Genomic DNA, 109,880 nt, shown 5'->3' on the forward strand with positions numbered 1-109,880 from the left:
CCCAGCGCCGCGCCGCCGGCCGCCGCGCCGCCCGAGGCCACGGCAGCCCCGATGCGCAAGGCCGAGCTGACGAAACTATCCGCCGCGCTGGAACCGACAATTAAACTGCTCATGTACGGCACCATGATGTACATAATGATGAACACGATGCAGGCCACGGCAAACTTGGTTTGGGCGATGCCCGTCATGTTCATTAGCATGTTGGCCCCGCTGCTGGTGGATTGCGCGGCCTCGTGGGCCTGGTAAAACACGAATAGGCCGGCAATCACCTGAAAGGCAATGCTCCACATATGAATGCCGATAAGTGATTGTAGCCAGCTTTTAGCCACTCCCCCGAACCCCGGAATAAAGGAGAAGGCAATAGCGATGGGCCCCGATACGTAGAGAAAAGCCAGCAGAAAGGACTGGATAAACTCCATGATGGCCTGTATCATGCCCGTCATAAAGTCGGTGGCTAATCCGAGCAGAATCTTTTGGGGCGAAAACGCCGCCTGCATATCGGCAAAGGCCGTGCTAATGGACGTAGCTAGCCCGCCCATCAAAGAAGCCCCGTCCTGCGTGCCGCCGCCCGTCTGGCTGGGATTAGGGCCCACCGTACCGGTTGGAGAAGCCTGCTCGGCGGCAGCGTCGCGCATCTGCTTGAGGACAGTGTAGGCCGACGTGTTCTGGCTGCTATCGTTGATGAGTTGGGCCACCCCCCCGATGAGGTTACCCACCTGCGGCACCAGCACGTTGTAGCTAAGCAGGGCGATGTAGAGGAACATCACGCGGAAGATCGGGCCCAGCTCAAATTGCACGGTGCCCGAACTGATAAAGCCCCGCACTACGGTCAGCGCGATGGTGGTAAAGACGAACAACGGGGCCACATACGTCAGCATCGTGTCAAGCACGCGCTGCGCCATCTGGTAAGCCCCGCTGGAAACGGCCTGGTTGAGGTTGCTGTTGCCGATGTTGCCCAGCGTGGCGGACGGAGCCGACCACGTGCCCAGGGTGTCGCGGAAAAAGTAACCCCAGCCGAAAAATATCACCAGCCCCCCGACCAGCCATAAAAAGGAGGTGACCGACTCAGGACTGCCACTGAGGAAGTTTTTGGCGACTTTAAGCAGGGCAATGATGAGGCCGATAGCCATCAGACCCCGTAAAAACACCACGGCAAAGGTCTTGACTGTGCTCATGGTGGCGGCGGGCGTCGCCCCGGCCCCCTGAGCCAGGGCTGACGTTTGAGCCAGCAGCAACAGCACCCCGGCCAGCAGCAAACCCCGGAACACGGGGGAGCCGCCCAGGGCGCGGCGAAGGGAAGGCAGATACATAATATAGGAACCCATGAGACGAAAAGCAAAAAGGTGAAGGGGAGGCCAGCCTCCCCACTGTTGCGGGGCCGGACTTACTGGCCCACGCTTTCCAGCACGGGGGCTGCCTCTTTGCCGCCCGACTCCACGAAGGCGTCCACGGCAAACTGGAGCTGCTGCTCGTACACGGTCGTGTACAGAGGCAGATGGGTCACGGGGTCCAGCTTAGGCTGCCCCCGGTGGTCAAGCACGGCCTGGGGACGGGCCCGCTGATAATGCTTGATGAGCTTGTTGAGGTAGTTGCGCTCATCCGGCCGCGAAGAGAGGATGGCGTTCAACTGAGGCGAGGCTTCGAGGGCGAATATGGTGGCGGTCTGCCCCTGCTTGATAAAGAACTCGCGGTAGTCGGTGCCGCTGCGGATAGAGCCGATAAGGGCCATATCCTGGGGCGTGAAGCCCAACGGGTTCTGCAACCGCTCGCGGGTGGAATCCGAGCTGTGGCGCAGGATGATTTTGGTGGCCGAGTTGTCAATCAGCGCCGTGCCGATGGGCGAGGCCAAAATCTCGGTGATTCCTTGGGTGATTATCCCTATCGACCCTTTCGTTTTTCGGATGGTGCGGTACATATTCTCGATGAAGTCCTGCAAGGTGCCCGAGAGCATACTCCAGGCTTCGTCCATGAGAATGTACTTCACGTCGTCGGGGAAGCGGCGGAACAAATCCAGGCTCAACTCGGTGATGAGCATGGCTACTACCGGGTAAAGCGTTGGGTCGCCTTTAACCCGGGCCATGTCGAAGCAGATAAGCGGGTACTCGCTCAAATCCACGTCACGCTTGGCGTTCAGCACTTTCTCGTACCGGCCGCCCGCGGCGTATTCTCCCACGATAAGGAAGAACTCGTTCATCTGCACGTAGGCAATATCCTTTAGGTATTGCTCGCGGTTAATCAGGAATTCGGAATCTTCCTTTTGGGCTACGTCCAGTTGCTCGACCGGACGCAGCAGCAGCTCGTGGGCTGCCCGCACGTACTGGTAAAAGGAGTCCATGCCAGGAAACTCCTCGTCGCGGTGGCCAATCGAGTCCTTGGCATTGAGGTAGGCGTAGTAATCCTTGAGGTAACGCGCCAACACCACGGTTTCCGAGCGCGACAGGGTTCCGGCGGCCTTCCAGAGGGTGCCCAGTAGCGAGAGGTGAAACGTCACCTTTTCGTCGGGGTACAACCAGTGCTGATTGACTGGATTGCGCGGCAAGAAGAAAGGGTTAAATTCAATCGGGTTCTGCGGGTCGTACTCGAAGTACGTGTTAATGAAATCATTGCCCGTGAGCGCCTGGCACACGTTGCGGTAGGAGCCGCCCACGTCGATAATGATCTGCCGCGCCTTGTTCTCGAACCGCTGAATGATGAAGTTGCCCATCGTGTACGACTTACCCGAACCCGAAGGGCCGATGGTCAACGAGTTTTGGTTGTCCTGGGACATATCAAAAAGGTTGACTCGTTTCAGGTTGCGGAAACGGTCACAGACGTACTCGCCGGTGCGGGTGCTGCGGTAGGATTGCGTCCAGTGGAAGTAACAGGCCGCCCGGTCAGTTGTCGTTGGAATCCAGCGGTCAGGCACCTGATAGCCATTGCCCGGCAGCGAGCCGAAGAAAAGCGGCAGCGTAAGCCAGCTTTCCACCGCCGCTTCCGAGGAATAGAGCGAGCGCAGAGCAGAGCTGGCCAGTTCAATGTTTTGCTTGCGCAGCTTATCGGACGTTTCCCATACCAACACCGAGGCGTGCAGCAAACAGAGCTGCTTGCCTTCGGCCCGTACTTCGGCCGAAAACAACTCAATCTCCGCCATGCGGATTTCGTTGTCCTGGGTGGCGAATTTGCTCAGGCCCTTGTTCAGCCGGCGGTCGAGGTCGAGGTCGGCTAGCGCGGCTTTGGTGTCCTGAATCTGAATGGACTGCGTAAAAATATGGGGCACCAGCAAAAAGTTGGTGAGCGGATACACCATTGGCGACACCACGCCATAAGAGTTGGTGACGCAAGGATGAACTTCGGAACCCTGGCCAACCATGCTGATGCAGGACAGTTTCTGCTCACCCACGGCAATCGTGCCGGTATCGTTGAGCATTTCGCGCTCGTAATGCTGCGGTTGCGAATCAAACTCCAGATTCATGAATTGCAGGTAGAGCAACCGTATCTGATTTTCGTCCATCCGGGTGAGGCGCACGTCGGGAAGGGCCCGCAGCGCTTCCATAAACTCGGAAGCGTAGCGCTCAGCTTCGGCCAGAGAGGCCGAAACGGACGCAAAAACGCTGTCCGGCAGCGCATCTTCGGCCTTGTTGATTAGGGCGTTGAGGCCGGAAGTAGGGCGCGGTGTTTTAAGCTTGGTGTTGGTGTTCAGGTTGCCGTCCTTTTTGACCGGCAACGGGGCAAAGCTCAAGAAGATATAGCCATTGTAGTAAAGCACCAGCCGGTTGCCGAAGTAGTCGCCCATTCGCTGGGTGAAATACTGACCGGGTGAGGGCGGGTGAACATAGGGGCGGTCGTAATACACGTCCGTCTTTTGCACCACGCAGCCTACGGGCAGGTTTTTAAGGGCGGTCTGGAAACCAACCCAAGCGGAGGCAAAGTCGTCCTGGTCCCAGCGCTCCATTTCGGCGGCTTCAACCTTGAAACCGACCGCTACGCGGCCGTCCTTGAAAATGACTTTGTTTTCCTCATAAGAATAGACGGGGAAAGCGTCGTGGAGGGAGGCCATTTTGCCGGCTTTACTTTTTAGCATGGGGATAGGGACTATGAAAGTGACGGGCACCAACGGAGCCCGGAGGGAACGCTACTTTTTCTTGGTGGCCTTCGTGGTCTTAGTGGCCCTAGTGGTCTTGCTAGCCTTGGTGGCTGCGGCGGCCAGCTTGGCTTTGGCTTTGACATTGCGGGGCAAACCCAGCGAGAGCCGCTTGGGCTGGCGGAGGTGGTAGCTGACGAAGCCCATTGCAAAACCCGGGGGGCGATGCTTAGCCAAGTATTTGAACATCAGAAACAGGCCCACCGAAACGACAATAAGCAGCACGTACACAATCCAGTGTAGGTCCATGACCATGCCGAGCAGGCCCACCAAAATGGCACCCACGATAATGAAGCCCATCACTATAAAAAGGTTGTTAATGTCGATTCCCAGCACCTGGGAGGGCTGTTCGATACTTTTGTATGTGCGCATATAGGTACAAGGTAGGAGTAAATTCTTAAAGTGAAAGGCAAAAAAAACGGGACGGCACTGCTGCCGTCCCGTTCGTATTCACGCACGCGAGAATTTCTATTGGCCAAGCAGGCCGTCGGCCGTGCCACCACCAGCTGCACCACCGCCCACGAGCGAGGTTTTCAGAGCCGAGAAGCCGAAGAAAATGAGGACGCCGCCCACTAGCCACATGAGCGAGGTCATTGCGTCGGGCTCGCCGCCCATAAATTTTTTGGCCACTTTGACCAGGGCGATTACGAGGAACACGGCGAAGATGCCCTGCGCTACAGTGAACACCAGCGACTTCAAGGAAGTAACTGCCGCCTGGGTGGTAGCCACGCTCTGAGCAGTGGAAGTGTGAGCCACTGCGGCGCTCAAAAACAGGGCGGTAAAAATGCGCTGATCCCACTTGCTCAATTGAGCACCGGGAGTAGCGAAAGATGCCATGCCCAGGCCGATGTGGCGTGCCACCAAAGCCTTGGTTTTTTGCCCGATACGACGGGCAGAATTGCTAAAAGAGCTTTTCATAAAAGGGGGTTGAAAAATGGGAAGAAAAAAAGAAAGATGGCAATCTTGTTCGTATATACGCACAGTGGTAATCAAAATAAACTACGACGTTCCAACTAGTTCGGATTGTAGTAGATATGGCTGAAAAAACCCTGCGCCCTTCGCAAATATAGGTGAAGCGGCTAATTTTCAATAACCCGTGAAAATTATTTTTTAACGTCTGTGCGGCGAACGGGCTTCTTCGGGATGGAGCTTGATGTAGACTTTCAGCAGGTGTTCTTCTTCAACTGTAGGCTTAGCCATGTTGCGCGTCAGGTAATACTGACGAGGCCGCAAAGAACGATGGTTTTGCCCTTTTTTAGGTGGTTTTAGCTCCGCCAGCCGCGCCAGCTGAGCGGCCTTTTGTGTCTCTTTACGCACTTTAATCCAGAAGGCCAGGCCCGCCAGAGTGAAAAAGCAAGCCAGTATAAGTGGAACTACCAGCTGGTTGAAAGTAAGAGTGGAAAGCATAGCCAATAGGAAAAGAAAAAAATTGGACAGGGACGGGGCGAGCGCGCAGGCTTTTACAAATCTACGTGCTTATATGCACACAAGCATTGCCCACCCGGAACACGCGCTTATATTGGGATCAACCGAGGGTTTTTTGGGCCTTGCTACGCCCGCCTGTGTGCCTATATACGCACTTCCCCACTGCCTTTTTCTCCTCATACCGTTTTTCCCCTTTCCCAATGGCAAAAATTGACCGTTTCCGCTCCCCCGAGGAAGCCGAAAGACTGGCTGAACTTAAACGTGGCGTTGACTTAGGGGCCTTGGCCACCGAGCGCTACGGTTATACCCTTAGCGACAGAACCCGCGATGGAGGCTTCACGCTCCGCAACGAAGCCAGTGGTGGAGGCGACCGCATCACCGTTAAAATGGCCCCCGAAGGGTATCATATGTACCACAACCACAACGACAACCGCGATTCAGGGTCGGTAGTGGATTTCTTGCAGCACCGCCATCCCGACAGCAATTTGGGTCAGGTAAAGGGGATGCTCCAGGAAATGGTGCCCGGAGCAAAGGCTGCCCTCGACTACGAGAAGTACGCGGCCCAGCAGGTTCAGAAGGCTCCCGGGGCCGCCGATGCGCGCTATGAGTCGCTACCGGCTTCCGAGCGCCGCGCCGCGATGGTGAACGAAACCACCGGCAACCGTGGGGGCGTGGGCCAACCGCCGTTGGTACTCACCGACAATTCCTACTTACTGGAGCGCGGCCTGACCAAGGATACAGTCAGCGACCCAGCGTTCAAAAACCGCATATTCACTGACCAGCACCCCGAGCGTCAGGAGCGGCTGGGTACGCCGCAACACAACGTGGGCTTTCCCTTCTACAATGAAAAGGGCATTCAGAGCTATGAGCTACGCAACCGTGCCCCCGAAGGCGAAACCGACTCCTTCAAAATGATGATGAAGGCCCCCGGCGATGCGTTCGGGGCCAAAAACGGCGTGTGGAGCAGCGACCTGACAGCGGGCCGAGGCGTCCCGACCGAGCGCATGAATATTGGCGAGTCGCCCATCGACATGATGAGCAAGTTCCAGAAAGAGAAGGAAGCCGCCACTGCAAGCGGCCAGGAACTACCCAATTCTCGCTACGTAGCCACCGGCGGTACTCCCTCCATTGAGCAGAAAGCTATTATTCAGGCCATCATTGACCGGGAGCAGCCCAAGCAGGTTATTCTCACCAACGACAACGACGCGGCCGGGCAAGCCTTCAACATTCGGTACTTAAATGACTTGCGCCCGCCCCTAACGGGCCTGAGCCCCGAGCAGCAGCAGGACGCAGCCCAGGCCCGGGAGCGCACCACTTGGATTGCCGGTGATAATGGTAAGAAAGGGGAGGACAAGCTCCTCACCATGACTATCACGCTGCGCAACGATGTTCCACCGTTACCAGGCTCCGGGCTAAACGGGCCGGACGGCGGAACGGTCGAGCGGGATACCGCGGGCAGCATTCGTGAGGGCCGCAAGTTTGTGGAAGAACTCCGCAACAAGGCCGAAGCCCGGGGCCTTCCTTCGGAGGAGCCGGAAGTAACGAACGGCATAGGTCTGAATATGCGGCGTAATGCCCCCGGCCAGACGGAAGTTGTTATACGGGTAAACCCGGCTCAGGCACCTGAGTTGATAGACCTTGCCCGCGAATTGCGCCGGGACCGGGAGCAGTATATGCCCGAGGCCGCCCGTACCCCCGAAAACTACTTCGTAGTGGAAAAGGCCAACGGTAAAGACTACAACCAGGATATTCTGCAAGGTCGGGCCGATGCCCAACTGGAGGCCGCTCGCCGCGAAGCCGGCTTTACGGTAGCCCCGGAAGTGGCCCCAGTGATAGCGCCCGTAGCGGCCGCCATAGTGCCCGAAGTGGCCCTGGAGCGGGCCCAGCTGCGCGTGAGCGACGCCGAGCCCCTACCAGCCGGCGTGCAGCCCCCGGACGACCGTTTCCGCTCGCTGGCCCAGGAGGTTCGTAGCGCCCTAGAGGAATCCGGTTTGCAGGTGGCTACCTCGCCGGTCCCTGGTGCTACCGGCACCCTAGCAAAGACGTACTTGGAATTTGAGTACGTTCCCAATTCACCACAGGGTCTGTCAGCGCAGCAAATCGTAGCTGACGTGCAGGCCAACGCCCCCGGCCGCGTAGATGCCGCGGGCATTGAACCCGCTGCGGAAGGCCGGGCCCAGTCCCGCTTTCACTTAGGCCTGACCCTGGATTACGCGCCGGTTGCGCTCCAAACCAGCCCAGAAGCCAGCCCCGTGCTCGAAGCCCGGTTGCAGGCCGCCGATTTAAACGTATTGCCCACCCAGGTTAACAATGAACCCGGTTTCGTAGTAGTGCTGGACCGTAGCAACGCCTTGCAGGCTGCGGCACTGGAGCACGTCGTTCAGCTGCACGAAAAAGAGAACGTAGCGCCCCTCACCGTGCTGCAATCGGAGGCTACGGTAACCGACCGTCAGCAGGGAGTAGCTGCCTATTACGACCCCGAGCGAGGTGCCAACACCCAGCCCCCGGCCCTTACAGCTTTCGTACTAGCCAACCAGCCCGAGGCCGGAGTGGAGGAGCGCCTCACCAAAGCCGGAGCCAGCGTAGAACAACTGTTCCAATCCGAAGCCGCCAAAGAAGTGAATGCCCCCTTGCAGGTGCGCATAGGCTTCCCATTAGACCAACCCGAAGTGGTGGCCAACGTCAGCCGGATACTGGAGCAGGTTGAACTAACGGGCGAAACCCGCTGGGACCGTGAGGCCCGCGAGCAGCTGACCTTGCGGCAGCCGGAACGCACCGTAGAAGCGGCCGCCGTACCCACCCCGGAAATAATTGATGTGCTTGAGCGCTTCAACCCCGACCCGGATAAAAACTACGCGAAGCTGGGCTACCCTGGCTCTGCGACGGCCGCCGTAGGCTATCCCGGAACTGAGGAAGCCTTCACGCAACGCCTAGTAGAAGCCGGCGCTACCCTGATTGAGCGCCCAGTAACAGAGCTGGCCCCGGCCGGTACCCAGTCCATTGCCTACCCACTCGACCAACCCGAGGTGGTAGCCCGCGTGAGCGGGGTGCTGGACGAAATCGACAGCGCGGCCAAGGCCCGCACCGCCAACGTCGGTGCCGAAGCTGGCCCGGTTGGCGTGTTCGAGGACTCTGCTTACCGCGAAACGCGCCAGCAGGCTGCCGAGCAGTACGCGCCGGAGCAGCGTATCGCTACCCCGGTTATTGCCGCCGATATCGACCTGAGTGGTTCGACGAGCGCGGCCGAAATTATCCGCGCCGACCGCAACCGCGACGGCCTGGTATCGGGCACCGAACTGGACACAGCGCGTTTTGAAAACAGTCAGACCAAGGAGCAACAAGCCGCCGCGCCCGGCGCAATAGCCGCTGATATTAACTTGAACGGTTCCACCAGTCAGGCCGAGATTCTGCGAGCCGATAGTAACCGTGACGGCGTAGTGACCGGCACGGAGCTGGACACGGCCCGCTTTGAAATTGCTCAAGCTAAAGAACGGGCCACCGCCGAGCAAGCTCAGCAAACCGAAGCCGAACGGCAGGCCGAAGTGCGCCGCCGCTACGAGGAGCAGCGCCAGGAGTCGGAAGCTCAGCAGCAGCAAGCGCAGGGCCGCGACACCAGCGGCCCGCTCCGGTCAGCCGGGGTAATCATTTTTGACGCGGAACCTTTACCAGCTGGCACCCTGGCCGCAGGCAGCGCTACGCTGATTTCGCTGGCCGAAAAAGTGCAGCGGGCCATTGAGGAAACCGGCAGCGAGGTAAATGCGCGCCCGTACCGCGACAATACCACAGGTCAGCCGGCCACCTTCATTTCGTTCAATTATCACGAGGGGACGGCCGAACAATCCAAAATTCAGGAAGTTTTACGCGACGCGACCAGCCAGGGCGGCACCAAGTTATTCGGCATCGAGCCGGGTGTGGAAACTCAGCGCGAAACCGCCCCCATTACCCGCACCGTGGCGCTGAATGAGCAGCCACTGGCCATTGCCCTGGATACCCCCAATCCCTTGCTGGAAAGCCAGCTACGGGCCACTGGGGCCTCGGTATCCAACGAGCCTGTGCAGGACCGGCCGGGCTTGGTCGTCGTGGTGGACACGCAAAAAGGGGAGCAGTTGGCCGGGGTCGAGCAAACCCTGACCAAGCTACCCGCTGCGGCCGTCGTAGTCGAAGGGCCCGAAGCCACTGAAATGCGGCAGCAGCTAACCCAGACGTTCCGCCAGCAGGGCGGCGTAGCCCCGGCCTTGCAAGCCGAAGCCATCCTGCCCGAGCGCATTCAGAACGATGTGCCCGAGCGCCTACGCGAAGCCGGAGCTACCGTAACCGCAGCGCCCTACGCTACCCGTCCGGAGCTGGGTGAGGGCTCGATCAGCGTGCGTTACCCACTTGACCAACCCGAGGTAATAAGCCGCGTGAGTGTGGTGCTCGACGGTGTAAACAGCCGCAGCGCCCAAGTAGCGACCGATCTGGGCCAAGCCCCAGACGTAGCCACCGGCAGCGTCGTAGAAACGCCGCTGGCTCAGCAGACGCGCCAGTTGGTGGCCAAAGAGCAGGGAGTGGAGCCTACCGGGCCCCGCGAGCTACCCGAGCGTCAACCCACCGAGGACCGCACGATTGACCGGCCCAAGAGCACGGCCATCATCGACACGGCTTCATTGCTGAATAACGACAGCAACACCGTTGGAGCGAACGCAGCCAATTCCCCGGCAACCCGGCAAATCAGTGCCGAGCCCGAGCCGCACGCCGTCGAGCGCCGCATTATTCTGGATATGACCAACGAAAAGCCAGGCCTAGCCCCGACGTTGGAGGCTGCCCTGACCAGAGGCGGCTTTCAGGTAGCCATGGCTCCTATTGAGGCAGCGGGGGAGGAAAAAGGCGGCACCCGCATTGAAGCGCTCTACCGCACCACGGACACGCTAGCCAGCCGCGAGCAGCAGGCGGTCGTACTGCGCAACATCGGCAAAATGGATTCCGAAGGCTTGACTCTGCGTGAGCCCGAGGGACAGGCCCAGGAGCGGGCCACGGCCCTCAAAGGCCCAGGCAAGCCCGAAGCCAACCAGATGGTCGCCGCCGGGCAGACCCTGCGGGCCAGCATTACGGTGCTGGAGGTAGACGGCGAGAAGGAGCGCACCACCCGGTTATGGAACGACTTGCGCGACGCCGGTGCTAAAGTGGGCCACGTGGCCAAAACGGAAATGGGCGCTGAAGGCACTAAATACGCCTTTCCCGTCGAGTACCGTCCCAGCGATACCCGCCTGCCCGTGGTCAGCGCCACCCTGGATGCCGCTGCCCGTGGCGAAGGCATCCAGGTAATGGAAACCGACAATATGCGTCTGGAGCGATTAGCCCGCACCAGCGCCCGCGAAAGCAAAGATTTAGCCGCGCTGAGCCCCGAGGCCCGCGAGGACTATAAGCGCCCCGCCGGGAAGGATTACTCTGCCGCCCGGCCCGATGCGTACGAGCGCGTGGCGCTGAGCAGCGAGGAGCTAAAAAGCCCCACCGGGGTAAAGACCCTGCGCGACGAGTTAAAAGAAACCGGCGCTGTCGTTGCCGTACAGCAACTTGACGGCCGCCCAGCCGGTAGCGGCACCGTGACGCTGAGTTTCGTAGCTGAATCGCCCAAGGCGGAGGCCGTGAACGAGGTGCTGCGGTCAGTGTCCGAAAAAGGCGGCACGGTGTACGACCTCAAAGCCGGACAGGACCGGGGCACCGAGGTTGGAGCCGCCGCCGTAGTAGCCGTGGAAGCAGCCCCCCGGGCTCCGTTGTCGGCCGAACAGGAGCGTGAAGCCAACCTGGTTGAGTTGCGCAGCCTGGAGGCCCGGCGCGACGCGCTGCGTGAAAGCCAGCGGGAAGCTACCACCCAGAGTCAGGCGGCCGAGCAGCAGCTCGTACCAGCCGTGGCCGTAGCCGCGGCCGTGGAAACGGTGGAAGTTAAGCCCTGGGTCGGGTTTGGGCCGGATTTGCGCGGCGAGGACCTGCGCAACACTGATGCCACCGGCATGGACCTGCGCGGAGCCAACTTGGCCGGTCAGGACCTGCGTTCCACCGACTTGCGCGACAGCGACCTACGTGAGGCCAACCTCACCGGCGCGGACTTGCGCGGCATGAACCTGACCGGCGTTCGGTTGGAGGATGCCGTACTCGACGGAGCCAACCTGGAAAAAGCTTTCCGGGTCGTAGAAAACAGCGAAGGCAAGCGCCAGATGGAGGATAACCTGACCCCCGCCATCTTGACTGGCCCTGAGCGCGAAGGGGCGACCTTCGCGCCCACCGTGGCCCTGAACGAGCAGCGGCTGGCTAGTGCTGAACTAGCCCCGGCCGGTGAGGAAAACAGCCCCGCCGCTTCGCCCCAGCTGGCCATGCTCCAGGCTCCGCAATATTCGGGTTTGAATTTGCCTACCGAGGAAGAAATGCGGGCTCAGGCAAGCCCCCAGGGGCAGCCCATCGTGGCCCAGAACGCGGAGTCCGAGCCCGCTTTTTACGGCGGTGGAAACCAACCCCTGCCGCCCATGCCCAGCTACCGAATGCTTACTGATTCGGAGCTAGACCAAATGGCCGTGGTTCCGGCCCCCGTAGTGGAGTTGCCCGGTGCAAACCAGCCGGGTTTGAACTTGCCTACCCAGCAGGAACTGTCCTTCGGCCCGCCCCCGGTGGAGCCGGTTGTTGAGATGCCTGCCGTAGCCCCAGCCGGTCAGGAGCCGGGTAAGGGCCCGGCCACGGCCGAAGCCGTAGGGCTGGAGGTGCCCGCACCCGTGGCGACCCCCGGCACGCTCAGCCGCTACGAGGAGTTGGAGGAAGCCGGTACAACCCTGCACGTGGCTTCCATCCACGTCACGCAGCCCGTATGGACCGAAGCCAGCGGCGTGGCCCTGGCCGATATGCCCGACCGGGTAAAGGAAATCCAAGACCGCCTGATGGCCACAGGTGTTGAGGTCGAACTGGAGCGCAACACCACGCTCGACGCCAGCGGCAAAAACGAAACCAGCGTGCTGAGTTTGGTTTACGCCCACGACGACCGCAACTTGCCTGCCTTGCACCAGGCTATAAATGAAGTCGCCAATGTACCCGCCGCAGCAGATTACGGCGTGCGCGTCGAGGACGAAAATGCCATTGCCCGGGCGGCCACTGTCGAAAGCCGGATGGAAAACACGCCCGAAGCCGCTAAGGCGCTGGCCGCCGAGTTGCACGACGGCAGCCAGACCACGGCCCGGCTGCTCATTGAGCGCCCGGCCCTGGAAGATGTTTGGGCCCTGGAAGATGCCGGCGCGAAAGTGGCCCGCATCTACTTGCCGGACGGCCCCGCCGCACTGGTGAGCTACCCGGCCGCCGAGCCCGGCGTAACGGGCCCAGTGAGCATTGAATTGGACCGCATCGAGCGCGACAGCACACTGACCCGCCCGCCCCACAACAGCTACGAGCGCGAAATCAGCGGGCCGCTGTTAGGTGAGGACCCGGCGCAGCAGGAGCGCCGGCAGGAAATGGCCAAGGCCGAAGGCTTGGTGCTGGAGCCTCAGCCCCGCTACGAGCTAAACGAGATGGCCGAGCGTGACGCCCGCGCCAAGTCGTATTTCCAGGAAGAAATCGTGCGACCCAGTGACCCTATGAGTGGGCAACTGGCCAACGGGATGGCCTTTGAAGGCCGCTTGGCCGATGTGCTGCAACTGGAAAAGCCGGACCGTGACGCGCTGGAGGCTAGCTGGAAAGCCGAGCGAACCACCCTGGTTCTGACGGTGCAGGAAACCCCGGAGTTGCGCTTGGAGGACTCCCAGCCGGCGGCGTGGCCTAACCGGGTGGCGGAGGCCCTGCGCGAGGCCGGGGCCGAAACGGTGGTAAAAGAGTTGGGCGTCAGCCCAGACACGGGCACGGAAATGCACCTGATTGCCGTCAGCTTCGACAACAGCGACCCGGCCCTGGCCCGGATTCAGGCGACCCTGAACCGGCTGGCCGATCAGGATGGTGTGCAGGTACCCACTGAGGGCTACTGGCAGCGCGAAACCATCCTGGGAGTTAACGGCTCCAAGATGGCGGAGCCCGAGGTAGTCGAGCGCGACCGGCCCTGGCTTGAAGCCGTGGTACTCGTCAACGAGCCCACTCCACAGGAGCGCCGCGAACTAACCCGCGCCGGGGCTCGTCTGGAGGATGCCCAGATGGAAGGCACCGAAGGCAAGCCCGCCGTTCTGGTGTATTACGACCTCGACAACCCGCTTACCGTGGCCAAGGTAAGCCCCGTACTGGACCGGGCCGACGAGCAGGGCCGGCTACTGGGCGAATCCGGTGAGGCCCGCGATGCCCGGGCGGGCCGCGTAGAGCAGTACCAAGCGGATATCCGGCTGGAAAAGCAGCAGGACGGGGCCGCTTGGGAACAGCTGACCCAGAAGTACCCGCAGGCTGCCAAACCGGAAAATGAATTGGCCGAACCTACCGTAGCCCTGAGCTTTGCCGATAGAATCCGCGCGGCTGTCAACGAGCAACTGGCGGATATCAAAAAGGGCTACGAAGCGGCCAGCCCGGAAAATTTAGCCATCTACGCCGCCGAGCAGCGGGGCATAGCCGACCGCCAGAAAAGCGGGCAGTCGGAGGCCGAAAAAGCGGCTTACGAGCGCGGCTTTAATGGACCGGAGGCAACGCCGGCCGCAGCAGCTGCCGCTGCTGCCGGTGGCATCGTAGCCGGCACCAATGGTACCAGCGCCGAGCTGTCTAGTGACAAGATTCTGCGCGAGCGCCGCGACGATGAGCTAACAAAGCCCATCGTGATGGACGCGCCGAAGGAAGGCAAGATCCTTGAAACCACCGAGCAGCTCAAGCCCGCCGCCGCCGGCACGCCCGACCAGGAAAAGGCGGCTGGCGAGAAAATCGTACCCCCCGCCGTAGTGGAAACCCCGGTGGTGGCCGCCGCCGTGGTGACGGCGCAGGAAGCCGAGAAACCCAAGGAGAAGGAGTTGCAGCGGGAAAAGGAATTGCAGCACGGCATCATCGGCATGGAGTCCAGCAGCCGCCGCACGGCTGATGAGCGCATAGAGCTGGTACGCGGAGCCCTGGTCACCGCCGGAGCCACCGTAGAATCTGTGGTCCCGGCCAGCCGCGACAACAAGGAAGCCACGCTAGCCTATTCCTACGACCCCCAGGGCCCGAAACTAGCCGCTGTCAATGAAGTGCTCCAAAACGTGGAAAAGGCGCAACCGTCCATGATTCGGGAGGAACCTCACTCGATGCACTACGCGGGCATCAAGCCCAACACGCACGAGATTCCCAAGCAGGACTGGCCGGAGCGGGAAGGTCAGTTCAATAAAGCCAACATCGTCGTGGATGATTTCGACAAGCGGGGAGTGGCCCGGGCCGAAAACATCAAAGGCGATTTGACCAAGGAAGGGGCCGTGGTCGGGGAAGTGAAAAAAGATGGGCACGGGCACGTGGAAATGAACGTGACCTACCACACTCACACCCCGAACATCGACCGGATAAACAGCACGTTGGACCGGGCCGGCAATTCGCCCGGCATCGAGGTGCAGGAGACGGCTACGGACCGTAGCGCCCGCTACCAGGGGGCCATCGACCAGACCCAAAACAAGGTCCAGGAGAAAGAACGCGAACGCGGAGAATAGCCCCGTATCTTGCTGATAATGAAACAGACCTCCGCCATAATTGGTGGGGGTCTGTATTTATATAGGTACAGCCGAAACTGCGTAGTAACTTGCGCGTAGCCCCGGCTTTCTAACCGAAATACCGGGGCACTTTCGTCTGTTTTTGTTTCACCCTCAATCCTTCCTGCCATGTTGGAAATGTTTCTCTGGGCCGTGCTTATTGGCGGTCTGCCCACCGCCGGCTACTACTTGTTCCAGTACGGGCGCAAACTCTACGCCCGGGGGCGTGAACTCCGGGAAACCGGCACCGACCCAGAAGAGGCCGGCCAGCAGTGGTGGGCCGAGCTGAGGTTCATCCTCGGCTGCTGCGCCTGGGCCAGTTCCGGTTTGGTGGTATGTCGGCTGCTTGAAACGGCCTCCGCCACCTAGTAAACAGGCCGGGGGCCGGAGCGGCGAAATTGTCTGTTCCGGCCCCCTCCCTTGGTTCGGTTGTATCCTTTCCCTGCCTGCGGGCATAGTCCATTCCCATGAAGAATTTACTTATTGTCGAAAGCCCTAACAAGGTGCAAAAAATCAAAGGCTTCCTCGGAGCCGACTGGCTGGTAGGAGCCAGCATTGGTCACATTCGGGACATTCCCGGCTCGGAACTAGGCGTGGACCGGGCCAGCCAGTCTTATCAGATCAGCTATGCCGTCGCTACCGATAAGGTCCAGACGGTAGCCAGCCTTAAAGCGCAAGTGGCTCAGGTGGGCAAAGCCAACGTCTACCTGGCCACGGACCCCGACCGTGAGGGAGAAGGAATATCCGCGCATTTGTGCGACGTACTGGGCCTGGACAAGCAGACCACCAAGCGGGTGACGTTCATGGAAATTACCGAGCCTGCCATCCGGGCCGCGCTCTCGAAGCCGCGCACGCTTGACCAGGCGCTGGTAGACGCTCAGGAAGCCCGGCGGGCCATTGACCGGCTGGTGGGATGGGAGGTGTCACCCACCCTTATTCGCTCACAGCCGCGCCCGGCGGAAGGGACGCCCGGCTTTTCAGCGGGCCGCGTGCAGAGCGTAGCCGTCCGTCTCGTGGCCGACCTGGAGGATACCATAGAAGGCTTTGCGGCCGGTTCCGGCCTGACTTTCCCGGTGAGTGCCACCTTTACCACCCCGACCGGCGAAAAGCTGCCGGCCCGCTACGGGGGCAAATCCGTGGCCACGGAGGCAGAAGCCCGGGCCTTGCTGGCCCGGATAACGGGAGCCGGCCAGAACTGGCAAGTGCTCAGCGTCGTGCAGCAGCCGGTAAGCAACAACCCGCTGCCTGCTTATTCAACTAGTTCGCTGCAAATGGACGGCGTGAAAAAGCTGAAATTCTCGGTTGCCAAAATCACGGAACTGGCCCAAAAGCTGTTCGAGGCCGGGCACGTAACGTATATCCGCACCGATAGCGTCAACATCGGGGAAGAGGGTACGCAGGAAGCCCTGGCGCAGATAACGAAACAGTACGGGGCCACCTACGCCTGTGCCCGTAAGTTCAAGGAAAAAGCGGGCGTACAGGGCGGTCACGAAGCCATCCGGCCCACGCACTGGGACGTTACCAAAGCAGGCAGCACGGCCGACGAGCAGGCGTTGTACCAACTGATTTACACCCGCACGCTCGCTTCGCAGATGAGCCCGGCCCAGTACGCCCAGACCGTGATTACGGTGGGCCGCAGCAACGAGGCCGCGGGGGAAGAAAATGGGGACCGCTTCGAGAGCCGGGTGAAGATTCTCACATTTCTCGGCTACCGGGCCGCGTACACTGAAGCCGAAGAGGAAGCCAGCGACGAGAGCGGGGTTGAAGGGGCGGAGGGAGCCACCCTGGTTACGCCGCTGCTGCAAGGCGACGCACTGGGCTTGGCGCGGGTGCAGGCCACCGGCCGGATGCAGAAGCCCCCCAAGCGCTTCGACGAGGCCACGCTGGTCGGTGAACTGGAAAAGCGGCAGATTGGCCGGCCCAGCACTTACGCCAGCATCATCAAAACCATCTTTGCCCGCCAGTACGTGCAAGTGGCCACGGTGGCCGGCAAAAAGGTGCCCACTAAAACCCTCAGCTGGGAAACGGGGCAGCCCGTGGGGCAACTCACCGAAACGGCCCGCAGCGAAACGCTGGGCGGCGACAAAGCCAAGCTGGTGCCGACCGACCGGGGCCGGGCGGCCACGAAGTACCTCAAAGCCCATTTTGCGGAGTTGGTGGACTTTAATTTCACGGCCAAGTGCGAAGAACTGCTCGACCAGATTGCCGAGGGCCAGCTGGGTTACGCCGCGCTGCTAAGCGACTTCGACGCCCGCCTGCTGACCCAAAAAGCGGCGGCCGATGCTAGCACCCCCCCCGCGCCCAAAGCCCGTAACGTAGGAAACTGGAAGGGGCTACCCATTCTGGCCGCCAACACCAAATTCGGGCCATCGCTGCGCTACGGGCCCGCCGGCGAGGAACAGCGTTACAACTTGCCCGAAGGAATCACGGCCGAAGCCGTCACGCTGGAGCAGGCCATTGCGGCCCTTGAACACGGGCTGACCCACAAAATGCGCGTGGTCGGGGAGTACGAGAAGATGCCCATTGAGGGCGGCATCAGCAAAGCCGAAAAACCCTACCTGCGCTGGAAAGAAAAGTTTTACAACCTGCCCGAGGGAATCACGCTGGAGCGCCTGACTCCGGAGATGGCCGCGCGGGCCATCGAGGCCCAGCTGAGCGCTACTGCCCAGGCTGTCGTTCACCAGATCGACAAAAAGTGGTGCATCATGCGCAAGCCCGAGGGCCAGGTAGGCTTATGGCTGAGCAACGGCGAGGACCGTTGCACACTGAATAAGGTGAGCGAGGAGGAAGCCAAAACCTGGACCAAAGACCAGGCGCAAACCGAAATGAAGCGCTTCAAGGCCTGGAAGGCCAAGCAGACTGCCCGGTAAGGGTGTATTGCCCGGCCCCCTGGGGGTCAGGTTTCTGTTAGGCCAGTGGGGAATGAATGGGGGTCGGGATATATTATTTTCGGGGGGCTTGAAAAAACGCCAGCGTGGCACGTTCATTGCCCCAATTGTTTTAAACAGGGTCGGGGCCAACCGGACGCCGTTTCGTGCCTTGAGGGTCAGCTGTAGCCCTTTTTTTATGAACCTATCTGTGCGTATACAGGTACAAAAACCCGTCATAGCGGCGGTACCGGCACACCAAGTACTTGCATCACGGCCGCTGGCGGTGAAAACGACCCGTTCCCAAACCATTCCATACCACTAGATCTGCGCACCCATGTCCGATACTATAACCCTACCCGAAACCGTGACCCACTTACGTAAACCTTCTCCCGCGGGGCAGGCCAAGGAGAAGGAGGTCGCTACGCTGCCTCGCTTGAGCGGGCGCTACGAAGTGCTTATTCCCAACCGCAACGAGACGATTTTCTTTGCCGACTCCCTGCACGAGGTCGCCGGGCACGTGGCCGAGGCCCGCTGGGGCAATGCCGACAAAGCCGAGGAGGTGTTCGCTTTCCTGGCCGCTGTCGAGCAGCGGGGCTACCTGGCCGCCGGTGCGTACGGCGTCCGGGTCCACCGCCCACTGCCCGATGGCCGTTCGTGGCTGGCCAAAGTCCGGGGGACGCAGCAGCGGCCGCTGCCTGCTTACGCCATTGGGGATTATGTGGAGGCCACTGGGGTGGGCCCGGAGCTGCCGGCCTACCTCAAGCCGGGCCGCCAGTTGCGGATTTACGGCGTGATGGCCCTCAACGACCGCCGGCCGGGCCGGCAATACAGCTACCTGGTGGGTGGCGGCGGCGGGACCCGGGTACGCGAAGATGGTTTACGGCCGTCAACCGCTCACCCGGAGGAGTTGGACTTCACCGCCGAAAGCGCCTAATTTTTTGTAAGACTGTTCGTATTCACTTTCCTTCCCCACTGCCTTTTGTATGAGCGATATCCTTCCCCAGGCCCCCAATGAGAACGGGCCGCAGTTGGTGGATCTGATTTATGAGTTAGCCCAGACTCGGCCCCGTTATCTGCGGCCACTCGAAACGGGCGCAGCCTACTACGACCTCTCGGGGGTGGAGCGGGCAGTGGACCCGGTACCCGAAACGGAGCAGGAGCTGCTAATGGCCAGTGCTCGGCGTACCTGGGAGCCGCTGGGACCGGTCTACCTGCTGGACCAGACCCTGCAAACCCTGCGCTGGAGTAACTCTCCGGAGCCCGCCACCTACCACGTCGGGCGGGTGCCCGAAGCGGCCAGTTACCGGTTCATAGGGCAGGAGCCCGAATACACGCTTGATGAACTGCTCTACCAGCTACGGCAGGGACCGGCAGCGTTCCGCGGCTACCCCGTGACGGGGGGCGCAGCGCTGCGGCTCCAGTTCACGCCGCCACTACCCGAGGAAACACTTAGCGAGTCGGCCGAGTGGACCAGCGACCGCAAATGGCTGGTAGCGGGCCCCGAGGTAGTGCGCGCCGGCAGCCACTATCAGCTCTACGAGGAGGTGAGCGAGGACGGGTCCCCGGGTGACACGTTTTACATCGGCCGCCGGACTGGGGAGGGGGAGTGGCTCAGCAGCTATTCCCGGGCCGAACTGGCCGCGCAGGGCGAGTGGACGCAGCTGATTACAGATGCAGCGCCGGTAGGAGCTTAATATTTTTTTTCAAAAAGCAGACAAAATTTCCGCTAAAACTATTGGCAAAAATTTTCACTGATTACCCGCCGAGAAAACAGCCACAACGAATTGATTATTAACGAAAAAGCACGGCCGCCGAAAGGAGCCGTGCTTTTTTCATTAGCGAAGATTTTAGCTAACGTGATTGGGAACTGACAGAACGGCCGGGAACAACAACCGTGCCGGGGGTGTATACTTGTGCGCCGATAGGCACAAAACTATTTTATCATTTCACCCAACTGCCCGGCTGCGGGTCCCCATTATGTCTCGTACTTTTTACTTCTCGTTGCTAGTCGCCGGAGTTGGGGCCTTCGTATCCAGCTGTTCCAGTCCCCAGGAATCGGGCACGTCCGCCAACGCTCCCGTAGCCGCTACGGAAGCCGTCCGCGGCCCTGGCACCAAAGCTGACTCGCTGGGCGGTATTCCCGGCCATAAATTTGGCGATCCGCTCAGCGCCTTCCCCGGCCTGGAGCTAACGGCCACCCAAAAGCCGGGCACCCAAACGTACGCCTACCCGAAGGGCACGACCGAGCCTGGTTGGTTCGGTAAGCGCAAGCAGGAGTCGCCCAACGACTACTACTCGTTCTACGTGTTCAAGGACGGCAAATTCGTAGCCTTCGAGGCAATGGCCTTTGAAGCCGGCCGCGCGGCCCTGCAAGAGCAGGCCTTGTACCTGTTCGGCCCGGGCACCCAGACGGCGACCAGCACCAACTGGGAAGGCAAGGAGGTATTCGCTTACTACTCGACGGTAATGCAGCCCGGCAAGGGCCCGGCCCACGTGCTCGATGTGCAAAGCCAGGCTTATGTGCGCGAGCAGGCGACGGCTCAGGCCGACCGGCTCAAGAAAGAAAACGCTCTCTAACCAAGGTAGGCAGTGGGGCAAAGAAGGTGCTAATGTCCTGAAATAAAGATAGTTAAGGGAAGGTAAAAAGGCTGTTTCGGCGTGGTTTGTGCAATTAAATAAGCACAGCCGGCAACGAAGCCTGCTTTTTACCTCCTTTTTTTATGTCTACCCGCGCCACGTACTTGTTTATCGGTGAAGCCCCAGCCCCAGCAGCTACCACGCTTTATCTGCAACTGGATGGAGACGCGCAAGGGGCGGCCCGCTACTTACGGGCTATGCTGCGAGCTGGCGAGGGAGTCAGTGCCGTAGCCTTTATCAGGGCCAACACCCAGAGCAGCCTAGTTTCGGGGCATGATGTGTACTCGAACACCAGTTTTCGCTACACACTGACCGAGGATATGTGCCTGCTGGCCGAGGAGCGGCTCGTGGATTTCGAGGAAGGCTGGAAAACTATCTTTGCCGGTCCATTGGTGGACTTTATCAACAGCCAGCCCGGTGAAATGCTGCACGCCGTGGCGCTTTACGAGTATGGCCCGGTGGGCTTCTACACGCAGTACCAGTTAGGCGTGTTTGCCGGGGATGCGATGAAGCACGTAATGGAGTTGGAACAGCAAGCGGCCACCGCCGAGGCGCAGGCGTTTGCCAAGGAGCGCGTCAAGGAGCTAAAGGCCATTCACCTGGCCGCGTTCCGGTTGGAGGAGTTTGGCGAGGCGGTGGCCGCTTGAGGCCCGTCAATAGCCCACCGAAACGGCCGCCGAAAGGGGGCCTTTTTTGTGCGTTTTCAAGTACGAAAAGCAGGCTCCTGGTCTGATTTGTGTACTTGTTGGGTGGGCGCGACGCCCCTTAACAACCCTCTTTTCTATAACTTTATCCAACGTCCATCCCTGCCCTGATAACCGCCCGGTAGTCGAATTGTCGGTATGCTTCCGCTTCGGTAACGAGCGCAACCCGTGGCCCGTTTTTGCGCCCGGTGACTTTTTCGAGCGGGAGGCGGCCGAGCGGGCCCTCGTGCTCGACGAGAGCCTGGAGGAGTGGGCCGACGCCCAGGGCTACACGCCAGAGCGGTGCAGCTGGGAGCTGCTCACCGAGTTGCCCGAGGAACTGGAGGAAGCCGATCTGCCCGGTTGGGGCGAATCATACGCCGGTCACGGAAAATATGGCTACCAGGGGCGTTGAGATGAAACGGGGCGGGGGTAACTTGCCAGTAGCCTAACGCCACCTGATGCCCTACCCGCCCCATGTGCCTGCCCACGCTGAGCCCAGCGCGGCCGCTTACCACGTCCACTGCCCCGCCTGCGGTACCTGGGTAGCCGGGGCCGTGGCCCACGCCATCGGCCCGGATCTGTGGGCCGTTGCCTGCCCGCGCTGCGGGTCTAGCGCTCCGGGCCGCATCAATCCCGACTGCGAGTTGCCCTTTGGCCCGTATTCCGGCCGGGCCGTGAGCAGCCTGCGCACCAGCGAAGGCCGTGACTACCTGGATTATTTGCTCCATACGATGGCGCTGGAACCGATTTCGGGCCCTGTGCCCGCTCAAGGATTGCGGCTGGCCATTCTCTGGCACCTGGGCTGGCTGAGCGCCGAACGAGCGCACGTGGATGCCGGACCCAACGTGCAGCGGTTGCGCGAGGAGTGGAACCAATGGCTGCGCGAGAACACGGAGGTCAATAATGCCACCCACAGCGCGGCGGCCACCGAAACCCGGCCCCGGCGGCCCGCCAGCTGGCTGGGCCTGGTACAGGCCGAGCAGGAAAGGCTGCGGGGGGGGCGGCCCCGCCGGCAGCAGTTTCACCAGTATCAGCGGCCGGCGGCACCGCCGCCACCCGACAACACCGAGCCGGTGGAGCCGCCCCCAGCCTGGGTAGCCGTGCTGGGCATCCCGTGGCCCGTGACGAGTGAGCAGGTGCGCCGGGCGCACCACCGGCTCAGTAAACGGCACCACCCCGACGTGGGAGGCAGCGCCGAGCGTATGCAACAGATCAATCAGGCGCGCGACCAAGCCGAGGCCTGGCTGCGCACCAAATCGTAGCGCAGCGTCTATTCCCGCTGATTCAGAATTTCACCCGGGTTTTTCTGCGCGCACGCTTAGGAAGAGGGCAAAAGGCCAGTACATTTGTGTATCTATGTACGCACGACGGCTCGCTTTTTGATTGCTCGCCGTTTTCCCTCTTTTTCTTTCGTTTATGAGCCTCGAATCCACTACTCCAGCCCTGCGCCCCGCCCCGGGCCGCGAGAATCCGCTGCCCGAATACGTCAGCACCACCGACCGCAACGCGCTGCCCAATGTCTTGGACTGGGCCAGCGAATCGCCCCGTCCCCCTATCAATGGCCGGGTGGATGTAGTCCGCTTCGGCATCGCGCTGGGCACCGGCACGGCGGTTGGCTACTTCCACCGCGGCGGTGAACTCGGCGTGTTGGTGGAGCTGGACAGCGTGCCCTCCTTTCTGGACTTGCCCGAGGGCACCAGCACGGCCCACTTCTTTGGCGAAAACCTGCGCCGGCTCGACCAGGGCGATGAGCCCGACGAAACCGCCGACAACGCCAACGTGCTCGACGTGCCCGTGTATAAGGCCGGCGTAGACCAGGAGGCGGCGAAAGCGGTGTCGGACGCAGGCCCGGAGCAACAGGACGCCGCTCAGGGGGAGGTCGCCAACGCCGGGGCCGAGGACGCGGAGGCGGAGGAGATGGGTGAGGAAAAAGAGGAGCCAAACGAAGGCCAGATAGTGGTTTCCGACGACGACGATAAACTCCCTTTGTAGGATGCGGGCGGCTCTCTCCTTTTTCGGGGTGCTGCTGCTAAGCTGGGCGGCAAGCCCGGCCAGTGCCCAGCAGTTTCACATGGAGCGCAACCTCGACCGCAATCTGGCCGACGCGCGCCTGCTGCGGAACATCGAGCCCTTGCAGACGGCCACCGCCAGCTTACTGCGGCTGCGGCCGGTGCGCTACCAGGTGCAGTCGCCCGTATCCGGGGCGTTGCTTGGGCCGCTACGGCTGGGTTTCGTTGCCCAGCAGCTGCATACCGTCTACCCGGGCATGGTGCTGCGCGACTACGATGCCAAAGGCACCTTGCGCGTGGAGTATGGCCAGCTGATTCCCGTGCTCACCCGCGGCTTTCAGGAGCAGCAGCAGCGCATCCAGACACTGGAAGGGCAGCTCGGGGCCATGAACCAGGAACTAGTGGCGCTACGGGCCGAAAACGGCCGGCTGACCGTGGGCTTGGCCACGCTGAGCGCCGCCGGTACCCACGACAACCCGGCAACGGCCAGCCAAATTGCGGAGTTGCAACGCGCCGTGCGCCAACTCCAGTCCCTTGTTTCTTCCTCCTCCTCCGTTCGCTGATCCGTCCCCGCTGCCATGCGTTTTCTACCTCACTCCCTCTTTCTTGTGTTGGCGACTGCTCCCGGTCTGGTCAGGGCGCAGGCAGTTCTGCTCCCTGCTGACAGCATAGGCTGTGCTACTGCGTTCAGCGGCCACGTCAAGACCGCAGACAAGCCGGTGGCCGGGGCCAGCGTCGGCGTCCGGGGCACGAATGTTATGGTCGTGACCAATGAGTTGGGGTTTTTCGTGCTGCCCCCCACCGTCCGCGGTCAACCCACGATTTCAGTGAGCGCAATGGGGTACGCGCCCCTGGCGCTCACGCTCACGGCCTGCGGGCCCGTGACGCTGGACATAAAGGTGCTGCCCGACACAAAATTTAAAAAGCACGGCCGCAACAAAGGCTTCCTCATGCCGCCCAAACGGTCGAAATAGGTTGGGCAATGTCCACCCGCAGCCCGGATTGACTCGGCTTAATTCAACGCTACCCGGACCCTGCGGCCGGGTAGTTTTTTTTAGGCCGTGGGGTGGAGGTCAGAACCAAAAACCAGCTTTTTAGCTTGTGCGTATACAAATACAAATGATTGTGCCGGACGCTCGAAAAACGGGCTCTACGGCTTACCTTTAGCGGTAAACTCCTTTCTTTTCTATCCTGCCCGTGGCCAATATCTACTATAAGCCGGAGGAACCCCGCCGCATTTTCACAAAGCCCATCACGACTAGCCAGTACGTGAACGCAGTCGGTCGCTGCAACCACTGCCCGGGGTGGCGAAACTACTGCCAAGCGTGCCGGCAGGAACTGAACCCGTACAAAACTGTGGAGGCCGTGGAGGAGTACGAACGCGGCGTGCAGGCCAAGCTGGCCGCTGGCCGCTGAACACTAATTTTACTTCGATATGGAAGCTTTACTACAGATGCCGTGCGTCGTTCACGTGCCCCAGTTTCACCTCTATGACGATGAGAAGCGCCAGCCAGCCAGCTGCGAACTAATGGTGGCCCCGGCGCTGGGCTGGGCCATCGCCACGGAACTCATCGACGGGGGCCCAGGCCTGGCTAGGTGCCACCAAACGCTGGCCATCAAAGTGTGCCAGCAGTATCCCATTGAGCCAGGCGTCCTGACCCTGTTTACGCGCTACACCGACCGCAAGACATATGAGAACCTATATGTGCTGCATTTCGCCAGCGGTGGTCGCGACCTGTTCAACGACATTACTTTCGTCGGGTCCACCCGCCGGCCCGTGGCCGAACTGGACACGCCCTTTGTAGTGCAGATGCTGCAAGCCGCCGGGATGCAGCCCGCAATGAAGCAACCTGGAGCATCTCTGCCGCCCGAGTGGCGGGCGTTGAAAGACGTAGCAGGGCAGCCCGGCCCAGCGACAGTGAGGCGCAAATAGTAACCCAAATAGAAAAGGCCGCTGTGATTCCTCACAGCGGCCTTTCTGCATACTCTCCGGTAACGCTTTTTTACTTCAACCCGGGGTTGCGAGCATACACCAGCAGGCTGTCAACGGGGCAGTTTTCAGCCCCACCGCAGGTATTGCCTTTATCGTAGACGGGATCAGATTCCGCCGTCAGGTCACGGTTTTCAGTTGCCCCCACAAGGACGAAACAATCGTGGCCTTGGGTGTTGGTCGCATTGTAAATGCGGATACCCGACGCCGAAGGCAAGTTGATTAGTGTTTTAAACACATCGGTGCGAAAATAAGAGGCCTTCACGTGGCCCTGATGGCGCGCCTGATAATTGCGTGTCCAATCAATGGCTTCCTGTAAGCTGATGGCGGCCCCCGCTGTTTCAGCGGATGCTACACTAGCTGAACGGGTTGGCCCAGCCGCGGAAGTACGGCTCAGCGGGCTGTCTTCAGGACAGTTTTTATCCCCGCCGCAGGTGTTGCCTTTGTCGTAGGCGGTGTAATGCTCCCCCGTCAAGTCAGTCGTGGCTGTAGCGCCCACTAGGACCAAGCATTCTTTGCCATCCGCATTGATGGCATTGTAGATGCGGATACCGGTAGCATTCGGCTGAGCGAGCAACGTGTTAAACACGTTCGAGCTGTAAAACGAAGCCCGGACGCCCTTGGGGTGCGCCGCTTGATAGGTCGCCGTCCAAGCGCTGGCGTCTTGCCAGGAGATTGCGGTTCCGGCTACGGAAGCAGTTTCAGGAGTGGCCGTTTTGTTGTCGCAAGCTGACAAGAACATAGCGGTACCCAGCAGCAGAGCTAACGGAGTATGGATTATTTTTTTCATCATAACAGTTGGTTGAAATACGTGGTAAATATAGGGCAGATAATGTGCGTATTTACGCACATAGTATTAAATTTAATCTGACGGCCCACTTTAGATAATTCAATTAAGAGTACATTGGCCAGTTATTTGGATATACTTAAAAACGCCTTTTCTATATAGTAGGCCAGTTATATAGGATGAAATCAGCTAACCAAAATTCCTCGCAGCTACAATTTCACCGTACTTGGCGACGGGCAAGTGAAGCCTTACTACTAGTGGCCTTAGTATGGGCAACCGTTGGGGGCTATATCTGCTTTAGCCCCGTGCCGGGCGAGTTCAGCTACAGCTATCCGGGTGTGTACAGTATGTTTATGTATGCCCTGTTTATGGTATTCGCTTTCCGGGCCCGAAACAACGCTTTTCCTAAGCCGGGCAAACAGATTTAAGTGAAATAAATTCGCTCAGAACCGCGAAAACGGGGTTTTCTGGCGTAGTTTATGTAACTATATACGCACAACTGGGCACCGGTGCCCAGTCTCCTTATTTTCCCCTCATGCTACCTACCGTCAGCCCCTCTACCCAGCCTACCATGCCCGCCTGGGTTGTCACCGATTCCAGCACCAAGCAGAAAGGCCGTGAGCTGGCCCCAGGCATTTACGAGTTCAAAGAAAAACGCTCCGGGCGCAAGGTGCGGGCAACCATTTTGCTGGCCGACTACAACGAGGAGCGGCGCAATTATTACGCGGAGGCCTACTACGGCTCGCTGGCGGGCCTGATGAAGGAGTGTATGAAAGATTGGGAGTGGATTCTCGCGGAGTGCATCTTCGAGCAGCAAGAACTGTAGTTGCCCGGATGGCAAGCGCCCCGGCCGCGTCAGCAGTCGGGGCTTTTTCGTGCACGCTTTTTACAGGCAGACAGTGGGGTAAAGAAATGTCGGGCAACCTGAAACAAACGGCCCTGACGCCCCTAAAAAGGGCCTTTATGGTGCGGTATGTGTAGTAGGTAATGGGCGGGCGCTGGTGCCGGCCCTTTTTTTATTTCGCCCCGATGGATAACCAGAGCTTACTCGAAGCGCTAGCCGACATTGCCTTCACGGCCGGCCACTGCAAGTACTATAACGGTGACAGCCGCGAGGCCATCAGCGAGTTTATCCGCTGGGCCAAAGAGTTCGAGGAGCTGCACAAGAACACGGACTGGGACAGCGGCGACTACATCGAAACCGTGGAGGCCTTCGCCGTGGTCAAGATGCGTGAGCAGGGCCATACTCTGTTGGGCTGGCCAGCCAATGCGGAGTGCGCTGCCACTGAGCCAGCAGGTAAAAGCTGAACGGATTAAAACTGAAATAATCCTCTTGAAAGGCCTGAAAAGGCCTTTTTTGGTTCAATATGTGTATTTATTCAGGCACAGTCGGCAACTTCGCCGGCCGGCAATTCTACCGTTATGACTGCTACGCTCACCACCATTGTTCCCGTCCTCTCGAAAGATGAAAAAAACACCCGGCGCAAGGCCGATAAGAAGCGGCACAACAAGCAGCTCGAAACGCTAGGCCACGGACTCGACAACGTGCGCGAGGTTATGTACGGGGTGCAGCACCGCGTAGCGGAGGCCCGCAAAGCCGTTAATGTGCTGGACGCTGGCGCTCCTACCCAACCGCTGAACGACTACCTGACCGCACTGGAAGGACTCCTAGCGCAGGGCATGGAACTATGCCAGCAGCAAGGCAAGACCGCTGAGGAGGCCGTGGCCGAACACTTCTTCCCCGGGCGGGCCGCCAAGTGGGCGGCTAGGGACGAGCAGAACTATCAGGACGACCGCTATGCCCAGCAGGAACGCAACTTCGGGGCCTAGAAAGCCCCCGCCCGTAAGACACCCCGGCAGCCGTAGTTGTCGTGGTTTTTTTGCAAACAAACCACCTATTATGGCGTGATTTGTGTTCGTATATAAACACAAAACCATTCTATTCCTACCGTCCCCGCCTTCTTCTTATGACTGCCTTTCATACCGTGTCCAGTAGTGCCGAAGCCACGTTGGAAGAAAAGCTGCTAGCCTTTGCCGATCCGCGCTTTCGGTTCGAGCCCACCGAGCACCGTTACTTTTTTGGGCGGCGGGAGCTGACCGGAGCTAGTGCCTGGCTGGAACAGTTTAAAGACTCATTCAACCGCGAAGAACGGGCCGCGAGCTGCGCGGCTATGTCCGGCCGTCCGGCACAGGAGTACTTGGCGGAGTGGAATAGGGCGGCCGATATCGGCACTAAGACGCACGCTTTCATTGAGCGCCACTATGACTACCAGCGGGGTCTGCTGTCCACGCCGCCCGACCTGTTTAGCAAAGACGGCGAGGTAAGCCTGCGCTGTCTCAAATTTCTGTCTTTGGCGGGCAAGCGCCTGGCCAACTACGAGGCGGTAGCGCAGGAGCTACGTTTGTTCTATACGCCGCCCAGCTGGCGCGGCACGCCTAGACGGGGCCGCCGGTGGCTGCGGCGGAAGCGGAAGGAGGAGCAAGGCTGGTGCGGTACGCTCGATATGCTGGCCCGGCACAAGCCCAGCGGCAAGCTCTACGTGATTGACTGGAAAACCTCGAAGAAGATAGGGCGCGAGCGCGACCGGCAGCCCTGGCGGCTTAAAGGGGTGTTTTCCGATCTGGGTAAGCATGAGCACAACCTGTATTCACTGCAAATCAGTTTCTACCGCGTGCTGCTTGAACTCGCCGGAATTGAAACGTCCGGTGGGGCCATCGGCTGGCTTCCCACGGGCAGCACCGAGCCCGAGCTGATTCCAGCCATCGACTACCGCAGCCGGGTGCGCCCACTGCTGCTGCCGATTTAGGGGGCTGAAATTGGGTCAGGCAGTGGGAGAAAAGGGGGCTTGTAACCGAAAATAAAGTGCCCTCACGTACTCGATAAGGCGGTTTTGGGCCGAGTTATTGCAACTATTCAACCGCCGGGCAACGGTGCCCGGCACCCCTTCCAACCCAAGCGCCGACCCTATGAAACTGGAACTGAAAAAAGTGTCGTTTTCTCCCTCTCTATCCGACGAAACCAACGCCTTCACGGCCGACGTGTATATCGACGGCGTGAAGCGGGCCACGGCCGAAAACCACGGCACGGGCGGGCCTACGAACGTTTGCTCCTACGCCAAGCCGCGCAAGTCGCCGCAGGGGGATGAGGAGTATTTCAAAGAAAGCCGCGCCAACCAGGTTTTTCTTGACCAGTACGAGGCCTGGACCAAGCAGCAGCCGCTGATTAAAACCGCCCTAAAGATGGCTAACGGGGATGATTTCACCTATGCGCACAGCCTCGAAACCGACGTGGACTTGTTGTTGGAGGAGTGGATCAAAGCCAAATACGCCAAACAAGACGAGGAGCGCCTAAAGCGTATGTGCAAAACGAAGTGGGTGTTTACTCTCACAGAGGACAAAGGCAAGCCCTGTGACCCAAACAGCATGTTTTCCATTCCCCGGAAACCAACCCAGACACTAGCCCAGTTGACCAAGTATCTACGGGAAGAATACGGCGATAATCTCAAGGAGATTGTAAACGAGCGTTACGCCTAGCCGGCCCTTAAATCAATGTCCCAGACTTACCCCGCTACCGGCACCGTAGCGGGGTAATTTTTTGGGAAATAAAATGGGTATTTGGGGTCAAAAAGTGCCTTTATGGCGTGGTAATGGCTATTTATTAAGAGCCGAGCGACGTTGCCCGGCCCCAATTTTTCCCTGAAAATGGCAAACTACGAAGGCACCGTAATCACCAACTACGTGTTGCTGAAAGACGAACAAGCTTACGCCGAATTCAAGGCCTTGGTCCTGCTGTTGGGCGGCACCGTGGACGAGACAATCGAGGACGGCCAGCGCGTGATTGCCGCGTATGGTCACGAGGAGGACGGCGGCTTTAAGAACCGGGTAACGGTCGAGGAGCTGGTGGAGTCGGGCTACGTGTCCCGCCACGAGGATTCGCTGCTCAATGCCACGCTGCCCGAGTACCTCGCTCTCGTGGCCGACCCCGAGCTTAACGCCGACGAAGGGTTGGACGTGGACGAGGACACTGACCTGCTTTACGACTCTTACCCGTTGCTGGCACCCGGTCAGGTGCTAATCCTCAAAAAAGTGGGCCATGAGAAATTACGCTACGTGTTCGGGTCGGCCGAAGCCATCAACGACCAGGGCCAGCGCCTAACCATCATGCTCGATGATATTGACGCAATAGCGGCCCGCACCTTCGCCCAGCCGGAAGTAGAGGCGCAGTCGTACAGCCGCACCGACCCGCACGCCTATTTCGACTACGTGATGTGGCAGGATGAAGTACGCCAGGGCGACACGCAGCGCGGCTATGCCGACTGGGTGCAAGCCAACGTGGAGCAGACCCAGGCCGAGCTGGAAACAGCAGAAGCCGCCTTTGACGCCAACGGGGGGCGGGGCATCGAAGCAGCTGAGCAAATTGACGCACTGCGGCAGCGGCTAGGGCAAGCCGCAGAATAAGGGGGCAGTGGGGGATGAAAAGCCGGTTTTTCGTGGAGGAGAGCCGGTTTTTTTATGCAAAATATAGAGAGTACAGATGGCCTCAAAGTAGTTTCAGGCACTAATTTTGTATCTATATACGCACAGACAGAGACATATACTCAGCCCCCTTTTATGAATGCTCCCTCCATGATTCCCGCCACCGCAGTAGTTGCCACCGGCAAAATTCAGTTAGTCGTGTTGGGTTCCCCCAGTGGGAAAGAGCATACGCTGGGCTACTTGGACCCACAGTTTCCGCTGCTTGCGGGCGTGCTGAGGGCTTCCGTTCTCAAGGGCTCGCCGGCTGCTGGCTACGGGTGCCCCGTCTGGTCGATGCGCCGCGACGGACTCACCTGCCGGCCGGCTACCGAAAAGGACTTCGACGAGTACCGGGTGTCATTCGAGAGCGTGCGCAACAACCCCGAGTACGAGTACCAGGCCGCGGCCGTGGTGGCCTAGCGCCCTTCTTCAGTTTCCATTCACTATTCCCAGGGCCGGTAACTCCGCTGGCTTTCTTTCCCCCTCCAACTGCCATGAAAGGTTTTCGCTTCAAAGGTTTTACTTTCCGCCCCTTCCGTCAACTCACCGCCGAGGAGAAACGCACCAGCGGCCAGAACAGCGCGTGGCGCAGAGTGCGCACGCAGGAAACGGCCCCGCAGACAACTCCGGAACCAGCGCTGGAGCCCGTGCTCAAAGACAAGGAAAGCGGCTGGGATTACCGCGCCTTTTACCAGGCTGCCAAGCAGGCCGGAGCAAGCAAAATAGACCTGTTCATGGTGGCTGGACGCGGGAGCCAACTGTTTCTGCCCGTCCAAAATAACCTGCTTGCCCTGCCCGAGCTGGCCTAAGAATTTACCCGCCGGTCGAGCGACTATAAAAGATTTCTTTCAAGCAAATAAACTGTCTTATTAGCGCTTAAATCGGCTTTTATGGCTTGTTTGTTGTAGTTACATCAGCACATCAACCTTCTTTTTTCTCTCCCTTATGCAGTTATTCATCACCAAGAAAATAGGCAAGCGCACCTTCAATTTTGTTGTGGAAGGCAACGACCTGCATATGGTTGTAATGGAATCGGAGCATTTGAGCTTTGACGACGTGCCGGCCTGTGGCCTATGTGGCTCGACTAACCTGACGCTGACGGCGCGCGTGGCCCAAAACAAGTATAAGTACGTGAGCGTGAAATGCCTTGATTGCCGGGGAGACGTAACGTTCGGCAAGCGTCAGGAGGACGATAAAGTATATTTCCTACGCAAAAAAGAAGGCGGCGAGCGCGGCGAGTTGGACTGGAAAGCCTACGACAAGAACGCCGTGGTCGAGTAGGTCGGAGCGTAGCCGTCAACCAGTGTGCCCCTTCCCGACCGGAGGGGGCATCTTTGTTTCTATTCCCCACTGCCTGTTTATGAGCCGCCTGACTGTGTACCGCGTTGAACACCCCGCCACCGGGCGGGGGCCGTTCAGTTCCAGTTGCCCCGAGGCGCTGCGGGATGCCATTTCGGCCTACTGCGGGCGGACGGGGGCGTTTCTACCCGAGGTACACGTGGACTGTCCCGGTTTCGAGCCCGGTTACCACTACTGCGGCGTGTGGCCCCTGAGCAAGGTAAACGAGTGGTTCGGGCCGTTTCGGGAGCAGCTGCTGGCCGAAGGGTTCGTGCTCATGGCCTATGACCCCTTGCCCACCAACGTATGCAGCAGCCCCAGCGAGCACCAGGTCGGCTTTGCCAAGTACGAGGCCACGCCCCGCCGGCAACTGCCGTGGCCCAAGGCCGGCTAAAACAATTAGTTAGACGCAAAAAAGCCTGGTTACTTCGCAGTAACCAGGCTTTTTGGGCTTTGAGAGAAAGGGGATTACAAGTCAGTGCGCAGCAGCTGCACATAAAACCGGATTACGTCCTGATAGGCGACCGTGCCGATGCGCTCATTCGTGCCGTGGAGCCGGTCGATATCGGTCTGAGCCATGAGAAGCGGCATGAAGCGGTAGGTTGCCTGGGGAGCCAGGTGGGCGTAAGAGCGAGCATCAGTGGCCCCTACTACCACGTAGGGGGCCACCAGCGCCTGCGGGAACACGCTTTTGATGGTTTTGTGCAGGTGGGTAAAGGCGGCGTTGTCAGTTTGTGACACGGGCGAGGCACTGCGTCCATCGCCCAGGATGCTGACCTTGATCTCAGGGTCGTCAATCAGCTTCTTGACCCGGGCGATAACGGCTTCCACTGAGTCGCCGGGGAGTAGCCGAAAATTCACCGTGGCACTGGCCGACGCCGGCAGCACATTGTCTTTTTCGCCACCCCGGATGATGGTCGGAGCCGTCGTGGTGCGCAGGGCGGCATTGCCCGAGGGTGTGGCCACCAGCGACTTTTTGATAAGGAACCCGAACAGCCATTGATTGGCGAAGATGATGCGACGGCCGAACGGAACGGCTGGGGCCAGGTAAGCCAGCAGCGCGCTTACGCCGCCGTCGAGCCGGGCCGGGAAGGGATTGGCTTCGAGCTTGGCCACTGCCGCGGCCACCCGACCCACACTCGTCAGCGCCGGGGGCATAGACGAGTGGCCGCCGGCCCCCTGGGCCGTCAGTTCCAGGCTCAAGTAGCCTTTCTCGCTTACGCCCACCAGCGCCACGGGCTGGGCGAGGCCCGCCACGCCATCGGTTTTGATAAGGCCGCCCTCATCGAGCACCATTTCCAGGGCTGGCCGTTGCTGGTAACGGCGGCCGAGCAGGTCGGCCAGCGCGGCCGCCCCTAGCTTACCGTGGGTTTCCTCGTCGTGTCCGAAGGCCAGCAGCACGGTGCGCCGAGGCTGGTAATTCGTACGCAGCAGGTATTCCACCGCTTCGAGCTGGCCAATGACGTTGAGCTTGTCGTCGAGCGCCCCCCGGCCGTAGAGGAAGCCATCGGCAACCAGCCCGGCGAAGGGCGGGCGCGTCCAGTTCTTTTCAGTGCCTTCAAGCACTGGCACTACGTCTTGGTGCGCCAACAGCAAAAGCGGCTTGAGGGAGGGGTCCGAACCGGGCCACTCGTAAAGCAGGCCGAAATCGTTTACCACTTCCCGACGCAGGCGCTCATGCACCAGCGGGAAAGTCTGGCGGTAGTAAGTGAGCAGCTGGCCGAAGGGCACGGTATCAGTTTGGGCGTAGTCGGTGTGCGACACAGACGGAATCCGCAGGGCACCGGCCAGGTGCTCGACCGTAACAACTGGGTCCAAGTCTGGTTTCTGCGCGGCTGCTTCCGGCGCGAGTTGGTGGTTGGGCAAGCGTAAGGTGTTGAATAACAGCACGACGATAAGCAGGACCAGCAGCAAGCCGGTTGAAAAAAGAAGCATACGCATAGGAAGGCAGTGGGCAGAAGTGGATTTCGGCAACTACTCAAAGATAGAAGGTTTGGGCCGGTATGTGCGCCGATACGAACAGGGCCAGGTCGGACACCGGGCGGCGGGCCCATGCCGGAAGGAAATAAAAGGAGCGTTAGGCGAAGTAACCAAGGCTTCTGGCCGGGTTTGTGTACCTGAATAGACACACCAGCAACGGGGCTGAGTCGCTGTAATATCCGCGTAGTGGACAATCTGAGCCGAGTGCTTTTCTTTACTCCCCTCAACCAGCAGGCCGAGGCCTACGCCCAGCGACAAAAGGCCGAACGGCGCGCTAAAAAGAAAGTTGAAAAAGCAAATAACCTTCACCTAAACAGCTGAAAAAAAGCCGTTATTGGCCTTATATTTGTACGTACATACGCACGAATGGCAACGGAACTGAGCCGGTTTACCTTTCGCTTTCATGTGCCTTCGCCGTGGTATAATTCAGCCGCCCATGAGCTTTACCCGCGCATCCTTTCACTTTGCGGCCGACGACCAGAACCCGGCCACGACGCTTTTCATTCCCCAGGACGGCCATCTGAGCGGAGCCGTTAACTGCCTGCGGGCCATGCTGCTCGACGGGGGCGCGGTTTCGGGTGATGCCTTCCAGGAAGCCAATTTCGGATACGCTTTTGGGGCCAGCAACCAGACGGGCATAAGCTTCCGCTACACGTTCGCCGGCGATACGGTGCAGGTCGAGGAGTTGTGCGGGCCGGAGCTGCCGCAGTGGAAAGAAATTTTCAACGGGCCGGTGCTGGAACTGGTAAATGCCCACGGGCCCATGCTGCACGTCCTGGGGCCCGACCCGCTCGGCAGGGGCCGCGTGCAATATGCCACGCTTGAAACGCTCGAAGCCCAGTATGCCCAGGCCGAGGCCCGCCGGCTCCGCCACGAGGAGGGCATCGTGGCGATGGGAGGCTGGTTGGCCGCCGGGCAGGCCGAAGAATTGCGCCAGCAGATGCTGAACGCCAGGCAAGCCGAAGTAGCCTCCTGCCCCTGCCATTGTCTAACCATTCCTTTCCTTCTAAAATCAGCCTAGTATGAATACCCGAGCCAGTTACCATTTTGCCGCTGACGACCGGAACCCGGCCACCACGCTTTTTATTCACTTTGACGGCTACCCGTCCGGAGCGGCCATGTATCTGCGGGAAATGCTGCTCCAAACCGGCATTAGCGGCGCGGGGGCGTTCCAGCAAGCCAATCAACATGCTGCTTTCGTGACCCAGGACACGAGTGGGGGGCTGGGCACCAGCTTCCGTTATAAGCTCGACGGGATGGAGCTAGTGGTGGTGGAGCGCGAATTTGCCGGCAGCAACAACTGGAACCCCGTCTTTTCCGGGAGTCTGCTCGACTTTATCAACGGCCACAGCCCCGAACCCATGCTGCACACCATCGGCACGCGGGCGGACGGGGGCGTACACTTTACCACCCTGGCGCAGTTGGAAATATACCTGGCCGAGGCCCAGGCAGAAGCCATCCGGTACGAAGCCGGCGTTTTCGCGGTGGGCGGTAATACCGCCGCTGAGCGAGTGCAGCACTTGCAAGCGCAAGTGCTGACCGCCTTACGGGCCGAGTTGGTGGCGGGGCGGGCCGAGGCCGGTAATTACGCCCCCGTGCCCCAAAAAACCTTTACCGTCATTGCCGAAATTTGGGACAACGAGCAGGGCTATACCGTCACGGTGAGCGCCGTCGATTCCGACGAGGCCATTGTGCAGGCCCAGGCGCAGTACCGCCGGGAGGCCGAAGCGGCGGGCCATGACGATGAACACGAGGTAGGTGAGCCGGACTTGCTGCGCATCTGGGCCGTGGTAGAAGGAAAGCCCGCCGTGATTTATCAGCGCGACGCGACATAAGGCACTTGGTACCACATTTGGCTATTTTTAGTACAACGCTGTTGCACCCAACGACTATGAACCCTAGTTTAATGATGTTGCTCCTAGTCCTGTTCAAAACGCTTCTAATAGCGGGCGGCACGTTCTATCTCACTTTCGTACTGTGTGCCTTGTTTCCCCAGTTGGGCCGTTTCCTGGTCAGATTATTTGGTTTCAACCGATAAGCCAATAGAATGAACGACCTGAACGATACCCCAGCGCCCCGTCCAGTAGGTTCAAGCGCGGTTTCGTCCGGGCTGGAGCGTATAAGCGGCCCGCTCGATACCCGCCCAAGACAAAGCCGGTTGAAGCTATGAAAAGCGCTTTTGTGAAGGCTATCAGACTACTGCCCCCCGGAACAGTGGTGCAAAAAAGGGACGTGTATTACGAAGCCGAATAAACGCCATATCAAGGTCAGAGTATACTCACCCGTTATGAGCGATACCAAAAGATTCTCCGACGTGCGGCAGGCCGTGGTAGCAAGCGCCCGCAGTTACGTTGCCCGCCAGATTCAGGCCAGCAAGTAACATGCGCAGCGTGTAGGGGGGCTCAGCGCTTGGCTGCCTACACTGCATTCTCTCCTACTTCTATAAATTTGCACCTAGTAAGTGCGGCTGAACAGGTCGTACAACGCTAATTTGACAACACGTTTACCAGCGATGGTCAGGCGCGGAAGGGGCCGGGGCGGCAAAGCAGAATGCGGGAAATATTACCTGCCGCCGGGTGTAACTGGCGAAGGTCTACCCGGGCCCGAAGGCCGATAATGTTGTTTGCTCTTTTCTCAACAAGGCTCAATAAGGCACCATGACTATTCACAGAACAGCGGCCCCGGGAGGCGTGGCAAACTTCCTTTGCTATATTAATCACGAGGGCTTGCCCTCCCCGACAGAGGGAGTGGAGCCAGCACTTACGACCCCGGCCGAATCCAACTTTTGGCAGCTGCTTTTCACCCAAGGGCTAGCACCCTGGCCCGCGATAGAGAGCGCTTCGGTGCGGGTGGCCGAGGTACCGGATGGGTGTTTATTCATGGTGGAAGATGAGCAGGGGTTACTGCTAGTGGGCGGGGTTGGCCTCAAGAAAGCGGGGCCGGCGTGGGAGGCCCTTAGCGAAACTGTAGAAGAGATTCGCGAGCAGGCCGCATCTGCGGTACAGCAGTCGCCGGGCGGTAAGGAGTTGATAGCGCACTGGAAATCACAGGTTGTGCCGCCATCAGAGGGCGATTGGGTGATCCTGGTTCCCATGATAGGCCTACGCTACTACGGCCCGGATGCTGATCGCATTATGCATCTTGCCGGGGGGCTCGGTACTGACCTGCTGACTATTTTTAACCGCAAGGTATTCACCACCTGAGGAAATCATTTAAGTCAGCAAAATCTCTGTTTCGCGTCAAGGCCCGGCTATATTGATATAGCCGGGCCTTTTCCTTTTCAGTGAGCGGACTCGCCTAGTTGAGCTTAAAGGAAATCGTGAAGGTTTGCCGGGACGCCACCGCCTTACTACCCAGCCGGCCGGGCGTCCACGTGTCGGGGAACGTCTGGGCCACGCGCAGCGCTTCTTCGTCGCACCCGTTGCCTAGGCCCTTGACAATCCGATGGTCGGACACCCGACCCAGCGTGTCCACGGCAAACGTCACCCAAACCTTGCCCTCGACCCGGCGGGCGCGGGCCTGAGAAGGATACTGCACCTTGTTACTCAGGGTGACTAGCGCATCGTGCTTGCCGATAAACCACGGGGCCTGCGTGAGAATGACGCGCTCCCAGACGCCGGGCCGTACTTCGGCGTCGTAGCCCTCGTTTTCAGGCCGCGCAAACTCCAGCTGGCGCGTGGTATGGTTGTAGGAGCGAGCCAGCACGTAGTTGCCGGCCGCGTCCTGCTTGTAGTAATTCCACAGGCCCACCGGCTTGCCGTTTTCCAAGTCCCCTTTTTCCCAGGCCGTGGAGTACGCCGAGCGGCCAAGCGGGGCGCGGCTGCTCTTGGCCGCATTGGCGGTTGCAGTCGGCGTGCCCCGGTGAAAGAGTACGGGGGGCCTGATGCCAAGAACCGCCCAGTTGTATTCCCCGGTTAATAGTTGGCCATCAGGCGAATCCGCCAGGGTCAGCTCCAAGCTGAGGCTGGGTTCCATCAGCCGCAACGTATCAGTACGCTCGCTGACCAGCAGCCGGCGGTGGCGTATGGTGCCGCCGGGAATGTCGAAGGAGCCGGTATAGTTCTCGCCCTGCCGGCTGATGGTCAACCCCATGACAATGGTGGTGGCGGCAATTTCCATTGGGCCGGTCCAGCTGCCTACCGTGAGCGCGACCGCACCGGGGCGGGCTTTGGCCACGGCAGCCGGTTTAGGGGCTTGGCGAACGGTTGCTTTGCCCTGCGCGAGGAGGGCCAACGGAAAAAACAGGTGCCGGCGGTAAGGGCCAGACTTGAAAATAAAAATATGCGGCGCATGGGGGGCGGTAGAGTATAAAAAGTGCCCCAAGTTACGCTGTGGTGTGCTTATTAAGATACATTCTCTGTGCTTATTCAGACACAAGGAAAAAGATATTTTAGGGGAAGAATTTATTTCCGACAAGTATCTAAATAAGCACAGCATTATACTGAACTTTTATTGGCTATTATTGCCATAGAAATGTGTTTCATTTCTTCAGTAACAGGCTTTTAGCGAGTGGGCCGGTTGCTGTTTCATTCTTCACTTGTCACTTAACTTTTTCATAATACTATTATGGACAACACTAAAACTGCTGCCGCTGACTTGGCCGCAAACTTCGAGGTAGCTGAGTTGGAGCCCCGGCTGGAAAACGTATGGGCTGGCGAAACGGAGCCGAGCCTTCCAGGTGGCGGTTGGGAAGAGACGGGCCGCGGAAACGGCTAGTAGCTGCGCACCCATTAAACTAACAAGCCCGGTCGCCTCGCAACAACAGGCTTTTAGCGGGTACACCGGTTTCATTTCTCATTTTACTTCATAATACTGTTATGGACAACGCTAAAAACACTCAAGACACTGCCGCTGACTTAGCCGCAAACTTCGAGGTAGCCGAGTTAGAGCCCCGGTTGGAAAACGTATGGGCTGGCGAGGTACCTGTGAACCCTGTGCTGCCAGGTCAGGGCCCGGAATAGAGCCGGTTCGCCGGCTGGCATACTAAGGAAAGACCCGCTCACTGTCAAGTGAGCGGGTCTTTCCGCGTCTACAGGACTGTGCAGAAGGAAGTGAATTGAATAAAAAGCTGTATCACCGGCCGATAAGGGCTTTTGTGGCCGGATTTGTGTATCTGATTACGCACAGGAACTTCACTCAGAGCTTATGAAATTCTCCGACATTCCCCAGCGCATCGGCGGCGGGGCCTATCAGTGCAATATGCCGCTGGAGGACCTGGACGGCTGGCTTACCCGCCGGGAGCAGGACTCCTACTACTTGCTGCAACTCAACCCCGACTTTCAGCGTGGCCACGTCTGGACCAAAGCTCAGCAGAGCGCGTATCTGGAGTATTTTCTCACTGGGGGCAAATCAGGCCTGACCATCTACTTCAATAAGCCCAGCTGGCAAGCTGCCACCAATGAGCCAAGGGCCTACGACGAGTTTGTGTGCGTTGATGGCTTGCAGCGTCTGAGTGCGCTACGTGGTTTCATGCGAGGCGAAGTAGCGGCTTTTGGTCAGCTGTTGGCCGATTTCGGCCAACCCATTCGCCAGGCCCGCAACTCCGAGTCGCTGGTGTTCAACATCAACAACCTGCAAACGCGGGCCGAGGTGCTGACCTGGTACCTGCAAATGAACGCGGGCGGCACGCCCCACACGAGCACCGAGATTGCCCGCGTGCAGCAGTTGCTGGAGCAGGAAAAAAGTATTAGCACAGGCGCATGAAATTCTGCGACATTCCCCCTCTTATTGGGTCCGGCACTTGGGAGTGCAACTACCGGCTAGGTAGCATGGACCGCGTACTGACCGAATGGGAGCAGGAGTCGGGCCTGAACCTGGTGCCCGACTTCCAGCGGGGCCACGTCTGGACCGAGGCCCAGCAATCTGCCTTTATGCAATACTGCCTGCGCGGGGGCCAGTCCGGGCTAACCATGTATTTCAACCAACCCGGCTGGCACTATGGCGTCAAAGCTGGGGCCTACAATGATTTCGTCTGCGTCGATGGGTTGCAGCGAATCACGGCCATTCGTCGGTTCCTGCGCGGCGAGATACCCGCGTTTGGGAAGCTCTACCCCGAGTTTGAGGATACTATCATCAAGGCCCCGAACGTGACCGGCGTGCGCTTGAACGTCAATGCGCTTCAGACCCGGGCCGAGGTGCTCAACTGGTACCTACAAATGAATGACGGCGGTACGCCCCACGCCCCCGAGGAACTTGCACGGGTGCGGGGGCTGCTGGCTCAGGAATCCTCTTACTCCTCCCTGCCATGAAATACTACAAAGGCTACTTCGGAGGGCAAGACAATTACTTCGAGTGGCATAGCAAGAACCGTGAGCCGGTGCCCTGCGCCTACTGCAAGAAGCCCTACACGCCGGCCGCGCCCAATAACCGGCACTGTGAAGGGTGTTTGCCCGCCTATCGCCACGACCAATGGCGGGACTCGCTTTCCAAAAACAGCTTCATCCGGCTGTGTCTGGGCATGACCGTGGCGGACTACATCGCGCAGCACGGCCAGGAATACTACGACTCGATGGAATAGCCCAACGGGGCACACAAATTCACTTCTCCCCTTCGCCATATTGCCTAGGAAAAACTGGCAGCCGCTTCTGTACTTAAATACGTACATAAGTGCCTGAATAACTACATTGCAATCCTTACCTTGCGTGTACTTATTCAGGCACATAATCAGCTCCAATGGAAATATTTGACACGTTTTATCGGCCCGACACGCCTTCCCAGCGCTACCGGCTGATGGCCGTCACCCTGCCACCCATTGTGGCCGGCCTACTGCCCTGGATAAAGCCGCTGCACAAATGGGCGGCCAGCAAGGAAGTGATGGGCGTCGCGGCCAACCTGTGGGCCACTCTTCTCAAACTTTGGGGCACAGCCGGGCCTTATCCAAGCCCGCAGCACCTCGTGCAGGCCGGGCTGGTGCTGGTGGCGGCGGCGGCACTGCTTTCCAGCGTCAGCCTGCAAATCGGAGTACTCCGCGGCTTTGCCCCCGGCAGCCGAATGCTCCGCCTGAGCCAGTGGCTGTTAAGCATTATCGGCCTGGAACTACTGGCCCTTATCTGGGCCTGGCCGGTACGGTAACAAGCAGGAGGCAGTGGGGAACAAGAAAGGCCGGGGCGATGGGTCCGGTTTTTTCGTGGCCTACAATGGCAAAATAGTGCCTTAACGGGGTTAAAAAGGGGCTTTTGGGCATTGATCTTGTATTACAATAAGCACGAAGGGCAACCTCGCCCAGCGTTTATCCCCCCCTCTGTTATGGCTGCTCCTTTTCACACCGCCAAAGGCCTTACCCAGCATCAACACGCCTGGTTTCTCTGGGGCCTCCAAAACAAAGTGGGCGCGTTGCAGGCCGCCCAGATGCCCGATGGCCAGGTATGGGAACAGACGTACTACATGGGCGGCACGCGGGTTGCCATATCGGACACCGAGCGCAACACGAAAACCGACAAGAAGGGCAAGCGCCACAGCTACGGCACCGTAACTGTCGAGTTTATTGCCACCGACCCCGACCAGCAGCGCCAGGGAGCCGCCACCAACCAGTTGAACGCGCTGGCCAAGCTGGCCGACAAATGGAACATTACGCTGCGCTTGCGGGTGATGGCCCACAACTCCAGCCCGATAAATGACGAGCAGCTGACGGCGTGGTACCAAGGGCTGGGCTATACCCAACAGGACGGCCTGTATCTGAACCGCTTGCCCGTCAAGAAAACGCCCATTTCCTATGCTGCCAATGCGGACTCCGGCTGCCGCTGGAGTCCTTTTATTCTCACTACATTCCCTTTCCAACATGGCCAATTTCTCAGTTACGCTTGACTTTATTGCCCTGAGCACCACGCCCGCACCGCGGCAAACGGACTTGCTGTTTTTCAACGCGGCGCAGGGCCCACGCCAGCAGTACGCCCGGGGATGGGTGGAACTGGGCGGGGAGGTAGTGCTCATCGAGGCGCAGTGGAAGCCCACGCACTACGCGCACGTGCCCGACTTCAACGCGGCCGCCGAACAGGCCACCAGTGGGCTGGGAAAGGCGAAATAAACTGCCGCTACAAGCTGATAAACGGGTTTCTGGTCTGGTTTATGTATCTGTATACGCACGGCTATTAGGTCGGAAACCTGGTTTTTCACTCTTACTTGCCCTTGGTTATGGAAATGCTCGATGGTACTTACGATGGTGGTGGGGATGGTTTCGATGATGGTTTTGGCCACAACGACGTAGACCACTCGGACGACGGGCAGGACCCTTACACAGTGGACCCCTACGACCGGCACGATGAACCGCACGACGACTACGAGTACCCGCAGCAGGAGGAGTACGAGAACGACGCTGACAACTTCGAGAGCAATCAGCTGGCCCTCGATAACGACATGGACTTCGGCGGCGACGACTACTAGCGCTAAGGCGGGGGGCCTGCTGGCTCCCCCACCCCTGCCGGTGCTTTCCCATTCTTTTCCCCACTGCCTGTTTTTTATGCCCCACCAGACCACTCCTACCCCGGCCGCGACGCCCGGCACCTTTGAGGCGGCCCAGGCCGCTTATGATGCGGCTTACGAGGCTGCCCGCGCTGCCAACAACGGCCGCAAGCCCAAGCGCCGGGCCGTGCTGGCCATTGCGCTAAGACCCTTCCTGAGCAAGAAGCCATAGCGCCCGATTATGAATGCGACTCTTATCCTACCGAGCGGGGAAACCAGCGTGCTCACCGAGCAGCAGTTGTTTGATTTGGGCGTGCGCCGGCCGTTGCTCCTGGGCTTGCCGGTGCTATGCGCCGACATGGATCAGGCCGCGCGCGTACTGGGCTTTGCCAGCGCTCAAACCCTGGCGCAGAACGGGCGGTACGTGGTTTACGCGGGCCTGGAAATGCTGGCTGGGGTAACCTGCCCGTGGCCGACCTTCAACCTCGTAGCGCAGGCGTATTTGCGGGCCCTGGGCACGCTCAACTGCCAGCCCTGCCCTATCGGCCCGGTCCTGGTGATTGAAAACGTGCCGGTGGCTGAGGCGCAGCAAGTCGGCCAGAACTACTCACTCGTGTTCTAATTCACATTCCCTACTTTATGAACCTGCCTTTCTCCGACCAATTATTGCTGCCCATCCAGCAGGGCATCAAAATCCACACCTTCCGCGCCAAAAACCGCTGGCGGGCCGGAATGTCCATTCACTTCTACGCCCGCAACCGCCAGCCGGGAATGTATCTGTTCTACCCCATCCGGCCGGTAGTATCAACTCAGGAGGCGGAGCTTAACGCCGAGGGGATGCACGTGGACGGCCGCCGCTTGGAGGGCGCGGAGCTGGAGTTATTCGCCCAGCGCGACGGCTTCGCCACGGCCGCGGATTTCCTGGCCTTTTTTGTTGGTCGCCCCCTCCCTATCGTTGGGCAGCTCATTCACTGGACTTCGGCCCGCTACGAGGCTGCCACCGTGGCCACTGTACCGGCCCGACTCGCAGAGTTGGCGGCGGAACGTCTGTCGTTGACTGCCTGATGCCAGCTGCACTAAAGGTAGCCCACGGCTTCACCCACGCTGACTTGGTACTAATTGCCTACCGTTGGGTGCTGCGCTCAGGCGGGGCCGCCGTTGCCTTTCGCGAGCTGTCCACGATAGCGATGGAAAAACCCGACGTGCTGGGCATCGGCGGCACGGTGTCCAGTATTTTGATTGAGTGTAAAATCTCCCGTTCCGACTTCCTGGCCGACCGTAAAAAAGCGTGGCGCGTCAATTTGTCGATGGGCATGGGTGGCCACCGCATCTACTGCGCCCCCGAGGGCCTGCTACGGTTGGAGGAGTTGCCTGATAAGTGGGCGCTGCTGAGCGTCGCGGCCAGTGTCAAATGCACGCTCAGCTACCGACCCGATCCGGCGTGGCCCCGCGCCGTATTTTTCTGCCACCGTTTCGCTCAGGAGCGCAATGAGCGCGGCGAAGCCACAGTTATGCTTTCGGCCCTGCGGCGGCTACAGGGGTTGGGCTTAGTGGAAAGGATTTACGATGCCTCCGCCCGGGCCGGGGCCCCTGCCCTGCTCGACACCTAGAATCTGGCGGCCAACCACCTATTCCTTTTCCCGTTAGAATACAAAGACTCCCGCGCTCGTCAGATAGCAGCACAGGCGGTGATTAGCAGAACCACGATGGGCGGCGGTGAGCACGGCCGGTACTGATGAGGTCTGAGTGATAGGTATTCAGCAGTGTGCTTAAAACAAAGGGTGAGGTTATAATCATTAATTAAAAGAAATTCTTAATACTAATAAAAATCATTAAAAGAAAGTCATTATAGTAATGATTTTAATGAAAGTAAATCATATTTTTCTTATTCAGACTGAAAAGATTGTCAATACAATACTGAATGATATTATGTATCATCATTCAATGTATTTCTGGAATGAAACTCCTTATATTTGGCTCATTGAGCCAATGAAATGCCTGAAACTCTTGAGTTTCTTGATAATCATTTAATCATTTAAAGTCCTGAAAGGAATGAAAGTAATAGCCATAAGCAACCACAAAGGTGGTGTTGGTAAGACAGTTACGGCTGTCAGCATAGCCGCAGCGCTGCACGTAATCCACCAACAGCGGGTGTTGCTCGTTGACGCTGACCCCCAGGGCAATGCTACTACCCACCTGCTAGGAGATGATGTAGTTTTTGATGATTACCTGGGCACTGCCATCATCGACAAGGATATTTTGCCAGCTGTTGTGAGTACTCCTTCGGGCGTGGACCTAGTGCCAGCTGACGCCCGGCTTGATGTTGATGAGCAAGTAATCGAACGCCAGAAGGAGTGGCGGCTGCGGCTCAAGCAAGCATTAACCACCGCTGATGAGCACTACGACTACGTGATTATTGACTGCCCGCCGGCCTTAAAAACCTATACCATGATGGCCCTTGTTGCCGCTGATGCCTACTTGGTACCGACGCAACCGGAGAAGCCGTCCAAGGATGGACTGAACCGGGTTATCGACTTTGCCGAGCAAATGCAGCAAACGTTGAATCCGAGGTTGAAGCTGCTGGGCATTGCCGTTACCCGCTATCACAAAAAGCTGCGTAACGGCCATCACGATAAAATGATAAACCTGATGCGCGAGAAATATGGTGAGGAAATGATGCTTCCCACCATCCGGCAGGACATTCAAGTGCTAAATGCCTTTGATGGCGCAACCACTATTTTCAATCTTGCGCCAACCGCCAACGCCACGCAAGACTACACGACCTTGGCTGCAACCGTGCTGGAGCGCCTGTAAAGAAGCCCGATTATTCAATTCATTACCTACGGATCATGAGTAACGAAAACACGAAGAAGGCCAACAGCGCGTTGTTGGGCGCAACCGAGCCAGTAGTCCCCAAAGCCGCCGAAAAGAAGTTCGGCGGTGCGAAAGCCGCGAAGCCCACGGCAGCCACCAAGGCCCCCGTGACTGAGGAGGAGGATAAGAAGCACGCCTTCTCGTCCACGATTACAACCGAGAACAAACGCCGCTTTGCGAACTACCAGGCCAACAAGCCCGGAAGAAAGGGCACTGCGACGACCGACGTGTTGAACGCAGCCCTTGCTATGTTCTTCGACGCGAACACGAAATACGCCGATAAGGACCCCGACAACGACGAATAGCGGCAGCAGATTAAAGCCCGCGAGAATCGCGTATTTGGTTGCCGACTTGAACTAAGGGCAGAATACGCGATTCTCGCGGGCACTTTTAGGCAATTATTGGTTCCCATAATCGAACATTATGGGAACCAATAATCTTATCTTTGCTAAGCCAGCTCAAAAAAGCCTCTCTGGGTGGAGTATGAGCCGCTTATTCACAGTCGAACCAATTTGCTTTTCCTCATGGCTACTTCCAATTCACGGGCTGCCGGTAGTAGGGTAGGGGCCCCCGCCAAAGCCAAACAAATGGGCTCCGCCGCCGAGCGGTACCGCGACCGGGGCCAGCAGGGCGCGACCAACACGCACCTGGCCACCGCAGCAGACCTACGTAGCTTTGAGGAATTTTGCAAGGAGCATGGGCTAAAGCCGTACCCGGCTAGCCTTAGCACGCTCAGTGACTACGTAGCCTACCTTGCCGACAAACCGCGCAAGCTCGCCACTATCCAGCGACACGTGGCTTCCATCCAGCGGCAACACCGCTTACGTCGGCTCAAATCTGCGGGTGGCACGCCCGCCTTTCTTGACGTGATGCAGGGCATTGCCAGAACACTGGGCACGAAGCAAAAACAGGCCCCGGCCTTCAGCGTCGAACACCTCAAATCGTGCATCAAGGCCTTGGACCTGAACACTACCGCCGGCCTACGTGACCGGGCGATACTGCTGCTAGGTTTTGCCGGGGCGTTTCGGCGGTCGGAGCTAGTAGGCATCGACCTAGAACATATGGAGCTGGACCCGGAGGCGCTCGTAATAAGGCTGGGCCGCACCAAAACCAACCAGACGGGAGCTGCCGAGGAAAAGGTCTTTTTTTACGCCCAAGACGAGCTTTTTTGCCCCATTCGCGCCTATTTGGACTGGCTGCACCAGCTAGACGGACGTACCACGGGCCCATTGTTCGTAGGCCTCAGCAAGAGCCATACTAAAGGCCAGGGCAAGCTCACAATGCAGCGGCTTTCGGCTAAGAGCGTTAACACGATAGTAGGCCGGCACCTGGGGGTTGACAGTAACAAGCAGCGCTATACGGCGCACTCGTTTCGCTCCTCGTTCATCACCACGGCCAAGCTGGCGGGCCAGAACAACGACTTTATCCGCAACCAAACCAAACACAAAACCGACGCCATTCTAGCTCGCTATACCCGGCTTGATAACGTGAAAGCCTATAATGCGGGCAAAGCCCTGGGTCTATAATTCACGCCTTCTAATAGCCGCGCTGCCAATGTTTACTCTGGCATATCTACCCCTGTGCCGTCGAGCGAGGCCTGGATTGCCAGGGTACCCCGACCTTTAGCCACCTTACGATTGAACAGATGGCAGGGCACCGGAAGGACTAAGCCAGTTACGAGCTGCCAACCATCAGGATGGTAGTGCAGTGGGTTGGCTGGTGGGTCTACCAACTGGAAAACAACCGTCTGTAGGCAGTGGGGAAAAGAAGGGACTGGGGGTGTAACATAAAAGTGGAAAAAGGCTGTTTTTAGCCGTTCTAGGCGGGCTTATTGCTCTTACTGTAGTATGCCAGCCTGCGTCTGACCAATCATTTTGCCCTCTGTTCCCATGCCCGCTAAGCCCTTTTTTGTTCTAGCAATCCGAGTTGATAAGCTCACCAATTCCCTTGAGCTAGCGTCAACCGGCGAGTCGTTCGTCACAACACTCACCCGTCTTACTGCTAAAGATGCGGGGGCTCTCACCGGCAAGTGGGTGTTCAACTGGCAGCGGGAGGCGCGGCAGCGCGGGCGGGAAATGTACCAACTAACCACGGTTCAGCAGCCGGGCGTCGTGCAGGGTCTTTTGAGTGTTGAACGCAAGAGTGACCACGTATTCATGCACCTCGTAGAAGTAGCCGGGAGTAACCGGGGAGCCAATCGGGTGTACCGGGGCGTATTGGGAAATCTGGTAGCTTTTGCCTGTAAGCTATCCTTTGAGAGCAAGTTTGAGGGCTTCGTTGCTTTCGATGCCAAAACCAAGCTGATTACCCACTACAAAAACGTGTTAGGCGCCACGCAAATCGGCAACCTTCGTATGGTAATTGAAACCGAACCCGCCTCTACTCTTGTTTTAACTTACTTTAAAGACTTTTTTCTTAATCCTTCTTCGCATGAATAAGCACCTTGAGGACGAACCAGAGGACGCGGGCCTAATTCAATCCAAGCCGCCAACGGAGAAGGAGTTGCGGGAACTATCTCAATTCATTGCCCAGAGCAAGCAACGTAAAGGGGCCCGGCTTGAGGGAGTGCGGCTGCCTGCCGACGAGCACCAGCCGCAGCAGGAAAAGGTCTAGTACCTCGTCTTTAATCAACAGCATAACAGCAGACCGGAAGCACCCCGCTTCCAGTATTTTTTTGGCCAGTAACGAGCCTCAGACAGTAGGCGTCGGGGGGAAGTGATAATGCGTTGGGGAGCTGTTTTGCGCCGTCTATGCACGTTTTTATGTTCGGGTAACCTTAGCCGCTGCACCACGAGGCCAGTGGCCAGGACAGGAACAAGGCAGAGGGGGAGTAATAGAAGGGCAACCGAAATAAATCTCCTCAAAGCACTTAAAAAAGGCTGTTAGGGCGGGGTTGTTGCATTACTTCCAGTGGACCTAAAGCCCCCGTTATGACTGCTGCCACCGACCCCGAGCCCCTTGACTTTCGCCTGAACACGGCCGCCGACATTGCCCAACTCAGCAACGAAACCCTGGCCGCGCACATGGCCGAAATGGAGGAGGACCGGATAGGCAACGCCGGCACCGACGACTGGTATTTGCGGCCCGTACACGAGGCGTGGGACCTATACAACGCCGAGGCCACCCAGCGGCGCGACGCGGGCGATACGTTTTGGCCGGAGGGCAGCAAGTACGTGCCCCTGGAGGACGGCGACGAGCTGCCTTTCTAGGGGTTTTTTAGGGACCGGGAAGGAACAGGGTCAAAACCAAAACAAAGTACCCTAACATACCTAAAAAAGGGCTTTTGGGCCGAATTTTTGCAATTGATACAGCATACCGTAACGTTTTCTTTTCATTCCTCGCTGACGAATAAATAAAACGTTGAATCCACGACAAGTAGACCGAGCTACCGCAGATTAAGATACCAATGAAGAGGCTGTTCACGTCCGCAAAAGGAGGGAGCGGCTACGAGCTTATCGATGAAGCTTGCGGGGGCCTAATTAAGAAAGTGGTGGAAATCGAAACCAAGTCCGAGGTTGGGAAGGGAAACGGCCCAAGCAGAAGTTCGGTATCATCAGCTTCTGCGAGATTGACGAGGGTACCGGATTCATTACTGACAACTTCGCCCCGGAAATTAAGCCTTTCTTGCTCCAGCTTACGGAGCAGTACACTAACGTCGAAATCGAGATGCTGCTAACCCTGAAGAGCGGCCACGCGCACCGGCTCTACTGGTTGCTGGCCAGTTGGGATGACGTAGGGTCCTGGGAGGTGGAATTGGACGTGCTGCGGGCGCAACTGCTGGGAGCGGAGGAGCAGGATTCAGCCTACTCCGCTTTCTACAACTTCAAACGCTACGTCTGTGAACCCGCCATGAAGGATTTCCACGAACTGGGCTAGATGGTGAGCTTCGAGCCAATCAAGGATGGCAAACGGGTAGCCAAGGTGGCGTTCACCATCCCAAGCATCAAGGGTAGAATGAGGGTGCTAAGCCGGAGGCCAAGGTTATCGACATTAGCTCCCTAAGCGTTCAGAAACCGGCCAAGGTGGAACCTGCGCCACCACCGGCAGGTGCTGAGTCCACGATGGCCGAACGTATCGCTGGGCGCTTGCGCAAGCCTAGGGTACCCGAGGCGCAGATTGAAACTGTGCTTGAGTTCCTGGGCGAAGATTCCGAGAAGCAGGCCAAGTTCATGAAGGTGACGCACCGCATCCTCCAGGACTACGAGGCCGGGAGCAAGAGCTTCGATAACGTTGCGGGCACGGCCATCAACATTATCAAGAGCGAGTTCTTCCGCATCTTCGAAAAGTAAGCACACCCAACACTAAGTTCGGAGCCGGGTCCTTTCACAGGGGTTCGGCTTTTTTATTGCCCGTCGTAGACATCGGCGGTGACGTGGCCTATCCTGCTTCTCTAAAGTGGAGTGGGGTCAGGTTTTTCATCAGAAATACGTTCTTCATTTCTGTGATAGCTGGTTCGCGCTCATCAGCCAGAAAACGCTCGATTGAATACTCTATATCCCATATGCTCCGAGTGTTCCTGAGGTTCCTGTTCTTGAGTGCTCGGGCAGTCAGCTCAAATATCTTTGCTCTCATAAATTCGGCGTCACTGTAGGATTTTCTTATGTCCCTGCGGACGCTTTCGAATACTCCCTCCGCTGATATAAACTGGAATTTAGGGTTATCAGGATTTGCAGAATTCAAGGCTACTACTGCGTTGTCTAACCCATCCCGGCTCAGCAAAGACTCAAAGAATTCGTAAAAGCCTTCTTCTACTTCCCTCTGGGGCACCCTACTGAACGTGCCGATAACTCCACAAAAAGGGGCTTCGATAACCGGCGAAATCTCTCCGAACATGAAGCCGCCGTAGCAGGTAGCCAAGGAAACCATGAGGTTGTTTCTAGTGGCTATATTGATATTCCGAAAGTAGTTTGCTAGTTCGCTCCAGGGCATGACTTCTCCGGATGCCAACTCCAATCCCTTGGGGTTACCGTGCATTTCGAAGTGCAGGAACGGAAGCTGGGTCTTCTTCTGCACATAATCCACTACGCGCTTCAGGAATCTGCACAAGTTCCTCTTTGTAGGAACCTGTACCAACTCGCAGGAAACGGCTGGCATCTGTCCCGTGCGACGCCTTAATAAATCACGGTAGAGTGTAGAACCTGTTTGCGGTTCGTCCTTTGGTAGAGACTCGACAACCCAAATCTTGTTGTAGCGGAAAGCTCCTGTTCTTATAAGCGCCATATGTTTATGATTGAAGACTCCAATTTCAGCTCAATCCGGGGTCCCGCTTATTTGTTATTAGCTTCCTGGTTCTTAAACAACACCCTCAAATATGTTTACTTCGACAGGTAGATGCTTGTTCTCATAATCTAAGTGATGGTCTATGGCTTTTAAAATCTTTTTCTCTTGGCCTGTTGATTTAAGATTTTCGTAAAAGGCTGGTGACATACACCAAGTTTCTACTCGTTTAATAAGCACATCGCTTATTAATTTAAATTTTTCTGAAATTGTTAATTTAGTTATTTCGTCTACTTGAATACCACTAATATTATTGATAAGATTGCTGTATCCAATTAATACTGTCAAGCTATTGTCATTAGGAATAAGGTGCAGAAATACTATAGGGATCTCGGAGTAGCTAATCATATTATCAGACTTTTGCCGATAATCTGGAATAAAATTATTCACTATTCTTGGGTCAAATATTGCGTAATGTTCTTCTGTGTAAAACGTGGAAGTCGCAACTGAAACCCTTGGTAATTCAAAAGTTATAAACTTCAATGCGGTATTATTCGCGGGATTGCTGATAAACCATTCAAGGGTCCGTTTTAAGATATAATGTTTTAAGCAATTGCCGATTTTCTCTGCCTTAATCATCCTCCAATGAGTTTTTTGGGCTTCAGGCATGTCGACAAAGAGCGGGTCCCGCAGTATCTCATCAATAATAAGTATCGTATACTCATCTACCTGCATTAAGCGTAAGTATGCCCTGTAAGAAAGTAATAGCTGCGTCTTTGGGTCTGAGTAATCAGGATTCGGATTATCCTCAAAACTAGAAAATAAGTCGTTATCGCAAGGAGGATTGCAAAATCCCCAATAGGCCATCATATTTAATTCGGGACCCGCAGGTGAGAATTGGTATATCTGGCCTTCTGTAAATTTTAACTGTTGAAAATAATCGCTTGTAGACAGTTGAATTATTTTGTCTTTGCCATGTATTTTACCTATTATATGATTCCATAATACTTTATTTTGTAAAACATGTGAATTTATTGCCATATTATGGGTTTTGCATAGAGGATTATAGCAAACATGTGATACTTTGTTAACGGCTATAATTATTTCTTTGATGCGATTATTTATCTTCTTTAATGAGTTATCCATTCAATAAAGTGCTTAGAATTTTGTTAAATATTGAGTGTCCGCTACAATCTAACTGAAATGTTAAGTGATGCACCATAGCTCGTCCCAATCAGTCGTGTAAGCGGAACTCTTAAAGTCAGCTTTGCTATCCCAAACCGGGCGTTCTCCTTTCTTCACGAACGCCGATGCGAAGGTCACGGCCCCGGACCCGAACCGTTCGTTAAGCTTATCCAGGTCTTTCATCAGCTTGTCGCGGGCCTCTCCGACGTTGACCTTGGCGAACAAATCAAGCTGCTGCTGACCGTCCGTTTCCAGGCCATCGAAGATGACCCCGGCTTTCTTGTAGACGCACCCCGGTTGCCATAGCCGCTTGAGGGCCGTGCGGGCTAAGCGTATCAGGTCGGAGGTGTCGCTGCTGGCTACCGGCAGCGTGATGACGGTGGAGGATGAATGCGGCCCTGGCTCCAAACTGAACCGGTCTTTGCTCAGGAATACCGACATGGTATTGGCTGCGGAACCCTGGCGACGGAGCTTTTCAGCGGCCCTGGCAGTGAAGGCACTAACCGCGCCCAGAACGTCGGAAAAGGCGGTCAGGGGCGTCCCAAACGTGCGGCTGTAGGTAATCGACTGGCGGGACAGGGTACCGTCCTCTGAGGGCTGCAATTGGTGGCACACCTTGCCCTGGAGTTCCCTAAGGAGCCGGACCCCGACAACACCACCTAAGAACTTCCTGGCCCAACTTTCACTCTGCTGGGTAAGTTGAGCTGCGGTGCGAATTCCCTGAGCTTGGAGCTTGAGGGCGTATTGGTACCCGATTCCCCATACATCACCCACGGCCGTTAGCTCCAGGGCCTTTCGGCGCTTCTCCTCAGTGTCCAGGTAACAAACTCCCTTCATGGCCGGGTACTTCTTGGCTATCCGGTTCGCCAGCTTAGCCAAGGTCTTCGTGGGCGCTATGCCTACGCAGGTCGGAATCTTGGTGCGCTTGCGTATCTGTTCCCGGACCTCGGCTCCGAACGCAGCAAGGTTGGGATGCAGGTAACGGTTCATGCCGTGCAAATCTAAAAAGCACTCATCAATGGAGTAGATTTCGATGGTGGGTGCGACGGAAGCCAAGTAGTGCATGACCCGGCGCGACATGTCCCCGTAGAGCGCGTAATTGCTGGAGAACACACGAACTTTGTTGTACTCCAAGTCAGGTTTTACCTGAAAATAGGGGTCCCCCATTTGGAACCCGAGGGCCTTTGCCTCAGCGGAGCGAGAAATCAGGCAACCGTCGTTATTTGAAAGCACCACTACGGGTACATTAGCCAGGGAGGCCCGGAACACTCGCTCACAGCTTACGTAGAAATTGTTGCAATCTACGAGCGCGAACATAGCCTCACTGCGTCTAATAGTAGCGTTTTATGTAAGCTGGTGTGTTGCATAGCAGGTCTTTTACATGGTTTTGATGCAAGTATACGCCATGCTAAACAATTTAGGTTGTAATTACTAAAAGTATTTGCAACATATCTGGGTGGGGAAGCCACTAATCCAGGTTACAGGGTCCAGTATTTCATAGCAAGAAGAACTAACAGCGCCGCACCGATAAGTACACCTAGAATAGATAGCAGCCACCAGCCTACGCGCCGTTCTCCAGGCGTTCTGGGACGGTTCCGAACGCTGGGCGTGGCCGCAAGCCAAATCAGCAGCCCCACGACCACAGCCGGGGTACTGAAGAAGAAGAGGTAGAGTACGGCATAGTAAAACACAAACATCGGCGTGTCGGTAACGAGGCCCGCTACTCTAGTTTCAAATCGTCCAGGTTGACAACAGAGGCGTAGGATTCTAGGAGCGCCGTGCTTACAAAGGTTATGAGCCGTTCCTGGAGAACGTTATCGATGGGATTGTAAAACAACTCCACGAAGAAGCCGCCTTCCATGTGGTAAAGGGCGACAGTATCTACTTCTTCATAGCGGGTTGCTAGATGTCGGCCTTCATCCCAAACGAGCTGGGCTTGTTGGTCGAAGGGTAAGGCCCGGAAGGCATGATGGGAGGTAGGCATAATAGCAAGTGAACAGCTAATGATTTGCTAATAAGGTAGCGTAAAACATTTGCAGCCTATATCGATATATCTTATTGTAGGGAATTAGGCTGGCGCTCCTTTAAAGAGTTGCTCATCAAGCAAATGTAACGCGTACAATCGACTAGCTCTAAGTCTTATCTGCTAATAAGTATAAGTCCGTTCTGATTCTTTTAAATGATCTACCTGCAAATTCAGCAAGCTTTGCAGCCTCCTGGATTGGATAAAAGGTTTCCAAACGCTGAACCTTTTTCGCGCCGGCTTTTGTGCTCTCGGGAATAGGCTTTACGTGGACGGCGTATATCTCACCACCTAAATCTTTTTTGAAGTAGATGTTGACTTCTTCTTCACCGCTGAGGGTGGTAGGTTTAGGCAGAACTGAAAACAAATATTTAATCCTATCAATAATATCCTCCAAGCTACTCAGACTCAACAACGACTTACCAGTAATTCGGTCTAAGTCCAACGCTCCGTTTCGTATGACATGCCGATTTAGAATGTGCATAATCGACACTTTATCAAAGCGGATGACAACATTCCCATACGGAAGGTCCAAAGAAGTAAGATCGTGCTTTGCGAGATAGTCATCGTAGAGCCTTTCACTTCTAATGCGCAGGAATTCTAGCTTAGCCTTTAATACAGCAGTTTTCTCGGCTAGCTCATCTCCTGTATCCTTCTTTCTTAGCTCTTTATGCTCAATATTGAATTCCTTTCGCACCTGCCTAAAAAATAAGTCAGTTGCATTTGAATCATATTTAGACTCAAATGCATCTACTCTCTTTCTTAACTCCTGGTAAGGACTATAATTTCTATGCGCTATTTCCTCTACAGCCGCATTAGGGCCAGATAGCAAATGTAAACCGGTAATGAATACGTGGTCTGAACAAATTTCTTCATAACGTTTAAATGAATCTGTAGAATCAGACTCAGCACCCATTAGGAACGTACAAAAATCTGATTCTTCTTCAAAGGAAAGCTTTTCGTCGTTTGCAAGCCGATGGAAATAGGACTGAAGTTCATCGACACTAATAGAATGCCAAGCCATATAACAACATGGTTCAACTCTGAAATAGATAAATAAATTGATGAAATACTATAGGTCTAATTATCTATTTTTTCAATTCTTTATTTATAGCCTTGATCTGATCAAACATCATGATCAAAATGGGTAGCAATCCAAACGGAATAAGTAATAAAGGTGTGAATCCTTTATTAATTGTTTTAAACAATGTGATTCCAAACAGCACTATTAAAACCGCTATTAGTATACCGGCAGCAAAAGATGTGTTTTTTTTCTTTTTAATTAAATCTTTTATCGACATTTCAATCAAATCATTTTTTTTGAATTGGTTTTCCATTTTTTCAGTGTTTTACAACTACTACCAACATAAGATTTGGGTAAGGACAAGCCGCAACGCCGGGGCTTTTTGTTAGGAACCACTGTAGCCAGTGTCGGCTGACTTTTCTACTACAAAAGTTACGTAGACAGTAGAAAGCTCTGGCACCGGAGCACTGGTAACGTGAACAATGCGCCAGCCAGCTTCTAGTGCCTTACCAATTGCAGTGCTACTAGCAAATTCATAGCCTTCCGGTGTAAAGCCTGTTACCGCTGTATGGAATGGCTCAATAATGACGCGTTGTGGCATAGGGCAAGTTTAGTTAAGAGTGAGCCGCCAATATAGGGCTACGACATACAACCCATCGGGCATGAGTATAAAAAAGCCCTGACTGGGTAAGGACAAGCCTACCCAGTCAGGGCTTTTTGCTTGGGGGCTAGCGGGCTTTATTCTCCAATCACATACACTGCCACGGCCAGCGTGCCGGAGCCACGAGCGGTCGTCTTTTTCACTTCCTTGCCGTCGAGCAGAATAGAGGTAGTTATCTCCGAAGAGGCCGGGCCGGCGGGCACGCTGGCCGACACGGTGAGATTGTCGCCGCGCTTCATGTTGCGCTTGAAGGTGAAGGTCTGGGGGAGGGCTGTGGTGGCCAGCGTGGTGTTGGCTCCGGTTTCGTTGCCATAAGCTACATAGTCGGCGCTGGTATTCGTTGTGGAGCTAACCCGGTATTCCACTAGGTAGTCCTTCGGACCGACAGCGGGCGTGGCCTGGTCCTCATCATCTTTAGAGCAGCCGGTGGTGGAAAGCGCGAGCGTGGCGCAGGAGAGAAGCAGGAAGGCAAGGTTTTTCATGGCTAGTAAAGGAATGGGAAGAAATGGGATATGTGATAATACTTCTGAAAAGTAAACAGGATATAGGGGATGAGCCGAATATAATATGCATTATTCGCTTTACGGGCTAAAAAGGGCATAAATGGGCGCGATTCTTGTGCCTAAGTAAGCACACCGGCACTCCCGGCGGCCTTAGAGCAAGCTCAGTTCTAGCACTGGGTTTTTCCCTGCTAAGACCAACCAAGTAAGCCGGCACGTTCAAGTGGATTGACCACGGGGATTTTGTGTTGCCGGTGGGCTTAGCAGGCAAGGAGGCGGCGGGAAGAAAAAGGCCTTTACAACACGCGAGGGCATAAAAAAGCAGGAATCAAGGGGCTAAAGAGTCAACTTGGCCGAGTTTATGTATCTATATACGTACAACATCCTCACCATTAGCCTCTTCCGATGAAAGCCTCCGCCCCGAACCAACCCCAGTTAAGCCCGACCGCCTGGAGTGATACACCCCCAGCCCGCGCCCGTGCTCATCGGCTTTCCCAGCCGCGAGAATTTCCCCCAAGGCTTGCTCTGGTCGGGCAGCGGGGAGGTGCCGGCAGTGGGTCAGCGGGTGCGCATTTACCTCAACAACATTGGCGAAGCCACGGTGAGGGCCTACTTCCATTACGACGGTTATTTGGGCGTGCTGGTGGCCCCGGACCAGATGCCCACCCACCTGAGCGGGGTGCGCACGTGCCACGCCTACGGTATCGACCTAGAGCCCGGGCGGCGGCGCCAGGACCCCGAGCCGGCCAGCATCAGCAACGACTGGATTCCCGACTACCCCGAATCCGCCGACGCCGCGTAAGGACGACAATTTGCTGTAGCTGGATAGCCACTAACTCCCCCAACGCCATGAGTATTCTGCTGTTTGCCAATCTGGATGCCGCCGCCCGCAGTGCCTTGGTGGTACCCCGGCGGGCCCTGCCAAGGCCCAGGACCGCTACGATAGAGCCCTCGCCGTGGTAGAAGTCCGCTCATCTTCGCGCAACCCCGAGGTGCGCCGCCGGGCCAATGCTGCCCTGACGGTTGCCCTGGATGCCCTGAATGCGTGTCAGACCACGTTCGATGCCGCCCAAGAGCGGGTAGAGGCGTTGAATGCAGCCGAAAAGCAAGCCTACGCAACTCCCGTAGAGCTATTGCCGGCCGATACGGCGGAATACCGCCAGCTATGCCAACACCGTAACGCCCATGCTTGACTCGAACTAATTAAGAAAAAGGCCCCGGCATGACTGCCGGGGCCTTTTTCTGTTTTGAGGTATAGTACGCCCGCGCCGGCGGGTGGTTAAAAGAGCTTCATAATCTGCTTGACCACGAGCACGTACATCATCAGGCTGAGCAGCAGCAGCGCCCCCACGCGTTGGGCCCGCTGGAGCACCCAAACGGCGGGCTTGAGGCCGCTGGCCATCTCGTAGAGCAGAAAGACGATGTGCCCCCCGTCAAGGCCGGGAATAGGAAGCAGATTCATGAAGGCGAGTACCATGCTCAACTGAGCCACCAAACTCCAGAAGTGATGCCAGTCCCAGACGCCGCCAAACTGCTGAGCAATCTCGACGGGCCCGGCCATGCTGTCGGTGGCCGACACTTCGCGCCGGAGCATTTTGCTGATGCCCAGTGCTTGGAGGCGCAGCACGGTCGCGGCCTGGTCCGCACCCTGGGGCAGGGCTTCGGCCAGCGAGTAGTGGTGGGTTTGCGTGGGCAACTCAAAGGTAGCGCGCAGGCCGATTTTGCCGTCCGGCTTCACGCCCACTTGCAAGGCCACCAACTGGCCAACGCGCTCGACGCGCAGGCGTACCCGCTGGCCCCGGAAGCGGTCCAGTTCGCGGGCCATTTCATCAAAGTAGGCGATGGGCACTTCGTTGACAAACCGGATGCGGTCCCCCACCAGCAGGCCCCCGGCCGCGGCCGAGTCGCCGGCGTTGACCTCCCCAATAATAAAAGGCTTGCGGGGCTGCACGTAGGCCGAATCGCCGGCTGCGGCGAGCTGACCGAAAAACGAGGCTGGAAACGGGGGCAGGTCCAGGCGCTTCCCCTGGCGAACGACGGTGAGGTAGGTGCCCGGGAGCGAGAGCATTTCCGGGTCGTACAATTGGTCGAACTCCACTAGGGGCCGGCCATTCATGCCTACCACGTGGTCGCCGTCACGCAGGCCCACCTCCCGGCCCAGGCTGCTGGTAAGGACGCCACCGGGCACAGCGTCCGCCGGCAGGTATTCCACGCCATACGTGTAGACCAGAGCCGCGAAAATGACGATACCCGTAATCAGGTTCACCCCGATGCCGCCGGCCATCACCAGCAGGCGCTGCCAAGCGGGCTTGCTGCGGAACTCGTCGGAGTGGGACGGGCCTTCGAGAGCCGTGCCAATCTGGGTTTCGTCCACCATTCCGTGAATCTGGACGTAGCCGCCCAGCGGCAGCCAGCCGATGCCGTACTCGGTTTCACCCACCTTTTTCTTGAACAGGGCGAAAGTGCGTTTCGAGGAAATGGGAAACAGGAAGTCAAAGAAAATATAGAACTTATGCACCCTGATTCCAAAGAGCTTGGCGAAGCCAAAATGCCCTAGTTCGTGCAGGCCCACCAGAAGCGAAAGGCCCAATACGAGCTGGCTGGCCATAATAAGAATTTCCATAAGGGCGAAAAAGGGGGTTGGGGTATGTACTTAGAGAGATACAATAACAGTGAATCTACCGAGTTTATCTGTGCCTAAATAGATACAGGCTACAACATTTTGCAGCTCAACTTGTACGCATTTACGCACAGCGTCGTAGTTTTACTGCGTTTCGTCCTATCCACTCTTTCCACATAATTATTCCCACCGTGCCGTTAGCTGTCCAGCACCCGATTCTGCCAGCCCGGGGGGCGAGGCATACCTCCTGGCCCTTGGGGTCAGCTCTTTTAGCCCATAGCTGAATGCAAGCCCATTCGGATTACCAGCGCGGGCTGGAAAAGGGCCGCGCTGACGCCAAGCAAGGGTGGGCGCGGTGCTGGATGCCGGCCCGTCAGTTAGCTAAAGAAGCAGTGTACTCTCATTTTGGCCTGATCCCCGAGCAGCAGGGCTACGCGGCCGCGCTCGATGAAGCCTTTCCGGGGGGGCTAAGCGAAATCTCTTGCTTTCTGGACCAGATGGAGCCTCCCGGCCAGCCACTACGAGCTGCCGAAGCCAAAGAGGTTCCGCTTAGCCGGGTGGTTGACACGCTGACTCCAGTAATCCGCGAGCCGGTCCCGGTAGTCAGCCAGCCGGTCCCCGTGGTGCAGGAGCCAAGCCCAGTGGTTCAAAAGCCGTGCCCGATAGTCAGCCAGCCGGGGCCGGTTTGAAATACCAGACAGTGGGAGAAAGGGTATGTACTGCATTGGGGGGCGAAAAAGTCTTTTTTAAACCTCCTGATAAGGGTATATTTGGCTCGATTTGTGTAACTATATACGCACGCTGCCAGCTTCTTTGCCAGGTGGCTCAGTCTCAATGGCTCACTATACCCGGTTTTACTTTCACGCTAAGCTCCGCTTCACCCTGCCAGCCGAAATGGCGGCCACGCTCGAAAACCAGTGCGCCCCTTGGCTGCTGGAGCGTCCGTTGCCCGGGTCCTGGAGCAGGAGCTCCGATCTGCCGATTCCCGGGGAGCCCAGCTGGCAGTACCCGGACAAATCGGCCTCGAAGCTGATGCCCGCCAGGAGCGGCGCGCGGTGCTCGATGCGCACGAGCCGGCCCCCACGCAGGAAGGATTTGCCTGGCCCGGGGTGGCGTGCGCACCCCCACGCTTCTTTACCCTGCCCCGGGCGCACGCTATTCCGCGGGGCACCAACTCGCTCGAGGGTAATACGGCCCCGGATTTCCGGCGCTACGCCCACGGTGGGGCCCGCCTGGAGTTCGCGTGCGAGTTCAAGAACTACGACGGCGAGATACTGGCCTTTCTGGAGTGGATTGCGCCTTACGTGCGCGACCGGTTCGGCAAGCGCAGTTGGGGCCGCCGGATGGTGTGGGTCGGCTGGATGCGGCGCGAGCACGAGCGCCACTACAACATTTTCATTATTCCCGGCGACGACTGCCGGGTGCTTGTCTGGTAGGAATAAAGTGGTTTTCCGCCCTTCCAATGGCTTTTCAGCGAACCCGCGCTAGGTGCCAGTACCGGGTTCTTGTATCTTTCTGCGCACACTGTTTTTCTTTCCCACTGCCTTTTTATGGATCAGAACCATACGCTTACCGCCCCCGCTCCGTCCGAGGAGGCTCCCGCTTTCTCCGCCGCGGAGGTCCCTGGCGCGGAGGACACCACGGCGACTGCGCCCGCGGAGGGCAGCGACGCGGCTGCAAGCCTCGAATTTGGCCGTAACCTGGCCCGCTTGCGCGAAAGCCGGGGCTTAAGCCACAACAAGCTCGCGGCCTTGGCCGACATTGCCGCCGACTCCATCCGGGAGTATGAGCAGGGCAAGTACCGTCCGAAACAGCCCAAACTGTGGGGGCTGGCCAAGGCGCTGGACGTGATGCCTATCGCACTGGGGCCGGGCTCGACGCGGGGAGGAGAAGCGCCGGTGCCCGTGGAGTTGCTGCTGCGCAAAAAAGGCGGGCGGGCCCTGCGCCTGCAACGGCTGGTGGAGTTGCTCAGCGAGGACGGCCGGGTGAGTGACTTTGCCCGGCAGGCCGGCCTAAAGCCCGAGGAAGTGTACGCCACAACTTCTTCCGAAGTGCAGCTGACGGAGGAGCAGCTGGAAGCGGTGCTCAGGGCCCTGCCCCGCGTGCGGCGGTCCTGGTTGATGAGTGGGGAGGGCGCCCCCTTGCAGCGGGTCGAGGCTAGTGCGCCGGTGACAGAGCCGCGAAAAGAAAATCAGTCCACCCAGGATCTACAAGAGGCTGTGCCTTCGGCCCCCGAACAACAGCCCGCTTTCCGAAACGAGCCGCTGAGGCTGCCGCCCGCCCCCAGCGCACTCACCCGGCCGCTCGCCGTGGCCAGTGTGGCCGGTGCGCCCATGTACGTGCAGCTGGGCACGGGCCTGGTGGCTGAAGTCGATGCGGCTCTGCTTGACGGGGCCGGGGCAGTAACAGGGTTCCGGCTGTTGGCCGGGGCCGGGGGCTTACCAGTCCTGACCACCGCCGATCAACTGGAGCGGCTTTTCCACGCCCTGCGCGGGGTGCTCGACCAACGCGGCGGCGAGTAAACTCCCCCGCATTTCTTTCTCTCCTTGCTTTATCTGTCCCCATGCCTTTTTATCAGTTGCCCCGCCTCAACGAGGCCGTAAAATGGTTGCCCGAGCAGCCCCGCACCATCCTGCGGTTTGGCCCTAACGGGTCGTTGGTGCTCCTGCACGCCACGACTGACCCGGCCCTGACGGCCCCCGTCTGGCAGACGCAGCCCGTGCAACTAGGCCTGGTCGGCACCTCCTTGGAGGAAACGCCGACCGAGGTACCGCCGGTGCTCGGCGCCCGGCTGGGCGAATGGCCGGCGGTGGCCGCCCCGGCCTGCATTTTCGAGATGGGGGACCCGGTCGCCATCCACCAGTGGTTGAACGCGCGGTCCGTACCGCCTGAGTTGCGCCTGGTGTTACTACGCCTCGACCTGGAGCAGCCCAGCCGGGCCGTGGTGGAGGCCAGCCGCCGCATATGGGCCCCGGAATGGGTGGCCGGTGATGTGCTGCTGCGCCTGCGCCTGGAGCAGCAGTACCTGCGCACGGCCGACGAAGATGCCGGTAACGTGCAGGAGGCCGGCCGTCAGCTGGTGGCCACTACGCCGGCATTACAGCTGCTGCGCCGCGCCGAGTTCACACTGGCCGTGGCCGGCGAAACCGTCCCGAACCTGTTCGGCGGGAGTAATCCGGTAGGAAAGCAGGATGATTAGTTGCGCCTTAATACGCACAAACATTTGCTTTTAATTCTTCACCCGATGAGACACTCCCCGCGTTCGACGACCCTGCTGGCCACCTGGCTGCATCCGGCGTCCCGTCCCGAACCCATCGACCCTAACGCCGGCGACAACGCCGAGTGGGGCTGGGCCCTGTCCGTCGAACGGCCTCGCGACGAAGCCGCCCAACAGGCCGCGGGCTGGCTTCGGCGGCACCCATGGCGCCTCGGTGGCGCTGGTGAACTTCGCCTACGGCTCCTTTGCTCTTTACAAGCTACTCCACGAGTGCCGCCGCGACGTGGAGGCCGGTGCCCAACGAAGCCGCCGAAGCCATCCTGCGAGTCCTGGGGCCGAACTACGGCCCGGCCAGCAGCTGGAAGCCCAGCAAGCCTTCACGGAAGTTTCCTCGCAGGTACGCTGGTAGCTAGAGGGCGTCGACCGATATGGCCCTTACGACCGGTCACCGGGTAGGGAACAAAACCGTGCAACCGGTTAAAGACCCAGCAGGAGGCAGAATTAAGCAATACCAACAAAGCCAGCATCATTATCGCCATTGACGCGCCGGAGGGCCGTTACCTGTTTACGGGGGATGCTGGGATTGACTCTTTAAAGAACATCCCCGATTGGCAGAACGCCCTGAAGGACCTATATTTTCTGAAAGTACCGCACCACGCTAGCAATAACAACCTTTCCAAGGAACTCTCCGCAGTAATGCAGCCGGTATATGCCTACAGTTCCGGCGCTAAGTATCAGGATGACGAGGTATTGGAGTGTTTGAAATCAAAAGCCCGAAATAAACAGACGAAGACAACCAAAACCGATGGGGACTTGACTTTTCCAAGTGCAGCCCCGAGGAAGTAAAGAGCAAAAAGGATAATCTTATCGCCCTTACGTGCTAGTCCTACTTGAACGACCGGACTTTTGGCCGGCCTGAATTGTTGAGCCGGAACTTGAGCGTTATCCGGACTTTGACAGCACCAAACACGGGCTGCTAGCTCCGCCTCGCGTCACGTACCGGAAGCTGGAGTGAACCGGGTTTCCGTCTGGAAGGCGGGCAGTTGTTTGTGCGTATATAGTTACATATGAAGGGGCAAAAGCCTATCTTTAAGCAAATTTCTGCTTCACTATACTTCATGCTGCTACTATCGCTCAGCCTACTCAGTACTACCTTGGCCGGTGTCCTGACCTACTCTTACTATCAGGGCCGTAAACTCCGAGGTGAGCTGGCCACCAAGACCGGAGAATTAAATATAATAAAATATCAGTGGGACATTCTAAACAAGCAGGCCCTAGAGCAGACTGGTTTTGAGCAGGCTACGGATGCTATTCGGGGCTATCAGTGATTGTGTCAAGGCCTGGGCGACAGCCTGCATAATTACGGGCACGACGACCCCCTTTCCGAACAGCGGCGGCTTTACCTGGGCGCACTGGGTAACATACTCAAATACCTGACCAGGGGCCGCTTTAATGCCAGCGATGTTAGAAAGCACGGCCCGCGGGTAATGGGCTGGGTGAACGATGAGTACTACAGGTCAGCCCGGACTGAGTTAAGCTGGGCCCCTGAGGAGCTACGCCCCCTGCTTGATGGCCTCACTCTTCAGCAAGTGAATTTCCTTACGTTACGGCTGCTCGATGTTGCCGGAACAAGTAACCTGACAGACATATTTGCTCGCATGGGTAGCAGTTTGCTGACCCACGATGGCAAGAGCCAGGCCGCCGAGGATAAGCGCCTCCGTGATGCCGAGGTAGTCCAGTGGCAAGCAACACGGGCAGCTAAGAAAACTACCGAGTAGATACTTTCGATACCATGAAGCTTACCCCCGAGCAGAAAGCCATCGTCGCCACCCGGGGCAACCTGAAAATTAACGCCGTCGCTGGTTCCGGGAAAACCAGCACGCTGCTGGCCTACGCCAAGGCCCAGCCGCCCAAAGCCAAGGGCTTGTACCTGGCCTTCAACAAAACGGTGAAAATCGAGGCCCGCGAGCGGTTTGCCGAAGCCGGGCTGCCCCAGGTGCAAGTGGAAACGGCCCACTCACTGGCCTACGGCCGCATCATCCGGGGTTCCCGCTACCGGGTGCGCGCCACCGCCTACCGGCCCTACGAACTGGCTCAGCTGCTCGACCTAGAGCAACTGCCGGAAGCGCAGGCGTTGGGGACCGGCCACGGGGCCCGCACCTTCTCCTTTATCCTGGCCGCCCACATCGTCAAGGTGCTGGCCGCCTTCTGCAATTCGGCCGTGCCGAAGGTAAAAGACCTTCGCTACACCGCCTCGGTGCAGGAGCCCAAAGCCCACGCTTTCGCTCAGCAGCACGAAGCGCTCATCGAACGGCTAAGCCGCCACGTGCTCAATCTGCTCGATACCGCGCAGATCGAAGTAACGCACGACTTTTATTTAAAGAAGTTCCAGCTTGAAGGCCAGCAGCTGAACTACGATTACATTCTCTTTGACGAGGCCCAGGACGCCAGCGGCTCCATGCTCGACTGGTTTCTGAAACAAACCGGCGCAACCAAAGTGATGGTCGGGGACACGCATCAACAGATTTACGCCTGGCGGGGGGCCGTCAACTCGCTGGAAAAGGTGAATTATCCCACCCTGCCGTTGAGTACCTCGTTTCGCTTCGGCCCTGACATAGCCCAACTGGCCAGCGCTATACTGGGTTTCAAGGCTCCGGGCGGGAGGCCCTCGCCGGCCCAGCGGGTGCAGTTGATCGGGGCCGGCAAAAGCACGGCCGAACTAACCCGCGCCATTATCGGCCGTTCCAACCTGGGGCTGCTGGTGAAGGCCATCAGCTACATTACCGGGCCGCACGCCGTCGAGCGCATCTACTTCGAGGGCAACCTGCGGGCCTATATCTACGGGGCGGAAGGGGCGAGCTTGTACGATGTACTCAACATTTACAAGGGGGACCGCGGCCGCGTGCGCGACCCCATGCTGGTAACAATGGCCAACCTGGCCGAGGTGGAAGAGTACGCCACCCAGACCGGCGACCAGGAGTTGCTGCTGCTCATCGAGTTGGTGGAAACCTACGGCGACTCGCTGCTGAGCGTGATGGCCGAACTAAAGCGCCGGCAGGTCGAGGACTCCGAGCGCCACACGGCCCAGGTGTTCTTTTCCACCGTTCACCGCTGCAAGGGGCTGGAGTACGACTTAGTGGAGCTGGCCCCGGACTTCATTACGACCGAGGACGTGATAAACTGGCACCTGCGCGAGTTCAGCCCCCAGCGGCCCACCCCGGCCGAGCAGGTGTTGTTCCAGGAACAGGTAAATCTACTCTACGTGGGCTTGACCAGGAGCCGGTATCGTCTCTGGTTGCCCCAGGACAGCCTGCCGCTCCAATACCGGTTGCCGGTGCCCGCCGAGGGCCAGACGGCCGCCCTGGTGGGCTATCCAGGCAAGGGCACCACCTACCTCACCAGCCCGGGCGTGGTCGAGGCCGGCGTGGTGCGCGGCAAACGCAAAACCGCAGCTAAACCGGCCCCAGCGGAGACGCAGCCCCCGCGCACGGGCCTGCCATGGAGCGTAGACGACGAGCGGCGACTCACCATCGGCTTTTGTCAGGATGAGCGCCTGCCCGCCCTGGCCGCGAAGCTCCAGCGCTCCGAAGCGGACGTGGCCGAGCGCATCAAAGTGCTGGACCTGGCCGAGCGCTACGGCCTGTAATAGAAGCAAAAAACAGCACTAAACTTGTTGGCTTTTGTATCTATATAGACACACGGTACTAGTATATTTGCTTCATGCACCCCTTTCTCACCACCCTGCCCGAACACCACGCCATTGCCGGCCTTTCGCCGGGGGCCAACACGGCCTTAGTCGTTTGCGGCTATTTTCCCGGCGCGAACTGGTATTACGCCATGATAGCCGGAGCCCCCACGGCCCTGACCACGCGGCCCGACCTACAGCTGGAGGGCCTTAGTTTAAGCGAACTGTTGGGGTGGCTGGAGAAACTACGCATCGGCCTGCCCGGCGGGCTAAGCGTGCGCCTGCGCCGCGACGGCTACCTGGGTTACACCCAGCCGTGGCAGCAACTCTACTGGGGCGAGCAGGGCCCCGAACTGCGGGGCGTGGTGGACCCCACCCAGGACCGGGCCGGGAACTTCGGGCCGTTGTTTTTTGAGCGGTCGCTATCCCAGCGGGCCGCCTAACCCCGTTTGCGCCGTCTGCTGCGCCCGCACCGTGAGCGTCCCCCTGATCGAGAGCACTGCCCTGGAACCGGGCACCGAGCCCAACCTGTACGTGCTGGACTGCCCCCGGTGCGGCGAGCCTATGCACCATTATTTCCGACTGGAGGCCGAGTACCAGCTGTGCTTGTGGTGGGCCTTCAAGTGCGGCGAGTGCGGCCGCCGCGTCGATGCCTGGCAAGATAAGCCCGTGCCCTGGCACACGGCCCGCTACGAGGACGGCTACGCCGTGGAATAAAAGCGGGCGTTTGACTCATCCCTACCCGAAGCGCAGCCCCACCCGGTCGTAGGCCGCCATGTCGAACAGAAACTGGTAGTGCACGCCGTAGCTGTCGAGCAGGCGGCCGATGCGCGTGGTTTCGTCGCGCAGCAACGCCAGCAGCAGGTGCTGGGTTTCCACCGAGTCCGAGTTCCAGAAGTCGGCTTCCCGGCCCGCGATGTAGAGCGCATTTTCCGCTTCCGGTGAAAGTGGGTGCTGGCCGGCCGGCGTTGAGTAACCGGCGTGGCTGCCCTCCACGAGTTGGCGCTCCAACTCGTAGGGCGTGACTCCTACCGCGGCCAGCATCCGGTAGGCGGAGCCTCCTTCCACACCGAGCAAGCCCAACAGCAGCTGTTCGGGCCCGACGTGGGGCTGCCCCAGCCGCGAGGCCGCAGCATGGCTCAGCAGGATAGCCTGAGTAAGACGGGGAGAGTAAGGGTTGTGGTCATGCAGGAGGTGTGAGCGAAGCAGAATAAGGGACAGCGTGTGCGTATATAGGCCCAATCGAAGGAGAAAGATAGGGGCCCAAAAGCAGAATACCGCAGCGCTTGAATGAAATAAAAACAAAAGAGGCAGCGGGGAAAACGAAGGGGGCGGCCAACCACCAAAAAAGAGAGAATAAAAGGAAGGCAACAGCTTATAACATCCTGTATAGGAACATTTTTTGCATTATACCTACCAAGACCTTCCACCTTAAACCCCCTTCGCCATGTGTGATTTCTTCGCCTTCCGTGACAACGCCAAAGCTGCTTTCTCCACGCTGATTGTGTCAGTGATGATGTATGAAAAAGGCAGCGGAATGGGCGGGGAAATTGTCATGTACCGCGTGAAGGTGGCCGGGATGGCGATTGGGGAAGATTTGACCAGCGAGGGGCCTAATCCCGAGGAAGTACTCACCAATTTGAGGCGCAAAGTGGGCGCGGCGCGGCGGGTGAAAAAAGCCGCCGACAACGCCCGCGAATTGGCCCGCCGCAACGCGGCCCAGGTCGCGGTAGTAGTGGCAATGGTGGTCCCGGCGGCGATGGAGCCGTCCCAGGCAATGGCCGCCTAATAGTCGATTTTTCGAGGCCGGGAGCCGAAAACTCCCGGCTTTATCCTTCCTTTTTTGTGTACCGTCCGATGCAAGTAACCCCGCTTTCCGCCCTGTCCATTAATGTGCCCGAATTCTTTGCGCGGGCCGATTTTCAGGCCTGCTCAACGCCCCTACCGGCCGCCGGGCCAGCTGGCACACGCCGGGCGAGGAGCCGGGCGAAAACTCCGACACCTTTATCACCTTCGACCACCGCGAGGGCAGCGATTTTGACGACTTGTTCCCCAGTGACTTGCACCAACTTATTTGCGAAGTCTGCGAGGCCCACGGCCTAAGCTACGGCGTGCTGCGCCTCACCAACGAGGCCGAGTAGCCCGCACTGCCGGCCCTTCATTCTTTTCCCCACTGCCTAACGCCTGAACCACCGGCGACCTAAGGAGACGGCGTAGCGGGCCAGCACGAAATAGAGCGTGAGTACGACCAGGTGGGCCTGGCTTACGTCCGCTGCCTGGAGCGAGCCGTGTGCCAGCTTGCTCCCCAAAGCCAGCAAAACCGAGGGAAAGGCAAGCACCAGCGCGGCATTGCGCCAGCAGGTGTAAGCGATGAAAAAGAACAGCAGCAACGAATTGGTCACGCCGTAGGCAAACAGGGCCGCGCGCCGGTCTAGCAGCGCCCGACCCCGGCTGGCCACCAGGCGGCGCAGGCCGGCCACGCTGAGCGATTCGCGCACCACGGCTTCGGCTTTGGGCAGCAGATTGGGCGTGTTGGTCAGATCCGACAGCAGCCAGTAGCCGTCGTGGCGCACGAACGGGTTGAATTGCCACAGGGCTAAGATGCTAACGGCCCCGGCGGCAAAGCGCAACGGCTCGTAGCTGCTAAGCAAATAGCCCCCGGCTAGCGCAGCAGCATACAGCACCTGGCTGTAGATTCCGGCTAAATTGGCAATAATGCGCTCCTGCCGTGATGCCTGCCAAATACCGGTTACGTCGGCGTAGAGTACGGGGAACAAGTAGGCGTACAGACCGAAGCCGATGCCGCCGTGCCGGACGCCCGCCCGGGCGGTAGCCGCCACGTGCCCGAACTCGTGGATTACCATTGAGCCGTATACCAGCGGCACGCTAACCCACAGCTGCGCGCCGGTCGGCAGCACGGTCGGGCCGTTAAGGGCGTGCCCGGCCACTAGGGCCACTGAGAGCAGGCCCGCCGTCCACCAGAACACGCGAGGCGCGTAGCAGAATCGCAGCGGCGCCGCAAGCCACCCGGCCGCCCGGGCGGGAATAAACTCGAAGCGTACCCGCAGGTAGGGCGCGGGGAGGTCCGCCCGGGTGGCCGGGCCCTCCCCGTGCAGCAGCTGATATCCCCCAAACCGGGTTTCCACCAAAGCCGCGAAGTCGGCCGCGCTCAAGGCTGCGGCAAACTGGGCGTTGAAGGCGGCGAGGGCCGCCTCGTAAGAGTCCACCTGGCCGAGCAGCCGGAACAGATCGGCGGCGGCCGCGTTGACCAGCAGGTTGCGGCCGCTGGGGGTGGCAATCACCCAGCGCGTCGCGTCGAAGGGCCGCAGCAGGGAAGCATCCGTGAGCATAAGCAGCAAATTTAGGCGACAGTCGCGGGGCTCGGCGTAACCCGGGCTTGCGCCTTAGATAGCTTGGCGGCAATGTCGTCGCAATAGAAGGAGCAGCGCATGCTTTGATGCTCCAGCAAGGCGCAGAGTTCTTCGAGCCCCAAGGGCCGGGCAATGGCAACGGCCCGGCTGAAATGCTCTTTTCCCAGCTCGTAGAGCGCCGTAGCCGTTCCGCTGGTGTAGAGGTAAGGATGCACGCGAGCCGCGTCCAGTGCCTGCACGTCGATGGACTCGCGGTGCAGGTAGGCTTCCACCTGCGCGTGGGCGTAGGTGTACTGGCCCTGCTCCCAATCGGTGCGGAAATCTTCCACGTCGTCCATGCACTGCAAGGCCACGTGCAAATGATTGAGGCAGTCGATCAAGGGGGCCACAGGCGCAGGTGTCTGAGCCAGACTACTGAGCGCAAACACTACCATGTGAGATACGGCCGATTTGTCGATGGCCAGGGCCTCGAAGCTTTCCCGCGTGAACGGGCCCCGGGCGGCGCTAAACGCCTTCTCTCGCAGGTTGCTGTCGGCGTACTGCTTTTTGCAGGCGTCCAGCCCCGCCCAGTAAGGGTCGGTGGGCGGAAATAAGGATGCCAAGGCCCGGATGGAGCGCTCGTACAGGTCGCAATAGGTTAGCAGCCGCAGGGCTGAGAGGGCGGGCGCTGCCGAGTCAGCAACCGGGCCCGCGTCGAGCACTTTGTCGATGGCTAGCAGGAACCGAAAGTAGAAGTAGCAGCTAATGCTGAGCTGGTCGAGGTGGGCGGCGCTTACGGCCGGGCCGAAAACCGGGGCGAGCCAGGTAGGCAGCTGCACGTACAGTTGGTGCTGCCGCAGGATATAGTCGCCAGCCAGCTCCTCTTTGAGGGCCTCGGGCAGGAACAACGCCCCAACAAAGTCAGTGATGGCTCGCATAATAAAAATGGGAGATAAAAAGGGTAGACGAATATCAAATTTAGACGGAAAACTGAAACTTGTATCTATTTAGGAACAGGAAAACAGCGTTCGGCCGCACTAACGGCTTTGATTCGCCAAACTCATTCGCGGAAATGCGCAAGAAATCAGGCGCTCGCAGGGCTGTCTCACGGACTGCGGGCTCGTTAGCGCCCATACTGGTGCTGTTCTATGCCCAGGAATTCACCGGGCCCAGCGGGAGGCAGCGGGGTAAAGAAAGGCGGGCCAAGCGACCAACAAAGAAGGGGCAACTAATTGTTCTAAAGCCCCTAAAAGGCCTTTTTCGGTTCAATTTATGTACTTATATACGTACGGCCGGCAACGGTGTCAGGCCGCTTCCCCCCTTGTTATGACCACTTCCACTGCTCCCAAAACCAGCAAAGCCACCAAAGCCAAGAAAACGGCCAAAGGCAAGAAAAGCACTAAAGCCACAACTACCGACGCAAAGCCCCGTTACGACGTGCAACAGGTGGTAACCGACCGGATTATTTTGGCGCTGGAAGGTGGTATTATTCCGTGGAGAAAGGGGTGGAGCGCCTACGGGATGCCCCGCAACTACGCCACCGGCAAGGCGTACCAAGGCATCAACGCTTTTTTGCTGGGTTTTTCCCCGGTTGGCGAGTACCCACTTTACCTGACCTATAAACAGGCGTTTGATTTAGGTGGCTGCGTACGCAAGGGCGAAAAAGGCGAAACAGTGATTTTTTACAGCAACGTGGAAGGCAAGAAAAAGGCCACGGGCGAAAAGGGCGACGATTATTTTCTCATGAAATCGTTCACCGTTTTCAATATCAGCCAGATTGACGGCATCGAGTTTGAGTTGCCCGAGAAAGTAGAGCGCACGTTCACCCCCAACGAAGCCGCCGAAGCTCTTTTCGGTCGTTATTTGGGCCTGACAGGTGCCCCGACGTTGGGTTTTGGGGGTTCGCGGGCCTATTACGCCCCCGAGAGCGACCATATTCAGATGCCCCCCCGCCTGACTTTCCGCAGTGAGCAGGCGTTTTACCGCACGCTGGGACACGAATTAGGCCACAGCACCGGAGCCGCCCACCGGCTGAACCGCCCCGACTTGGTTAACAGTGGCGGCAAGGGTAGCGCCAGCTACGCCCGCGAGGAGCTAACGGCCGAAATGACGACCGCTTTTCTGAACGCCGAAATCGGGTACGCCCCGGAGCCCGAAGGCGACCAGCACGCCAGCTACATTCAAAACTGGCTGATGGCCCTCAAAGGCGATAAAAGCCTAGTATTCAAAGCCGCCAGCCTAGCCCAGAAAGCGAGCTATCTGATAAAAGGCGAAACGCCCCCCAGCTACGAAATTACGGCCCCGGTAACCCGGACGCTCCAGCCCGAGCCCGCTGAGGCGGTAGCCCTTGCCGCCTAGTCTGCCCAACAAAAGCCAATCAAACCCCGCTTTTCACGCTGAAAGGCGGGGTTTAGGTTGAAAACATACCATTCAGCAGCGTAAAAATCAGAAACTTTCGGGCGGCTCCGCCGCCGGGGCCAAAAACCAGCCAGATGAGCACAAACAAACTTTCTTTTCAGGAAAAACTAATTATTGTGGTGATTGGTCTGGCCGGCTTCCTTTTCCTAGGGGGCGGGTTGTATGAGGACGTACGGCCTCGGCCCGTGACGCGTATTCACGGAATCATTGTCGATAAGCAGTGGCAGAAGCCTTACCAGGTCCACTACAAGCACAGCAGCGAGTGGCGGCCCAGCCGGTTTTTGGTTTGGGTTGCCAACCGCGAGAGCATCCGGTCCGTGGAGGTGGATAGCGTTACGTGGGGCGGCTTGCGCATCGGCCAGCCCAGCAGCTACCGCTACACGCCGCGCAACTGGTGGTAGGCAACCGAGCCGGCCCGCGCCCGGGAATTTTTGGGGTATAGGCAGCGGGGAGGGAATGGATGCCAAGGAAATAAAGTGCCCTGAAACCCTGAAAACAGGGCTTTTTGGCCGGATTTGTGTAATTAAATACGTACAGCCGGCAATGAAGCCAGGCCCGTATTCTCCCCTTGTTATGACTGCTTCTGCCCCCGCCACCGCTGGCCAACTCGTTGAGAAATCGTCCACCCTATTTGTGGTGGGCCAAGCGCTCGGTGCCGGCACGCTGTTGGCCTACCTGAGCTTTGAGGCCCTGAGCGCCGCTTACGGGCAGAAGCTACCCAAAACCGTCCAGGTGTTGACCGTGAGCAGCTACGAAGTGTGCGTGCTGCCCGGCATGGCCAACTACTGGGCTAAGGACGTGGAAGCCGTTAAAGCCACCCGGACGGCAACCCTGCGCAAAGAAGGCGCAGCTCCCCAGCCCCAACCGCTGGCCCCCGTTTCCAAAGCAGACATGATTTCGCGCATCCTGAGCACTGCCAGCCAAGCCGCTATAGTTAGCAACCGGGCCGGCGAATTTCAGGGCCTGGCGGCCAACACCTTTATTACCCTAGCGTTTAAGTCCGAGGATGAGCTGGGCAGCATCTGTAAAAAAATAGGGGCAATCCACTAAGCGCCCAGACAATAGAAACGGGGCCTTACGGCCCCGTTTCGCGTCCCAACGGACTCGATAAGATGAATCACACCCCAGCGGCATGTAGCCGGGTTGGCAGGCCAGGCAGTGGGGGTGAAGTAAACGCGGTTTGATCCGGATGGTTGGTAAAAATGTGCCCTATAACACCTGAAAAGGGTGTTTTTGGCGGGGTTTGTGCAACTGGGCAAGGGTCTTAACGCCCGTTTTTATGTCCCTCACTGCCCCCGCTGCCTTTCCTCTTGAATCCTTGCGCGAAACCACCTATGGGCTGGAGCTGGCCGTCATTGCCTATACCAAAGGGCAACTGAGCCAAGAGGAGTTGCGGGCTGAAATTGACTGGGCCGCAACCGCCTACGAGGCCGCCGGGCTTAACGCTACGAGTACCCGCGCCCGGTACGCTGAACTGATTGCCGAGTAAGTTGCAACCGCTAGGCAACGGGGGAGAAGTGGTGGGCGAGTTTTTACTGTAAATATACCCCTACCAGTTTAAATAAATTCAAGAAAAAGTGGTTCAGTGGCCTAATAAGGCCTTTATTTGGTCTGGTTTGTGTATCTATATACGCACAAACATTCCACTTTCAGCCCTTCCTTATGGCTTTCGCAGTTTCCACCTCCCCACGGGCTACGGCCGACTATATCTACGAAATGACTGAGGACGGTTTGCTGATAATTATTGACCTGGACTTGGGTAACCGGAGCGTAACCAACGACATGCAAAACGTACTGGTCGACATAGCCTGGGGCGAGGAGCGGGCTTCGCTGGCCGGGTGCCGGATTACTTACCGCGACTCGGAGGGCAACTGGAGCCGGGTGGTCCTAAGCCAGGAAGGCCGCTATGAGCGCGTTTGCTCTTTTGGCAAGCGCGTGACCGAGGAAGCCGAAGCGTTGATGTTGCTGCGGCAGGTACCCAAGTAAGGGGCTGCAGCGCCCCGCTTTTTTCCTTTGGTTTTACCTGTTGCCAGTAGCTGCCCCATGACTGTTTATACCCCCGAAGCCCCCGCCCGGGACCACGCGCTCCAAAGCGAGGACTACCACGCCGAATATTAGGCGGTAACGTTGTGCGTATATAGGCGCAAGGCTGTAACTTTAGGACCACAGCCCCCCCCGCTACCCTGCTTCATGCTTCTACCCCTACCGGCCGCTCCAGAATTCCCCACGCCCCAGCCGGGTGGGCCGCCCCCGGCGTCTGGGATCCTGTCAGAGGCGAATTTACTGGCTGCCTTCGAGGCCCACTACCCCGCCTTGCTGCGCTTCTGCCGGGTAGAGGGCGTCGGCTACGTGTTGTGCAGCTACGTGGCGGCCGCTGAGGGCGCGGCGGTACGCTTCGCACTGGGAACGGGCTGGGTGCTGCTGCGCCTGCGCCCTGATGGCCAGTTCGGGCTCCCCTGCGGGCCGCTGAGCCCCCGGGGCGTGGCCTACCTTATCACGCGGGCGTTGCCCGTGCGCGACCGCCGGGTGATGCGGGACGGTCCCTGGCCGGAGGGCAGGCAGTGGGGACGAAGATTAGCCGAAGCAGCGAAACAAAGCTCATTTTAGCCGGAAAAAGCAGGTTTGGGGCATAGATCTTGTATCTATTCAGGTACAGCCGGCAACGGTACCGCTGCTCCTTGTCTTGGTTATGACTGCTGCCCAGATTTACTCCCAGCTTGAAGCCCGTGCACTGCTGCAGCTGCTGAACGCGCCGCAGCCGTGGCAGCGAGGCCCGGCGTTGGTCCTCTTATCGGCTTTGCTGGATGAGCCCAAGTTGCTCACGATTGTGTAGCTGCTCGTAGTGGACCATTTCCATGCCGGCGGGTTACGCGGGTTCACGCCCCGCCTGCTGGTGGTAGAAGGGGCGGACTCGTATCTACCGCACATACCCGTGCTGGCCGAGCGGCTACATCAGATGGTGTCGTTCTTCGGCGGCCAGTGGACGTAAACCGCGGCGGAGTTGCTGGTAGTCGGGCAGAACCTGAAAGAGAGTTGGGGCGCGCCGCATATGCAGCAGTTGTACTATGAGCTGTCAATCCGCCTGATTATGCGCCTGCATCCCCACGACACGCAAGAGTCCGACTGGTACAAGACGTGGCACCTGAGCGCCCACGAGGCCGCGCAGGTACAATCCCTGGAGAGCAATAATTGGCTGCACTACTCGGAAGTGTTCGTGAAAGTACACTCGTGCCCCAGCCGCGTGTACCGAGTCGAAGTTTCCCTAGCGGAACACGCGATGTATACTGCCCGCGGTCGGAGGGGAGGGGAAGCCGGTTGAGGAGGCGGTGAAGCAGAAATCGGCAGAAAGCTCCGCAGCGTGCGGAGCTTTTTTTTGGCCGTCCGAGCAGGCAAGAAAACCGGCTTAAAATAGCCATGCATGTCTATTCAGGCACATAATTCAAGCAGGCAACGGGGTAGGAAAAAGCTGAGCGCCAGACGCGAGAAATATCAAAACAAAGTATCCCCATTGGCTCAAAAGGGGCAAATATGGTCTAATTTGTGTACCTATGTAGACACGCGGGGAATGATTCCCGGCATCCAAACAACCCTTTTTCATTACAGTTATGCAACAGCTACTCATCATCGGCAACGTAGGCAAACAAGCAGAAGTACGTCAGGCCGAAAACGGGCAGGCCATCGGCTTTAGCGTGGCAGTGAACGAATCCTACAAGGACAAGTCCGGCCAGCGCCAGGAGAAAACCACGTGGTACAAAGCTACCTTCTGGAAGAAACTGGGTGACAGCACCAAGATTGCCGAGTACCTGAAACCCGGCCAGACGGTGAGCATTATTGGCCGGCCATACGCGGATGCCTACCTCAACAAGGAGGGCAATGCCGTAGCTGAGCAGTGCGTTCGCGTGTCTAGCCTGGACTTGATTGGCTCGCCCAAAGGCCAGAGCGAGGCACTGGTTGAAGGTCCCGACTCCGACGACCTCCGCTCCACTCTGAACAAGGACGACGATAACGACCTCCCTTTCTAGGCAGGTAGCCCGCCTGCCCGGGTTTCGGCCGGGGCAGGAAAGGGTTTTATCGTGTTTGCTACCCGCTTTTTTCCTTCGCCCCGATGAATACGCTCTACCTGCCGACCGCCCCCCAGCCCGAACAGGCTGTGCCCTGCTGCGTGACGCAGCTTTCGCAGTGGCACGAGTACCACGCCCGCCGTCACCGCGCCCACCTGCCGGCGGACGAGCCCGCCCCGGGGGCCGTGGTGAGTGCCGGCCACGCCTGGCACCGCAGCTGGGCCGAGTGGCACGAACAGCAGGCCAGCAGCTAAGAGAACTAGCCTGCCCTCCCCGAAAAGACCAATAGCCCCGCCCACAGAAGCGGGGCTTAATCGTGCATTTTTGTTGCCGTTTCCTAAGCAGGCAGTAGGGTAAAAAAGTGGCGAGGCAACAGAAATAAAATGCCTTTAGACCCCTTAGAAGGGCGTTTTTGGTGTGGTTTATGTATCTATATACGTACGGTCGGCAACGAAGCCAGGCCCGTATTCTCCCCCGTTATGACTACTGCTGCTGCCTCCCTGCTAATCAAAGCTTTGATAGTGACTACCGGCTATGTGCCGACTTATTCAAAAGCCGTGGGCGAGCGCATCGTGCGCGTGGAGTTGACCGGGGGCAGGTCGGTTGTGATAACGGGCAACGAGAAAGGCTACGACATGGGAGAAGCGACCGAGGCCGAAATTGCTGCCGCTAAGCCCATAGCCAAGCACTACAAAGCCTTTCTGCGCGGGGGTGAATTGCCCAGCGCCCCGGCTGGCATTACGACCAAGCACCTCCTCGAAACCGAGCACGAAGGCGGCGGGCTGGAAGTGTTCGAGTTGGTCGAAACCAAAGAAACCAAGCGGGTAGCCGCCCTGCGCGACATATTGAAGCAGGGCCAGTGCAAAGTAGTGGAGGGTAAACTGGTGGACACGTTCAGCGCCAGCGCCTTTATTCAAGTGTACGATATGGTAAATGAAGCCAACAAAACCAAGCTGCTGAGCTTCTCGCTGGCCGGAGCCATCGGGGCCTGTTTCAAGCTGATTAACAACCAGCGCAACAAGTAAATAAGCGGTATGAAACCTCAAAAACCGAGTTTTCGGCCCGGTTTCTGGCTTGTTTCTCTTATCCGACACCCTGTTTTTTCATTGATTTTATGCCCTTTGTTACCCTAATAGCCGAACAGCACCTGGTTTTCACCCGCAAAATAGAGGTGAGCGACGAAGAACTGGCCGAACTACAGGCCCAGCTAGCCGAAGGCCGCCAGGACGTTTCGCACCTGGTAGCCGAGGACCACCTCAGCGAAGAGAATATTTTGGAGGATAGCGGCTATGAAGCCGTGCGCTTGGTGCTGCACTAGCAGCCCCGGCTGCAAGCAAATTTCTTTCTCAGTTTCCTTTTCAATCCTATTTATGAAACTCCCAAAAGGCGCACATTACCCCGTTTACCCCCAGCCGGCGTTGGAGCGCGGCAAAATCGACCAGCGCCAAAGAAGCGACAAAGGGCTTACCCTGCTCGACCACCTGGCCATTGAGGCCCTGCCCGTAGCCCAGGCCCGTACCAGTTCCCAGCGGGCCGGCTACGTGAATGGCCCCGCCATCATGGAACACGCCAGCCCCGAGTACGTGGCGAAGGAAGCCTACGACCTGGCCGAGGCCATGCTCACCGAGCGCCAGAACCGCCACGCCGCCGAAGTGGCCCCTCAGGCGTGAGCAGCTTAGCCAGTGCCCGCCGTGGGTGGCGCGAGCGCACCCGCCGCGCCGTGGCCCGCGAGCAGGGCCGGTGCTGCCTGTGCCAGAAAAAAAGATGACACCGGTTTGATGGAAGGAAAGTGTACGGCCTGCTTTGTACTCGTGCAGGAGCGTATCGCGGCCCAGGCTTAACGGCCTACCGCGGAAAAAAAGAGAATCAAATAGGGCGAAACAAAACTTGAAAAAAGATGACTCATTGCCATAAAAAGGGGTTTTTGGACAGGTTTCTGTATCCATATACGCACAGGCAGTAACCTAGCCGCTTGCCAACCAGTACCCGATGGCCGACTTTTCCCCCGCACAACACCAGGCACGTGAACAACGCAAAATCGAGTTGGCCCAGGCCGAGCTACAGGCCCAGCTTAGCGGGTCGGAAAAGGCCCCATGTTTCGAGCCGCTAAGCTGCCCGACTGAGGCCCGGGAGCGTTACCAGCAGCGGCTGGCCGCCATCAAGGCGCTGTGCGCGGCGGTTACGATATTGGTGCAGGACCTGTAAGCGGTCGGAGGGGGTCAGCCACGCCCCTTCCCCAGCCGCTTATTTTTTTTCCCACTGCCTGATGATAGGCGATAAAACCGGCAAGGGGCCCAATCTCCAATAGTATCTTGCCCCTTCCTGCTGATACGGATTGAACAGTGTTGTTCCTGTTAACCCTAGAGCTTATATGAGAATACTGGAAACAACCCGCTGGTACTTCGGAGACAGCCGCCAGGGCTTCCCGCCCGATTCATTAGCACATGAAGTACATAGGCAGTACCGCTTGGTACGCGATGTGGCCGATATGGTACTGGAGCTGGCCGAGAGTACCGACCAGACCGAGGAACTGGTAACGAAAGAACTGAAACGGCGCGGCTACTCGTACCAGGCCGAAGTAGTCAACAGCCACCCGGTAAAAACGGAAATCAGCACGCCTACCCACTTGATTCGCATTCTGGGCAGCAGCGGCACCCGCCGAGTGGAAACCGCCGGCCAGGAGTGGGGCGGCGAAAATGAGGACTGGCTGGAAGCGCAGGTTTTTCACCGCCCCACGTTCGACGACGACCAGGACCCGAGCCAGCCCGACAAGTACGCATTGCCAACCGAGTAGGCGCATAACCACGGCCAGAAGAGGTTGAAAAACAGGCCAGAAACCGCGTTTTTAACGGTTTCTGGCCTGTTTTGTGCAATAGTACAAGCACCACGAAGCTTCTTTTCCTATGAGCCAGCAGCTGCCCCTTTGCTTTGACGCCCCCCTCGATCCCACGGCCAAAATCACGACCGACGCGCACGCCGCGCGCGTGGGGGCCCGCATCGACCAGATTTGGACGCTGGCGGAGGCCCGCTGGCAGGAGGGAGGCCGGCCACTGCGCTTCATCGGGTGCTCGTACTACGTGGTAAACTTCAACCAGCACTCTGACCGCAGTGCCTACCTGAGCGAGGCGGAGAGCACTGAGTTCCACGCGCTGGCCATCCGGCACAGCCTCTATGCTAACGACCCGTACCGCGCCCGGGAGCGGGTGGTGTCTCGGTTGGCGATGCTTCGGGCTGAGCGGGAAAACGCGGTTCAGCTGGTTAGCGCATCCTGAATATAGCGACGGTTTTGTTGGCGTCAATCGCGATTATATCAGCCGCGGTAGTGTCTATGCTCCCCTAGATGCGCACCTAGTCATAGGTCAGCGTTATGTCGTCTTTTAGCTGGTAGTAGAACCTGTCGTACTTGTGCTTATTCATAAGTAGTTAAGGCTCGGCCGGCCCCCCAGGTGCTGACTACTAAACGGCAGCCCAAAAAACTTAAAAGAAAGTCTCTAAAAAGCTACTATTAAAGATTACTACTTCTTTATTAGTATTACGGGTGCCGTAACTCTCTAACTACCAATGCTTCCGCGTGTCCAAGTGTAACCTGTTTGCCGTTAAGTGTAACTGCAATGCCGTTGCCTGTAACCGCAATGCCGCATACGTGTAACCAGATTGCCGTTGAGCCAGGCTAAGTGTAACCAGAATGCCGTTAGCGGCTTTTTAAGTGTAACTGAAATGCCGTACCTGTAACTGAAATGCCGTTGGCCCGGCTAAGTGTAACCAGAATGCCGTTGGACAATACCGTAGGACTAGGCCACGCAAGTGTAACCAAAATGCCGTTGGGTGATGTCGGAACACCAGGCCGTGTAAGTGTAACCAGAATGCCGTTGGCCCAGTGCTTATTGTTCAGGTTAAGTGTAACCAGAATGCCGTTGGGTAATGCTGTGGGGTACTTCTAAGTGTAACCAGAATGCCGTTGCGGCTTTAATGAGTAACTATTTTTTCGCTCCCTTTTACCAAATTGCTGCATGAGCGCCGACGAAAACCTGCCTGATACCCAACTGGCCCAGCATAATGCGTTGATAAACGCCCGCTTTTCCATGCTGCCACTGCAAATGCGGCTTTTTGTAGCCATGCTGGCGCAGCAAGATTTTGACCAGACCGACTTCCGCGAGCACTTTATTCCTATCGGGGACCTGCTACTCGATAACCGCGGGGGCAGCGGTTACGCGAAGGTCCATGAAATGTGCGAAGCCATCGTGGATTTCAAAATATACATCGAAGAACTGGAGTCCGCCACCCGCCGCCGGAGCAAGCAGCCAGTCTTTACGTTCATCAACCTGATTTCCAAAGCCAAGTACGACCCCCAGAGCGGCGGCGTACTCGCCAGCTTCAACGCCGACGCCCTGCCCTATTTGCTCCAGTTGCGGGAGTGCGGCAACTTCACGCTGGCCGACCTCAGCGAAGTGCAAAAGCTGCGGAGCCCCACGGCCCTGCGCATCTACTGGCTGCTCAAGGAATACGCCAAGTTCGGCAAGCGCACCATGACGGTGCCGCAACTGCGCTTCGTGCTCGACATTGCCGACCACGAGTACCCACAATTTCGCAGCTTGAAGGCCAAGGTGCTCGAAGTGGCCCGCGAGCAACTGTCGGTGACGGACGTGCCCTTTACCTACGAGGTGGAACGCCAAGGCAAAATTGCCCAGCGGGTAACGTTCATGTTCGAGGCCGCCAGCACTAAAAAAGCCGACCCGCTGCCCGTGGACGAGTGGGCCACAACCTTGCGCAACCTGGGCGTGGCCCCGCGTAGCCTGGCTACCATTCAACAGCAGCTGGAGGCCGGGGAGTACACCGTGGACTATATCCGTTTCGTGGTGCAGCGGGTAAAGTCCCAAGTGGCCCTCAAGAAAATTATTAAGCCGGCCGGGGCCATCTACAAGGCCCTGGTTGAAAAATACCTGCTGGCCGACTACCTCGAAAGCCTGAGCAAGCCCCCGGCGGCTAAAAAGGGGATAGGCACGAAGAAGTCAGCGCCGGCGGAAGTGGCCTACCCGGTAGCGGAGGTGCAGTCGATGTATGACAACCCCGGGCCCTACGCCAAACAAGACCGACTGCCCACCTTTGAGGCCCATTTACAGGCCATTTACCTCTCCCAGGGCTTTACCCTGGAGGAGCGGGCCGGCCAGCAGTGGCTTGTGAAAAAAGAGGGGTAGTCGAACAGGTAGTGGGAATTGAATAAAGGGCGTGGGGGCCTGAAAACGGTATAGTGTACCGGGATTATTGCCCTTAATCAGCCTTGGTTTGTATCTGCCTAAGTACAAGAAATTCCCCTGCCATAAGGTACGAAGCCGAACACTAATCCGTCGGCGCGTAATCCCTTCTTTTTCCTGTTATTCCGGCCCAAGTGGCCCTTTCTTCCTATGGCCAAAACGAACAAAAAACAGCTCCGGCGCACGCTGATGGCTGTTCACCAGTACCTGAGCGACCCCGAAAAACTCCAGACCCTGTGCCTTATGGCGGATCTGGACCCGGATACGCTACTTGCCACCGTCGAGCAGGACTACGCCACGTTGCAGCCGCTGGCGCACCCGGGCATCTACGAGGCCCGGGGAGCCGAAAAGGGCGGGCAGTTAATTCTGATTCTGCAACAGTGCAAAATGCTGGCGGAGGGCTATGAGAAGAAGGAGGATGCTGGCGGGCACCTGGCCCGCACCTTGCAGCACGTGCAGGCCCACGTGGCCGTGCTGATGGCCGACTACGAGGAGCAACTACGCCAAGCCCGCAACAGCGAATAATGCTGGGTGCAGGGGCTGAAAACGGTGTTATGGCGTGATTTGTGTACCTGTTCAGGTACAGAATAACCCCCTTTAGTTCAGCTCTTATGTTTGGACAGGCCACCATTCCCGACCCCCCGCACCGCGCTCGATCAGACGCCGACCGCACCCAATCCTTTGCAGCAGCTGCGGCTCGCGACGGCACTTTACTACGCCAGCAAGCACTACCGCGAGTGCGATACGGGATTTCCGGCCACGTTCGACCAGCTTTGGAGCGGCCACCAGGCCCGCTGTTACGGGTTAGGTGACTACCTGGTGGCCCGGCGGTCCCGGGCCGAGCATGAGGGCCGGATGGTGGAGTACCGTACGCTGGCTGAGTGGCTGGCTGAGCCCGAGGAAGGTGAATCTGTGGAAGTAACCGCCACCGCGTAGATTTCTTCAGATCTGGAACAGAAGCAGCCGGGCACGCGTGCTGCATGAACCCTACTTGCTCTTAGTATGCTAACAGAATCAATCCAAAATAGCGGGTTACGCTTAGCGGCCACCGCGCTAGAAACAACCGAGCATATGCCGTGGTGTGAGGCAATCAACAAATTAGAAGATGATGCCTTAGAGGCCGCCGTCGCCGCTGCATTGGCCCAGAATGCACAGGTGGCGTTAAGTGTTTTAGCTTCTGTTAAACAGGCGGGCAAGCAGGCCACCACTGTTGCGGAACGTATCTTAAAAAGGCCCGATAAGACAACTATTGCGGGTTTTAAATACCCGATCCACCACCGCCGCCTAAGAAGTGTCGTGCGGTCGCTCAACAAAGTTGGTCTGCGGCCTTACACGCTCGAAACGTCTGCTCTCCCTTCTGGCGCTTCTGATCACGAAATTGAGCAGGCTCTGACAATGGATGCTCATGATGCGCTTCACAAACTCGATGTGTTTGAAGATGCCGCTAATCAGGCACTGGCACTTACCAACACGTATATGAAGAGGTTTTGACTTGTCCAGCACGGCCAAGCAGTGGCAAAGGGCAGCAGGGAAGAAAAGGGGCGGGGGCAGGGGTAGTCTCAGCAGCTGTGGCTTTTTCCTATTGGCTGTGGAGAAGTAGCCTGACAAACACCTGACAACCTGGTACGCGCTTTGTACGTATATACGTACAAAATATTTGAAAATAGTTAATCTGAAGGGTCGTTAACCCACGCTTATCATGCAGTTATTTCCCGAGTTCAACGAGACGATAGGGGGCCGCTCATTCGATGCTGATGCCTTTACGATAATGCTTTACCTGGGTGGGACGGCCTTCTGTAAGTTCAGCGGCTCGACCAATCTGGTTTTCAAGAAAGGCAATGCCCGGCGCAACACCTGGCTGCGCATGGACTTGCAGGAGAATGAGGGCGGGTTTGACCGGCTCAAAATTCACTACCAGGCCGATGAAACCGTCCGCATGGAGTTTTATTCCTTGACTACCATCCCAGGCATGAAGCCCCTCAAAGGCTTGGTGACGGTGGTGGAGGACGTGAAACTCGACTACATGGGCGAAGTTTTTCAGGAGGTCACTGGGCTTAATATGCAGGGTACGCCCAGCGCGTAATCCCCCAGAAATGGCCACCGGCACTGCGGCGAGTAGAGCATGATACCATGAGTGAAAAGGAAGAAGCAAGGGGGAAAGGGACGAGGTTGTAAAGCGGAGTATTATGCGTATATACGAACAAAAAACTTACTAAAAAGGCTCCTGAACGACCGTTAAGCCGCCCAGGAGCCTGGTAGCACGCGTGTTATTTCAATTCTAAATTCAGGCCCAGATACACCAGCCGGCCCACCTGCGGGCCACCGTAGATTTGCACGTTACGGGCATTGGTCAGATTCGAGCCACCCACCTGTACGGAGGTCCCCAGTTTCGGGAAGGTATAGTTGAGCTGTCCGTCCAGCGATTGGATGCTGCGCAGCGTGCCGGCCGCGAACGGCGACTCGAACAGGTAGGACTGGGCCCAGCGGTAATTGGTGCTGTAGCTGAACTGTTTGATGGCGCCGTACGCGCCCACGTTGTACTTGTGTTTGGGCGTGTTGAAGTAGCTCTGAAAGTTGTCGGGCAGATTGTTCTCGTTCAACACGTTGAGTGAGTAGTTGCCCGTCAGGTTCAGGGCCGGGGAAACGGCATAGGTAAGGGCCACCAGTCCCCCCGAGGCGCGTACCTCCTGGGTGGCATTGGCTTGCACCTGAATGACGCGGGTGGTTTGGTCGGGCGTCTGAAACGGGGCCAGGTTGGCGGCCGCCGCGCCTAGCTGCGCAAGAGTCGGGCGCGAGCCGTCCACGTTGGAAATCAGGCGCACCTGGCCGATGAAATCCCGGTAACGACTGAAATAGTAGGCGGCATCCACGCTGAGCTGATCGGTGAGTTGGGCTTTGTAGCCCGTCTCGACGGTGGCTACGCGCTCGGGGCGCAGCCGGTCGGTACTCACTTCATAGGGAGCGAGCAGCTCGGGAGCCCCGGCCCCGGCCCGCAGGATGGTGCCCAACTCGGTGGCCACCGGCATGCCGTAGCCGGCAAAGCCGTTGCTGATGTTGCCCACCAGCAGGACGCGGCGCAGATCCAGGGATAAGTACTGGCCCTGCTGGGTGGGGCTGCGGTAGGCCTGGTTGTAGCTCACGCGCAGGTTGTGCAGGTGGGCGTCGTCGATGGAGTATACGGCCGAGGCGCGGGGCGAGAAAACGGCCTTGAAGTTTTTGCTGCGGTCCACGCGGGCGGCGGCGGTCAGTTTGAGGTGGTCGGCCACTAAACTCTTGGACTGGACCTGCGCGTACGCGCCGTATTCGTTGTTGCGAATGCGCTTGCCGTCGCGGTCAGCAAACAACTGCCCGTTCGAGCCGAGCCGGAACTCGCGGTAGGCCCCGCCGAGGACGATATCAGCAAACCGCTGACGAAACTCGTACTGCGCACTCAGGTCGGAAAGCAGGGAGTTGGGATTCACCCGCGAGCCGATGCCGGAGGTGGGGTCGGAAATAACCTGCTGCCGCAGCGTGGCGAACTCCGGCGAGCCGGCCGGGAGCTGGACGGGGGCCCCGGCTCCGAGCCCGGCCTGCCCCGCGCCGGCCACGTCGCCGGGATTGCGGGCCAGGTACGTGTTGTAGGCCCGGGCGTACGCGCCGAAGTACTGCTGGGCGTAGGAGAGGTTGGCCGCCCCGGAGCGCGGGTCCACCGCGGTTTGCATAAAGGACCCGGTGAAAGGCAGATCGTAGGTGTCGTTGCCGAAATCCTGGGTCTGGTAGGCCCGCACAAACCAGTTCTCGCTGCGTAGCTCGACGCGGGCTTGGTTGGAAGCAAAATTCTTGAAGCGGTAGCGGTTGGTGAGCTGATAACCCGTGGTGCCTGAAGCGCGCTTGAACTCGGCCAGCAGCTTAATTTTGTCGGTCACCAGGAAGTGCAGCGACGGCACCACCCGGTAGAGCACGCCGTGGTTGTCGCCAGCAATGAGTTCACGCTCCGTCCAGCCGGGCATGAACACCGTTTTGCCGTTCAGCGCCCCGCCGGTGGGCCCAAACGTGTTACTCACGTCGCCGTAGCGGTTGAGCGCATCGTAGCCCAGCGGCGAACCCTGCGCGTTATTATTGGGAACGTAGCGCAGGTCGAAGGGGGCATCGCTGTCGGCAATCCATTCCAAGGCCCGGGCGTAGGAGCCCGTAAGCTTGAAGGCGAAACGGCGGCCGAGCTTGACGGCGTAGCGCAGCTGCCCGTCCACGTAGTCGCGGTTGCCGCCGCGCAAACGCACGTTCAAGCCCTCGTAGAGGAAGGGGTCCTTGGAAGTGGTCAGCACCACGCCATTAAAGGCGTTAGCCCCGTAGAGGGCCGAGGAAGAGCCGGACAGCACTTCGACGCTGGCGATATCGACTTCGGGCAAGCCGAGCGAGTTGCCGGCGTTGATGTTCAAACTCGGGGATTGGGTGTCCATGTAGTCCACGAACTGCACGAGGCGCTCGGAGTTGGACCCGTTGAAGCCGCGCGTGCTCAGACTGGCGTTGAACACGCCGCTCGTCGTTATGTCCACCCCTTTCTGCCGGGCCAGGCCCTGGATCAGGTCAACCTGGGTGAGCCGGGCCACGGCCGCGGCGTTGAGCTTGTCTACGGTGACGGGCGCTTGGAGGGCCCGCTCTTCCCGGCGGGAAGCCGATACAACCACTTCGTTCACCAGGGTTTGGGAAGGGGCCAACACGATGCGCAGCGGGGCATCGGCCGAGGTGAGCGTATCGTACTGGGTTTCGTAGCCGATGTAGGACGTGGCAATGACCAGAGGAAAAGCCTGCGTGGCGGGCACGGTAATTACAAACTGGCCGAGGCTGTTAGTGGGAACCGCTAGATACGTGCCCTTAATAAAAATAGTAGCCCCGGGCAGGCCTTCGCCCGTGTCGGTGAGGACGGAACCGGTTAAGGAACGGGGCGGCACCGCCTGGGCCAGGGATACGACTGAGGATAGACTCAGCGCGGTGGCAAGCACAAAATAATGCTGTTTCATATAGTAGGTAAAAGGAGAAAAGGAACAGAGAAACGCAGATAGAAACCGGACTGGAAAAAGCCAGTTAAACAGGGGGTGCTTAGCGCACGGCAAAGCGCGTAATTCGGTGGCCCTGCCGCAGGGCGTACACGCCAGGGCGCAAACTGCCAATGTTGAAAGTCGCCGTGTGTATCTGCCGCACCAGCATGCCGCGGCCGTCGAGCACGTCCACGCTCAGGAGCGGATCGTGGCCCAGCAGGCGGACCGGCCCGCGCGCCGGGTTAGGCTGGGCCAATAGCGGCCCGGTGGGCCGGGCGTAAGGGCGGGGACCCGCAGCGAGGGGGGCAGGCGGCGGGAGAAGTCGAGCCGCACCACGCGATAGTAGAAAGCAGACTGGCACGTATCATCGTAGTGGTAACGGTGGGTGGCGTTGACGCGCACGTAATCATGGTACGTCCAGTGGTCGCCGTCGCTACTCCGCTCCACCCGGTACCCTTGGGTGTTGGTTTCCGGAACGGCGTTCCAGCGCAGGCGCGCCATCCGGGAGTTGAGGCGCTCGACCACCAGCCGGGGCCGGCCTAGATACAAGGGGGGCCGAATGCTGGTGGGCTGGGGGTGGGCCACCGCACCGTGCTTGGCCGGGCGGGGTTTATCCGGGCCGGTGGCGGGGGGGCTGCTGAGCGGGAGCAGCCAGCCAAGCAGCGCTAGCATCACGCTGGAATAGTGCACCAGACGAGAAGATGGCGCGGACGAAACGAAAAAAAGACTGCGCGGGGGAAGTGGGCCATAGCAGAAAGCAGAAGGTGAAAAAAGAACCAGGTAAGCCGCAAGGCAGCGGAGAAGGCCCGGCCAAATATACATTGTTGTGCGTAAATAGGCACAGAAAAAAAAGCTATTATCGAGGGGCGGCCAGCATTTATTTCTGCGTTACGGGCTCAGGTCGGCGGGGAAGCACTCACCCGGTTGATGCCGTAGATGGCGAGCCGGCGCAGCAGCACCGTGAGCGAGGCCTGGGACGGGCCCGCTAGGCGCAGCACGGTGAGCTGCTCGGCCGGGTCTTTATGCCAGTCGCTGGTAGCCCCGGCCGGCCGGGCAACCACCTGGCGCAGAAAGGGCAGCGTCGGAACCTTGCCCGGCATATAAACCGGCAGGTTGAACACGCGCGCCCGCCAGCTTCCGTCAGCGGCGACGGCGAGTTGGTAAAGCGGGGGCAGCACACGGGGCATAGGCGAAAAGCTTGTACGTATATACGCATAAGAACCAAGCCAGACTACTGAGCCGACAGCAGGCAGTGGGGAAAAGAAAGGGGGCTTCAGTGTTAAAAAATAGGGTGCAAACTAAGTGAAATAAGTTCCCGAAATGCGGTTTCATGGTACGTTATGTGCAATATATACATCAGAAAATCAATCACTTATACTTGTTTTTGCTTTGATTATGTGCCAGACCCTGACCACCGCCCGCCCTGACCGCAAGACCCTGAACCAAGGCCAGAACTGGATTTCGCCACCCAAGCGGCTGGCTTTATACATGAGGGATTCCTACGGGTGCTGCTATTGTGGGCGCGGGGTAGAAGTGGAAGGAGTGGTGCTAACGCTGGAACATATTGTTCCCTACTCCAAGGGAGGGGCCCTACTTGACCCTAACAACCTCATCACGGCTTGCCGGAGCTGCAACAGCGCCCGGGGCAATAAGGCGCTTACCACGTTTGTGAAAGCCAACGCTGAGAAGTGGGGCCGCAACGCTGATTGTATTCTAAGCTATATCCGCCGTCACCGCGCAATGCCCATTAACACCAAAGCCAGCAAGGCCATGATCGAGGAGCGTGGAAGCTGCCGTAAGGTGCTCGACATAGTAGTGCAAGGCGACCCCATTAAATAAGGGTCGCCATCAATTAAACCGGATTCATATTTGCTTTTTGTTTCTGCGAATCCGGTTTAATCTTAATTATGGAAGTGAGAGTCTGTATTTGTGGCTGCGAGCGACAATTAACCGGAGCTAAGCAGCAGCGACGGCATCCTGACTGCCGCCGCGATGAACGGCTGGCCCGTAGCAAGCGCTGGAAAGCAAACAAAAAACTCACAGACCCGGATTTTCAAAAGCGGGAAGCGGCGCGGGCTGCCAGTACTTACAGGGCCGACCCGGAACGGGCACGCCAACTATTACGCGACGGGGCCCGTGAGCGTCATGCCCGGGACCGCTTGGCAGCATTAGCGGCCTACGGGGGCAGCTGTACCTGCTGTGGCGAAGCGCGACCTCAGTTCTTAACACTTTAGCATCCCAACAAGGATGGCCCTAGTAGGGCCACACCATCGGACTAGCGCTGGAGCTTTTCTTAGGCGCTTGCGAAAAGCGGGATTTCCTAATGACTATAAAATTGAGGTATGCTGCTGGAATTGTCACATGGCCATTGACTTGTACGGGGCTTGCCCCCACCAAACAGAACAACCGGCCGGCTGAGTAATGAAAACCTGGAAATTTCGGTGCCCGGGTTCTTTAAGCCCTGATGAACTAGGCCGGCCGGAAGTCCCAACGGGCCCCGGCTTTTTTGTTGCCGTTTTGGTTGTAGTATTAAGCTATTCCCAACCCCGCACCCCCCGGCCCAAAGCCATACGCGACCCTTCCAAAATCCTGCTAGTGCTGCTCTTAGTAGGCGTGTTTCTGCTCACCCGTTCCGACAAGGTGCCGCACTGGCTTTCCTACTCCCTGATGCTGGCCGGGCTCGGCAGCAGTCGCTGGCTGGCCCCGGAGTGGTTCGAGGAAAGCTGGTTCACTACGTTGTGGCGCGTGGCTCTGGCCGTAGTCGGCGTGGGCCTGTTGCTCGAAGTTTTCACCGCCTAAAATGGGCGTATTCGGCAGGCAGCGGGGGAAAAAAATCGAACAATCATTAATTGCGTTTTAGGGGTAAAAACCGCTTTTTTTGGGCCTTCTAGGTACTTTTATTGTATGTATATAGATACACCGGCCAACGTTGCCCGGCTTATCTATTGCAGTTATGAATACCCCCGCCAAAGCCGCCTACCTCACCGCCCTAATTGCCGAAAGCGAGCGGCGCGAGCAGCGTTACGAAACCTTTTTGGTTGGAGCCACGACCCGCCCCGACACGCAGGCCGGCATTGCCCGCCTCGAAAACGAGCAGGCCCGCCAGCAGGAGCTGCGCACGGAGTTGGCCGCCCTGCCCCCCCTCGCCGCCTAATCATTCCTCACCCAAGCGCCGGGAGCCCTAGTGGCCCCGGCCCTTGTAATCCTTTTCGCCATGAGCCGAGCCCGCCGCCGCATGAAAAACGGCTTCACCCGCTTTCAAATCAAAGCCCACGCACTAAATCGCCGCCTCAGCGCCTGGCTTGCCGCCGGGCAGCCCGATAACGAGCGCCATTCTCGCCTGCTACGGGCCGACTGGCAAGCATTGGCCAGCCGCCAGTTGCGGGAGGCGCGGGGCCTGCAAAAGCCCGCCCACGACTCGATTAAGCCCGGCACCCGCGCCGATGCCCGCTATTCCCTGGCGCAGGCCCGCCTGACGCCGGGCGTAGTAACGGCCTAGCCCAGCCGCCGCCGAAGTCCAGCGCCCCGCCCATTCGGCGGGGCTTTTTTGCGCCCGGGAACCGAGGCAGTGGGGAGATAATATTGCCTGAAAATAAATGCAATAAAGTGCTAATACGTGCTTTAAAAGGCGTTTAATGGTTCAATTTGTGTGCTTATATACGTACGGTCGGCAACAAAGCCCGCCCCATCAATCCCTTTTCTGATGAGCCAGCACCACATACGCGTCACCCACTTGAGCGGAGCCACCCTGAAACTGGTAACCGGTTTCGACCCCCGGTTGCGCGAGTTCTTTTTGGAGCTGCGGGATGCGCGCTTAACTCCCCCCGACGAACGGCCCGAGGAGTTGAGTGAGGAAGCCCAGGCGGCATTGGATTTGAAACAGGCCGATTACGTCAACTATGACAGCTTGGGCGATGCCCAGCCGATGCGCTCAATTAGCGATGTGGAGGCCGTGTTGGAAGAAAACGGTGTGCCGTTCGGCAACGACGAGGACAACCCCGAGGGGCTCAACCCGCAGCTTTTGCCGCTGCTGATTGTTGTTATGAACGAGAAGGAGAACGGCGGCCCCGAAGTCGGGCGCATCATACGCGATTGGGACGCGGAGGCCGAGGAAGTTGAGACGGAACAGGCCGTCCTGCGCGACGAGCAGAACACCGAGTGGGCTGCCGAGGCCCGCGCCAACCGGGAGGCCGACCAAGAGCAGGAGCCAATGGGTAGCTGCGTTTGCACCCTGCCGCGTGAGCTATGCGATTTTCAGTGCCCCGATGGCCACCAGGCGCGGGCCGAGTTCGAGCAGGACTAGCCCCAGGGCCCGGCCCCTTCCAATGGAGGGGCCGGTGGGAGCCATAGCAGTGAGGGAGAAAAGTAAGTTTTGGACAGGCAATAAAACCCGTTCAGTCACCCTAAAACGGGCATTTTGGTGTAGTTTATGTATCTATATACGCACGTCCGGCACTGTCGCCGCCCGTAAAAACCGCCCCGCCATGTCCGTTGCCTCACTCGCTGCTTTTGCCCGGATGCACGCCTCCCACGCTGCCTTCCTCGCCTCTTATAAGACCAGCCAGCGCCCGGCCGCGCAGGCGGAAGCCAAGGCCGCCGACGTGGCGTTTATGGCCGCGATGCCCGGCAGTACCGTGCTGGTAAAGGTTGAGTGGGAAAAGGGCGGCGTAGCCCCCGGCAAAGTGAGCATGGCATTTGAGAACGGCGACGTGCGCACGGAACACGGCGTCAATACGTGGGGGGAGTTCTGCCCGAGCAGCTACTCGCTGAGCGAAGCCAAGGCCTTTTTTCGGGCCGCTCAGGGATTGCTTGAAAGAGCGTGCGCCTTGGACGATGCCGACTACGTGCCGGCGGCCGGCATCCAGACGGCGCTCATTTTCTAGGCCCTTTCGCTCCTGCACATGATGCTTTTTAGTGGCCCCAGTACCGCCGGTACCCTGCCCCCGATGGGCGGGCAGCTGTTTGCCACGGGCCGGCTGCACACCGAGCCGCTGCCTTTTGACCAGGCCAAGGCCTACGTAGGCCGGCACCACCGCCACAACGAGCCGCCGGTAGGCCACGTGTTTTCGGTGGGCTGCTACTTCGACGGCGTGTTGGTCGGGGTGGCCATTGTCGGCCGTCCGGTGGCCCGTGCTTTGGACAACGGCAATACGCTGGAGGTAACCCGGGTATGCACCCAGGGCCACCCCGATGCGTGCTCGAAGCTCTACGCCGCCTGCCAGCAGCGGGCGCGGCTCAGGGGGTGCCGGAAGCTGATTACCTACACGCTCCAGAGTGAGAAGGCCAGCAGTGTGCGCGGGGCCAACTTCGTGCTGGCCAGCGGAAAGGCCGGCGGGGCCAAGTGGACCGGCAAACGCCAGGCCACCCGGCCGAGCGGGGCCACTGCCCAGAAGCTAAAGTGCCGGTGGGAAATTGCCCTCGAACCCGTGGCCACCGCCGCGCCGGAGCGCGACGCTTACCTGCCGTGGGTGCAGCGCCCGGAAAAGGCCGGGGCTGCGTTTGATTGCCTCATCTACCCGGGCCGGGCCTACGTTCACCAGCCGGGGCTGCCGGTGCCGCCGATGCCGGTGCAGGAGCTGGCCGGTTTGGTGGGCTTTGCTCCCAGCGTTGCGCAGCTGGCCGAGTTGCACGCGCTGGCCCATCTTGCCGATAAGGCCGGCTACCAGTTGCTGCTGGCCCGGCTCAACCCGCGGTTTCCGTTCTACCTGACCACGTGCCGCCACGGCGGGCAGCACCGCCAATCAATCCAGTGGTGCGACACCCACCTGAGCGGCGGCGACTGGCTACGGGTGTACCTGAGTAGAGCGCCCGGGGTGCCGCTGACCGGGAAGCTGGCCGAGCGATACGGCAGAAAATAACCCATCAAAAGCCGCTAAATACTTCACTTTTCCGTTATGCAGCACGACTTATTCCTGTCCCCATCAATGCCACCGAGGCCGATGGCTGGAAACTCGTTACGGCAGGCCTGCCCCAGTCATTCGACGAGGACGGCCTCACCGATGCTTCCAAGTGGCCACGGACGGGCGCACGAACATTTACCCGCACTATTTCAGCCGCAGCCAGCAGTAGATACAAACGGGCCACCACGGCACCATTTCTAACGTAACCCACTACCGCGCGTACCCGGCCGACCCGGTGGCGGCTACGCAGCTAGCGCTGGCGGTCCGGGCCGACCGGCGGTTCGTTACTGTTTTGCGGTGATGGTGAACGGTACGTCCAGCTGGTTGAGCTTCTGCTTTATATCTCGTAGCTCCAGCGGGTCACTGGCCAGAAAGTCCACGTAGTAGAAGGTTTTCTGCTTGCTGCCATTAGCTCGAATCTGCACCCCTTGCAGGCCGTTGTCTCTTACGGCGGCATAAAGAATTTTGTGCAGCGGCTTATCCGCCGCATCAACGCCGGCGAACAGGGCCCGCATCGGGGTGTTTTCGGAAATAAAATCCGGCTCCAGCGCCTTGACAAAGGCGGCGGGCAACGGGGGGGGCAGCGGCCCAACGAATTTCCAGTGGGTTACTAGGCGCTCTACGTGCTGGCCATAATCGCCAAAGTAATCATTGCCGCTCCAGTTGCCAGTGACATGATTGTAAACGGCGATGCCCACCTCACGGCTGGTAACCCCAATTATGACCAAGACCGGCTCGGAGTTTTCGTAGCCTTCCCAGCAGGGTGGGGGTTGGTCGGAGGCAAGCGTCCAGTCGTTGAGGTCCATTCAGAATTAATTTTATGGTGTGCCGCAAGATAGTCGGTGTAAACGAGCGGCGCGTGGGGCCCACACTGGGGTCGTTAGTCCGCCAGCTCTATGTCCGTTACATCGCGAGGGAAGTAAGCTGGACCGAAGTGCGGGATTTACGCGAAGCGCCTAATCAATTAAAACAAGTAAGCTGAACGGTTGCTTTGCGTTACCTTTCCCATTTCTTAGGATAGTGTACCGCTATGAGAGTTCCGTCCTTCTATTCCCCTCTACGGGGTATCGCCGTGGAGGAGGTCTGGTGAGAGGGTCTACTAAAGTGAGACAGAAAAGGGCGTTAACTTCCTTCTGTCATGAATTCAAAACCAACTAACAGTTCGCCGCGCAAGTGCCGCCGCTATGATGACGCTTTCCGAGCGGAAGCCTTGCACCTAGCCAGTGAAAGCCGGAGCACGCAAGCCGCGGCTCGTCAGCTCGGTATCAGTCCCAAATTGCTCTACAAGTGGCAGAAAGCTGAACACCCGGTGCTGGAAGTAGGCGTTGAGGAAAGCGAAAGCCTAGCCATGCGCCAGCTACGGGCCGAGAATCGACGCTTGCAACAGGAGCGCGACATCCTAAAAAAAGCCTTGGCCATCTTCATGCCGCCGACGTTATGAGCCGGTACCGCTTTGTCCGAGCGCAAACCCGGTACTATCCCATGCGTCAACTTTGTCAGGTATTCGGGGCAGTGGCCAGTTACTACCGGTGGCGGTAAAAAGTAGTGGCGTACTCCTGCGTGCCGGCTTGGGAAGGCGCGTTGTGCCAGGTGTTTTTTCAGCACAAACGACGGTATGGCACCCGTCGCTTACGGGCCGAATAGTGGGCCCAAAGGCACCGGGTGGGTCGTCATCGCATCCGCCACGCCCTGCGTCGGCGCGAACCCGTGGCCGTGCAGCCGCGCGCGTTTGTCCCGCGCACGACCCAGATTGAGCATGGTCCGCGGGTGGCGGCTAATCACGTGCTGAATCGACCCGCCCCCACGGCGGCCGACCAGGTCTGGGTGAGTGACATCACCTATTTACCGCTGCAAAATGGCTCGTGGGCGTATTTAGCGGCGTTTCAGGATGTCTATACCAAACGCGTGGTAGGCTGGCAAGTGCTCGGTAGTATGCCGGAGCAATTAGTGACCACGGCCTTACATCGGGTCCTGCTGAGCCGGCAACCGGCGGCGGGGTTACTCGTCCACTCTGATCGAGGCGGGCAATACTATAGCAACGCCTACCGACGCTTGCTCACGCAGCGGCAGCTAGTGCGTAGCATGAGCCGCCGTGGCGAGTGTTATGACAACGCGCAGGCAGAAAGCCTGTGGTCCCGCGTGAAAACGGAGCTGCTCCTCGCCTGCTCTGCCTTTGCTTCGGTCGCCGAGGCCCAAGCGGAACTGGCGACGTATTTTGACTACTACAATCACCAGCGGCGACACTCAGCGCTGGGCTATGAGTGCCCGCATTGCTTTGAACAACAAGCTCTTCTGCTTAAGACCCAACTTTGTCTCACTTAAGCCGACCACCTCAGAAAACTTACTAGCGTTGACGAGACAAGATAAAGTGCCTTGTTTGTTAAGTGTTCAGCCTGTTTATAAACCAGTAGGTAATAGGCGATCAAGGCGGCGGCGTTTACGCCTAACAGCATCATGTAGCCATCGAAAAGCGAAAGCATATTGGAGGATTTTAAAGGTTCAAGGTATTGATAGCGAATTAATACGGGTAGTAAGGACGAATATTTGAAGCGCCGTTATATATCGTGCTGTTTAAATATAAATAAGAATTATTAAATGTAATTAAAATTGTTATACAAGCTATCTCCTGCTGACAGCAAGCTGACTTGTAATGAGGTACTAATGCATTTGCGTTATGTATCACACCTGTATTGCGCATCGGCAAAAAAAGTCCATTACTGCAGCAAGAGTAAACGGCGCTAATCCTGAACCCACTGGTAAGAACTGGTAAAGAGGGGATGAGCGCTAGGCTGGAACCGCATTCATCGTAGCGTAGTCCAAAGAGGATCCGTGAGGTGGTTAAGCTATGCCGGACAGACCTGGGTGAAATGTTATAGGGGTGGGGTGGGTTGATTCAATACGGAACCCTTATGACAAGGGCCCTCTATCGGATCTTATCTGAAAGCTGGTGGCTGCTTAATAAGAGGGGCTAATAAAATGAGCCAGATAAGGGTATCATCTTCCTTCTGTTATGACTCAGAAACTGAACAACAGCTCACCGCGAAAGCGGCGGCGCTAGGATGAATCCTTCGGTCCGAAGCGTTGCGCTTGGCCAGCGAATACCATGACAACGCGCAGGCTGGAGTCTCTGGTCCCGGGTAAAAACGGAGGTGCTACTTAGCCGCGCCGAGTTCACTTTGGCAGCCAAAGCACAGGTGGAGTGGGCCACGTAGTTTGATTGCTACAGCCATCAACGACGACACTTCGCCTTATACTACCAGTGCCCGCATATGTTTGAACTGGTAGGGCTTGAGCGAATCTGCATAAAAATAAAGCTAAATAATTCCGCTGTTAATCAACTAGTTGAATTATTATTGCTAATTAAATTAGCAAAGTACAAATCAGTCACAACATCTACCAATTATTTTAGTATAATTGCATATGGTTATGGTGGCCGACAAGGGCATCAACTTAAAGAATAGCATTTACCACGGCAATCTTACTTCCATGCTAAAATAACTCCAGTTCCCGTAGTGTGATTTACAGGATGGCTCCGCCTGAAGTTCATAACTTTACAGCTTCAACCATTCTGTATGAATCTACTATTCTCTTCCCTTTACAAGGTTGGTCACGAAGCAAACGAGCCTCAAATTGTTACTGCTCATCACGATCGACCCGAAGCGGCGCAGTACATCAATGAACTTGTTCAACTCGTGCTAACCAATGCTAACAGGCGTAGCTACCACTTCCAAGGCGAGACGGTCGAAGTCTGCTCCGCTTTAGCTCAATATCACAACGGCAGCGGTGATTTGTGTTATCAACAAGCGGCCAGGATCATAGCCGCTAGATTGCATCGTACGGAACTAAGGGCCCGTGAGGATTCAAGTAACCTTGTTCACGAGATTCCGGTGGGAATTCTTATTCAAGCTTTTATTGAAGATGCGGTTAGCCGAAGATTACTGATCGTTAAGTCCGATCATGATCAGTTTCTTGATGATGAATCGTTCATGACTCGAGCTGGGCTACCAAAAAAGAAAAAAGTTTTCAAGGCTTTTTTGGCCGAGTTAAGCTTAGACGGAGAAATACTTGATCTATATGTTTGTGATAGCTCTGGAAGCCACAGTAAATACTGGTGGAGAGGCTTTTTAGAACTGCAAGAAAAAAGGGATGATGCTCATAATACCAAAACATTTTGGGATGCTCTCGACAGAGAAGTTTTAATGCCGCTTAAAAAGAAACATCGGGTAGATCACGAAATTATTCGCAACGCAATGATTTTGTATGTGAAGTCCAATGATCATTTTGAGCTAAGCGATTTCATTCAAACTACGGTCGGCAAGTACGAGCCAGAGGATGATAGTCTCTCTGTTACAAACTTAACTCAAGCGTTACGGGATCTGCCTACAAAAAGAGCTAATAAACTATTTGATACTTCGTTTGGTATCGTAAAAAAAGAAATAAAAGCTCGATTCAAAAGAACTTATGCGGTCACAGAAGATATTGACCTAGTAATCAAATCCGGCTTGGAGGATTTTAAAGGCGAAATCCAAGCTATTGAAGAAGAGGGGATCAAATATTTAAAAATAAGAACCAATCAAGATATTTATAACACTTTCTCGAAGCCCGAATAGCAAAGCACCATGAAGCCAGTTGAAAATATATTAAATCTATTTAGCTTCACGAAAAGTGAAAATATTTCGGTTTATGAAGATTTCAACCGGTTTGAATTAAAGATTAAAGCTGATAAGCTCTTTTTACCGGATAGCAATAATTTTGCAATTGCCATTGATGAGTTGTTGAAAATAAGTGAATTTCGCATCAACGTTTCCTGCGATGATCGTGATTCAGTGAGTTTGTTTGCAACTTCGAGCACTGTTAATGTCAAGGAATTCTTAGCCGAGTTAGCCGAGGAAATCGAATACGATTTTGAAGGGTGCCGGTTTGAAATTGCGTGTGATAAGCATACAAAGCAAGAAGTAGTACCAATATTTGCTTTAACTCAATTTTTAAGTTACTTCCATTCCCTCAGTTCTCGTGAGCAGTTACAATTACTCTGGAAAAGGTTTGAGGTAAACCAATACTTAGCTTTCGAAATCCTTGATGGCCAAGGGGCCGAGTTTGGTAGCGACTCGATATTCTTTTTGAAAAATAGGAGTGGTCTCTCAGCCGATGAGAAAGCTACTAGTATGCAAATGAGAGCGGGGCGCTTTAATTCGATTCGCAACGTTTGTCACTTTGAAAGTGCCAATGAATGTCAGTTTATTCCGGACGACTTCAAAGTAACTAAAAGTCAGGATTGTCCCCCCGCCCTGATTGAGTTGCTAAATCACTTATGTAGTTTAGTATCCGTGGTAAGCTTGTTCGATATCACTCGGCTCACTAAGGATGGTCTCGAGTATAAGCTCAACGGTTATAAGTCTGTTAGCGATACTGTACTGACCAACCAAATTCATTCTGAATCAGGAGACCTATATTATCAAATATACGATTGGGTGTACCGCAGTGGCAACCTTAGTGATAAGATCGGTTTAACGCGCAACCTTTTATCTATTCATCTGCTCTCGACTAAAACGCTGGAGCTGAGGGGTAACCCTTTTGATTCCATTAAATCATCTTTTGAGATTTATTTAAAGCAGAATATTAAACAATATATCGAACTACGAAGCAAAATATCGGATCAGATAGTTGATCAAACTAATAAAGCGACGAAAATAGCGGAAGAGTTTGCTGGTAGTTACAAGAAAAGCATTATGGCTTTTGTTTCTTTCTTTGCCAGTATTATTATCGCCAAAGTATTTACTACAAAGCAGCTGAATGGCGCGTTTACGCGGGAGGCTACCGGAGTGGCGCTAGCCTTTTTGGGAATAGCTACCATTTACTTTGTAGCCTCGTACGTTGAGTTTGGAGCCGAAAAAACCAGGTTTGTTAAAAATTATCAAAATTTAAAAAGCAGATTCCGGGATCTTCTCGTTGAAGAGGACATTAACAGAATTGTTGATAATGATCAAGTGCATTTAGATGACTTAGCTTACATGAACGCCAAAGTTAAACGGTTCAGTGGCTTATGGATTTCAACTATATTAATTATGCTTGCTACTTTATTCTCGTTGTCTGACACGTACAATTTTGCGTCGTTCAAAAAATGGGTTGGAACATTTTCAGTTTCCGCGCAACTGCCTGCATCTGCGCAAATAAAAAAAAACTAAAATAAGGGGTTTCTCTTATTCCAACATACTTGCGAAGTATCCTGTAGGCCTTCTCGCTATTTCAAGTCAGCGCTATTTTTGCGTTTCATAAAGCTTGGAGACTGCTCACTTTATTGCCCCAGTTTCTACTCTGCATGAGTTGATGCGCCGAGCCCTCGGGTGAGGCCTACTAAAGTTGCCTAAGAAATTTTTAAAGAGTAGCGAAACGTTAGTTTCCCTGCTTATAGGTTGGGTAGTTGAACCCACTCATCATAAGTTGCCAGCTGTCTGGTGCTAACGAAGGAGCGGCAGCAATGCTCATGGTAGAGTACCGCGTCGTAGTAGACCTCTACGAAGAAGCTACCCAGGTAATAGAGACTCAAGCGGGAGCCGGTTTCGTCGAAACGCTTTGCTAAGTACTTGCCTTCCATTAGCACGAAGGTCAGCTGCGTACGGGCACTGAGGTGATTGAAGGCCGCAAAAGAAAGTAAGGGCATGCCCTAAGAAACAAAAAAAGCCCTGATCGGGATCAAATCTTTTGTTGCAGCCCCGGGCACTACTGATCGGAGTATTTGTAGCAGTCAAATCCGGAGCCTAGCCTGTTGTTTGGCATTTTATGAATGATGTTGAAAGTCAAGGGTTGAGGGCCAGTTTTGACGAAAAATCGGCTTGATAGGGCTGGCCCAACTTGACAATGGCAAAGGCTTGCTTGAGGAGCTTGTTGCAGACGGCAATCAGAGCCAGCTTCTTGTTCTTGCCCTTGGCCACCAGCCGATCATAGAGCGCCTGGCAGGCCTTGTTCCTCTTCTTGGCCGCGAAGCTGCACATGAAGAACTTGCCCCGGATCAGCCCGCCTCCCATCTTGGTAATGCGCACCTTACCCCGAATACTGGGACCGGAGCTATGCTCACGTGGGGAAAGACCAGCTAAGGCAATGAGTTGGCGGTAGTTATCGAAGCGATGGAAGCCCCCGGCAAACAATAAGAGTATGCCTGCCGTCTTGCGTCCAATCCCCGGGATGGAGCACAAAAGCGTCATCTCGGCTTGAAAAGCGCTGTTCCAACAAGGTCAGCAACTCGGCTTCGACGGTTTGCACTTGTTTAGTGAGCGCTTGGAGCGTCTGTTGCAGCTGTTTCAAGGCGAGCTTGCTAATGACCGGCTGCTGCCCTAAGGCTTCTAGCGCATTGCTGACCATGGTTTTCTGCTTGAGTAGTTGCTCATTGACCTGCTCTAACTGCCGGCACTCCACCAGCACTTGCTCGTCGGGTTGCCACACCTTCACGGCTTGCTGCTGGCCATAGCGCAAGAGCCACTGCGCATCTTTGCAGTCGCTCTTGCCTTTGCTTAAATGCATCTGGATGAAGCGCTTGATGACTAAGGGATTGAGTACGGCCACTTGCCCGCCGTGCCCCTGTAGGTAGTACGCCAAGGCTAAGTAGTAGGCGCCCGTGGCTTCCATGACAAACAAGCACTGCGTACCACAAGTCTGCACCAGATGCTGAAAGCCTACTTTGTTGTTGCTGACTTCTAGGTGCGTTACCTGCTGGTTCGCTTGATAGCACACCGCCAGCGGTCAGGTTAAAGCCTACGTGCAGTGCGGGGCCGCCGAGGACTCGCTACACGAGCTGGCCGCCGCCGGGATGCGCTTCGACAGCGTGTTTCTGGACCTGTCCTATTACAGCGTGGCCCTGGTTGGCGGCCGTGGCATTGCGGATTACGATTTTATCCAGGTGCCCGAGTTTGCCCGCGTGATGCATGCGGTGTACGCCTTGGCACGCCCTCCCACGTCGCACGTGTACCTGATGCTGTCCGGGGCTCCGAGTGCCCGGCGGGACATGGCCTGCTACCTTGCTACCTTGCGGCCGCCCAGGTCGCGGGCTGGTAGTGGCCCCGGAGCAGCTGCTGTTACTAACCAACTGCGGGGTAGCCGACGCGGGAGAACTGGCGGAGTGGGTGATGAACTTTCAGGTGCAGCGGCCCTCGATAAGCAAAGGCTACGCGACTGAAAAGGGAGGCTCCTTTATTAACCGGCTGATTCAACAAGCCACGCGGCCGGGAGAGTGGCTGCTCGACCCTTTTGCCGGCAGCGGCGTTGTCGGAGAGCGTTGCTTGCGGCTCTAACGCTTCTCGGTCCTCATTGAGTGGGCCCAGCAGACCATCTACGACTTCGTCCTGTCCCGACTGGCGGCGGCCGTAGCCCTGGCCAGCAAGCAAGCGGGCAAGCAACTGGCCCTATTCTAGGCGGGCAGCGGAGCTAGGCTACCCCTCTTTTTCCCCACTGCCTTTTTGCTGCTCAGCGCCTCGACAACCGGGTAGGGGAGCCGGGCCGGCGTACCTTTACTAGGTACCCTTCTCTTCGCCTTGCTCTATTCTACGCCTGAATTTTCTTCACTTTCTGGAGACTTGCTACTGGCTAAGGGCTCGGCGTTTCGCCCCCCGCTCAGCTACCGGGTGCCCCAGCCGTAAACCCGGTTGTACTTCATAATCGGGGCAGATTATTAGTGAAAATCTTGTGCGTATATACGAACAAAAGTCTACTAATTGGTGTAATATTTGTGTCTACATACGAACAAAAAGAGATAGTGCCGACTGCAAAAATGTTAGGAATCCATGAACCCATTGCTTTATGTGTAGTTTTGTCCTTGCGTTATTCCGCAATCCTAAGCGAGTCGGCACCACGAGGGTTCACTCACTTACTTATTCTCCCGTGCTAGTGCCGCGTTTTCCCCCAATGGCCCCTTTTACATCAGTGATTGCCCTCAGCGTGGCCCTAGTCTGCTGTGCGACAACTCCGGCCCGATGCCAGGACCAGTACACCGAGGTTTCTGGAACAGTAAGCACCGCCAACGCGGAACCTCTGCCGATGGCCACCGTGCTGGTGAAGGGAACGTTTATCGTGGTGCAAACCGACAATCAAGGCGTGTTCCGCCTGCGCGTGCCGACCGCCCAGTTGCCCTCGCCGGTGGCCGTCTCGTTTGTGGGTTACGAAACGCGGGTGGATACGCTGCGCGCGCGGGGGGCGCCCCTCACGGTTGTGTTACAGCCGTCGCTGACGCTCATCAACGAAGTCGTGGTGTCGGCCTCGCGGTCGGTGGAAAATATCCTGCGGACCGGGGCCACGGTCGATAAGCTCAACTCTGTGCAAGTCGAGCGGCTCCCCACGCACGACCTGATTCAGGGCCTGGCCCGCCAGAAGGGCGTGGACGTAACGACGAGCGGAATGTTCAACGCCAGTCTGAGCACGCGGGGCCTTAACAGCGCTAACTCCGAGCGCCTAGTGCAGCTGGTCGATGGAATCGACACGCAATCCCCCAGTTTGAACATCAACCCCGGCAACAGCCTCGGGTTGACCGAAGTGGACATAGATGGCGTGGAGGTGCTGCACGGCCCTTCCTCGGCCCTGTACGGGGCCAACGCCTTCAACGGCGTGGTGCTGACCACTTCCAAGGACCCTTTCCTTTACGAAGGCCTCACGGTGCGCCTGCGCGGCGGCACCCGCGGGTACACCGACGCGCAGGCCCGCTATGCCGTCAAGCTTAGCAACCGGCTGGCCTTCAAGCTTACGGGCTCCTATGGCCGGGGCCAGGAGTGGATTGCCGACAACTACGCGGCCCTGAGCCCCGAATACTTGCCGACCAACAACCCCGCCGGCTCGCTGCTGGGCTACGATGCGGTGAACCGCTACGGGGACGTAGGCAACACGTTCGGGCCCACCGGGGGAGCCCTGAACGGCAAGACCGTATTCATGCCCGGCTGGACCGAGCGTGAAATCGTGGCGGGGGATAGAACCGCCCAGCTTTACCGGATTTTCCCTTCCCTGCACTTTCTGCTGACCGATAAAATCAAGGTGCTGGCCGAGTACAAGCGGGCCAGCGGCACGACCGGGTATCAGGCCACCAACCGTTACCGCCTCAAAAACTTCGGCTTCAACCAGTACCGGGTGGAAGTGCGCAGCGACAAATGGTTCGTACGCGCCTACCAGACCCGGGATGGTGGCAACGACTCCTACGATTTGTCGTTCTCCGGCGCGTTTATGAACGCGAGCGCGGACCCGCGCTCCGGGGCGGCCAACCTCTCCTACGCCCAGCAGTACTTCACCGCCTACGCCCGGGCCTACAACACGTACCTGACCCAGAATCCCGGCGATATCGACGGCGCGGGTGCCGCCGGGCAGGCCGCCGGGGCTCCCTTCCAGCTCCAGGCCGGCTCGCCGGAGTTTGCCACGCTGCGGCAGCAGGTGATTACGGACCCCACCCCCGGCGTGGGCTCCCAACTGAATCCGGGCTCGAACCTGACCGATTTCAGCGGGCAGTACGAGTTTCGCCTCCTCTCGCTCCAAGCCATCGCCGGGGCCGCGTACCGCCGCTTCCGCCTCAGTTCCGATGGCCGGCTGTTTGCCGACCGCGACGGCCAACCCATCCGGTACGCGGAGTACGGCGCTTATTTGCAGCTGAGCCAATTGCTGCTGGCCGAGAAATTGAAACTTACGCTGGCCGGGCGCTTGGACGGGAGCCGCAACTTTGCGAACGAGTTTTCGCCGCGGGCCTCGGCCGTGTACTCAGTGGGCGCAGAACGCCAGCATAACTTCCGCGTGAGCTACAACGAAGCCTACCGCTATGCCACCCAACTGGGCCAGTACCTGTACCTGGATTTAAGCCGGGTGCTGCTGCTGGGCAACATATCCAGCGGCTTTAGCGGCTACTCCACGGCCGTTACTGGCCAGCTCGGCACCATTCTGCGCGCCGGAAACGGGGCCCCGGCCCTGCTGGCCCCCTACGAGGTGAACGCCGACCGGCTTAAAGTGGAAAGAGTTAAAGCGTTTGAAATCGGCTACAAGGGCTTGTTGCTGACGGGCCTGACCGTGGACTTGGATTATTACCTGAGCCGCTTCAACAACTTCATTAGCCAGGTACGGCTGCTGACCAATTTGGACGGCTCGCGCCCGACTCTCGCGCAGCTGGCAACGGCGTCTGCCAGCATGGCCCCGTTCCAGACGCCTGACCAAGCCACCCGCGTCATTCAGGTGCAAGCGAACGCCCGCCAGGAAGTGCGCGCCTCCGGCTACGAGGTCGGCTTCGCTTACACGCCCACCAAAGCAATCGAAGTCAGTGGCAACTACACGCTAAGCCTGCTGGACAGAAAGGGCCTGCCGGCGGATTTTCAGACTTCCTACAACACGCCCAAGCACAAGTTCAACGCCGGCGTGGCCGGGGAGCTGAAAAAGGTCTATACCTATTCGCTCAACTACCGCTGGGCCCAGGGCCACCGCTTTGAGTCGCCGTTCGCCGCCGGTGATTTGGGCACCTATTCGTCTCTGGACGCCAAATTGGGTTACCGGCTCCCGCGCCTGCACACGGAGTTGGTGCTCGGCGGCACAAACCTGGGCAACGCCCGCAACGTGCAAGTGTACGGCGGCCCGCAGGTGGGCCGGCTGGTATTTTTGGGGGTGACCCTGGACTTTAAGTAATTACCGCCCGATGGCCCCGGAAGGAGCCGCTCATTCGTGCTCCGCTCTGCTATGAAACAACGCCTTTCTTTTTCATTTCCCCGTTTTGCGAGCCCCCGCCGACCCCCAGGCGTGGGCTTGCTGCTGCTACTGCTGCTGGCCCCTGGGGGCTCCTTGCTGGCGCAGGCCCGCCCGGCTGAGGCTGACACGGCGCAGGTCAACCGCCTCAACGCGCTGGCAGTACGGACGGGCGAGACGAAAAACGCACAGTTGGGGCGGGAGTACGCCGCTGAGGCCCGCACGCTGGCGCACGGCATGGGCTATTTGCGGGGCGAGTTGAACAGCATCCGAATCATGGCCACTCTGGCCATTCAACGCGGTAATTACGCGGTGGCCATCAGGGAGTACACTGAGGGCATTGCCCTGGCCAAGGCGAAAAATCAAACCAGCTTCTACGAACCGTTTCACGCAAGTTTGGGGGCCTGCGCGCTGGAAATGGAGCAGTACCCCTACGCGGGAAGGATGCTGCTGACCAGCCTCAAATTCCGCCGTCTTTACCCGCCGGCTGGCCCGGACGCGGCCATCACGAGGGCCCAGACGTACGCTAACCTGGCTAAAGTGTATCTGGCGCTGAAACAATACCCCCAGGCGATGGATGCCTGCCGCCAAACCTTTGCGGCCGGGCCCAATGCGCCGAGCTACGCGGACGTGGAAGTAGTCATGGCCGAGTTATACCAGCTCACCAACGCCAGCCGCGCGGCCAGTGAATCCGCGCTGGATAATCTCCGTAATGCCCGCGACCGGTACCACAAGATAGGCGACCGGCACAAGGAAAGCCTCACCTTGCTTACCTTATCCAAATTCCTGGCCAGCCAGGACCGCCCGGACGAGTCCGGCCAAGCGGCCGAAGCGGCCGCGGCCTACGGCCGGCAGCTGCAAGCCGTCCCGGTGCAGGTGAAGGGCTTGGAGTACCAGGCCCAGGCCGCCCTCGCCCAGGGAGATTACCGCCGGGCCTACGAGTTGCAGCGGCAGGCGGCGCAGAAAAAGGACGCGCTTTTCAACCAGGAAAAAGCGCTCATCCTGGAAAAGCAGCAAGTCAAGTTTGACATCGAGCAGCAGCAGCAGCGCATACGCTACCTCACCCAGCAGAGCAAAACCGACCGCGCGCTGGCCGCCGCCCAACAAGGTAAAGTAACGAGCCTACAGTTCTTGCTGGGCGTTTCGGCGCTGTTCCTGATCGTAGTGAGCTTAATCTACTGGCGGTTGCGCCGCAAAAAGGCCCAGCTTAACCGGGTGTACGACAAGCTGCACGAAACCAACAAAGAGCTAGGCCAGCGAGTGGAGGAAAAGGAAGTGCTCGTGCAGGAGATTCACCACCGCGTGAAAAACAACCTGCAACTCGTTAGCAGCCTGCTGGGCTGGCAAAGCAGCGTATATCCCAACCCGGCGTTGGTTGAAGCCTTGGCCAGCAGCCAGAGCCGGATTCAGAGCATGGCCCTCGTACACGAGTTACTGTACAGCGCCGACAACCTGGCCGAAGTACGGCTCGACTCGTACGTGGCCAAATTGCTCGATACCCTGAGCCTGACCTTCAATTCGGCCAAGTGCCCGGTCACCATCACCACGGCGCTGGACCCCGTGGTAATGACGGCGCAGCAAGCAACCCCGTTCGGTTTGCTGGTAAACGAGCTGGTGACCAATGCCTACAAGCACGCCTTTGTGGGCCGCACCAGCGGGCATATGCAAGTCGAACTAAACGCCGGACCCGATGGCACCGGCTTTGAGTTGGTCGTGACGGACGATGGGGTGGGAATGCCGGCCCCAGACGCCGAGCAGCACGAGTCGCTCGGTACGCACCTAATCGAGAATATGGCCTTTCAGCTCAAAGCCACGCTCGTCTCGGGACCCAATAAGCCGTCCGGCACAAGATTCGTAATCCGCCGGGATCACGACCTCACCCCCACGGGGCAGGCCGTAAGCGCCGCGGATAAGGAGGCAGAGCTGCGTTAGACTCCCACTGCCGTGAGCCGGGCCGCCAGAAAACCACAAAAATGCCCCGCCGTGACAGGCGGGGCATTTTTAATTACTACCTAGTGCCTTTAGTGCTAGATGCTGAGGTTGTAATTGCGCATGATTGAGTCAAGCATTAATCGACCGCCACATCCCAGTGCTGCTCCCACCTATTCGCGGAAGCTGTTGCGCCTCCGTATTTAATGGTTACCGGGTGGCCCTGATAGCGGCCCTTATAATCGTTGCTGTACTCGCCGCCGAGTTGCTTTAAACCTTCCTTAGTAATTCGGTTTTTGAATTCCGTTGCGTTGAACGTGTACTCGGTAGCGCCCCTGCGGTTCACTTTGGTATAGCCCCTGCAGGCATCGATTTTCTCTCTGATTTTCGTCTCGATGCGAATCCGTTCCGAAGCGTATTTTTGCTGTTCAGCTGCGCCTTTCGCTTTTTTTCCTCCGCTATTGACTCGGCTTTTTTTGCATTCAAGACTGCGGAGGGCAGTAGTTTACGCGCTTCTATTGCCGGCTCAGAGTCCGAACTGCACTGGATCAGGGCACGTAAGGTCGCGGCAGTGCCTGAATAATCTTTGCGGTTCAGGTTTGTTTTGGCTGCTTCCAACAATTTCTCCGGACTATTTTGGCACTGTTCGATTTGTTGCGAAAGCTGGGCGTTTTCCAACTGTAGTTTTTGGTACTCTTCCTCCGTATGGCTGTTCCCGCCGCATGAGGCCAGGCCTGAGAGGGTCCACTAGAGTGAGATAGAAAAGGGCGGTATCTTCTTTCTGTCATGACTCAGAAAACGAATACGGGTGCGCCGCGCAAACGCCGACACTATGATGTGGCCTTTCGCGCCGACACCCTGCGCCTAGCCAGTGAAAGCCGGAGCACGCAAGCCGCAGCTCGGCAGCTCGGCATCAGTTCTAAACTGCTCTACAAGTGGCAAAAAGCCCTGCAGCCCGAAGTCCGGCGCTTGCAGCAGGAGCGTGACATCCTAAAAAAAGCCTTAGCCATCTTTACGCAGCCGACCCCGTGAGCCGTTACCGCTTTATTCAAGCGCAGACCCGGCACTATCCGGTACGCCACCTCTGTCAGGGTGCTGCGCGTAGGGGTAGTCAGCTACTGCCGTTGGCAGAAAAAGGCTACTGATCGACCCGTGGTACCCGCTTGGGAGCAGGTCTTGTGCCAGACGTTTGTGCGGCATAAGCGGCATTATGGCACGCGCCGCCTACGGGCTGAGTTGCGGGCGCAGGGGCACCAGGTGGGTAGTAATCGCATCCGGCAGGCCCTGCGCCGGCGCGAGTTGGTGGCCGTGCAAGCGCGTGCTTTTGTGACTCGCACGACTTGTAGTGAGCAGGGGCCACGGGTGGCAGCGAACCATCTGTTTGATCGTGCGGCTCCTACAGCAGCTGACCAAGTGTGGGTGGGCGATATCACGTATTTACCCCTGCAAAACGGCTCCTGGGCGTACTTGGCTGCGTTTCAAGATACCTACTCGAAACGGGTAGTGGGCTGGCAGGTGCTCGCTATGATGCCGGATTAACTGGTTACTACCGCCTTGCGCCAGGCACTGCTAAGTCGCCAACCCACGCCCGGGCTGGTGGTACACTCGGACCGGGGTAGGCAGTACTGTGGTAACGCCTATCGGCGCCTGCTTACGGACTGGCGATTAGTACGCAGCATGAGCCGCAAAGGCGAATGCTATGACAACGCCCAAGCCGAAAGCCTGTGGTCGCGCGTGAAAACAGAGGTGCTGCTGGACCGCTCCGCTTTCGCTTCCCTCGCCGAGGCGCAAGCCGAACTAGCCACCTATTTTGACTACTACAATTACCAGCGGCGGCACTCGGCACTGGGCTATGAGTGTCTGCATATTCATTGAACAACAAACGCTTCTAACCAACATCCAACTCTGTCTCACCTGACTCGACCACCTCAGTCGCCCACCCAGACCCGGTTGGGGGCGGTGGGGGCCGGCTGGCCGAGTAAGCGGTTGGGCGCAGCCCGCACAGCCGGGTCGGAGTAAACAGTATGGGGAACAAACGAATGGGGATGCTGGGCCCGCGAGCCATTAGCCGTCAGGACTCGCTGGATGCGTCGGCGACCGATTCTCGGGTACCCCTGAGCCATCAACTCGGCCCGTAGCTCACGGGTGCCGTAGCGCCGGGCATGCTGGGCAAAGAGCTGACGCATGGCTACTTGCCATGCTGGTACAGGAATCAGCCGGCGAGTCTTGACACGCCAAGCGTAGTAGGCACTAGTTGTTACCCGCAACACCTAACAGAGTTGCCGTACGGACACACGGGTCTGGCGCAGGGCAATGTACCGATAAATACTCACGGGGTCGGCCGGGCGAGCCTGCGTTTAGAGGAGGCAACTGACCAAAGCTTTTTTTAAAATGTCAAGTTCTTGCGCCAGCCGTTATTAGCTGCCCGTAGGCCCCGTACCTCCTGTTCGCGGGCTACTTCCACACTCCCCACTTCCGCGACTACCTGCTCCTGGTGCCAGCGGTAGAGCAGCTTGGGATTGATGCCCAATGCGCGGGCAGCGGCTTGGGTTGAGCGACTTTCGTCGGCTAGGCGCAGAGCCTCGGCTTTGAAAGCAACCTCGCACGTGCGCCGTTTATCGGGCGAGGCCCTACTCTTTTTTTGCAATCATGAGAGAAGGAAGATGCATCCTTCTGCTGTCCGGCTACCCTAAACCACCTCAAGGCTGTACGTTCCAAAGACAGCCCTAAACCCGTAAACCACGTACGCACCCTCGGCGGACAGTATGCCAGGGCCGCTACATCTACCAGCCTCCGGATGAAGCAGCCCGCGTTGAACACGTAACTCACCTCGCAGCCGAGCCAGCAGCATCTCCGCGGCACATCCTCCGGAACAGGTAGCCCTGGTTTCACCACCGTAGCTACCACTTACTGCCGACAAGTAAGAAGTGAGTGCTCTGCTCGCCAAACCGCTATACCTCGCTGGCGAGCAAAGCAAAAATGCCTCCTCATCCGAAAAAGAGCATCACGTAATAAACACATAGAATATGGCATCAGGTCTTTTTGCGCTGTTAGATGACGTTTCCGCGTTGGTTAAAGCCAGCGCGGCCAGTTTGGATGACGTGCCGGCTCAGGTTGCCAAAACCACCAGCAAAGTTTCCGGTATTGTCATCGACGACACGGCGGTGACGCCCAAGTACGTGGTGGGCCTCGACCCCTCCCGGGAGCTTGCCATTATCTACCAGATAGCTAAAAAGTCGCTCATCAATAAGGTGTTCATCCTGAGCCCGGCGGCCCTGTTGCTCGGGTACTTTGCGCCCTGGGTTATTACCCCTATTTTGATGCTGGGCGGGGCCTACTTATGCTTCGAGGGATATGAAAAGGTGCATGCCCTATTCAGCAAGTCCCATGCGGTGGACGTGGAAAGTGAGCAACTGCAGGTGATGACGCCGGAGGAGCTGGAAAAGGAGCGGGTAGCGGGGGCTGTGCGCACCGATGTTATCCTATCGGCTGAAATCATGGCCATTGCGTACAGCCAAGTAAGCGCTCAGCCGATCGTAAACCAGATTGTCGTCATGCTGGCCGTGGCCGTCTTTATTACGGTGGCCGTGTACGGCTTTGTGGGTTTGATTGTGAAAGCCGATGACATCGGCATGCACCTAACCCAGGACAAATACCACCCTGCGGCGCAAAAATTGGGCCGCGGCATCGTGAAGTTTATGCCGCGCTTCCTAAGCATCTTAAGCTACGTGGGGACGGCCGCCATGCTGTGGGTCGGGGCCGAAATCATCGCCCACGGCATTCCGTTTACTGCTCATTTACTGCACGACTTGGAACAGGCCTTGGCCCATATTCCGGCGGTGGCTTGGCTGGCTAAGGCGCTGGTGTGCGCGGTGGGCGGGTTACTGATTGGTTTTGTGGTGGAGAAAATAGTGGGGTTGTTTAAGAAGATATCCCGCAAGCAATAAGCGTGGGTACCCTACCAACTCGGTTTCTTCGGCTCTGAGGACTGCTTCCCGAGCCTGCTGGTTCGTAGCCGTGGTCGCCTCCGGCGCCGCGCTAGTCAGTACCCTTGGCCGGAAGCGCTCGGGTCCGATGGTTCGTATGCGAGGCATCCTATGGCCTGCTTGATGTCAAACTCCTTGTGCAGCGCCTCGTGCTGGTATTCGTTAAAGGCGCTTTCGTCCCCGTGATGCCGGACCAACTGCACACGCAGGGCGCGGTCCACCGGGTTGAGGGTCCAGATGAGCAGCTTATTCACCTCCCGCACGCCGCGGGTTGCCCCGGCAGCAAGAAACGTACTTCGTCCACCTCCCTATCCAACGCCTTCGCGCAGCAGCCGGCCGCGGTGAGCAGGATCCGGCTGCCACAGGTTATGAAGCCTAATCGTCCCAAGATCAGGCAAAGGTGTACCCACTGCCAGTCGGTGACATAAAGGAGCGCTCCGCCCGCCGCCACGCCAACCGGGACAAGGTCCTCCACCAACAGGTAATGGTAGGGTGAACGGAAGACTCGTCCACTATACATCCCGCAAATAAACGGCCGCAACGTGGCCGTACCGGTTCGTACGTGCAGCGCACGTGTCCCACCTCTTCGGCTTGTCCACGACTGCCGAGTCCGGGCCACTTCGCTTACTAGCTTTATTTTCAAACCTACTGCTGCGTATTTAGATGATACGTCACGATAATGCTGCGCAGCAGGCAGTCTGGTGCCAGGTTGCAACTTGACCTGCATCTATCAAGCCGGAAAATCGTTAGGACAGCGGCTCACCTTCCGAAAGCTTTCTTGTTTGTTCGATCCGAACTCGATGTCCGTCCTTTCCTAACCGAGTAAAGCAGCTACTTGCCACTCCATCTCCTTGCTATTTTCTCCCTTGGAATTACTCCTCATTCT

The 109,880-nt window shown here is 57.7% G+C and carries 132 protein-coding genes and 2 pseudogenes (1 of these 134 running past the window's edge); 100 read left to right on the plus strand and 34 right to left on the minus strand.

Features of this window, described 5'->3' with window-relative positions; genetic code table 11:
• The 5 genes from P1X16_RS27845 to P1X16_RS27865 form a co-directional block, all read right to left on the minus strand.
• On the minus strand, positions 1-1,325 hold a 1,325-nt coding region (locus P1X16_RS27845), incomplete at its 3' end, for a hypothetical protein (protein ID WP_277235924.1).
• Between the two features lie 59 nt (positions 1,326-1,384).
• Positions 1,385-4,060: a hypothetical protein gene (locus P1X16_RS27850; RefSeq protein ID WP_277235925.1), complete on the minus strand. Its 2,676-nt coding sequence runs from the start codon at positions 4,058-4,060 to the stop codon at positions 1,385-1,387.
• Positions 4,061-4,111: 51 nt separating this feature from the next.
• Positions 4,112-4,492 carry a hypothetical protein gene (locus tag P1X16_RS27855; protein ID WP_277235928.1) on the minus strand — a complete coding sequence of 127 codons (381 nt, stop codon included), beginning with the start codon at positions 4,490-4,492 and terminating at the stop codon, positions 4,112-4,114.
• Between the two features lie 96 nt (positions 4,493-4,588).
• The gene (locus P1X16_RS27860) at positions 4,589-5,038 is read right to left on the minus strand and encodes a hypothetical protein (RefSeq protein ID WP_277235929.1); all 450 of its coding nucleotides are present in this window, start codon (positions 5,036-5,038) and stop codon (positions 4,589-4,591) included.
• A gap of 192 nt (positions 5,039-5,230) precedes the next feature.
• Complete coding sequence (locus tag P1X16_RS27865) at positions 5,231-5,527, minus strand: hypothetical protein (protein WP_277235931.1); 297 nt, start codon at positions 5,525-5,527, stop codon at positions 5,231-5,233.
• A 218-nt stretch (positions 5,528-5,745) separates the two neighbouring features.
• Here P1X16_RS27865 and P1X16_RS27870 point away from each other — a divergent pair, with 218 nt between their 5' ends.
• The 14 genes from P1X16_RS27870 to P1X16_RS27935 all read left to right on the plus strand — a co-directional run bounded on the left by P1X16_RS27870 (position 5,746) and on the right by P1X16_RS27935 (position 25,312).
• Positions 5,746-15,138, plus strand: a complete 9,393-nt coding sequence (locus tag P1X16_RS27870; protein ID WP_277235932.1) for a pentapeptide repeat-containing protein — start codon at positions 5,746-5,748, stop codon at positions 15,136-15,138.
• Between the two features lie 168 nt (positions 15,139-15,306).
• A complete protein-coding gene (locus P1X16_RS27875; RefSeq protein WP_277235934.1) occupies positions 15,307-15,546 on the plus strand; it encodes a hypothetical protein in 240 nt (79 codons plus the stop codon).
• A 98-nt stretch (positions 15,547-15,644) separates the two neighbouring features.
• Positions 15,645-18,047 (plus strand): DNA topoisomerase, encoded by a 2,403-nt coding sequence (locus P1X16_RS27880; RefSeq protein WP_277235936.1) that lies wholly within the window; start codon positions 15,645-15,647, stop codon positions 18,045-18,047.
• A gap of 334 nt (positions 18,048-18,381) precedes the next feature.
• Positions 18,382-18,981 carry a hypothetical protein gene (locus tag P1X16_RS27885; RefSeq protein WP_277235939.1) on the plus strand — a complete coding sequence of 200 codons (600 nt, stop codon included), beginning with the start codon at positions 18,382-18,384 and terminating at the stop codon, positions 18,979-18,981.
• A 49-nt stretch (positions 18,982-19,030) separates the two neighbouring features.
• Entirely contained in the window at positions 19,031-19,741 is a 711-nt protein-coding gene (locus tag P1X16_RS27890; RefSeq protein WP_277235940.1) for a hypothetical protein, read from the plus strand.
• A gap of 283 nt (positions 19,742-20,024) precedes the next feature.
• Entirely contained in the window at positions 20,025-20,624 is a 600-nt protein-coding gene (locus P1X16_RS27895) for a hypothetical protein (protein WP_277235941.1), read from the plus strand.
• 143 nt (positions 20,625-20,767) lie between these two features.
• Positions 20,768-21,331, plus strand: coding sequence for a hypothetical protein (locus P1X16_RS27900; RefSeq protein ID WP_277235942.1), 564 nt, complete (start codon positions 20,768-20,770; stop codon positions 21,329-21,331).
• 187 nt (positions 21,332-21,518) lie between these two features.
• A complete protein-coding gene (locus tag P1X16_RS27905) occupies positions 21,519-21,782 on the plus strand; it encodes a hypothetical protein (protein WP_277235944.1) in 264 nt (87 codons plus the stop codon).
• Positions 21,783-21,828: 46 nt separating this feature from the next.
• Entirely contained in the window at positions 21,829-22,632 is an 804-nt protein-coding gene (locus tag P1X16_RS27910; protein ID WP_277235946.1) for a hypothetical protein, read from the plus strand.
• A gap of 154 nt (positions 22,633-22,786) precedes the next feature.
• Positions 22,787-23,362 (plus strand): hypothetical protein, encoded by a 576-nt coding sequence (locus P1X16_RS27915; RefSeq protein ID WP_277235948.1) that lies wholly within the window; start codon positions 22,787-22,789, stop codon positions 23,360-23,362.
• A 1-nt stretch (position 23,363) separates the two neighbouring features.
• Positions 23,364-23,942 (plus strand): tail fiber domain-containing protein, encoded by a 579-nt coding sequence (locus P1X16_RS27920; RefSeq protein ID WP_277235950.1) that lies wholly within the window; start codon positions 23,364-23,366, stop codon positions 23,940-23,942.
• Positions 23,943-23,957: 15 nt separating this feature from the next.
• Positions 23,958-24,353, plus strand: coding sequence for a carboxypeptidase-like regulatory domain-containing protein (locus P1X16_RS27925; protein ID WP_277235953.1), 396 nt, complete (start codon positions 23,958-23,960; stop codon positions 24,351-24,353).
• A gap of 223 nt (positions 24,354-24,576) precedes the next feature.
• Positions 24,577-24,795: a hypothetical protein gene (locus P1X16_RS27930; protein WP_277235955.1), complete on the plus strand. Its 219-nt coding sequence runs from the start codon at positions 24,577-24,579 to the stop codon at positions 24,793-24,795.
• Between the two features lie 19 nt (positions 24,796-24,814).
• Entirely contained in the window at positions 24,815-25,312 is a 498-nt protein-coding gene (locus tag P1X16_RS27935; protein ID WP_277235957.1) for a hypothetical protein, read from the plus strand.
• A gap of 70 nt (positions 25,313-25,382) precedes the next feature.
• On the opposite strand, the gene P1X16_RS27940 is transcribed toward P1X16_RS27935, so the two are convergent.
• On the minus strand, positions 25,383-26,162 hold the full coding sequence (locus P1X16_RS27940) for a hypothetical protein (RefSeq protein ID WP_277235959.1): 780 nt from the start codon (positions 26,160-26,162) through the stop codon (positions 25,383-25,385).
• Positions 26,163-26,691: 529 nt separating this feature from the next.
• Here P1X16_RS27940 and P1X16_RS27945 point away from each other — a divergent pair.
• From P1X16_RS27945 to P1X16_RS27990, 10 genes are all read left to right on the plus strand, one after another.
• On the plus strand, positions 26,692-26,982 hold the full coding sequence (locus P1X16_RS27945; RefSeq protein ID WP_277235961.1) for a hypothetical protein: 291 nt from the start codon (positions 26,692-26,694) through the stop codon (positions 26,980-26,982).
• 203 nt (positions 26,983-27,185) lie between these two features.
• Entirely contained in the window at positions 27,186-27,464 is a 279-nt protein-coding gene (locus tag P1X16_RS27950; RefSeq protein WP_277235963.1) for a hypothetical protein, read from the plus strand.
• A gap of 114 nt (positions 27,465-27,578) precedes the next feature.
• Positions 27,579-27,986, plus strand: a complete 408-nt coding sequence (locus P1X16_RS27955; protein WP_277235965.1) for a hypothetical protein — start codon at positions 27,579-27,581, stop codon at positions 27,984-27,986.
• A gap of 137 nt (positions 27,987-28,123) precedes the next feature.
• On the plus strand, positions 28,124-28,963 hold the full coding sequence (locus P1X16_RS27960) for a hypothetical protein (RefSeq protein ID WP_277235967.1): 840 nt from the start codon (positions 28,124-28,126) through the stop codon (positions 28,961-28,963).
• Positions 28,964-29,123: 160 nt separating this feature from the next.
• The gene (locus P1X16_RS27965) at positions 29,124-29,690 is read left to right on the plus strand and encodes a hypothetical protein (RefSeq protein ID WP_277235969.1); all 567 of its coding nucleotides are present in this window, start codon (positions 29,124-29,126) and stop codon (positions 29,688-29,690) included.
• Between the two features lie 168 nt (positions 29,691-29,858).
• Positions 29,859-30,614: a hypothetical protein gene (locus P1X16_RS27970; RefSeq protein WP_277235972.1), complete on the plus strand. Its 756-nt coding sequence runs from the start codon at positions 29,859-29,861 to the stop codon at positions 30,612-30,614.
• 153 nt (positions 30,615-30,767) lie between these two features.
• Entirely contained in the window at positions 30,768-31,091 is a 324-nt protein-coding gene (locus P1X16_RS27975; RefSeq protein ID WP_277235974.1) for a hypothetical protein, read from the plus strand.
• Between the two features lie 74 nt (positions 31,092-31,165).
• On the plus strand, positions 31,166-31,480 hold the full coding sequence (locus P1X16_RS27980) for a hypothetical protein (protein WP_277235976.1): 315 nt from the start codon (positions 31,166-31,168) through the stop codon (positions 31,478-31,480).
• A gap of 136 nt (positions 31,481-31,616) precedes the next feature.
• Positions 31,617-31,952 carry a hypothetical protein gene (locus P1X16_RS27985; protein ID WP_277235979.1) on the plus strand — a complete coding sequence of 112 codons (336 nt, stop codon included), beginning with the start codon at positions 31,617-31,619 and terminating at the stop codon, positions 31,950-31,952.
• 79 nt (positions 31,953-32,031) lie between these two features.
• Complete coding sequence (locus tag P1X16_RS27990; RefSeq protein ID WP_277235981.1) at positions 32,032-32,403, plus strand: hypothetical protein; 372 nt, start codon at positions 32,032-32,034, stop codon at positions 32,401-32,403.
• 74 nt (positions 32,404-32,477) lie between these two features.
• On the opposite strand, the gene P1X16_RS27995 is transcribed toward P1X16_RS27990, so the two are convergent.
• On the minus strand, positions 32,478-33,944 hold the full coding sequence (locus tag P1X16_RS27995; RefSeq protein ID WP_277235982.1) for a M20 family peptidase: 1,467 nt from the start codon (positions 33,942-33,944) through the stop codon (positions 32,478-32,480).
• A 448-nt stretch (positions 33,945-34,392) separates the two neighbouring features.
• Here P1X16_RS27995 and P1X16_RS28000 point away from each other — a divergent pair, with 448 nt between their 5' ends.
• The 3 genes from P1X16_RS28000 (at position 34,393) to P1X16_RS28010 (ending at position 37,192) form a co-directional block, all read left to right on the plus strand.
• Positions 34,393-35,010, plus strand: coding sequence for a hypothetical protein (locus P1X16_RS28000; protein ID WP_277235984.1), 618 nt, complete (start codon positions 34,393-34,395; stop codon positions 35,008-35,010).
• A gap of 1 nt (position 35,011) precedes the next feature.
• Complete coding sequence (locus P1X16_RS28005; RefSeq protein ID WP_277235986.1) at positions 35,012-35,824, plus strand: hypothetical protein; 813 nt, start codon at positions 35,012-35,014, stop codon at positions 35,822-35,824.
• Positions 35,825-36,715: 891 nt separating this feature from the next.
• A complete protein-coding gene (locus tag P1X16_RS28010; protein ID WP_277235987.1) occupies positions 36,716-37,192 on the plus strand; it encodes a hypothetical protein in 477 nt (158 codons plus the stop codon).
• 94 nt (positions 37,193-37,286) lie between these two features.
• Here P1X16_RS28010 and P1X16_RS28015 read toward each other — a convergent pair whose 3' ends face one another.
• Positions 37,287-38,312, minus strand: a complete 1,026-nt coding sequence (locus P1X16_RS28015) for an energy transducer TonB (RefSeq protein ID WP_277235988.1) — start codon at positions 38,310-38,312, stop codon at positions 37,287-37,289.
• 243 nt (positions 38,313-38,555) lie between these two features.
• Here P1X16_RS28015 and P1X16_RS28020 point away from each other — a divergent pair, with 243 nt between their 5' ends.
• The 21 genes and pseudogenes from P1X16_RS28020 (at position 38,556) to P1X16_RS28120 (ending at position 49,549) form a co-directional block, all read left to right on the plus strand.
• Positions 38,556-38,705 carry a hypothetical protein gene (locus tag P1X16_RS28020; protein ID WP_277235990.1) on the plus strand — a complete coding sequence of 50 codons (150 nt, stop codon included), beginning with the start codon at positions 38,556-38,558 and terminating at the stop codon, positions 38,703-38,705.
• A gap of 101 nt (positions 38,706-38,806) precedes the next feature.
• Positions 38,807-38,950, plus strand: a complete 144-nt coding sequence (locus tag P1X16_RS28025; protein WP_277235992.1) for a hypothetical protein — start codon at positions 38,807-38,809, stop codon at positions 38,948-38,950.
• Between the two features lie 184 nt (positions 38,951-39,134).
• Positions 39,135-39,692 (plus strand): DUF262 domain-containing protein, encoded by a 558-nt coding sequence (locus P1X16_RS28030; RefSeq protein WP_277235994.1) that lies wholly within the window; start codon positions 39,135-39,137, stop codon positions 39,690-39,692.
• Positions 39,689-40,237 carry a DUF262 domain-containing protein gene (locus tag P1X16_RS28035; protein ID WP_277235996.1) on the plus strand — a complete coding sequence of 183 codons (549 nt, stop codon included), beginning with the start codon at positions 39,689-39,691 and terminating at the stop codon, positions 40,235-40,237. The genes P1X16_RS28030 and P1X16_RS28035 overlap by 4 nt, the downstream gene beginning before the upstream one ends.
• Complete coding sequence (locus tag P1X16_RS28040) at positions 40,234-40,506, plus strand: hypothetical protein (protein ID WP_277235998.1); 273 nt, start codon at positions 40,234-40,236, stop codon at positions 40,504-40,506. Before P1X16_RS28035 ends, P1X16_RS28040 begins: the two co-directional genes overlap by 4 nt.
• A 155-nt stretch (positions 40,507-40,661) precedes the next feature.
• On the plus strand, positions 40,662-41,060 hold the full coding sequence (locus tag P1X16_RS28045; protein WP_277236000.1) for a hypothetical protein: 399 nt from the start codon (positions 40,662-40,664) through the stop codon (positions 41,058-41,060).
• A gap of 174 nt (positions 41,061-41,234) precedes the next feature.
• Positions 41,235-41,792: a GNAT family N-acetyltransferase gene (locus P1X16_RS28050; protein ID WP_277236002.1), complete on the plus strand. Its 558-nt coding sequence runs from the start codon at positions 41,235-41,237 to the stop codon at positions 41,790-41,792.
• Positions 41,767-42,012 carry a hypothetical protein gene (locus P1X16_RS28055; protein WP_277236003.1) on the plus strand — a complete coding sequence of 82 codons (246 nt, stop codon included), beginning with the start codon at positions 41,767-41,769 and terminating at the stop codon, positions 42,010-42,012. Before P1X16_RS28050 ends, P1X16_RS28055 begins: the two co-directional genes overlap by 26 nt.
• Positions 42,013-42,119: 107 nt before the next feature.
• Complete coding sequence (locus tag P1X16_RS28060) at positions 42,120-42,368, plus strand: hypothetical protein (RefSeq protein ID WP_277236004.1); 249 nt, start codon at positions 42,120-42,122, stop codon at positions 42,366-42,368.
• 76 nt (positions 42,369-42,444) lie between these two features.
• On the plus strand, positions 42,445-42,618 hold the full coding sequence (locus P1X16_RS28065; protein ID WP_277236005.1) for a hypothetical protein: 174 nt from the start codon (positions 42,445-42,447) through the stop codon (positions 42,616-42,618).
• Between the two features lie 9 nt (positions 42,619-42,627).
• On the plus strand, positions 42,628-43,008 hold the full coding sequence (locus P1X16_RS28070; RefSeq protein WP_277236006.1) for a hypothetical protein: 381 nt from the start codon (positions 42,628-42,630) through the stop codon (positions 43,006-43,008).
• 17 nt (positions 43,009-43,025) lie between these two features.
• The gene (locus P1X16_RS28075) at positions 43,026-43,451 is read left to right on the plus strand and encodes a hypothetical protein (protein WP_277236008.1); all 426 of its coding nucleotides are present in this window, start codon (positions 43,026-43,028) and stop codon (positions 43,449-43,451) included.
• Positions 43,451-43,996 (plus strand): hypothetical protein, encoded by a 546-nt coding sequence (locus P1X16_RS28080; RefSeq protein WP_277236009.1) that lies wholly within the window; start codon positions 43,451-43,453, stop codon positions 43,994-43,996. Before P1X16_RS28075 ends, P1X16_RS28080 begins: the two co-directional genes overlap by 1 nt.
• A gap of 442 nt (positions 43,997-44,438) precedes the next feature.
• Positions 44,439-45,200 (plus strand): ParA family protein, encoded by a 762-nt coding sequence (locus tag P1X16_RS28085; protein ID WP_277236010.1) that lies wholly within the window; start codon positions 44,439-44,441, stop codon positions 45,198-45,200.
• Between the two features lie 35 nt (positions 45,201-45,235).
• On the plus strand, positions 45,236-45,565 hold the full coding sequence (locus P1X16_RS28090) for a hypothetical protein (protein ID WP_277236012.1): 330 nt from the start codon (positions 45,236-45,238) through the stop codon (positions 45,563-45,565).
• A gap of 219 nt (positions 45,566-45,784) precedes the next feature.
• On the plus strand, positions 45,785-46,786 hold the full coding sequence (locus P1X16_RS28095; RefSeq protein ID WP_277236013.1) for a tyrosine-type recombinase/integrase: 1,002 nt from the start codon (positions 45,785-45,787) through the stop codon (positions 46,784-46,786).
• A 363-nt stretch (positions 46,787-47,149) separates the two neighbouring features.
• Entirely contained in the window at positions 47,150-47,698 is a 549-nt protein-coding gene (locus tag P1X16_RS28100) for a hypothetical protein (protein ID WP_277236015.1), read from the plus strand.
• Entirely contained in the window at positions 47,691-47,873 is a 183-nt protein-coding gene (locus P1X16_RS28105; protein ID WP_277236017.1) for a hypothetical protein, read from the plus strand. Before P1X16_RS28100 ends, P1X16_RS28105 begins: the two co-directional genes overlap by 8 nt.
• 317 nt (positions 47,874-48,190) lie before the next feature.
• Positions 48,191-48,469, plus strand: a complete 279-nt coding sequence (locus P1X16_RS28110) for a hypothetical protein (protein ID WP_277236019.1) — start codon at positions 48,191-48,193, stop codon at positions 48,467-48,469.
• Positions 48,470-48,806: 337 nt separating this feature from the next.
• A pseudogene (locus P1X16_RS28115) lies at positions 48,807-49,136 on the plus strand (replication initiation protein); the annotation flags it as partial.
• A gap of 185 nt (positions 49,137-49,321) precedes the next feature.
• Positions 49,322-49,549: a hypothetical protein gene (locus P1X16_RS28120; RefSeq protein ID WP_277236021.1), complete on the plus strand. Its 228-nt coding sequence runs from the start codon at positions 49,322-49,324 to the stop codon at positions 49,547-49,549.
• An 88-nt stretch (positions 49,550-49,637) separates the two neighbouring features.
• On the opposite strand, the gene P1X16_RS28125 is transcribed toward P1X16_RS28120, so the two are convergent.
• From P1X16_RS28125 to P1X16_RS28160, 8 genes are all read right to left on the minus strand, one after another.
• A complete protein-coding gene (locus P1X16_RS28125; RefSeq protein ID WP_277236023.1) occupies positions 49,638-50,480 on the minus strand; it encodes a hypothetical protein in 843 nt (280 codons plus the stop codon).
• Positions 50,481-50,552: 72 nt separating this feature from the next.
• Positions 50,553-51,623: a hypothetical protein gene (locus tag P1X16_RS28130; protein WP_277236025.1), complete on the minus strand. Its 1,071-nt coding sequence runs from the start codon at positions 51,621-51,623 to the stop codon at positions 50,553-50,555.
• Positions 51,624-51,683: 60 nt separating this feature from the next.
• Positions 51,684-52,979 carry a Y-family DNA polymerase gene (locus P1X16_RS28135; protein ID WP_277236026.1) on the minus strand — a complete coding sequence of 432 codons (1,296 nt, stop codon included), beginning with the start codon at positions 52,977-52,979 and terminating at the stop codon, positions 51,684-51,686.
• 403 nt (positions 52,980-53,382) lie between these two features.
• Positions 53,383-53,646, minus strand: a complete 264-nt coding sequence (locus tag P1X16_RS28140; protein WP_277236028.1) for a hypothetical protein — start codon at positions 53,644-53,646, stop codon at positions 53,383-53,385.
• A gap of 148 nt (positions 53,647-53,794) precedes the next feature.
• Positions 53,795-54,709, minus strand: coding sequence for a hypothetical protein (locus P1X16_RS28145; protein ID WP_277236029.1), 915 nt, complete (start codon positions 54,707-54,709; stop codon positions 53,795-53,797).
• A 64-nt stretch (positions 54,710-54,773) separates the two neighbouring features.
• On the minus strand, positions 54,774-55,022 hold the full coding sequence (locus P1X16_RS28150) for a hypothetical protein (protein ID WP_277236031.1): 249 nt from the start codon (positions 55,020-55,022) through the stop codon (positions 54,774-54,776).
• 72 nt (positions 55,023-55,094) lie between these two features.
• The gene (locus P1X16_RS28155; RefSeq protein WP_277236033.1) at positions 55,095-55,310 is read right to left on the minus strand and encodes a hypothetical protein; all 216 of its coding nucleotides are present in this window, start codon (positions 55,308-55,310) and stop codon (positions 55,095-55,097) included.
• A 137-nt stretch (positions 55,311-55,447) separates the two neighbouring features.
• Complete coding sequence (locus P1X16_RS28160; protein WP_277236034.1) at positions 55,448-55,852, minus strand: hypothetical protein; 405 nt, start codon at positions 55,850-55,852, stop codon at positions 55,448-55,450.
• A 472-nt stretch (positions 55,853-56,324) separates the two neighbouring features.
• On the opposite strand from P1X16_RS28160, the gene P1X16_RS28165 reads away from it, so the two are divergent.
• Together P1X16_RS28165 and P1X16_RS28170 are read left to right on the plus strand one after the other, a co-directional pair.
• Positions 56,325-56,672 (plus strand): hypothetical protein, encoded by a 348-nt coding sequence (locus tag P1X16_RS28165; RefSeq protein WP_277236036.1) that lies wholly within the window; start codon positions 56,325-56,327, stop codon positions 56,670-56,672.
• A 154-nt stretch (positions 56,673-56,826) separates the two neighbouring features.
• Positions 56,827-57,063, plus strand: a complete 237-nt coding sequence (locus P1X16_RS28170; RefSeq protein WP_277236038.1) for a hypothetical protein — start codon at positions 56,827-56,829, stop codon at positions 57,061-57,063.
• 86 nt (positions 57,064-57,149) lie between these two features.
• Here the strand turns inward: P1X16_RS28170 and rseP are convergent, their stop codons facing one another.
• The gene (gene rseP, locus P1X16_RS28175) at positions 57,150-58,493 is read right to left on the minus strand and encodes an RIP metalloprotease RseP (RefSeq protein WP_277236040.1); all 1,344 of its coding nucleotides are present in this window, start codon (positions 58,491-58,493) and stop codon (positions 57,150-57,152) included.
• Positions 58,494-58,774: 281 nt separating this feature from the next.
• Between rseP and P1X16_RS28180 the strand changes: the two genes are divergently transcribed.
• From P1X16_RS28180 to P1X16_RS28225, 10 genes are all read left to right on the plus strand, one after another.
• Positions 58,775-59,179, plus strand: coding sequence for a hypothetical protein (locus P1X16_RS28180; RefSeq protein ID WP_277236041.1), 405 nt, complete (start codon positions 58,775-58,777; stop codon positions 59,177-59,179).
• A gap of 237 nt (positions 59,180-59,416) precedes the next feature.
• Complete coding sequence (locus P1X16_RS28185) at positions 59,417-59,926, plus strand: hypothetical protein (RefSeq protein ID WP_277236043.1); 510 nt, start codon at positions 59,417-59,419, stop codon at positions 59,924-59,926.
• Positions 59,927-60,040: 114 nt separating this feature from the next.
• Positions 60,041-61,012, plus strand: coding sequence for a helix-turn-helix transcriptional regulator (locus tag P1X16_RS28190; RefSeq protein ID WP_277236045.1), 972 nt, complete (start codon positions 60,041-60,043; stop codon positions 61,010-61,012).
• A gap of 41 nt (positions 61,013-61,053) precedes the next feature.
• Complete coding sequence (locus tag P1X16_RS28195) at positions 61,054-61,689, plus strand: hypothetical protein (RefSeq protein WP_277236047.1); 636 nt, start codon at positions 61,054-61,056, stop codon at positions 61,687-61,689.
• A gap of 241 nt (positions 61,690-61,930) precedes the next feature.
• A complete protein-coding gene (locus P1X16_RS28200; protein WP_277236049.1) occupies positions 61,931-62,116 on the plus strand; it encodes a hypothetical protein in 186 nt (61 codons plus the stop codon).
• Positions 62,117-62,825: 709 nt separating this feature from the next.
• A complete protein-coding gene (locus P1X16_RS28205; protein ID WP_277236051.1) occupies positions 62,826-63,035 on the plus strand; it encodes a hypothetical protein in 210 nt (69 codons plus the stop codon).
• Positions 63,036-63,485, plus strand: a complete 450-nt coding sequence (locus P1X16_RS28210) for a hypothetical protein (protein WP_277236052.1) — start codon at positions 63,036-63,038, stop codon at positions 63,483-63,485.
• A 14-nt stretch (positions 63,486-63,499) separates the two neighbouring features.
• The gene (locus P1X16_RS28215; RefSeq protein ID WP_277236054.1) at positions 63,500-65,353 is read left to right on the plus strand and encodes a UvrD-helicase domain-containing protein; all 1,854 of its coding nucleotides are present in this window, start codon (positions 63,500-63,502) and stop codon (positions 65,351-65,353) included.
• A gap of 74 nt (positions 65,354-65,427) precedes the next feature.
• Entirely contained in the window at positions 65,428-65,835 is a 408-nt protein-coding gene (locus tag P1X16_RS28220) for a hypothetical protein (RefSeq protein WP_277236056.1), read from the plus strand.
• Between the two features lie 31 nt (positions 65,836-65,866).
• The gene (locus P1X16_RS28225; protein WP_277236057.1) at positions 65,867-66,109 is read left to right on the plus strand and encodes a hypothetical protein; all 243 of its coding nucleotides are present in this window, start codon (positions 65,867-65,869) and stop codon (positions 66,107-66,109) included.
• 21 nt (positions 66,110-66,130) lie between these two features.
• Here P1X16_RS28225 and P1X16_RS28230 read toward each other — a convergent pair whose 3' ends face one another.
• Complete coding sequence (locus tag P1X16_RS28230; protein ID WP_277236059.1) at positions 66,131-66,634, minus strand: Clp protease N-terminal domain-containing protein; 504 nt, start codon at positions 66,632-66,634, stop codon at positions 66,131-66,133.
• Between the two features lie 205 nt (positions 66,635-66,839).
• Here P1X16_RS28230 and P1X16_RS28235 point away from each other — a divergent pair, with 205 nt between their 5' ends.
• Positions 66,840-67,181, plus strand: coding sequence for a hypothetical protein (locus P1X16_RS28235; RefSeq protein WP_277236060.1), 342 nt, complete (start codon positions 66,840-66,842; stop codon positions 67,179-67,181).
• Positions 67,182-67,569: 388 nt separating this feature from the next.
• Here P1X16_RS28235 and P1X16_RS28240 read toward each other — a convergent pair whose 3' ends face one another.
• A complete protein-coding gene (locus tag P1X16_RS28240) occupies positions 67,570-68,742 on the minus strand; it encodes a hypothetical protein (RefSeq protein WP_277236062.1) in 1,173 nt (390 codons plus the stop codon).
• An 11-nt stretch (positions 68,743-68,753) separates the two neighbouring features.
• The gene (locus tag P1X16_RS28245) at positions 68,754-69,680 is read right to left on the minus strand and encodes a hypothetical protein (RefSeq protein ID WP_277236064.1); all 927 of its coding nucleotides are present in this window, start codon (positions 69,678-69,680) and stop codon (positions 68,754-68,756) included.
• A 388-nt stretch (positions 69,681-70,068) separates the two neighbouring features.
• Between P1X16_RS28245 and P1X16_RS28250 the strand changes: the two genes are divergently transcribed.
• The 10 genes from P1X16_RS28250 (at position 70,069) to ssb (ending at position 75,182) form a co-directional block, all read left to right on the plus strand.
• Positions 70,069-71,100 carry a zincin-like metallopeptidase domain-containing protein gene (locus tag P1X16_RS28250; RefSeq protein ID WP_277236066.1) on the plus strand — a complete coding sequence of 344 codons (1,032 nt, stop codon included), beginning with the start codon at positions 70,069-70,071 and terminating at the stop codon, positions 71,098-71,100.
• A gap of 134 nt (positions 71,101-71,234) precedes the next feature.
• The gene (locus P1X16_RS28255) at positions 71,235-71,561 is read left to right on the plus strand and encodes a hypothetical protein (RefSeq protein WP_277236068.1); all 327 of its coding nucleotides are present in this window, start codon (positions 71,235-71,237) and stop codon (positions 71,559-71,561) included.
• A 172-nt stretch (positions 71,562-71,733) separates the two neighbouring features.
• The gene (locus P1X16_RS28260; protein WP_277236071.1) at positions 71,734-72,210 is read left to right on the plus strand and encodes a hypothetical protein; all 477 of its coding nucleotides are present in this window, start codon (positions 71,734-71,736) and stop codon (positions 72,208-72,210) included.
• A gap of 229 nt (positions 72,211-72,439) precedes the next feature.
• Entirely contained in the window at positions 72,440-72,649 is a 210-nt protein-coding gene (locus tag P1X16_RS28265; RefSeq protein WP_277236073.1) for a hypothetical protein, read from the plus strand.
• Positions 72,650-72,822: 173 nt separating this feature from the next.
• Positions 72,823-73,146: a hypothetical protein gene (locus tag P1X16_RS28270; protein ID WP_277236075.1), complete on the plus strand. Its 324-nt coding sequence runs from the start codon at positions 72,823-72,825 to the stop codon at positions 73,144-73,146.
• A gap of 204 nt (positions 73,147-73,350) precedes the next feature.
• Positions 73,351-73,767 carry a hypothetical protein gene (locus P1X16_RS28275; protein ID WP_277236077.1) on the plus strand — a complete coding sequence of 139 codons (417 nt, stop codon included), beginning with the start codon at positions 73,351-73,353 and terminating at the stop codon, positions 73,765-73,767.
• Between the two features lie 82 nt (positions 73,768-73,849).
• A complete protein-coding gene (locus P1X16_RS28280) occupies positions 73,850-73,993 on the plus strand; it encodes a hypothetical protein (protein ID WP_277236079.1) in 144 nt (47 codons plus the stop codon).
• Positions 73,994-74,002: 9 nt separating this feature from the next.
• On the plus strand, positions 74,003-74,149 hold the full coding sequence (locus tag P1X16_RS28285; RefSeq protein ID WP_277236081.1) for a hypothetical protein: 147 nt from the start codon (positions 74,003-74,005) through the stop codon (positions 74,147-74,149).
• A gap of 12 nt (positions 74,150-74,161) precedes the next feature.
• Positions 74,162-74,479, plus strand: coding sequence for a hypothetical protein (locus P1X16_RS28290; protein WP_277236082.1), 318 nt, complete (start codon positions 74,162-74,164; stop codon positions 74,477-74,479).
• A 286-nt stretch (positions 74,480-74,765) separates the two neighbouring features.
• Positions 74,766-75,182, plus strand: coding sequence for a single-stranded DNA-binding protein (gene ssb / locus P1X16_RS28295; protein WP_277236084.1), 417 nt, complete (start codon positions 74,766-74,768; stop codon positions 75,180-75,182).
• On the opposite strand, the gene P1X16_RS28300 is transcribed toward ssb, so the two are convergent.
• Positions 75,179-75,520: a hypothetical protein gene (locus tag P1X16_RS28300; RefSeq protein ID WP_277236086.1), complete on the minus strand. Its 342-nt coding sequence runs from the start codon at positions 75,518-75,520 to the stop codon at positions 75,179-75,181. The two genes, ssb and P1X16_RS28300, sit on opposite strands and share 4 nt — an antisense overlap.
• A 180-nt stretch (positions 75,521-75,700) precedes the next feature.
• Here P1X16_RS28300 and P1X16_RS28305 point away from each other — a divergent pair, with 180 nt between their 5' ends.
• The 11 genes from P1X16_RS28305 (at position 75,701) to P1X16_RS28355 (ending at position 82,556) form a co-directional block, all read left to right on the plus strand.
• Positions 75,701-76,246 (plus strand): hypothetical protein, encoded by a 546-nt coding sequence (locus P1X16_RS28305; RefSeq protein WP_277236087.1) that lies wholly within the window; start codon positions 75,701-75,703, stop codon positions 76,244-76,246.
• Positions 76,247-76,335: 89 nt separating this feature from the next.
• Positions 76,336-76,539: a hypothetical protein gene (locus P1X16_RS28310; protein ID WP_277236089.1), complete on the plus strand. Its 204-nt coding sequence runs from the start codon at positions 76,336-76,338 to the stop codon at positions 76,537-76,539.
• Between the two features lie 52 nt (positions 76,540-76,591).
• On the plus strand, positions 76,592-76,891 hold the full coding sequence (locus P1X16_RS28315) for a hypothetical protein (protein WP_277236091.1): 300 nt from the start codon (positions 76,592-76,594) through the stop codon (positions 76,889-76,891).
• A 319-nt stretch (positions 76,892-77,210) separates the two neighbouring features.
• The gene (locus tag P1X16_RS28320; protein ID WP_277236093.1) at positions 77,211-77,426 is read left to right on the plus strand and encodes a hypothetical protein; all 216 of its coding nucleotides are present in this window, start codon (positions 77,211-77,213) and stop codon (positions 77,424-77,426) included.
• Positions 77,427-77,592: 166 nt separating this feature from the next.
• Entirely contained in the window at positions 77,593-78,015 is a 423-nt protein-coding gene (locus P1X16_RS28325; RefSeq protein ID WP_277236095.1) for a hypothetical protein, read from the plus strand.
• Between the two features lie 109 nt (positions 78,016-78,124).
• Positions 78,125-78,493 carry a hypothetical protein gene (locus P1X16_RS28330; protein WP_277236096.1) on the plus strand — a complete coding sequence of 123 codons (369 nt, stop codon included), beginning with the start codon at positions 78,125-78,127 and terminating at the stop codon, positions 78,491-78,493.
• Between the two features lie 738 nt (positions 78,494-79,231).
• Entirely contained in the window at positions 79,232-80,416 is a 1,185-nt protein-coding gene (locus tag P1X16_RS28335; RefSeq protein WP_277236098.1) for a replication initiation protein, read from the plus strand.
• A gap of 207 nt (positions 80,417-80,623) precedes the next feature.
• On the plus strand, positions 80,624-80,998 hold the full coding sequence (locus P1X16_RS28340; protein WP_277236100.1) for a hypothetical protein: 375 nt from the start codon (positions 80,624-80,626) through the stop codon (positions 80,996-80,998).
• Positions 80,999-81,088: 90 nt separating this feature from the next.
• Positions 81,089-81,409: a hypothetical protein gene (locus P1X16_RS28345; protein WP_277236102.1), complete on the plus strand. Its 321-nt coding sequence runs from the start codon at positions 81,089-81,091 to the stop codon at positions 81,407-81,409.
• 66 nt (positions 81,410-81,475) lie between these two features.
• Positions 81,476-81,964 carry a hypothetical protein gene (locus tag P1X16_RS28350; RefSeq protein WP_277236103.1) on the plus strand — a complete coding sequence of 163 codons (489 nt, stop codon included), beginning with the start codon at positions 81,476-81,478 and terminating at the stop codon, positions 81,962-81,964.
• A 208-nt stretch (positions 81,965-82,172) separates the two neighbouring features.
• Entirely contained in the window at positions 82,173-82,556 is a 384-nt protein-coding gene (locus P1X16_RS28355) for a hypothetical protein (RefSeq protein ID WP_277236104.1), read from the plus strand.
• Between the two features lie 184 nt (positions 82,557-82,740).
• Here the strand turns inward: P1X16_RS28355 and P1X16_RS28360 are convergent, their stop codons facing one another.
• The 4 genes from P1X16_RS28360 to P1X16_RS28375 all read right to left on the minus strand — a co-directional run bounded on the left by P1X16_RS28360 (position 82,741) and on the right by P1X16_RS28375 (position 86,552).
• A complete protein-coding gene (locus P1X16_RS28360; protein ID WP_277236105.1) occupies positions 82,741-85,473 on the minus strand; it encodes a carboxypeptidase-like regulatory domain-containing protein in 2,733 nt (910 codons plus the stop codon).
• A gap of 79 nt (positions 85,474-85,552) precedes the next feature.
• Complete coding sequence (locus tag P1X16_RS28365) at positions 85,553-85,684, minus strand: hypothetical protein (protein ID WP_277236106.1); 132 nt, start codon at positions 85,682-85,684, stop codon at positions 85,553-85,555.
• Positions 85,685-85,686: 2 nt separating this feature from the next.
• A complete protein-coding gene (locus tag P1X16_RS28370; protein ID WP_277236107.1) occupies positions 85,687-86,181 on the minus strand; it encodes a hypothetical protein in 495 nt (164 codons plus the stop codon).
• Between the two features lie 206 nt (positions 86,182-86,387).
• Positions 86,388-86,552 carry a hypothetical protein gene (locus tag P1X16_RS28375; RefSeq protein ID WP_277236108.1) on the minus strand — a complete coding sequence of 55 codons (165 nt, stop codon included), beginning with the start codon at positions 86,550-86,552 and terminating at the stop codon, positions 86,388-86,390.
• A gap of 334 nt (positions 86,553-86,886) precedes the next feature.
• Between P1X16_RS28375 and P1X16_RS28380 the strand changes: the two genes are divergently transcribed.
• From P1X16_RS28380 to P1X16_RS28410, 7 genes are all read left to right on the plus strand, one after another.
• Positions 86,887-87,330 (plus strand): HNH endonuclease, encoded by a 444-nt coding sequence (locus P1X16_RS28380; protein WP_277236110.1) that lies wholly within the window; start codon positions 86,887-86,889, stop codon positions 87,328-87,330.
• Positions 87,331-87,912: 582 nt separating this feature from the next.
• Positions 87,913-88,290, plus strand: coding sequence for a hypothetical protein (locus P1X16_RS28385; RefSeq protein WP_277236112.1), 378 nt, complete (start codon positions 87,913-87,915; stop codon positions 88,288-88,290).
• Between the two features lie 154 nt (positions 88,291-88,444).
• Positions 88,445-88,645, plus strand: coding sequence for a hypothetical protein (locus P1X16_RS28390; protein WP_277236114.1), 201 nt, complete (start codon positions 88,445-88,447; stop codon positions 88,643-88,645).
• Positions 88,646-88,705: 60 nt separating this feature from the next.
• Positions 88,706-88,990 carry a hypothetical protein gene (locus P1X16_RS28395; RefSeq protein ID WP_277236116.1) on the plus strand — a complete coding sequence of 95 codons (285 nt, stop codon included), beginning with the start codon at positions 88,706-88,708 and terminating at the stop codon, positions 88,988-88,990.
• Positions 88,991-89,194: 204 nt separating this feature from the next.
• Positions 89,195-89,794, plus strand: a complete 600-nt coding sequence (locus P1X16_RS28400) for a hypothetical protein (protein ID WP_277236118.1) — start codon at positions 89,195-89,197, stop codon at positions 89,792-89,794.
• A 181-nt stretch (positions 89,795-89,975) separates the two neighbouring features.
• Positions 89,976-90,374, plus strand: coding sequence for a hypothetical protein (locus tag P1X16_RS28405; RefSeq protein ID WP_277236120.1), 399 nt, complete (start codon positions 89,976-89,978; stop codon positions 90,372-90,374).
• A gap of 18 nt (positions 90,375-90,392) precedes the next feature.
• Complete coding sequence (locus P1X16_RS28410) at positions 90,393-91,349, plus strand: XF1762 family protein (RefSeq protein ID WP_277236122.1); 957 nt, start codon at positions 90,393-90,395, stop codon at positions 91,347-91,349.
• 326 nt (positions 91,350-91,675) lie between these two features.
• On the opposite strand, the gene P1X16_RS28415 is transcribed toward P1X16_RS28410, so the two are convergent.
• A complete protein-coding gene (locus tag P1X16_RS28415; protein WP_277236124.1) occupies positions 91,676-92,197 on the minus strand; it encodes a hypothetical protein in 522 nt (173 codons plus the stop codon).
• 332 nt (positions 92,198-92,529) lie between these two features.
• Between P1X16_RS28415 and P1X16_RS28420 the strand changes: the two genes are divergently transcribed.
• From P1X16_RS28420 to P1X16_RS28435, 4 genes are all read left to right on the plus strand, one after another.
• A complete protein-coding gene (locus P1X16_RS28420; RefSeq protein ID WP_277236125.1) occupies positions 92,530-92,832 on the plus strand; it encodes a transposase in 303 nt (100 codons plus the stop codon).
• Positions 92,833-93,053: 221 nt separating this feature from the next.
• Positions 93,054-93,713 (plus strand): IS3 family transposase, encoded by a 660-nt coding sequence (locus P1X16_RS28425; protein WP_277236127.1) that lies wholly within the window; start codon positions 93,054-93,056, stop codon positions 93,711-93,713.
• A 1,250-nt stretch (positions 93,714-94,963) separates the two neighbouring features.
• Positions 94,964-96,001, plus strand: coding sequence for a nucleoid-associated protein (locus P1X16_RS28430; protein WP_277236128.1), 1,038 nt, complete (start codon positions 94,964-94,966; stop codon positions 95,999-96,001).
• Between the two features lie 9 nt (positions 96,002-96,010).
• Positions 96,011-97,576 carry a hypothetical protein gene (locus tag P1X16_RS28435; RefSeq protein WP_277236130.1) on the plus strand — a complete coding sequence of 522 codons (1,566 nt, stop codon included), beginning with the start codon at positions 96,011-96,013 and terminating at the stop codon, positions 97,574-97,576.
• Between the two features lie 221 nt (positions 97,577-97,797).
• Here P1X16_RS28435 and P1X16_RS28440 read toward each other — a convergent pair whose 3' ends face one another.
• From P1X16_RS28440 to P1X16_RS28450, 3 genes are all read right to left on the minus strand, one after another.
• A complete protein-coding gene (locus P1X16_RS28440) occupies positions 97,798-98,052 on the minus strand; it encodes a hypothetical protein (RefSeq protein ID WP_277236132.1) in 255 nt (84 codons plus the stop codon).
• A gap of 136 nt (positions 98,053-98,188) precedes the next feature.
• Positions 98,189-98,593, minus strand: coding sequence for a transposase (locus P1X16_RS28445; protein WP_277236134.1), 405 nt, complete (start codon positions 98,591-98,593; stop codon positions 98,189-98,191).
• Positions 98,505-99,119: a transposase gene (locus tag P1X16_RS28450; protein WP_277236136.1), complete on the minus strand. Its 615-nt coding sequence runs from the start codon at positions 99,117-99,119 to the stop codon at positions 98,505-98,507. Before P1X16_RS28450 ends, P1X16_RS28445 begins: the two co-directional genes overlap by 89 nt.
• A 25-nt stretch (positions 99,120-99,144) precedes the next feature.
• On the opposite strand from P1X16_RS28450, the gene P1X16_RS28455 reads away from it, so the two are divergent.
• From P1X16_RS28455 to P1X16_RS28465, 3 genes are all read left to right on the plus strand, one after another.
• Complete coding sequence (locus P1X16_RS28455; RefSeq protein ID WP_277236137.1) at positions 99,145-99,561, plus strand: hypothetical protein; 417 nt, start codon at positions 99,145-99,147, stop codon at positions 99,559-99,561.
• Positions 99,562-100,286: 725 nt separating this feature from the next.
• Positions 100,287-103,022, plus strand: coding sequence for a TonB-dependent receptor plug domain-containing protein (locus P1X16_RS28460; protein ID WP_277236139.1), 2,736 nt, complete (start codon positions 100,287-100,289; stop codon positions 103,020-103,022).
• 51 nt (positions 103,023-103,073) lie between these two features.
• Positions 103,074-105,011, plus strand: coding sequence for a sensor histidine kinase (locus tag P1X16_RS28465; RefSeq protein ID WP_277236141.1), 1,938 nt, complete (start codon positions 103,074-103,076; stop codon positions 105,009-105,011).
• Positions 105,012-105,147: 136 nt separating this feature from the next.
• Here the strand turns inward: P1X16_RS28465 and P1X16_RS28470 are convergent, their stop codons facing one another.
• Together P1X16_RS28470 and P1X16_RS28475 are read right to left on the minus strand one after the other, a co-directional pair.
• Complete coding sequence (locus P1X16_RS28470) at positions 105,148-105,354, minus strand: hypothetical protein (RefSeq protein WP_277236143.1); 207 nt, start codon at positions 105,352-105,354, stop codon at positions 105,148-105,150.
• Complete coding sequence (locus P1X16_RS28475; RefSeq protein ID WP_277236145.1) at positions 105,351-105,686, minus strand: hypothetical protein; 336 nt, start codon at positions 105,684-105,686, stop codon at positions 105,351-105,353. Before P1X16_RS28475 ends, P1X16_RS28470 begins: the two co-directional genes overlap by 4 nt.
• A gap of 108 nt (positions 105,687-105,794) precedes the next feature.
• Between P1X16_RS28475 and P1X16_RS28480 the strand changes: the two genes are divergently transcribed.
• Positions 105,795-106,040 (plus strand): transposase, encoded by a 246-nt coding sequence (locus P1X16_RS28480; protein ID WP_277236147.1) that lies wholly within the window; start codon positions 105,795-105,797, stop codon positions 106,038-106,040.
• Between the two features lie 159 nt (positions 106,041-106,199).
• Positions 106,200-106,883 (plus strand): annotated as a pseudogene (locus tag P1X16_RS31345) (IS3 family transposase).
• A gap of 53 nt (positions 106,884-106,936) precedes the next feature.
• Here P1X16_RS31345 and P1X16_RS28495 read toward each other — a convergent pair.
• Both P1X16_RS28495 and P1X16_RS28500 read right to left on the minus strand, forming a co-directional pair.
• Complete coding sequence (locus P1X16_RS28495) at positions 106,937-107,194, minus strand: IS3 family transposase (RefSeq protein WP_277236151.1); 258 nt, start codon at positions 107,192-107,194, stop codon at positions 106,937-106,939.
• Between the two features lie 200 nt (positions 107,195-107,394).
• Positions 107,395-107,655 carry a transposase gene (locus P1X16_RS28500; RefSeq protein WP_277236153.1) on the minus strand — a complete coding sequence of 87 codons (261 nt, stop codon included), beginning with the start codon at positions 107,653-107,655 and terminating at the stop codon, positions 107,395-107,397.
• 379 nt (positions 107,656-108,034) lie between these two features.
• On the opposite strand from P1X16_RS28500, the gene P1X16_RS28505 reads away from it, so the two are divergent.
• On the plus strand, positions 108,035-108,955 hold the full coding sequence (locus P1X16_RS28505) for a DUF808 domain-containing protein (protein ID WP_277236155.1): 921 nt from the start codon (positions 108,035-108,037) through the stop codon (positions 108,953-108,955).
• 95 nt (positions 108,956-109,050) lie between these two features.
• Here the strand turns inward: P1X16_RS28505 and P1X16_RS28510 are convergent, their stop codons facing one another.
• Entirely contained in the window at positions 109,051-109,257 is a 207-nt protein-coding gene (locus P1X16_RS28510; RefSeq protein WP_277236157.1) for a hypothetical protein, read from the minus strand.
• Between the two features lie 603 nt (positions 109,258-109,860).
• Between P1X16_RS28510 and P1X16_RS28515 the strand changes: the two genes are divergently transcribed.
• Positions 109,861-109,880, plus strand: partial view of a hemolysin family protein gene (locus tag P1X16_RS28515; protein ID WP_277236159.1) — the beginning only. The gene runs 1,261 nt beyond the window's last position; only the first 20 of its 1,281 coding nucleotides appear in the window; its start codon is at positions 109,861-109,863; its stop codon lies off the right edge, out of view.

Source organism: Hymenobacter sp. YC55, from assembly GCF_029433095.1.
Classification (GTDB): domain Bacteria; phylum Bacteroidota; class Bacteroidia; order Cytophagales; family Hymenobacteraceae; genus Hymenobacter.

What these genes read in the sequence shown, in the direction of transcription:
- P1X16_RS27850 (WP_277235925.1), bottom strand. Translation starts at nt 4,060, where the DNA reads ATGCTAAAAAGTAAAGCCGGCAAAATGGCCTCCCTCCACGACGCTTTC.
- P1X16_RS27855 (WP_277235928.1), bottom strand. Translation starts at nt 4,492, where the DNA reads ATGCGCACATACAAAAGTATCGAACAGCCCTCCCAGGTGCTGGGAATC.
- P1X16_RS27860 (WP_277235929.1), bottom strand. Translation starts at nt 5,038, where the DNA reads ATGAAAAGCTCTTTTAGCAATTCTGCCCGTCGTATCGGGCAAAAAACC.
- P1X16_RS27865 (WP_277235931.1), bottom strand. Translation starts at nt 5,527, where the DNA reads ATGCTTTCCACTCTTACTTTCAACCAGCTGGTAGTTCCACTTATACTG.
- P1X16_RS27870 (WP_277235932.1), top strand. Translation starts at nt 5,746, where the DNA reads ATGGCAAAAATTGACCGTTTCCGCTCCCCCGAGGAAGCCGAAAGACTG.
- P1X16_RS27875 (WP_277235934.1), top strand. Translation starts at nt 15,307, where the DNA reads ATGTTGGAAATGTTTCTCTGGGCCGTGCTTATTGGCGGTCTGCCCACC.
- P1X16_RS27880 (WP_277235936.1), top strand. Translation starts at nt 15,645, where the DNA reads ATGAAGAATTTACTTATTGTCGAAAGCCCTAACAAGGTGCAAAAAATC.
- P1X16_RS27885 (WP_277235939.1), top strand. Translation starts at nt 18,382, where the DNA reads ATGTCCGATACTATAACCCTACCCGAAACCGTGACCCACTTACGTAAA.
- P1X16_RS27890 (WP_277235940.1), top strand. Translation starts at nt 19,031, where the DNA reads ATGAGCGATATCCTTCCCCAGGCCCCCAATGAGAACGGGCCGCAGTTG.
- P1X16_RS27895 (WP_277235941.1), top strand. Translation starts at nt 20,025, where the DNA reads ATGTCTCGTACTTTTTACTTCTCGTTGCTAGTCGCCGGAGTTGGGGCC.
- P1X16_RS27900 (WP_277235942.1), top strand. Translation starts at nt 20,768, where the DNA reads ATGTCTACCCGCGCCACGTACTTGTTTATCGGTGAAGCCCCAGCCCCA.
- P1X16_RS27910 (WP_277235946.1), top strand. Translation starts at nt 21,829, where the DNA reads ATGCCCTACCCGCCCCATGTGCCTGCCCACGCTGAGCCCAGCGCGGCC.
- P1X16_RS27915 (WP_277235948.1), top strand. Translation starts at nt 22,787, where the DNA reads ATGAGCCTCGAATCCACTACTCCAGCCCTGCGCCCCGCCCCGGGCCGC.
- P1X16_RS27920 (WP_277235950.1), top strand. Translation starts at nt 23,364, where the DNA reads ATGCGGGCGGCTCTCTCCTTTTTCGGGGTGCTGCTGCTAAGCTGGGCG.
- P1X16_RS27925 (WP_277235953.1), top strand. Translation starts at nt 23,958, where the DNA reads ATGCGTTTTCTACCTCACTCCCTCTTTCTTGTGTTGGCGACTGCTCCC.
- P1X16_RS27935 (WP_277235957.1), top strand. Translation starts at nt 24,815, where the DNA reads ATGGAAGCTTTACTACAGATGCCGTGCGTCGTTCACGTGCCCCAGTTT.
- P1X16_RS27940 (WP_277235959.1), bottom strand. Translation starts at nt 26,162, where the DNA reads ATGATGAAAAAAATAATCCATACTCCGTTAGCTCTGCTGCTGGGTACC.
- P1X16_RS27945 (WP_277235961.1), top strand. Translation starts at nt 26,692, where the DNA reads ATGCTACCTACCGTCAGCCCCTCTACCCAGCCTACCATGCCCGCCTGG.
- P1X16_RS27950 (WP_277235963.1), top strand. Translation starts at nt 27,186, where the DNA reads ATGGATAACCAGAGCTTACTCGAAGCGCTAGCCGACATTGCCTTCACG.
- P1X16_RS27955 (WP_277235965.1), top strand. Translation starts at nt 27,579, where the DNA reads ATGACTGCTACGCTCACCACCATTGTTCCCGTCCTCTCGAAAGATGAA.
- P1X16_RS27960 (WP_277235967.1), top strand. Translation starts at nt 28,124, where the DNA reads ATGACTGCCTTTCATACCGTGTCCAGTAGTGCCGAAGCCACGTTGGAA.
- P1X16_RS27965 (WP_277235969.1), top strand. Translation starts at nt 29,124, where the DNA reads ATGAAACTGGAACTGAAAAAAGTGTCGTTTTCTCCCTCTCTATCCGAC.
- P1X16_RS27970 (WP_277235972.1), top strand. Translation starts at nt 29,859, where the DNA reads ATGGCAAACTACGAAGGCACCGTAATCACCAACTACGTGTTGCTGAAA.
- P1X16_RS27975 (WP_277235974.1), top strand. Translation starts at nt 30,768, where the DNA reads ATGAATGCTCCCTCCATGATTCCCGCCACCGCAGTAGTTGCCACCGGC.
- P1X16_RS27980 (WP_277235976.1), top strand. Translation starts at nt 31,166, where the DNA reads ATGAAAGGTTTTCGCTTCAAAGGTTTTACTTTCCGCCCCTTCCGTCAA.
- P1X16_RS27985 (WP_277235979.1), top strand. Translation starts at nt 31,617, where the DNA reads ATGCAGTTATTCATCACCAAGAAAATAGGCAAGCGCACCTTCAATTTT.
- P1X16_RS27990 (WP_277235981.1), top strand. Translation starts at nt 32,032, where the DNA reads ATGAGCCGCCTGACTGTGTACCGCGTTGAACACCCCGCCACCGGGCGG.
- P1X16_RS27995 (WP_277235982.1), bottom strand. Translation starts at nt 33,944, where the DNA reads ATGCTTCTTTTTTCAACCGGCTTGCTGCTGGTCCTGCTTATCGTCGTG.
- P1X16_RS28000 (WP_277235984.1), top strand. Translation starts at nt 34,393, where the DNA reads ATGTGCCTTCGCCGTGGTATAATTCAGCCGCCCATGAGCTTTACCCGC.
- P1X16_RS28005 (WP_277235986.1), top strand. Translation starts at nt 35,012, where the DNA reads ATGAATACCCGAGCCAGTTACCATTTTGCCGCTGACGACCGGAACCCG.
- P1X16_RS28020 (WP_277235990.1), top strand. Translation starts at nt 38,556, where the DNA reads ATGGACAACACTAAAACTGCTGCCGCTGACTTGGCCGCAAACTTCGAG.
- P1X16_RS28025 (WP_277235992.1), top strand. Translation starts at nt 38,807, where the DNA reads ATGGACAACGCTAAAAACACTCAAGACACTGCCGCTGACTTAGCCGCA.
- P1X16_RS28030 (WP_277235994.1), top strand. Translation starts at nt 39,135, where the DNA reads ATGAAATTCTCCGACATTCCCCAGCGCATCGGCGGCGGGGCCTATCAG.
- P1X16_RS28035 (WP_277235996.1), top strand. Translation starts at nt 39,689, where the DNA reads ATGAAATTCTGCGACATTCCCCCTCTTATTGGGTCCGGCACTTGGGAG.
- P1X16_RS28040 (WP_277235998.1), top strand. Translation starts at nt 40,234, where the DNA reads ATGAAATACTACAAAGGCTACTTCGGAGGGCAAGACAATTACTTCGAG.
- P1X16_RS28045 (WP_277236000.1), top strand. Translation starts at nt 40,662, where the DNA reads ATGGAAATATTTGACACGTTTTATCGGCCCGACACGCCTTCCCAGCGC.
- P1X16_RS28050 (WP_277236002.1), top strand. Translation starts at nt 41,235, where the DNA reads ATGGCTGCTCCTTTTCACACCGCCAAAGGCCTTACCCAGCATCAACAC.
- P1X16_RS28055 (WP_277236003.1), top strand. Translation starts at nt 41,767, where the DNA reads ATGGCCAATTTCTCAGTTACGCTTGACTTTATTGCCCTGAGCACCACG.
- P1X16_RS28060 (WP_277236004.1), top strand. Translation starts at nt 42,120, where the DNA reads ATGGAAATGCTCGATGGTACTTACGATGGTGGTGGGGATGGTTTCGAT.
- P1X16_RS28065 (WP_277236005.1), top strand. Translation starts at nt 42,445, where the DNA reads ATGCCCCACCAGACCACTCCTACCCCGGCCGCGACGCCCGGCACCTTT.
- P1X16_RS28070 (WP_277236006.1), top strand. Translation starts at nt 42,628, where the DNA reads ATGAATGCGACTCTTATCCTACCGAGCGGGGAAACCAGCGTGCTCACC.
- P1X16_RS28075 (WP_277236008.1), top strand. Translation starts at nt 43,026, where the DNA reads ATGAACCTGCCTTTCTCCGACCAATTATTGCTGCCCATCCAGCAGGGC.
- P1X16_RS28080 (WP_277236009.1), top strand. Translation starts at nt 43,451, where the DNA reads ATGCCAGCTGCACTAAAGGTAGCCCACGGCTTCACCCACGCTGACTTG.
- P1X16_RS28085 (WP_277236010.1), top strand. Translation starts at nt 44,439, where the DNA reads ATGAAAGTAATAGCCATAAGCAACCACAAAGGTGGTGTTGGTAAGACA.
- P1X16_RS28090 (WP_277236012.1), top strand. Translation starts at nt 45,236, where the DNA reads ATGAGTAACGAAAACACGAAGAAGGCCAACAGCGCGTTGTTGGGCGCA.
- P1X16_RS28095 (WP_277236013.1), top strand. Translation starts at nt 45,785, where the DNA reads ATGGCTACTTCCAATTCACGGGCTGCCGGTAGTAGGGTAGGGGCCCCC.
- P1X16_RS28100 (WP_277236015.1), top strand. Translation starts at nt 47,150, where the DNA reads ATGCCCGCTAAGCCCTTTTTTGTTCTAGCAATCCGAGTTGATAAGCTC.
- P1X16_RS28105 (WP_277236017.1), top strand. Translation starts at nt 47,691, where the DNA reads ATGAATAAGCACCTTGAGGACGAACCAGAGGACGCGGGCCTAATTCAA.
- P1X16_RS28110 (WP_277236019.1), top strand. Translation starts at nt 48,191, where the DNA reads ATGACTGCTGCCACCGACCCCGAGCCCCTTGACTTTCGCCTGAACACG.
- P1X16_RS28120 (WP_277236021.1), top strand. Translation starts at nt 49,322, where the DNA reads ATGGCCGAACGTATCGCTGGGCGCTTGCGCAAGCCTAGGGTACCCGAG.
- P1X16_RS28125 (WP_277236023.1), bottom strand. Translation starts at nt 50,480, where the DNA reads ATGGCGCTTATAAGAACAGGAGCTTTCCGCTACAACAAGATTTGGGTT.
- P1X16_RS28130 (WP_277236025.1), bottom strand. Translation starts at nt 51,623, where the DNA reads ATGGATAACTCATTAAAGAAGATAAATAATCGCATCAAAGAAATAATT.
- P1X16_RS28135 (WP_277236026.1), bottom strand. Translation starts at nt 52,979, where the DNA reads ATGTTCGCGCTCGTAGATTGCAACAATTTCTACGTAAGCTGTGAGCGA.
- P1X16_RS28140 (WP_277236028.1), bottom strand. Translation starts at nt 53,646, where the DNA reads ATGCCTACCTCCCATCATGCCTTCCGGGCCTTACCCTTCGACCAACAA.
- P1X16_RS28145 (WP_277236029.1), bottom strand. Translation starts at nt 54,709, where the DNA reads ATGGCTTGGCATTCTATTAGTGTCGATGAACTTCAGTCCTATTTCCAT.
- P1X16_RS28150 (WP_277236031.1), bottom strand. Translation starts at nt 55,022, where the DNA reads ATGGAAAACCAATTCAAAAAAAATGATTTGATTGAAATGTCGATAAAA.
- P1X16_RS28155 (WP_277236033.1), bottom strand. Translation starts at nt 55,310, where the DNA reads ATGCCACAACGCGTCATTATTGAGCCATTCCATACAGCGGTAACAGGC.
- P1X16_RS28160 (WP_277236034.1), bottom strand. Translation starts at nt 55,852, where the DNA reads ATGAAAAACCTTGCCTTCCTGCTTCTCTCCTGCGCCACGCTCGCGCTT.
- rseP (WP_277236040.1), bottom strand. Translation starts at nt 58,493, where the DNA reads ATGGAAATTCTTATTATGGCCAGCCAGCTCGTATTGGGCCTTTCGCTT.
- P1X16_RS28180 (WP_277236041.1), top strand. Translation starts at nt 58,775, where the DNA reads ATGCAAGCCCATTCGGATTACCAGCGCGGGCTGGAAAAGGGCCGCGCT.
- P1X16_RS28190 (WP_277236045.1), top strand. Translation starts at nt 60,041, where the DNA reads ATGGATCAGAACCATACGCTTACCGCCCCCGCTCCGTCCGAGGAGGCT.
- P1X16_RS28195 (WP_277236047.1), top strand. Translation starts at nt 61,054, where the DNA reads ATGCCTTTTTATCAGTTGCCCCGCCTCAACGAGGCCGTAAAATGGTTG.
- P1X16_RS28205 (WP_277236051.1), top strand. Translation starts at nt 62,826, where the DNA reads ATGCTGCTACTATCGCTCAGCCTACTCAGTACTACCTTGGCCGGTGTC.
- P1X16_RS28215 (WP_277236054.1), top strand. Translation starts at nt 63,500, where the DNA reads ATGAAGCTTACCCCCGAGCAGAAAGCCATCGTCGCCACCCGGGGCAAC.
- P1X16_RS28220 (WP_277236056.1), top strand. Translation starts at nt 65,428, where the DNA reads ATGCACCCCTTTCTCACCACCCTGCCCGAACACCACGCCATTGCCGGC.
- P1X16_RS28235 (WP_277236060.1), top strand. Translation starts at nt 66,840, where the DNA reads ATGTGTGATTTCTTCGCCTTCCGTGACAACGCCAAAGCTGCTTTCTCC.
- P1X16_RS28240 (WP_277236062.1), bottom strand. Translation starts at nt 68,742, where the DNA reads ATGCTCACGGATGCTTCCCTGCTGCGGCCCTTCGACGCGACGCGCTGG.
- P1X16_RS28245 (WP_277236064.1), bottom strand. Translation starts at nt 69,680, where the DNA reads ATGCGAGCCATCACTGACTTTGTTGGGGCGTTGTTCCTGCCCGAGGCC.
- P1X16_RS28250 (WP_277236066.1), top strand. Translation starts at nt 70,069, where the DNA reads ATGACCACTTCCACTGCTCCCAAAACCAGCAAAGCCACCAAAGCCAAG.
- P1X16_RS28255 (WP_277236068.1), top strand. Translation starts at nt 71,235, where the DNA reads ATGAGCACAAACAAACTTTCTTTTCAGGAAAAACTAATTATTGTGGTG.
- P1X16_RS28260 (WP_277236071.1), top strand. Translation starts at nt 71,734, where the DNA reads ATGACTGCTTCTGCCCCCGCCACCGCTGGCCAACTCGTTGAGAAATCG.
- P1X16_RS28265 (WP_277236073.1), top strand. Translation starts at nt 72,440, where the DNA reads ATGTCCCTCACTGCCCCCGCTGCCTTTCCTCTTGAATCCTTGCGCGAA.
- P1X16_RS28270 (WP_277236075.1), top strand. Translation starts at nt 72,823, where the DNA reads ATGGCTTTCGCAGTTTCCACCTCCCCACGGGCTACGGCCGACTATATC.
- P1X16_RS28275 (WP_277236077.1), top strand. Translation starts at nt 73,351, where the DNA reads ATGCTTCTACCCCTACCGGCCGCTCCAGAATTCCCCACGCCCCAGCCG.
- P1X16_RS28280 (WP_277236079.1), top strand. Translation starts at nt 73,850, where the DNA reads ATGACTGCTGCCCAGATTTACTCCCAGCTTGAAGCCCGTGCACTGCTG.
- ssb (WP_277236084.1), top strand. Translation starts at nt 74,766, where the DNA reads ATGCAACAGCTACTCATCATCGGCAACGTAGGCAAACAAGCAGAAGTA.
- P1X16_RS28305 (WP_277236087.1), top strand. Translation starts at nt 75,701, where the DNA reads ATGACTACTGCTGCTGCCTCCCTGCTAATCAAAGCTTTGATAGTGACT.
- P1X16_RS28310 (WP_277236089.1), top strand. Translation starts at nt 76,336, where the DNA reads ATGCCCTTTGTTACCCTAATAGCCGAACAGCACCTGGTTTTCACCCGC.
- P1X16_RS28315 (WP_277236091.1), top strand. Translation starts at nt 76,592, where the DNA reads ATGAAACTCCCAAAAGGCGCACATTACCCCGTTTACCCCCAGCCGGCG.
- P1X16_RS28320 (WP_277236093.1), top strand. Translation starts at nt 77,211, where the DNA reads ATGGCCGACTTTTCCCCCGCACAACACCAGGCACGTGAACAACGCAAA.
- P1X16_RS28325 (WP_277236095.1), top strand. Translation starts at nt 77,593, where the DNA reads ATGAGAATACTGGAAACAACCCGCTGGTACTTCGGAGACAGCCGCCAG.
- P1X16_RS28330 (WP_277236096.1), top strand. Translation starts at nt 78,125, where the DNA reads ATGAGCCAGCAGCTGCCCCTTTGCTTTGACGCCCCCCTCGATCCCACG.
- P1X16_RS28335 (WP_277236098.1), top strand. Translation starts at nt 79,232, where the DNA reads ATGAGCGCCGACGAAAACCTGCCTGATACCCAACTGGCCCAGCATAAT.
- P1X16_RS28340 (WP_277236100.1), top strand. Translation starts at nt 80,624, where the DNA reads ATGGCCAAAACGAACAAAAAACAGCTCCGGCGCACGCTGATGGCTGTT.
- P1X16_RS28350 (WP_277236103.1), top strand. Translation starts at nt 81,476, where the DNA reads ATGCTAACAGAATCAATCCAAAATAGCGGGTTACGCTTAGCGGCCACC.
- P1X16_RS28355 (WP_277236104.1), top strand. Translation starts at nt 82,173, where the DNA reads ATGCAGTTATTTCCCGAGTTCAACGAGACGATAGGGGGCCGCTCATTC.
- P1X16_RS28360 (WP_277236105.1), bottom strand. Translation starts at nt 85,473, where the DNA reads ATGAAACAGCATTATTTTGTGCTTGCCACCGCGCTGAGTCTATCCTCA.
- P1X16_RS28380 (WP_277236110.1), top strand. Translation starts at nt 86,887, where the DNA reads ATGTGCCAGACCCTGACCACCGCCCGCCCTGACCGCAAGACCCTGAAC.
- P1X16_RS28385 (WP_277236112.1), top strand. Translation starts at nt 87,913, where the DNA reads ATGAAAACCTGGAAATTTCGGTGCCCGGGTTCTTTAAGCCCTGATGAA.
- P1X16_RS28390 (WP_277236114.1), top strand. Translation starts at nt 88,445, where the DNA reads ATGAATACCCCCGCCAAAGCCGCCTACCTCACCGCCCTAATTGCCGAA.
- P1X16_RS28395 (WP_277236116.1), top strand. Translation starts at nt 88,706, where the DNA reads ATGAGCCGAGCCCGCCGCCGCATGAAAAACGGCTTCACCCGCTTTCAA.
- P1X16_RS28400 (WP_277236118.1), top strand. Translation starts at nt 89,195, where the DNA reads ATGAGCCAGCACCACATACGCGTCACCCACTTGAGCGGAGCCACCCTG.
- P1X16_RS28405 (WP_277236120.1), top strand. Translation starts at nt 89,976, where the DNA reads ATGTCCGTTGCCTCACTCGCTGCTTTTGCCCGGATGCACGCCTCCCAC.
- P1X16_RS28410 (WP_277236122.1), top strand. Translation starts at nt 90,393, where the DNA reads ATGATGCTTTTTAGTGGCCCCAGTACCGCCGGTACCCTGCCCCCGATG.
- P1X16_RS28415 (WP_277236124.1), bottom strand. Translation starts at nt 92,197, where the DNA reads ATGGACCTCAACGACTGGACGCTTGCCTCCGACCAACCCCCACCCTGC.
- P1X16_RS28420 (WP_277236125.1), top strand. Translation starts at nt 92,530, where the DNA reads ATGAATTCAAAACCAACTAACAGTTCGCCGCGCAAGTGCCGCCGCTAT.
- P1X16_RS28430 (WP_277236128.1), top strand. Translation starts at nt 94,964, where the DNA reads ATGAATCTACTATTCTCTTCCCTTTACAAGGTTGGTCACGAAGCAAAC.
- P1X16_RS28435 (WP_277236130.1), top strand. Translation starts at nt 96,011, where the DNA reads ATGAAGCCAGTTGAAAATATATTAAATCTATTTAGCTTCACGAAAAGT.
- P1X16_RS28440 (WP_277236132.1), bottom strand. Translation starts at nt 98,052, where the DNA reads ATGCCCTTACTTTCTTTTGCGGCCTTCAATCACCTCAGTGCCCGTACG.
- P1X16_RS28445 (WP_277236134.1), bottom strand. Translation starts at nt 98,593, where the DNA reads ATGACGCTTTTGTGCTCCATCCCGGGGATTGGACGCAAGACGGCAGGC.
- P1X16_RS28460 (WP_277236139.1), top strand. Translation starts at nt 100,287, where the DNA reads ATGGCCCCTTTTACATCAGTGATTGCCCTCAGCGTGGCCCTAGTCTGC.
- P1X16_RS28465 (WP_277236141.1), top strand. Translation starts at nt 103,074, where the DNA reads ATGAAACAACGCCTTTCTTTTTCATTTCCCCGTTTTGCGAGCCCCCGC.
- P1X16_RS28480 (WP_277236147.1), top strand. Translation starts at nt 105,795, where the DNA reads ATGACTCAGAAAACGAATACGGGTGCGCCGCGCAAACGCCGACACTAT.
- P1X16_RS28495 (WP_277236151.1), bottom strand. Translation starts at nt 107,194, where the DNA reads ATGCGTCAGCTCTTTGCCCAGCATGCCCGGCGCTACGGCACCCGTGAG.
- P1X16_RS28505 (WP_277236155.1), top strand. Translation starts at nt 108,035, where the DNA reads ATGGCATCAGGTCTTTTTGCGCTGTTAGATGACGTTTCCGCGTTGGTT.